Below are 115,343 nucleotides of genomic sequence, written 5' to 3'. Positions count from 1 at the left end.
AAGGTTACGGCCTCAACTGGTCATGGCCAGTACGGTGTATTTGGGATTACCCCAAGATACCTTTCGTGATGTGGCCCTAGCGGTTGAATATATTCATACCTATTCGTTAATTCATGACGATCTCCCGGCAATGGATAACGATGATTTGCGGCGTGGGCAGCCGACGGCCCACAAAATGTTTCCAGAAGCCATGGCTATCTTGTCGGGCGACGCACTGCTGACTGAGGCTTTTGTAAAAATGAGCCAAATGCAAAACGCTAAGGCGGAAGACGTATTAAACGCCATTACGTATTTGGCGGTAGCCGTGGGACGACAAGGTTTAATAAAAGGACAAGTGATGGATTTAGCGGCTGAGCATCATGATGTGGAATTGGCAGAATTGCAAACCATACACCGCAATAAAACGGGGGCATTATTTCAAGCCGCATTGGTCATTCCAGCTTTGCTTACGGGCAATCACGCACGGCAAAAGGCACTCAGCGTGTATGGGGAACATTTTGGCCTGGCCTTTCAGATTGTTGACGACATTTTGAATGTCGTTGGCAAGCGTGAGTTGCTCGGAAAGAATGTCGGCACGGACAGTGAGCGAGGCAAAGCCACCTATCCGCGACTGGTAGGCATCGAGCAAGCACGCAGGTTGGCTGATGACCACCGGATTCGGGCCAAGATTGCTATTGGTTCAGAACCCGGAGCCGAGATTTTGCGTAATTTGATCGATTTTGCTGTGGACCGTCAGTGGTAAGGAGGTAGGTTATGGAAACAAAGTTGCTGGCATCAATCCAATCCCCCAAAGACATGCGGAATTGGTCGGTATTGCAATTAGAGGAATTGGCAAAAGAAATCCGTCGCGTGATTATTGAAACGACAGCGCAAACTGGAGGCCATATCGGCGCGAGTTTAGGGGCTGTGGAACTCGCCATTGCCCTGCATTATGCCTACGATACGCCCCAAGATAAGCTCATTTGGGATATTGGTCATCAGGCCTATGCTCACAAATTGTTGACAGGGCGCTACCAGACATTTTCTACCCTGCGGCAATTAAACGGGTTGTCGGGCTTCCTCAAACGTCGCGAGAGCGAATTCGATGTGTGGGAGGCTGGGCATGCTTCCACTTCGTTATCGGCGGCAATGGGGATTGCCAGTGCCCGCGATTTGCGTCATCAAAAATACCGAATCGTCGCGGTGATTGGGGACGGGGCCTTGACGGCCGGAATGGCATGGGAAGCGCTTAATCAAATTGGCCAAACCAAAACGAATTTAGTGATTGTTGTCAATGATAACTCGATGTCTATCGCCCCCAATGTGGGAGCTTTTTCACGCTATTTGACGGAATTGCGGTCGGCTCCGGCGTATACACGTATGAAACAAGAAATTGAACAATTACTGGATTCGGTTCCGGTATTTGGCGGTCCTCTTCGCAAAACCATTGAACGGGTCAAGGACTTATTACACCATGCAGTGTTGCCGCGCAATGTTTTTGAAGAATTGGGATTTAAGTATTATGGACCTGTTGACGGTCACAATTTGTCGGAACTGATTCCTGTACTGCGTAATGCGCAATTGGTCGACGGGCCAGTTGTGGTGCATGTGATTACGCAAAAAGGCCGTGGCTACCGACCGGCGGAGGAACGTCCCGGAGAATTTCATGGGCCGGGTCCTTTTGAAATTCAGTCCGGGCAGTTTATCAAAAAGCCGCAACCGCCATCCTATAGTCAGGTTTTCAGCCAAACTTTGATCGAGTTAGCTAAGACGCACCCCGAAATCGTGGCGATTACGGCGGCTATGCCTGATGGGACAAAACTTGATCTTTTTCAAAAAGTCTTTCCGGACCGGTTTTTTGATGTCGGTATTGCTGAGCAACATGCGGCCACATTTGCCGCAGGTTTGGCGATAGGCGGAATGCGTCCGGTATTTGCAGTTTATAGCACGTTTTTGCAAAGAGCTTACGACCAAGTCATTCACGATATTTGCCATCAGGATTTACCGGTGATTTTGGGGGTAGACCGGGCTGGGATCGTGGGGGGAGATGGGGCGACCCATCAAGGTGTTTATGACATCAGTTTTCTACGCGCGGTCCCGAACATGGAAATTGCTATGGGGAAAGATGAAATAGAATTGCGCCAGTTATTGGTTAGTGCCTTAGACAGACCTCACCCGGTGGCATTGAGATATCCCCGGGGAGCTAGCCGTGGTTTAGACTTAACAGAACCGTTACAGGGATTGCCTTGGGGCCAAGGCGAATGGTTGGCCCATGGCTTGGACGCGACAATTATCGCCATAGGCCCCATGGTTTATCATGCCTTGAAGGCACGAGAAATTTTGGCTGAAGAAGGCTATGATATCGGTGTCGTGAATGCCCGCTTTATTAAGCCGCTTGATACGACTCTATTGCGTCAAGTGGCACAAGAAACCCGCGCCATTGTGACTCTGGAAGAACATGTCGTGGCTGGGGGATTCGGGTCAGCGATTAATGAATGGCTAAATGCCGAAGCTATCGAATTGCCGATTTTCAATGCGGGATTGCCCGATGAATTTATTGACCATGGTTCTGCCAGTTACTACTTGAATTTATACGAACTCAATGCCGAAGGTCTTGCGCGGAGGATCAGAACGTGGCTTCGTCAAACGGAAAGAGCCCAAAAATAGATCAGGGCCATCAGCGCTTAGATCGTGTGATGGTTGACCACGGACTGGCACCAACACGCTCTAAAGCCCAAGGACTGGTTATGGCGGGACAGGTTTTTGTGAACGGCGTCAAAGTGACCAAGGCGGGGACCCTAGTCAGTGGCGACGCGAAGATTGAAATTCAGGGGAATGCTCACCCGTATGTCAGTCGTGGCGGTTTAAAACTGGAAGCCGGATTAAAGCATTTTGGTTTAGATCCCCAAGGATGGAGAATAATCGATATCGGAGCATCCACTGGGGGATTTACTGATTGCTGGTTGCAACATGGGGCATCTCACGTATGGGCTGTTGACGTTGGCTATGGACAACTTGACTGGAAGCTTCGCAATGACGACCGCGTAACGGTTTTAGAGAAAACCAATGCCCGCTGGTTGTCGGCCGATATGTTGGGGACAAGAGAGTTAGCGGACGCGGCGTCTATTGATGCGTCCTTTATCAGTATGGAACTGTTGCTGTCTCCCCTGCGGGCCTTATTGAAGGAGGAAGGATGGGTCATTGGACTGGTCAAACCGCAATTTGAAGCCGGCCCGGAGCATGTAGGGAAACATGGGGTGGTTAGAGATCGGCAGGTCCATGTTGACGTGTTGCGTCACTTTACGGCTTATGCGCAAAAGTTGGGTTTTAGCGTCATGGGGTTAACTCCGTCACCTATCCGCGGGCCGGAGGGCAACATTGAGTTTTTGAGTCTTCTCAGTAATCGACAACCCGTGACGACGACGCACAGTATTGATATTATCCAAGTCGTGGATCAAGCATGGGACCGGGAGGAACCTCATTGAAACGGCTGTTAATTTGGCCCAATACCGATAAAGATCAAGTCAGGGGATTGACCGGGAGGATTTCGAAATGGGCCACCGATCACGGCATCGACACCATAATTCCCACGACTTTAGCCGAAAGGGTGGGATATCCTGATCTCGGACAGGATCTGGAACATGTGCCAGAAGGTAGTGTCGACGGCATTATTGTTTTAGGCGGCGACGGAACGCTTTTGCATGCAGCCAAAGCGTTGGCACATCTTAATTGTCCAATTTTGGGAGTGAATCTGGGACATTTAGGCTTTTTGACAGAAGTTGAAGTGCCTGACTTGTTGCCTGCTCTGACTGCTATGGTGAATAATCAATATGACATTGATCAGCGTCATTTATTAACCGCGCGGGTGATGCGTGGACACCGTGAATTGGCTCATTTTGAAGCCATGAACGACGTGGTCGTCACTAAGGGACCTTTTGCCCGGCTGATCAATCTCGAAACTTTTGTCGATGATGCGTATGTTACCACGTATCCTGCTGATGGATTGATTGTTGCGTCCCCAACAGGATCAACGGCATATTCATTATCGGCAGGTGGACCGATTCTAAGCCCGGCCTTGAGTGTCATGGTCGTTACACCAATCTGTCCACATTCGTTTTTTGACCGTTCTATAGTCATCAATGGGGATCAACAAGTGAAAATCCGTGTTCGGGCCATGCACCGAGACACCTTAGTGACGGTGGATGGCCAAGAAACTTATCCCCTCGTCGATGGCGATGAAGTTTTAGTGGAAACCAGTCCGACCACCATCCGGCTGTTTCGTAGGCCGGGTTGGAGTTTCTTCCAAGTTTTAAGGGGCTGGCGAAAGGGGCATTAGGACTATGCGTCATGATAAACGCACACGTCAATCATTAATTCAAGAAATCATTACGACACAACCCGTAGAGACGCAAGAAGAACTATCGGAAATTTTAGCAGCCAAAGGAATGCCGGCAACCCAGGCCACAATCTCCCGGGATATCAAAGATTTAGGGTTAATTAAGGTGCCATACCAAGATTCTCACCGCTATGCCTTGCCTGACGACCGGGCGCTAGGCGTCACTCGTGACCGCCTGCGCCGGTTATTGCGCGAAGTCTTAACCGGATATGTTGTCAGTGAGAATTTGGTTGTGGTGAAAACCTTGACAGCAGGGGCCGAAGTGGTGTCGGAAGCCATTGACAAAATGGATTGGCCTGAAGTGGCCGGTACGTTAGCGGGTGAAAACACCGTGTTAGTTGTAGCCCGGTCAAAAGAAGAGGCGCCAATATTGGCGAAACGGTTAGAAGAGTTACGTTGATTGGATGTGGGATATGCTAACCGCATTAAACGTGGAAAACTTCGGTTTGATTCACCATGCTGATGTGACATTTGATAAGGGTTTTACTGCTGTCACCGGGGAATCCGGAGCAGGAAAATCTTTGCTTCTGACGGCAATTCCCGCGGTCTTTGGACTGTCTGGAACGGCTGATCAGGTGGGCCCTTTTGGTAATAGCTTTCGCATTCGGGCAGCTTTTTCGGTATCCCCTGCGGATCTTTTGTGGAATGTGTTGCGTCAATGGGGAATTGAAGAAGATGATACCTTAATTATTCAGCGGGATATGACAGCTGAAGGGCGATCCACATACCGGATACAAGGGCAAATCGTTACCCGTCAAGTGCTGCGCGAGTTGGCTCCGGAACTTATCGACTTTAGCGGGCAACATCATGCTTTGCGTTTATTCGATTCGGCGCAGTTATTACTGTGGCTCGACCATTTTGCCAAACTAGAACCGTTACGCTCGCAAGTCGAAGCCGCTTATCATACGTGGCGGTCACAAAAAGCTGCCCACGCTGAGTTAACGGCAAATGTTCCTGATGCTCATATTATCGCGTCCAAACGTCAAGAGGTTGAGGAATTGCTGCAACTGCACTTAGATGTGGAAGAGGAAGAACGATTAAGTCGTGAGTTGACCCGGTTACACTCCCGCCAACGCCTCTTAGAAATTTTACAAACAATAGAACAGGATCTGGATAACGCGGAATCAGGTAATGTGGTCAGCTTATTAGGCCGAATTGCTCGGAATGTGGAGAATTTGATGCGACTTGATGCCGATGCCAGGTCACTGGGCAGTCTGGTTGACCAAACAATTAGTGTGGTAGACGAGTTGCGATTAGCTCTTAATGAGTGGGCTAGCCATCTCGATCAAGAACCGGGACAATTGGAGGCACTCGAGAGTCGCGCCAATGAATTGGCAAAAGTCAAACGGCGCTACAACATGGGAATTGGCGAATTAGTGCGGTATACTGAGACATTGCAGCAGGATCTTCAGAAATGGGAAAACTTTGAATGGGAACTTCATATCGCTGAGCGCAAACTTCGTGATGCGGAAAGCGAATATATGCATTGGGCGGAGGAACTATCGCAACAACGCCGGTTGGCAGCCGAGGATGTCAGCGGGAAGTTGTCGGACCTCGTTCATGAAATGGAAATGCCAGCTTCCCAAGTGCGCTTTGTTCTGGAAACCAATGAACCGTCGCAGTGGGGACTGGATCATGCGGCCATTTTCTACGCATCCTCTGCTCAGCACGAGATGAAACCAGCACCCAAAGTGGCTTCGGGCGGCGAATTAGCGCGCATGGCCTTGGCCATGGCCGTATTAGGGGGAAGTCATGGTGGGGCGACTTTGATATTTGATGAGCTTGATGCGGGGCTTGGTGGACAAAGTGCTGCCCGGGTGGGCCGTCTCTTGCGATCATTAGGCGAACACCGGCAAGTGATTGTCATCAGCCACCAGCCGTCTGTGGCCGCCAACGCGCATTCTCAATGGATGGTTGTCAAGACATCAGATGACAATGGGGTGCGGTCCATCGTGAAATGTGTCGAACATCACGACCGGGAACAAGAAATCGCGAGAATGCTGAGTGGACAATCTGATGCTGTGGCAACTTCGCACGCACGACATTTGCTGGAATGGGGAAAACGGGGGGATTAACTTGCAATGGCTCCTGGACAGCAACCGCGTGCTCATCAGCGCGGTCACTGCCGCAGTGACTGCACAATTGTTGAAATTTCTGATTTACGTGGTATCCCGTCATGAACCGCGCTATGATCGCCTGGTTGGTGCTGGGGGTATGCCCTCGTCCCATTCCGCCATGGTCGTTGCCTTAGTTTCATCTATTGGATACCAGTACGGCTGGCGTTCGGGAGAATTTGCGATCAGTGCCGTCTTTGGTCTCATTGTGCTTTATGATGCGATTCATGTGCGGCGTGTGGTAGGACTGCAATCTCGGTATCTTAATCTTGTTTCCCGCTCCGAATATGTCGCAGATATCGACCGGGATTTTCCAGAATTTGTGGGCCATACTCCCTGGGAAGTGGCCGCCGGCACGATTTGGGGTCTGATTATTAGCAAATTATTTTATTAAGATCCAAGTGATATCTCAAGGAGAACTGGATGCGGATATTAATCGCCAGCTTGCCCATAGGCACAGGCCATGATATTGCGGCTAAAGCGTTGGCAGAAGCTTGTTTAAAACTCGGAATGGACGTGGAGTTCTCTGAGCATTTAGTGGGGAAGGCACGCATTGAAACCGGATTATATTTTTGGGCTTTAAAATATATTCCGCGTCAATATGGCTATATTTTTCGCTGGGGCGATCATTCGCCATTGCAATGGGCTAAACATCGTCAACGTTGGATGCGTATTGGTCAAGATATCTTGAATCATGTTTATGATCTTTATGAACCCGACGTCATTCTGGCGACCCATCCTTTCGCCTTGAATGCGTGGGCTGGGGTGAAAGAGGTACATTCCCATTTGAAGCTTGTTGGAGTGTTGACCGATTTATCTGTACACCGCTTTTGGTATGAGCCTTTGGCCGATGCCTACACTGTGTGGCTGCCTGAACAAGTCGACGATTTGGCGCGCTTCGGAGTGAAAAAAGAACAGGTCTGGCAGACAGGCATTCCGATCCGGTCATCCTTTCATGAACCGGCGTGGGAATTACCGCTGTATGCGAAAGATCCCATTGTGCTCTTAGGCGGAGGATTGGGAATGGGACCATATTACCGTATTTTGCGTAAATTGGCGGAAGCCGATTATCCTGTTGTTGCGGTGTGCGGCCATAACGAACGTTTGCGTTGGCATCTTGATCAATATTCATGGCCCGATGTTGTCACGATTGTCGGATATGTGGAAAAAATGCCGTTATTGTTGCATCATTCTCGGCTTGTTGTCGGCAAACCTGGTGGTGTCACGGCAGCAGAAGTCGCCCAATCACATGTGCCTTTCATTTTGACCCATTGGATTCCAGGACAAGAAGAAGCCAACCGGGATCGTTTGTTGGTCCATGATATGGCCGTGCGTGGCGACAAAGACTTATTGAAATGGGTTCGGAACCTTCTTCCCGAAGAATCTCCTTTACGCCGCAAAATTATTCATCATCAAGAACTTTGGGCCCGTCCGCATGCCGCCTCCGATATTGCCAATCGCTTATTGAACCTTTAAGGGCTCTTATTCTTAAGACACGTGTGCTTTGCCTAAACATGGCGATTCCCGGAAAAGTTCGAGAACCTAGGGAAAAATGCCAATCGGCAAGAGGCCCTACCGAGGAAAACATTGCGTAATGATCCACCTGATTTGACAGCAATTTTTCCTAAATCCACCGCTTTTGCAGCAAGCATTTAAAAAAATTGGCTAAGATTTTGCCGGGGGTCTGGCTGAACAGTCAGACCTTGGTCCTAATTCCGGGCATGAATTCTCCTCGTTTCCGAGACCTTAAAAAGGGAAACACATAAGAGGAGGTGAGAACCATGAAACGGCGTGAACGTGTTGCGCGTATTATCGGTATGATCGGAGCGGCAACGGTCATTATCACCGGATTTCTTCCACCTGTGCGCCAAATGGTGGATATTCCCAAAATCATCATGGTTCCCTCGGGACAGCGCATTTCATTGCCTTGGAGCACATGGCTTTCGCTGGGGGCGCTAAAATCCTATCCTGTGTCCATTGAACCCGGGCGGGTCGATATTTGGGGAGCAAATCCCGGGCACTTTATATTACAGCCTAAACTGTTTGGATGGATTCCCTGGCGACCTGTTCCCGTCGACGTGACACGACCGCTTTATGAAGTGCCCGGTGGACAGTCCATTGGGGTGGTTGTGAATACCCGGGGACTGGTGGTGAGAGGTTATGCTCCGATTGTCGTCAACGGCCACTTGGTGGATCCGGCTGAAGAGGCGGGAATCGACAAGGGGGATGTGATTGTGGAAGCTAATCATCACCCGGTGACATCCAATCAGGCACTCGAACAGGCAGTTCAGAGGTCGGGCATACAACATCAGGCAGTGGCGCTTGGGGTGCAAGGGGCTCGTCACTTTCATTGGCGGTATGTGAGGCCTGTATGGTCTCAGACACAGCATGCATGGCATATTGGAGTGGTGGTACAAAATGGAGCAAGCGGAGTTGGCACCTTAACTTTTTACGATCCTCATACGTTAAAATATGCGGCGTTGGGACATAGTATAACCGATGGGCTAACACGCATACCGATTTCGGTCAGAAGCGGTCAATTAACGGGGGCTCGCATTGTCGGAATTATCGCTGGTTCTATTCATGGACCCGGTCAAAAAATTGGCGTGTTAGCGAATGGACAGAATGTGAAGGGCACTGTGGGGACCAATGGTGTTTTCGGGATTACTGGTCGTCTGAGCCATAAGCCCCTATGGGGTCCCAAAAAAGCACTGCCCGTGGCCTTGCCCGACCAAGTGCATCCCGGCCCCGCACAGATTATCACCGTGTTACATGGTCAGACCCCGCAATCATTTTCGATTCGGATTTTGAAAACGTATTTACAATGGCATGCGCATACAAAGGGTTTGTTGTTTGAAGTGGATGATCCAGCCTTGTTGCGTCAGACCGGTGGCATTATACAAGGGATGAGCGGCAGTCCCATTATACAAGATGGTCGTCTTGTGGGAGCGGTGACCCATGTCTTGATGAGTCGACCCTCCCTCGGTTATGGCTGTTATGCTTATTGGATGGTCAAACAAAAATCTTTTTCTTAGACCGATTTTTGCAGGAAATTCGACGGACGATCGCGAAATCGTTCGTCATATTTCCCTAATGTCATCGGGCGAGGGTGGTACGCGATATGGAAAAGAATCCACACGCCGCATTTGTGATGTGGGTCTTTTTGACCGTCACAACAGGCATTTTGTGGGTATTATTACAATATGGTCGTACATTATGGCTACACACGCGTACAGCATACATTCGCATTGCCTATTTACAACAAGCCGGCCTGCTGTCGAATGAAACCGAAAAATGCGTGAATTTGGAGGGAAAAGAGACTTCGCAAGAGGAAGGAGATGAGGCAAAATCGTAGAAGAAAGATCTGTGCCAATTTTTGAATGAGATGCAGGGGGCTGGGACATGGCAATAAAGGTATTAATCGCGGATGACAATCGCGAATTCTGTGAATTATTGCAAGAAGCGATACGCGGCGAAGAAGGACTGGAAGTGGCCGGTATTGCTAATCATGGTATGGAAGTATTAGAACTGCTTTCACAACAACCTGTTGACGTCATTGTTCTTGACATCATTATGCCTCATTTAGACGGCATTGGTGTTTTAGAAAGATTGGCTCAAATGGATTTACCCAATCCTCCACGGGTTATTATTTTAACGGCATTTGGACAAGAAACGATGACACAAAAGGCCCTAGAACTGGGGGCTGATTACTATATCCTTAAACCTTTTAATCTAAAAGTATTGGCGTCTCGTGTTAAACAATTGGCGGGTTCGCCAGCGCCGGCCAAAAAATCTAATGTACCCTCAGGAAAAATTACGGTCGTTCCGGTCAAGAACCTTGATGTCGAAGTGACCAATATTATTCATGAAATTGGAATACCTGCCCACATCAAAGGCTATTTATACCTGCGGGAAGCAATTGTGATGGTCATTAACCGTGTCGATTTATTAAGTGGTGTGACCAAAGAGTTGTATCCGGCCATTGCTTCAAAATACAAGACAACGCCCAGCCGAGTCGAACGAGCCATCCGCCATGCAATCGAAGTGGCTTGGTCACGAGGAAATGTCGATGTAATTAACGGCATTTTCGGACATACTGTCAATCGAGACCGGGGTAAACCAACGAATTCCGAGTTTATTGCCATGGTGGCGGATAAGCTACGAATGCAAATTAAGGCCAGTTAAGCCCCTTTCGGGGCTTTTTTTAGTCCTGTCGCCAAAATCTCGGCTATAACGGTTTACCATCTTACAGGTTTATGCCATCATGATGAGCGGAGTCGAGTGGCGGCTCCCAGCCATCCAACCGAAAAACAGAAAGGAAGTGACTCTCGCGCATCTTGCGCGAGTGAGCAATGAACATATTTGAAGCGATGGAACAGTATGGTCACGAAGAATTGGTCTTTTGGTATGACCATACCACAGGATTGAAAGCGATCGTGGCGATACATGATACAACGCTCGGACCGGCTCTCGGTGGTCTTAGGATGTGGCCCTATGAGTCTGAAGATGATGCCATTACCGATGTTCTTCGACTGTCCCGAGGGATGACATATAAAAATGCGGCCATGGGACTCGACTTAGGAGGCGGAAAGTCTGTGATTTGGGCGGACTCACGTCATGACAAGTCGGAGGCCATGTTGCGCTCTTTTGGCCGCCTCATTCAAAGTTTAGGAGGACGGTACATTACGGCGGAAGATGTGGGGGTTAATGCTGATGATATGGCTGTAATCGCCCGGGAAACCGAGTTTGTGGGCGGCCTGAAGGAAACCAGTGGTGACCCCTCGCCAGCGACGGCCGTTGGCGTTCTAGAAGGTATGAAGGCGGCCATGAAAATGGCATTTGGTTCCGATGATTTCCATGGTCGTACGGTAGCCATTCAAGGATTAGGACACGTGGGAAGTTTATTGGGCGAAATGCTCAAAGAAGCCGGAGCCCAATTAATTGTGACGGACATTCATCCTGAAGACGGTAAACAAGTGGCGGAGCGCTTAGGAGCCAAATGGGTGGAGCCTCAAGAGATTTATGGGGTAGAAGCAGACATTTTTGCCCCGTGTGCGCTAGGAGCCATCATTAACGATGACACCATTCCCCAGTTCAAGTGCAAAGTCATTGCGGGTTCGGCGAATAACCAATTAAAAGAACCTCGCCATGGTTTGGAGCTCATGCGGCGCGGGATTGTATATGTCCCTGATTACGTCATTAATGGTGGCGGCGTCGTCAATGTCGCCGATGAATTTCACCGCGACGGATACAATAAGGAACGGGCCTACGCTCGTGTCCGCGCGATTGGCAAACAGGTTGGGGAAATCCTGACGCGTTCTGAGAAGGAGAATATTCCGACCCAAGAAGCCGCTGACCAGGTGGCAGAACACCGCATTCGCGAATTGGGACAGATTAATTCGACCTATATTCCCGAATAAATGCCCAGAAAATAAAGGAATTTTCAAAGAGGATATCGAATTGTTGGGTATCCTCTTTGAGTGCATTGCACGCGGACTTGTGTTTTGAGGCGGTTCCCATCAAAGATTTGTGCCAGCATGGGATCCAAAGAGGTGGATCGGGTCAAAAGTCCTCAAGTGGGGTATCGCTGAAAGGGTCCATCACATGGGCATTCAAAACAAAAACCCGAATGACTGAGGATCTCAATAAATGAACAGGTGGCAAGGATCTATCGCATAGTCATTTCCAATCCTTGTACGCCCATTTCACAATGACAGTCTAATGAAGGAGTTTCCGTCCGGATGAGCGGAGAATTCGATCACGTTTCTGTTGATGAAATTGAAGCATTGATAAAGCGTTTGCCCACCGTATTGCGATGTCACGTGGCGGTGAATGAATGGGGCGCTGTTGAAGAAATTCACGTCTTGACCACGCTTGATCGCTCGCCCAAGCAGATTGTGCGTGATGTGGAAAGTGCGTTATTAGCCCAATGGAATTTGCGCGTGGATCACAAGAAAATATCAGTGGCTCAAATAATAGATGACAGTCATATGCAGCCTCTACCCCGGTTGACTGTTGCTGAGTTTCGTATGGACCTCGATACGATTCATCAAACTGGTCATAGCTTTGTGCGGTTGCAGCCGAGCAATGATGAGCTCACGAGTTATGAAGGGCACTGGCAAGGCCGGTATGTTCCGAGCCAGTATCATTACATGATGGCATGGGCCACTGTCGAAGCGTTAAACCAAATCCCGGAGTTGCCCGAACCCTTTGTTTTGTCCGAATTGAAGACTTTCACGTTAGCGGGACGTACGGTCGTGGCAGTGGCTCTCAGTTACGTGACATCAAAACGACGGGAAGAGATTTTGGTTGGGGCCGCGCCTGAACGTGGAGATGGTCAAGGGGCAGCCGTACGGGCGGTCTTAGATGCTATTAACCGGCGCTTGGCACAAATTCAGCGACCGAGGCCGGCTCATATGGTGAGCAAAGACATCTTGACTCCAGAAGAAAAATCCGGAGAGGAGAATTAAGGAGATTTCTCATGTTATCTGGGAAACCGGGGTGTAGAGGCTGGTTGTCATACTAACAACTCCGTCCCTAATGGCCTTTGGAGCGCAGCCAACGCGATGATGCGCAGTTAGCGATTTTCCTATTTTTATGACGTTCCCGGACATAAGGCCATGATCAAGAGCCTAATTCGGTTTTTACAATTCTAGCACTGGTTTTTGCCCCCTACCCTTGAGTTCGATGTGACACTGAAAGCTTATGAACACAATATGGCGAGAAAGAGGGATAAATATGTCTCGTGATAGATGGGTTGAAGTGCCCCAAACCAACCGCAGCGCTAAAGCCCGCATCCAAAAACCCCATTCAACTCAAAACGCGGCGCAGACGCATGTTTCGACAGGGCCGGCTGGCAATCGTACGAGTTATGTTCAGGATGCTTTTTATCAGCATTTGATGACCGAACGGTCTTTAGTTGAAGTCGTATTTTTGGATGGAATGTCCCTAATAGGGGTCATCGATGGATTTGATACCTATGCCATTTTATTGTTGAGCAATGGCGAGGAGATTTTGATTTTCAAATCGGCCATCCGGTATATTCATCTTTATTTGGGTGATGGCAATGAGGAGCAAAATGTGTAAGATATAAATTAAGCGAGATGGTTAAAGGCCATGTTTTTAACCACTGCTCCAATTCATGTACAGAACCTACGAATATTATTTTGTGGGGCTTAAGATTCATGAGTTACCACCTCTTTTAATTACATTTAATTACATTGAGTATGCGACATGAAAGGAATTTTATACCTATGGAGCATCGTTCGGGTCCCGGACAATGGGTATATCAAGGTCGAACGATATCTGTTCGTGTAGACCCGGTGAAGGTGAGAACCATTTTCACTTCGCGTGAAGTGGTTGTCCGCGTGCCGGCGGTGGCGGTTATTGCTGAAACGCGTGATGCCCAGATTGTCATGATCAAGCAATATCGATGGGCTGTAGGCCAGTGGTTATATGAATTGCCCGCGGGAAAAGTGGATGGAACCGAAAGCCCTTTGGTGGCGGCTAAGAGGGAACTGCAAGAAGAAACAGGATACATGGCGAATGAGTGGCGGCTGGTGAGGACGTTTTATCCTACGCCAGGCTATAGCGATGAGAAAATCTTTTTGTTCTATGCCCGGGATTTAACTTATGCTCAAACACATCTCGATGCAGATGAAGAAATTGACACAGAATTGTGGGACACCCATAAGATTCGCGCCTTTCTCGAATCTGCTGACGACATTAATGGGATCGCATTGACCGGGCTACAATGGTGGCTGTGTAAAGATATCGATTAAGATGCATTATACACACGCCCATGAGGAGGCGTTTGTCCATGGAATCGATACCGTTAATAGAGGATATCCATGCGGAGTTGCTCCAGGCCAAACATCATGGCCATGACCTTTTAAAACGCTTTGGCGTCTGGATGCGCCAACACCGGGAAAGGCGCGGGCTCACAGTGACTGAACTCGCGCACCGTATTGGTGTCTCGCAAGTTCTCATAACTCGAGTAGAGCGAGGCAATGCCGTCTTAAGCGAAAGCAAATTATCAAAAATTTTTGAAATCCTTGAAATACATCCGATGTTCTGGCGGCGTTTTCAAGATAGCCACGAGGATCCTAACATTCATGAACAAGCCCACATGCTTCATGCTCAATTGCAGACGGCGCGGATTTGTTGTCCCGCTTTGATGCTGGAATTCGGCTGGTATATTCGTCATTACCGTCATCAAAAACATTGGACGGAAACGGAACTGGCGGCAAAAGTGGGTGTGACGAAGCAGACAATCTGTGGGGTAGAACAGGGGAAGATGGTTCCGAGTGCGACCTTAATTACTCATTTGGCGGAGCAACTCAATATGTCTCTGCGCGATTGGCGTATCCCTTCAAACCATGAAGTTCTTGACGGGCCGCGGGATCTATTTTGGCATACGTTGACGCGATTATGGGGAGGATTAGCGGACGAGGACAAAATGGTCATCTTGCAATTAATTGGCCGCTTGAGTCGGGATGAATCGCGTTGGGATGATCAACAATCGTGGAATAGTCTTGGCGAAAAAGCGGAAGGTCAACTCCTAGGTCTAGATCCTTAAGGATAATCATAGGCTGTTGTAGGGGGGACAGCCATGGTTACAACATACCCTGCGACCATATGGGATGAATATCTCCGGCATTATTGGACGCCTGTCTATATTGCCACGGCAACGTTTGCAGTAGGACTCCTCTTTGGGGTGCTTGCGATTGGAACATTGACACCTGCGGATATTTTTTCCCTGGATACCTATTTACGCCATTTTGTTGATATGGAAACCACGTCGCCAACATATCATGGAGTATTTCAATCTGCCTTAACCAACAATTTGAAAATTTTAGGTCTACTCTATATTCTCGGGGTTTCGGTGGCGGGAATGCCACTGGTGCTTGTGGCCTTGTTTTTCCGGGGATTTGTTCTCGGTTTTACGGCAGCGTTCATGATTTCCTCGTTACATTGGCAAGGCATCATTCTGACTCTCATTACCATCGTCTTACAAAATGTGTTCATTGTCCCAGCCCTCATTATTGTGGGTGGGGTGGCATTAGGTTTTTCTTGGCAACTTATTGCAGCGAGAAGCCCCACCGCAAAAAGTTCATTAGCTCAACGATTTGGGGCATTTACAACATTGGTATTGGCTATGGGCCTGGTCATGGTAGTGGGAACCTTTTTAGAAGCCTATGGCGCCCCCTTTTTGATGCATTTATTGGGCCAATGGGGCATCTGAACCATCATCGCAAGGAGCTAGCGTTGGCTATGCACCCTTTTGAGCCCGTGATTACCCTGGATAAGCCGAATATGAGTATGTCGCATCAAGACAAATCTACCGTAGGCGAACGAAGAAGCTTTTCAGCTTTCACCCATCTTTTTTACATCAACCCATAGGCCGTTCCACGGGGGATGCGATTGGAAAGTGGCTGCGTTATGGGCCTGCCATAACCTGCTCGCGCCATGCCATCAGTCTTTGGTAAACGCTGCGACTAAGAGACTGGGCGGCTCTCAACGACATGGCTGCAAAGCTCAGCGGGGAAGCCATTGGCCACTGGGCAAGACGCCACAATTCCGGGCCGAGCAGGGTTGCGATAATGGGGTAGCCGCCAATGGTGCCGCGTTGATTCAATAACACAATCGGTTGACCATCTGGCGGGACTTGAATTGCGCCCGGAACTGTACCTTCAGACAGTCGGTTGGCGGCCTGGTTATGGGGGGGCACTGGAGTTCCCATAAGCCGGATCCCCATGATATTACTCAACTTATTAATGGTATACGATTCTTTGAAAAAGGTTTCTAGGGTATGGGACGAAAACTCATAGGCATGGGGTCCGAGTACGACCTTGAGTGGTTCTTCTGTGGAATAATAAGCCCAATGGGGAGCGGTATGTCCTGTCATACGCCGAGCAGTTTCTACCGGCTTAAAGGGAATACGGTCCCCGGACCGTAAGGAGCGACCATGCCATCCGCCAATACCTGCTGTAAAATCTGTGGAACGGCTTCCCAAAATAACCGGGGTATCTAGCCCTCCTTGAATAGCTAAATAGGCCCGGGATTGGGTTAGCCGTCCGATTTGCACTAGTTGTTGGGATTTCGCCATGAGCGCCACCGAACCGGAATAGACTTCGTTATCGATGCGCACATTTTCGGCTCCGACAACGGCGAAAATCAACGGATGATCACTGGTGAATTCCAATCCCTGGTAGCTCATTTCAATGGCGGCTTCGTGCAAATCATTATGAACCAAAGTCTGCGCAATCACGAAAGACTGGAAATCTAACGGGCCACAGCGGTTGAGACCCAAATATTCGAGTCCCGGGCGTCCCAGATCTTGAATGTGAGAAAAAGGTCCCGGTTTAAGAATGTGAATGGTTCTCATGTCATCCACTCCACGCTAATGGATTGTTCTGGATTTGCCGCAAATTGGTCATATTCGGCGCGACTAATGGGAACAAAGTGTAATAAATCTCCTGGGTGATAAACGATGGGCGGATCGTTGTGAGGGCGAAAAAGAATCAAGGGAGTGCGTCCAATAAGGTGCCATCCCCCTGGGGTACTGACCGGATAAATCCCTGTTTGACGTCCACCAATCGCCACAGAACCCGGGGGAACTTTGGCCCTTGGAGTGTGACGACGAGGCGTTATTAATTGCGGGGAAAGACCCGACAAATAGGGAAAACCCGGAGAAAATCCTACCGCTTCAATTCGGTAATCAGGATGAGCATGGAGTTCAATAACTTCGGCAATGGAAAGACGATGAAAGTTTGCGACATATGCTAAGTCCGGCCCAAATTCTTCGTCGTAACAGACTGGGATGTGATATCGTTTGACACCGTAGGAGTTCGATTCTGATATCTCAAGATATTGTTGAAGAATCTCCAGAACATCGCTAAGAGGTTGCTTCCATGGATAAGATATCGTTAAAGTGGTGTAACTGGGAATCATCTGCCAAGATTGTGTGCGACTATCACGTCGAACTTGGTCAAAGATTTTATAGATAACTTGGGGATTATCATATCCTGGCGCTTGAGAAAAATCTACCTGGATGTTAAAGTCTCCCATTTCATACCATCGAATGGCCAATTGTAATCCGATCCCTCACCTTATTCATCTCTATCACGGCATAATGTGCGGTATGTAGTCTCGTCGCAGAATTCATAACGGAAGATTTATTCTTTCCGCGGTCCTGTGCAAAGTGAAAGGTGTGTCCCCCTATGGAATTGCAATATGGAGGTTCGAGTCATACCTGAACGATGATCGTATAACGCTTCTTTCAAAAAGTGTTCCATGATTAAGGATTCGTTGCAACATACCGTGATGCCTATTCCCCAATTGAATTGAATTCCGCGGCGCCGTCAATGGATTTCTTTTCATGGTATCATAAATACTACGCTGTTCGGAAGAAGCGTGCCTTAACCAGGTCCGGTTTCTCCGTTACTGTTCATAACGAGACAGGGGAACAGTGACCAAACGTGCTAGGCATTACGAGTATGATGTTGTCATAAAGGCCGGCATGGGGTGATGTTCCTGTTTATGAGGGCTAGCAGATTTCTTCCGAGATGACAGTGTCGATCATAAATATCATAAGAGAACACAGAGAAGACGAAAGAGGGAATATGATGGCGTTATATGCAGCCTGGTTAACGATTGTGGATGCTGAATTGAATCAGAAAACACGTCCACAGCATTTGGCTTATTTAAAGCACCTTCATCAACATGGTAAAGTGGCCTGGGCAGGTCCTTTTTCGGATAAATCAGGCGGAATGGTGATTTACCAGACGGATAACGCAGAGGAGGCCATGGAGCTTGCCCACAATGATCCGGCTGTCACATCGGGTGCCCGCACGGTTGTGGTGAAGCCATGGGAATTATTGAATTTTGAATCATTATGAATTCTCTCCAGTTGCATTGATTACAGGGACCTCGAGCGGAATTGGCCGGGCTCTGGCGCAATATTTGATCGATAAACATTATATCGTGATCGCCACGGCCCGGGATGTGGACAGCATTTCCGATCTGCCGGCAGCAGCTCATCTCTCACTGGACGTGACTCAACAAGTTCAAATCGATGAGGCCGCACACTATGTCATGCGACAGTTTGGACGTCTTGATGTATTGGTGAATAATGCGGCTATGGCGCTGCGCGGGAGTATTGAGGATGTTCCGGAAACAATGTGGGAGACGATTTTTGATGTTAACCTCATGGGCCCTGTCCGGATGATTCAGGCCTTTACCCCTTATTTTCGCCAGCAACAACGTGGTCACATCATTAATATCACCACCGTCAGGTCGCTTTGGGGAATGCCTTTTCTGGGAACTTACACCGCTAGCAAACAGGCATTAGATGCGCTAACCATGGCTCTGAGTCATGAATTGGCGCCATGGGGAATTTTTGTGACATTGGTGCGGGTGGGATTAACAAAAACCCCGTTATTTCAACGTTCGCAGCAATATTCAGAGCCTTGGATTACCTCCCAATCACCCTATTGGGAGTCATATCAACACGGACAAAAAATATTTGAGCGCGTTGTGCGTTTTGCAGTGAATCCGTCAATCATTGCCCAGCATATCGAGAAGATAATGGCTTCGTCACGTCCGCCCCGGATACTGACCATACCTCCACAAGCCCGGATTTTTGACAATCTATTACCCCTATTTCGCTTGATAAGACGGTTGAGAAAGGCTTAGTCTTCTAAGATCCCGTCAGGTTGAATGAACCTGACGGGAAGGCATAACTTATTCTGATTTGGTTTGGGGATAGATTTGATGGGTCCGGTACCGACGTGCTGGATTTTCAATTAGCACTGGCATTACACTGCTAAAGGCAATTCCCCCTAATATCAAAAGAATCCCTAACCACCGGGAAAGATCTACAGACTCTTGTAACCACAGTGAGGATAAAATCACGGCGACGGGCAATTCCCAAGCTGCTAAAATTCCGGTTAACGCCGCTGGTAACCCTGGAGCGCTCACATAAATGGCAATGAGCGGAATGGTAAGACTAAATAGTCCGACCAGGGTTCCCCACGCCCAAATATTAAGAGAAAATAGGTCTTGGGGAGCATGCCACGGTTGTTCTGCGAGGAGCACGACCACAAAACTAACACTAGTTGAGATGCTCGCCCGTTGCCATGCTGACAACTGGCCAACAATGTGTCCGGATAATAAGAGACTTAGCGCATACAATGTAGCCGCCAAAAGTCCCAGTCCCACGGCCCATAGAGGGAAATGCCACTGAGCGGGTCCAGCAGCAAATACCGTGCCGACGACAATGATGGCAATCGCAATTTGTTCGTGTTTCTTCGGCCATTGCCGCCGGATTAGGCCGTTAATGACTGGAAGAATCCAGGCAAACTGAAAGAGCAAAACAATGCCGACGGCTCCAGGCACGAACGCTAAACTGTGATAATAGGATAATGATGCTGCCGCTCCAATAACTCCTAATAAAGCCATATAGGTGACTTCTTTTTTGCCAGCCTTGGCTAATGACACACGCTTTTTAGTGGCGAGTGCCCCGAGCCACAATAAGATGATACTTACGGGGTATTGGCTGACAGTGAGTTTGGATACAGGAATACCGTGGGCAATGGCCATTTTGATTAAAGGTGTGACGAGGCCATAAGATGTTCCGGCAAGAAGCATCAAGATAATGGATTTCCAACGAATCGACGTAAATTTTCGTTCCTCTCTGCGCTAAATTACGGCGTGATGATGACAGCGTTACCTATTATATAGAAATTTTGATCAAATGCATTGAGAAATTTGCTGTTAATCAATTCTGTTAGCGGGAGGGCACTTTTCTTTAGAAGGGCAATTGAAAAACATGCCGTGACTGTTCAGATTCCCAACCTTCAGTGTATTATCGTGAGGAGACAGGGGATCTTGAAAAAAGAACAAAGCCTAAGGGTTTTTTGCCGAATGGCTGTCCATTGATAGCAATTATGCATGGAAAATGACAATGCCTGATTTTTGCCGAAAACGAGATTGAGCATTAGGTAAAAATGTCGAGAACAACAAATCAAAATTTTTCTAATATGCAAATAACAACGAGTATTAGCTGAAACCAGCGCTACAGAGACTTCATGAGAGAGGAAGGATGTCATGATCATGGAAAGTCGGGGACGGGTTTTATGGGAACCGAGTCCGGAAATTCGCGAGACCGCGAATATTACGCAATATCAACGTTGGTTGCAACATCACTATGGAATCAATGCGAAAGATTACCAAGAGTTGTGGAATTGGTCGGTGAATCATATTGATGAGTTTTGGGCTTCGATTTGGCACTACTTTGATATAATCGCCGAGAGCGGGTACACTACGGTCCGAACGGGAGAAACGATGCCTGATGTGCATTGGTTTAATGGCGCCCAGTTGAATTACGCTCAGCATGCTTTACGCTACCCTAGTGAGGGTCCTGCTGTTATATTCCGCCGGGAAGACGGCTATCAAATGACTTGGTCCTGGCAAGATCTTGAAGAACATGTAAGAAGAGTACGGGGCGCCTTAATCCAACTAGGAGTCAAAGCTGGAGACCGGGTGGTCGGTTATTTACCTAACATTCCTCAAACCATTGCGGCATTTTTGGCGGCGGCAAGTCTCGGAGCGGTATGGTCGAGTTGTTCACCAGATTTCGGTTTTCAAGCGGTCATGGATCGTTTTCAACAAATTGAACCAACGATCTTATTCGCGGTAGACGGTTATTTTTATAATGGGAAAGCTCATAACCGGATTCCTGTCGTTGAGAAACTCCAAGAAAGTTTGCCCTCCCTGAGGGCGACTATTCTTGTGCCTTATCTCAATCCATTGGCCACGCATGAACAGATGCTGTCTTTTGATGACCTCGCTTCCTCTGAACCGTTGAAATTCCTCCCCGTGCCTTTTGAACATCCTTTATGGATTTTATATTCATCGGGAACAACCGGATTGCCCAAACCCATTGTTCAAGGACATGGGGGCATTCTTCTTTCGCATTTGATGGCCCTGACGTTTCATCTGGATTTACGGCGCAAGGACCGGTTTATGTGGTTTACAACCACCGGGTGGATGATGTGGAATATCGTGGTTTCAGGCCTCTTATTAGGCACAACAATCGTGCTATATGACGGGAGCCCGGTGTATCCTAATGCCGATGTGCTCTGGCAATTAGCTGAAGAGGTGCAATTAAGCTTTTTTGGAACAAGTGCCGCCTATGTGAGCATGTGTCAGAAGGCTGGGGTTATTCCCCGCCAGAGAAATTTGAAGACTTTACGAGCCATTGGCTCGACAGGTTCCCCTTTAACCCCTGAGAATTTTGAATGGATTTATACCGAGGTGTCCCCTTCGGTCTGGTTAACCTCTTTGAGCGGGGGCACCGACGTGTGTAGTGCTGTTGTGGGCGGTGTGCCAACGCTTCCAGTCCGTAGTGGAGAAATCCAATGCCGGTATCTCGGGTCCAAGGTTGAAGCTTTTGATCCGGCGGGTCATGCTATTTTTAATCAGGTGGGCGAATTGGTATTGACAGAACCGATTCCGTCTATGCCACTTTACTTCTATGGGGACGATGCCAAGGAACGTTATCGGGCCAGTTATTTTGATATGTATCCCGGCATTTGGCGACACGGTGATTGGATTTTGATTCATGACGACGGCAGCGTGATTATTTACGGACGGTCTGATGCCACGATTAACCGTGGGGGTGTCCGTATGGGCACCAGTGAATTCTATCGTGTGGTCGAAGACGATCCTCGAATTGTTGATAGTATCATTGTGGATCTTAGCACGCCGGAGCACCCAGGTGGATTGTTGTTACTCGTCGTTGTCGCGCCCTCCTATAGTTTGGATGAGAGCCTCGAAAAGGATTTGCGCGCGCGCCTTCGTGAGGCCTTATCACCCCGCCATGTGCCTGATAAGATCCTCGCAATTCCCGAGGTTCCCAAGACCTTAAATGGCAAGAAAATGGAGGTACCGCTAAAACGGCTTTTATGGGGTCTTCCCCAAGAAAAAGCCTTTAACCCAGGTACCATGCTGAATCCTGGGGCCATGGAGTTTATCATCCAACACGTTAAGCCGCTTGTGAGTGAGTAAACATGCACATACGATGTTACAGACTTTATTGGACCCGTGAAAGGCGAAGAATATGGTCAGTTCGCGATAAATTCCAGTTGATCGACTGTCGTAATCCGCGAGAAAAATGGCAATGAGTATTTTAACGAGGCTTCATGAGCTTCAGTACTAAGTGCTGCACAAGCATCTTGAGCGACGACAAAATTGTATCCGAGGTCGGCACCGACGCGAACGGTACTTTCCACTCCAATGTTGGTGGCAATGCCTCCAATGACGATCGTGTCGACCTCTAATGCTCGTAAGAGATGGTCGAGCTCAGTGCCTACGAAGGCGCTGCGAACATGTTTGGTGACAATATGATCTTCCGGTAATACCGGCAAGTCATCAATAATATGGTATTGTTTGGGATCTACGGGAACAGAACCGGGACGAGCTAAGAGCACCTCGGATTCGCCACGCATTGACCGTTTAACATGTTCATAGGGTCTGACGTGAACAAAAATGACCGGCACTTGATGCATGCGCGCTATATTTAAGAGGCGTTGACAAGCTTCAATGGTGCTTTGAAATTGATCATGGCGGGCAATGGAATTTTGCATATCAATAAACATCACGGCGGTGCGTTGGCGACTCAGTTGAAGAGCCATGACAGAATTCCCCCTTAGATTTCCCTTAATTGATTAGGTTGTAAACGGAGTATATTATATCGCAAGTTTGGAAAAGATAGCCTCTGTAACCAGTCAGCGGGTTGACAAAGCGCCTAGAGAGGAAAAATCGCCGGCTTTTTTGCGGAGAAATATTGAATGCTAACAGACTTCGGCACTAAGGCATTGTGTCACCTGTTGGGAACTTATTCGGAGTTTAGGAACAATAGACTGAAGACATGCAAACGGCCGATTTACCAGACACCCAGCAGAATTTTTGTGGTAGACTGACACAGAGAACGTCTTGCGTGCTGATCACGTTGGGACGGGGAGTAAGGGGCGATGAACACGAAAGATTATCAATTTATTCCGCCATCAAAGGCCATGAAATGGACAGGCATAATTGCCACGATTGGCATGTATATTATTAATCTCGTAGGGTTTCTCGATACCCAAACCGGTTCGGCTTTAGGATGCGGCCCAGATTGGCCATTGTGTAACGGGCAAGTTATTCCCAATCTTAATAATATTCACGTCGTAATTGAATTTACTCACCGCATGTTGGTAGGAGGATTTGCGCTTCTTGCCACAATCTACATGATTTGGGCCTTAATTCGCTATCGTTCTTTTGTAGAAGTGCGGATATTTTCCTTAGTGGGCATTGGATTTATTGTGGTGCAATCCGTTTTAGGGGCTTTGGCTGTCGTGTTTGTCAATCCGCCAACTGTATTAGCGTTGCACTTGGGATTTGGCTTGTTGGCGATGGTTGGCGTGGCCTTGTTAACGGTTTTTCTATTTCAACTGGATGCTGAATCGGGGCATCGTCGTTCCGGAATTTCTTTTCGACAAGATACACCCGTAAGTACTAAGCGCTGGGTATGGGGGACGTGGATCTACACCTATATCGCTATCTATTGGGGATCGTATGTAGCCTTTCGGGGAGCTGGGGAAGCCTGTCCGACCTGGCCACTATGTAATGGCAAAGTATTTCCTGGATTTTCTGGGGCTGTCGGATTAGATTTCATCCACCGGTTGGCGGCGGTGGGTTTAGCCATTCTCACCCTATTGTTGCTGGGCAATTTACGGCGTTATAAAGCAACCCGACCAGATTTGTATAAAGGAGCCTTTTGGCTATTGATTGCGGTCATTGCACAAATAATTACGGGAGCGAATCTTGCCTTGAGCCATGTCGCAACCGGACCTTATCTCCTGCACATTGCCACATTAATGTTGCTGTTTGCGGATATAAGCTATTTGGTTTTGCAGGTTATTCCCCTCAGTAAAGCAGAGCTGCCAAGTGTAGAAACCGAATCCGGGTGGTCATCGCGGCAAGTGCATAACCCGCAGGGCTAAAGGTCCTTGCGGGTTTTTTTTAGTTTTCGGCGGATACGCTGTAACGCATTATCAATAGTCTTGCGGGGACGTTTGACGGTGCGGCTAATCTCTTCATAGCTTTTGCCATGGCGCCTGGCTTCAAAAACTAGACGTTCTAATGGAGTCAATTCGCCTTGGAGGCGTTGAATTAACTGGGCAGAAGCTTCTTGGTCGATGATAAAAACTTCTGGAGACGGTTCATGGTGGCCCGCTATGGTATCGAGCCACGAGATATCACCGGTACCATCACGCCCGGGCTGATCCAGGGACCATGCCGAGTTTAATACCTGATGCTTGGCGCGTGTGGCACGAACCACTGCCGAAACAATTTGGCGGCTGACACACAGTTTGGCGAATCCGGAAAAATAACCATGGCGCCGATGGTCAAAATGTTGGATCGCACTCCAAAATCCGATCCATCCTTCCTGGATTACATCGTCATGCTCGGCTCCTGGTAGAAAATATCGACCGGCGGTCGCTTTAATAAGCGATGCATAACGGGTCATGAGTTGAATGACGGCCTCTTCTTGACCACTTTTTGCCCGCATGATCAGTGTGGATTCATCATGCATTTGATCGATTTGGGTCGAAATTGGAATCCTCCCCCTAACCATTCTCCGAAGACATACACGTTGCATTATACAGGGCAGGGGGCCTAGCTAAAACTGTGATAATTGACGATGAGGACAAGTTTCGATGCAAAATCAAGCCTATGGTTTAATTTTCGAGGAGCTTCTCGTTGGTCGAGATGCTGATAAATTGTGAGAAAATAGGGTGTTGTCATTCAGCAAACAAAATCCTACCGTATGATAAATATGATGAATAGGCTGAAGCAAGAATGGCGGAAAGGACGAAAACGTACGTGGTACAAAATGGTGTGCAGTATATTATCCGCTTGAATATGCAGCGGGATGGATTGCCTTTTCGGGACATTGTGCAATTAGTTGATGATCTCGGGGGTGACATTATTGCCTGGGACCTTGTGCGGGCAGAGGACCAGAAAACCATCCGCGATTTGACAGTATTGATGGGCACGGCGGAAAAACTGCAGACTCTCGTGGATCAACTGTCCTTGCTCGAAGGCGTAACCGTGGAAAATGTCTCAGACCGCACGTTTTTGATGCATTTAGGGGGAAAAATTGAAATACGGCCCCGGGTTCACATTAAGACCCGTGCAGATTTATCACATGTCTATACACCCGGGGTCGCGCGGGTTGTGGAGGCGATTGCCGAGGATCCAGCGAAGGCTTTTCAATTAACGATGAAACGCAATACGGTTGCTATTGTGACCGATGGATCCGCTATTTTAGGTTTGGGCAATCGCGGGCCGAAAGCAGCACTTCCCGTTATGGAGGGGAAGGCAGTTTTATTCAAGTGGTTGGCTGATGTTGATGCTATTCCCATTTGCTTGGACACCAACGATGTTGATGAAATTGTTGAAACCGTGGTGCGGATTGCTCCGGCTTTTGGCGGAATTAATCTCGAAGATATTGCGGCACCGCGGTGTTTTGAGATTGAACGCCGGTTGAGCGAACGTTTGGATATTCCCGTGTTTCACGATGATCAACATGGTACCGCGGTTGTCATTCTGGCTGGCCTCATTAATGCGGCCAAGGTGGTGGGAAAATCTCTGGAATCCTTACGTATTGTCATCGCCGGAATGGGAGCCGCCGGGACTGCGACCACGGAATTGTTGCTTCACATGGGCGTGCGGAACATTATAGGATATGACCGAGTTGGAGCCATTGTGGCTGACAAATCATATCCCGGCCATCCTGAATGGGAAGAGTTAGCCCAAAAAATCAATCCTGACCGGCGCCAGGGGAGTCTTAAAGATCTCTTGTCAGGAGCAGACGTTTTCATTGGCGTGTCGGCTGCGAATCTCTTAAGTCCTGAGGATATTCAAGGGATGGCTCCCAACGCTATTTTGTTCGTTATGGCGAATCCAACACCAGAAATTGAGCCAGAAATTGCCCAATTGTATGCCAAGGTGGTCGCCACCGGCCGATCGGACTATCCGAATCAAATTAATAACGTGTTGTGCTTTCCCGGATTTTTTCGAGGTGTTTTGGACGCGCGCGCTAAACGGATTACAGTGGGTATGAAAGTGGCGGCTGCTTACGCTTTGGCATCGGTTGTAAAAGATGAGGAGCTAGGTCCAGAATATATTATTCCCAGTGTATTTAACCGGGAAGTGTCGGAGCGCATTGCCAAAGCGGTGATTCAAGCCGCCGAAAAAGATAATGTGGCGCGACGGAGTCCCAAAATTTAGGAGTTAGCTAAGTTTGGTGTACGTTAAGATACATCATGGAGCAGAAGCTGGCGGTGAAAAGCAGTGTGAAAGCCTTGGGCCTTAATCTGGAGTAGATGGTCCCAAGGCTCTTTTTTGAGACCACTGACAAATAACTCTACAGTGGTAGCCGTAACTTCTATTTGTTTAATGTCGGCTTGTTGGTGATGGCAACGATCCATGCCATCAGCGATGCGCAAGATGGAGGTCATGGCAAACCATGCCGGGTCATGGCTCAGCTCGTGAAATTTTTGCAGGGTTAAGGCCTTGCGGTGAAAGTACGCTAAGGTGGCCACACAAGACCGGGTGGTATCCTCCCAACTCTGGGTTTCCATAGCGTGGCGGATAATATAGCGGCTATGGCGGTGATGTGCCCGTTTGTTGATGAAATATCCGGCATCATGAAGGAGTGCCGCGGTTTCCAAACATTCTCGCCATAGGCCGTTGGGTGGAACATCGAGAAGGCCCATGAGGGAGTCATAGAGTTTTAAGGATAACCGGGCAACATGCTTGGCATGCGGCCGTTCAATGAGGTACTTTTGCATCAGGATTTCTGTGTGGACTAAGATGACATCTCTCTCCCTTCCATTTTCGAAATGAGGAGTGGTAAAATGGCCTCAATGCTATGGGAGCCATCTGCAAGATCCAAGGTGTGCCAAGGCACCGTGGTTTTAAGGGGAGCGAGAACATCTCGCACTCGCTGCTGAAACGCTATAAACCCAGCCAAACTTTCCATGTCTGACACCGATTCCAACGGGTCGAGCGCGTCGGTAACCATAAGTTTGCGACGGGCTGCCGATAACGGGTCAGCCTGGGGTTCAAGAACGATGTCTGGAATTAATGCGAAGCCTAATGTGGTTCGCACCCACTGATCATTGAGACCTTGGGCGACGGCACGGGCATAAAGACTAATCCAGGAACGATCCGATAAAACCACATAGCCTGCGGTCAGATGGGGTAATATAATGTGCTCCGTGACAATGGCAAAGAGACTAGCATACAGAAGATGGCGACTTTTCATTTCAAGCCGGCGGTCATGCTTGACTTGTGCAATGAACTTCTGAGTTTTGAGATTAGGGAATGGTGTAACCACAACGACTGGATAGCCTTCAGACTGCAGGAGAGTCTGAAGCGATAACGCGAGCGTGCTGCGTCCTGATCCGTCTAATCCATCAATTCCGATATAGAGCCCATCGTAATAGGGCTGCAGATGTGGCCATGATGGCTCTAGTGTGTGGACCGGTGTTGACACGATTGGATACTCCCTCCATGATCACTTACGATAGCTTATTCTGTGTGCGAACACATCCGTAGATCCTTAGTGAGCTTCGCTGTTGTCTTCGCCCGGGCTAGAACCAAGAAATGGCCCGATTAAGGGCACACCTTCGAGAACGGGCTTGAGCCAGGATCGTAATATTTTTTGTTGTTCACTAATAGGCAGTGTGGCATCAAATGCTTGTAAGAAACCTTGTTCCGTTAAGGCTAAATACGATTGTCGCATTTGTTCTTGAAACCAGAGAAAACTACTCCACGGGTCGTGTAACCCGCTGATATCCTGACCGCTTTCATAATATTTTAGCTCGCGAGTGGCATGCTTTAAGCGGGCCACAGCGATATCGGGAGGGGTTGAAAAGTATATAGCGAGATCGGGTTTTGGAACGTCCTCGTATAAAGTCTTAACCCAGTCCAGATCAAGACCTCTTACATGATCTCTGACCCATGCCGTATAGACCCAGCGGTCGGCCAGCACGATAAAGCCGGCTTGTAGACGCGGTAAAATTAGACGGTTTAAACGGTCATGAAAGTCGCTGGCATGAAGCAGGCTGAAGGCCGCAGGACCTAACCACCTTTTCTTCTTGGCTTGGCGCATGAAGGGTTTGATTAATGGTGAACTGTTCCACGCCGTGCGGTAGACGGGATAACCTTGAGATGCTAACCACTTTCCCAATAACTCAATCGCGGTACTTTTGCCAGACCCATCAGTGCCTTCTACGACGATTAGTCGGCCTGATGGCTGATGATGGTGATCCTGCACAATGAACACTCCCTATTGTAATGAACTCTCTCTCCGTGTCGAGACAGGGGACGGGGCCCGCGTGTGAATGCTTGGTTTGTCGTCGGCCTCTGTGACATTTCTAGTCTCTACCCTTTATCCTGAACTGCCCAGTGTGACGTCAGATCGTTCTGTTCTAACACCCAATGATCCCCATCCGTTGGCGACGAGACCAAAGAATACGGTGGCTTGAGTTTCTCTTATCCACCATCTAAGTGGAGTGCTGGGGCATTGTGTGCAACAAGCCCGGCACAATGAGTTTGAGCTGCCAACTCTTTTTCATGTCTTTGGCTAAATCTTCAAGTTCTTTCGTCGGACTGGAAATGCCTGTACCCGAGACGGTAATAATCAGCTGCTTATTACTGTGTTGCAAATTTAGGCGTTCTACTCCATTCATTAAGGGCGGGGAAAAAATTTCCGCTAACCGCAATAATACGCCTAATTGACGGATGAGAGCCAACTCTTGACGACTGACAATACTCGAATAGGGACTCCAAAATTTTTGCAGTCGTTTGGCTGAGCGATAAGACGCTATTAAAGCCACTGCAACCCACTCATCATGGCTGAGTCCAGTTAATGGCGCCGCCAGAATTTGATAAAAGGTGTGTTGATCCCAGTGATACATATTGATATTACGGCCGCTATAACGTAAAAGCGCTGCGCATTGTACGAGTTCCAGTGAGCGATCAGACAAGCCCAAGATCCCTTTGAGTTCTTGCCCTAACCGGTTCACTTGTTGTTGGAGACCTCGGGCCAAAGCTGATGGCCATTCACTTCGCTGGGCAATATTCCATGCGCTATCCAAAGCCAAAGAGTTGAATGTCTTGGCTTGGGTGCCTAGATGCTGCAGCAACAAGCCGTTGCGCAATCCATAGCCGCTGATAGTCAGGCTATCGGCCTGGGTTGTTTTCAATAACGCTAAAATAATGGCGATTCCGGGAACAATTATATCGACCCGGTCTTTAGGAATATGCGCTAATTTTTTTCTTTGATCGGGTGTCATGACGGCGATTTTAGCCAACCATGCCTCAATCATCAAGGTGGGAATCCGAAAATAATGAATTTGTTGGAGCGGATAATCGAGTTCCGCTTGAATAGCGCGCGCCATGACCCGTGCACTACCACCTAAAGCGATGGCTTGAGGCGGCTTGGATGGTAGCCAGTTGCCATGGGTATATTGTTCTTGGAGCCACATCAGCAAATCTTTAAAAGGCATATTTAATGAGGATAAAGAGACAGCGCCAAAGGGGAATGAGTACTGATGGCGCATTTGACCATCCTCATAGGCTACGACTTCCGTGCTGCCTCCCCCGACATCAACCGTCCACCCCCGTGATAAGGCAATGGTTTCTTGAACTGCAAGAAATCCGATCCGGGCCTCCTCATCACCCGACAAGATTTCTACGGTTAACCCGGTTTGGCGAAGAATTTCTTGGAGCACTTGCTGTTGATTGGCCAAATTTCGTAATGACGCCGTGGCACGAACAATTACCGGGTTGGCCCCGTAGGCTTGTGCAACATCACGAAAATACCGCAAAGCCTGAACCAGACGGGAAAACCCATCCAATGTGAGAAAACCCTCAGAATCCTTTGCTAAGGCGAGTCGTGGAGTGGCTTTTTGTTCGTCAAGAATGACAGCTGCTCCATGAGCAAGGCGCCGCACGATCATTAGTCGTACGGAATTCGATCCGATATCGATTATAGCGAGTATCGAACTCGCGATCATGACCATCTCCCTCGTGTCTCTTGGTCTTATTATAAGCGAAAATCTGGTTAATCCTAGGCATGATAGGATTCTTGTTATAATGTCAGCGATTGACAATGATAGATTAAGGAATTGAGGGACAAGTCATGGACAAACCGCAACATCCATGGATCGATTTACTGAAGCAAGATGCGCCGTATTCAAAAAAGACTATCGGAAGATTTCGGTGGGCAGGGATTGTCACGGTGTTGGCATTAGGTATTGGCTATTGGGCCATTTTTCGAGCATTGTCGGGCAGGCTATCTTTGTTTATCGTCATGGGAATTGAACTATTGGGCCTGCTGGTGATGTTGGGCGCCGTGGGAATGGCCATTAAAAGTCGCCAGGACGACATACGACAACATCAAAGCCAACGCGACAAATTGGATAAATGAGAAGGCAAGTGATGCCACATCATTCCTGTGTGCACGATGAGAAATGCCAGCCCTGCAACGATGACGACCCAAAGAACCAGCCCAATAAATTCTCTAAGCCAGCTCGGATGGGGTAGGGGTTCTGAAACAAAGGGTTTAGGTTGGGGCGGTTCTGGGCGGTAAGCGCTGGTGAATTCTGCTGTCTCAAGGGGGGATGCTGGTCGGACTATGGGACGTGATAGCTTGATCCGCTGACGGTAAAACAGTACGGTCATCCCTATCCCCAAAATAAGACCGCTTAGGAGCCACAATCCTTGAGGCGCTAAAATGGCCCATGCTAAAGGCGAAGACCAGTGCCCAGTTTTTAGATTCTGAAGCACTCCTAATAATTGTGCTTCTTTGTTCAGATGGGCTTTTTCACTGGCGATAGCATTTAATTGTTGGTGGAGATTTGTTAATAAAGTGTGCGCTGACGATAAGGTCGCGATCATTCCCATGAAATACGATATGGCCATGAGGGTAGCCACAATCAAGGATAGGATTACCCACCAGGGCCAGTACCAATGAGGACGTTCGATATGCCACAGCTTCTTTTTACGTGGCGGCAAATCTTCAGGCAATTTTGCGGGGGTCATGTGAGAACCGAGTTCAGACACGGATTACCCTCCCTTTCATTGTTCTGTTAACATAATACATGGATCGTCAAGAGGTTGGTCTTCCTAATTATATCCATTAATGACGAAATTTAGCCGAGAGTGACGTAAAGCCCTAAGGGACCTGGGTATATTTTCACGGGAGGAAAAGCTATACTCAATGTGAATTCATGGCATAATGATGGCCACAAAAGAGGTGACATTCGATGGGGCTCATTGATAACCCCAATACCATTGCCGCTAGATACCGTGATGCGATTCTTACTAAAAGATTGCCTGCGGGTATGAGCATCGATATCATGCAAGAAGCACGAGACCTGGGTTTGAACCCATCTCTTCTTAGACAAGCCATGCAAATTCTTACGACAATGGGGCTTGTTGAATGGGAAGGGAAAAGTCAAGTCAAAATTAAGAGCCTAACCACCCAAGCCTTGCAAGATCTTGGTTACACGCTAACAAGACGGCGCCTATAATTCGGTAGCTATCATCATAAACCTTCAGCATAAATCTTCAGCGATAATTTAACCAGGCGGCGGGTGAGGATTGTAGGTTTTTCATCATCACTCGCCGTAAGATTTTTCTATGTCCTGTCTTCTTTGATGCCACTGGCCAGGTCGTCATGCTTGATAGCCTTGAAAGACTTTACTTGTCTCCCGGAAGATAGAACGCTCAGTTGGAAGATTCGTTAATAGTTACTACAACCGTCCCCACTCAGACAATGAGACTGTCCCGACACTTTCCTGTCCGGGAACGCGCGTGCGTTGTTGGAGAAGACGTTTGAGAGCTTTTCGCGCGCGATAAAGTCGCGATTTGACAGCTGTTTCAGGGATGCCCAAGATGCTTGCTATTTGTTTGAGTGGCAGGTGTTCTATATCTCGCATCATTATCAGCGAACGCTGCATAGCTGATAAACGGGTTAGGGCATACCGTACCCATTCTTGTTTAAAGGATTGTTCACAATGGCTGTCAGGATCTTCGCTATGAGCTGAGGCGAGATTCTCATGAGGATGGGGATAGGTCGTCGGCCGGCTTTTTGCTCGCTCCATGTCAATAATGGTGTTCATGGCAATGCGGTATAACCAAGTACTAAATTTGGCTTCGTGGCGAAAGGTCGAGAAATGCGTCAAAACGCGAATCCAAATTTCTGATACGGCATCTTCAGCTAACTCGGCATCATTTAACATATTCACCGCCATCCTGAGCAAACGAGGTTTGTAATATGCGAATAAATCGCCCATCAGAGCGTCCCAATTTTCCCCATGGACGTCATTGCGAAGACGATGAAGTACTTCGTGATCCCGCACACGATGTCCTCCTTTCGTTCGGAAGGTGTTATGGTGCTGCCTCACCCAAAAATTTTCTGACTGAAGCATATCCAAATTACCTGCAAAACGTCAAATAGTATAGAGACGTTTATGACGTCTTAAAAAAACACATGCTTTTAGCTGGATAAATGAGTTGGAAATACACCAGCCAGGACGAAGGGATGAGCTATGCGATGAAAATTAGCGTGATTTATTATTCGATGACTGGATCGGTCTTTCAGCTAGCCAAAGCGGTGGCTCAAGGCGCTGAGGAGGTTGGCGCAGAAGTCAGGATGCGCCGTGTTGCCGATCTCTTGCCATTAGAGGTTATTGAAAGCAACGAACATATTAAAAAGGGCTTGGAGATGCAACAGGACGTGCCCGTGGCCACGCTAGAAGATTTAACCTGGGCTGATGGTATTGCCTTTGGATCACCCACACGCTACGGCAATATGACAGCTCAGTTAAAGAACTTTTTAGACCAAACCGGTCCATTATGGGCTGAAGGCAAACTGGCCGGTAAAGCGGCGGGATTCTTTACGGGGGCAGCAACGATGCATGGGGGACACGAATCAACAATATTGACGATGTCTACATTTGCCTACCATCATGGCATGATAATTGTGCCCACTGGTTATTTAATTCCGGCCATTCACGGAACCACGACCGGTGGTAGCCCTTATGGACCGAGTGAAATGGGCAACAAGAGTGAACTGTCGGATGATGAACGGTCAATTGCATTATTTCTTGGGCGCCGCTTGGCCGAAGTCGCCGGTAAATTAGCCCAATAAATCTCTTGGAAACGCTTTGGCAACATTTTTATGACATAATCCTCCAGAATACTGAGCGTGTTCTGGAGGTGATTTGATGTCAACAATGCTCAAAACCTTAGGATATTCAGTGATGGGATTCGCATTAGGAGCTGGTGTTGCAGGAGGCAGTACCTTGGCTTTTGAACCCCATCATACGTCGCAAAACCCGGCTATTTACCAGAAAGTTACAACCCATACTTCCCCCACATTACCTATTGCCCCCGATACGATTGCCAACGTTGTAAAACGCGTAAGCCCGGCAATTGTCAAGATTGTTGCAACACATCCCAATGGGCAAGTCGATATTGGGACAGGTTTTTTCTTGACGTCATCAGGCGAATTGGTAACCAACGACCACGTCATCTATGGGGCCAATCATATTCAGGTTGAAGTACCAGGATATAAGACACCATTTACGGCGCGGGTTTTAGGCACCGATTATATTTCCGATTTGGCTGCTTTAAAAATTTCAGCACCAAAACCTTTGCCAACACTGCCTTTGGGCAGTTCATCCGCGACTCCCGTTGGATCGTGGGCGATAGCTATTGGCAATCCATATGATTTGAATCATACGGTTACGGTGGGCGTGATTAGTGCAAAAGGTCGCCCCCTGACCATCGGTCAACGACAATACCCCAACTTGCTTCAAACATCTGCGGCGATTAATCCGGGCAACAGTGGAGGACCTTTGTTAAATCTTAAAGGTCAGGTGATAGGCATTAATACGGCGGTGTCGACACAAGGTCAAGGCATAGGCTTTGCCATTCCGGTATCAACCGTGAAGAAACTTTGGCCCCAATTAATTAAGTATGGGCATGCTAAAGAGCCGTGGCTAGGTGTTGTGGTAACAACCGATACGCCGATTTTAGCCCGCCAATTTCAATTACCAGTGCAACATGGAGTGGCTATTGGATATGTTGTGCCGGACAGTAGTGCGGCGAAGGCGGGGTTGCAAGCAGGTGAAGTGATTACCCAAGTCAACAACCAAACGGTTAATTCGGCTACCCGTTTGGAGGATATTATTAATCAGCATAAAGTCGGGCAACAAATCACGCTGACATTACAAGGTCATCGTGGTGCGATTACGAAAACTTTGCGTTTGGGAGAAGCCCCAAATGGTCCGATTTCCATGCCTCAAGCTTTGTTTTAGCGAAGGAGAAGTGAAGGAAAGGCAAAAAGGATGGCGGGATTTTGGACCCGCCATCTGGTTTATGCGTTTCGAATTGCTCCTTTTAAAACGGAGGGATCATTGTATACTCGTTGCTCTTCGATAATCTCACGGGCCTTAGGGATTCCGTCCCATACATTCCAATTGAGAATGCCTACGACGCGTTGGTCGTGGAGATAATAGAGAACCCCTTCCTCTCCAAATTTCACCCAGTCTGCGAAAATCTCCAGGTTCCCGTCTAAACGGCCGATGGCCTCGTATCCCAAAGAAAACATATCCGAATAGAAAAACGGGAGATGGGTATAAGGTTTGTTGGCCCCGGCCATATTTTCTCCAGCAGCTCTGCCTTGGGTTAAAGCATTATCTTCGTGTTCAACCCGGGACTTTTGATCGGGATATGGATAGGGAAAAGAAGTCACGTCTCCTGCGGAATAAATGTCGGGATCAGATGTTTGTAGGTACTCATTGACAACAATTCCATCATTGACCGTAAGGCCCGCCATTTTTGCTAAATCCGTATTGGGGGTAATTCCAATGCCGGCCACCACTGCTTCAACTGAAAACGATATCCCATTTTTAGTGGTGACCATAATCTCACCGTTTTCTTCTGCCAAGTGCGTGACTCTATCGCCAGCAATTAATTTTACTCCGCGTTTTAAATATTCCTGGTCAATCACGTGTTTTAGGTCTTCTGGGAAAAAACGGTCAACCAGATGGGGTTCTGGAAAGACCATGGTCACTTCTTTTTCGTTGAGGTTTAAAGCAGCAGCTATTTCAGAGCCAATAAAGCCGCCACCAATCACCAAGAACCGGTTTTTTTCATCTGCTACCCTGCGAAGAGAAAAGTAATCATCCAAACTACGAAAATAAATAATCGGCACATCATGAGAAGGCAAATGAGCAGGAGTGCCTCCGGTAGCAAGCAACAATTTGCCATAGCCATATGAATTGCCAAATTCATCCATAACAATTTTGTTTTGCCGGTCGATGGCCGTAATCTTAGTGGTTAAATGTTCTTGAGCGTTTAATGTGAGAGGACTGGGACGCATCCAGATATCTTCAATTCGTTCACCCATCCAAAGTTTTTTCGACAACGGGGGACGATTGTATACGGGATATCGTTCCTCTGAAAAGAGACCAATACTACCCGATTTATCGCGGCGGCGGATCCCTGCGACGGCAGATGCGGCTGCAACTCCGCCACCCACAATGAGATAGTCATAACGTTTCATGTATGATCCTGCCTTTCTCGATATATTCTTGCCCTGTCGATAATTTAATAATCGACTTCCGACCTGTGTCCAAATTGTTCCTTACTTGCTAGAAAATTGCAAGCAGACCGAATACGAAATACTTACCCGTACATTTTTTTCGGATGGATTGTTTACTGAATATTACCGTATAATGTTGGAACAAAAGGAGGAACTGAATAGGAGGAATTGATGGATGGCGGCATCGGTGGCTTCACAGGTTCGCGTATCTGATGATGAATTATTGTTACGTGATCGGCAAGGTGATAGTGATGCCATGGAGGAATTATTACTCCGATATCAAGGTCTAGTTGCCGCTAAAGCCCGATCGTATTTTGTGGTAGGGTTGGATCATGATGATCTTCAACAAGAAGGAATGCTAGGATTGTTTTATGCCATCCGTCATTTTCGTTGGGAACAGGGTGTACCTTTTCAAGCTTTTGCGGATCTATGTGTTAGTCGACGCATTATCAGTGCCGTCATCCGGGCGACGCGTAAAAAACAGCAACCGTTGAATACGGCATTTTCATTGTATCAAACCGCATCGGAAGAGCCAGACGGACAACCCTTTATTGGGAAACTTGAGGATCACAAGGCCATGAACCCCGAACATTGGGTGATGGAACAAGAAAATCATGAACGCTGGACCATGTTATTACAACGTCGCTTGACAACATTGGAACAAGATGTCCTGCATCTGTATTTATCTGGATTTACTTATCAACAAATTGCCCGAAAACTTGGCCGAACGCCAAAATCGGTTGATAACGCACTTCAACGCATCCGGACCAAAGCCAGTTTTGCCTTTAAACGCTGGATATAAACTTGCGACAGCACTCTTTTACTCGAGGTGATTTATGAAAATTGCGCGCATTCATGCCGACCAACGCGATGAATTGGCGTTGGCCGTTGGCGAGCGTTTGTTACCTATCGCTCGTCTTAGAACCTTAACCGATTTTCCGTCTCAATTATTACCGACCTTCGTGACTATGGAGGATGTTTTACATTCCCCAAGCTTATTGACCCAATTACAGAATGTTGACCAGTGGATTCAAACACATACCAGTAGCATTCCCGACTCGTGGTGGCAATCCACGGAGACGACTCTGCCCGTTGTGGCCCAACCCGAAAAAATTTTATGTGTGGGATTAAATTATCGTCGCCATGTTGAAGAAACCCATTTAGAAATTCCTCCGTACCCCGTATTGTTCAGCAAATTTGCTAATAGTCTTGAGGGCAACGGTCAAGTTGTTTTTTTGGGGGATATGGCTTCGCAGTGGGATTATGAAGCCGAACTTGTCATTGTGATAGGACGGCCTTGCTTTAAGGTATCAGAAGAACAGGCCTTGGATTATGTTTTGGGATATTGCAACGGCAATGATCTTTCGGCCCGCGATCTGCAGTTTCGAACGGGACAATGGCTCCTTGGTAAAACATTAGCGGGAATGGCGCCCATAGGCCCCTACATCGTGACCCGGGATGAAATTCCCAATCCCAATCAGTTAACCGTACGATGTTGGGTAAACGGAGAATTGCGCCAAGAAGATGAGACCGGACAGATGATTTTTTCGCCACAATATTTGATTCATTACATTTCTCAATTTATGAAGCTCGTTCCGGGCGATCTGATATTTACCGGGACACCTTCTGGTGTTATTCTTGGGCAACCTCCAGAACAGCGGCAATGGTTAAAAGATGGTGACCGCGTTACGGTAGAAATCGATGGACTAGGTCGCCTGGAAACTACATTAAAAGCAGGGTATCCGGTTGAGTAAATACGATGTCTTTAGGCCATGATTGAGACAACGGTGGCCATTCATGGCCCCTCGCTGTATTTTCCCCTTGACGTTTTTGACGTCAAGGGGATTCAACGATTTGTCGTGTTTCCGCTATGCTTCCTGAATTGTGATCCGCTCTCGAGCCTGTTGGGCACGCTGGCGAGCTTCGTCAACCGTATCAGCCTGGGCCAAAACAACCCCAACTCGGCGACCTGGATAGGTTGTGGGTTTGGCAAATATACGCATCTGCGTAGAAGGGACCTGCAACGCATCCTCGACACCATTTATGCGGTAATTGGCATAGGCATGATCTGCTTTAATAGCATAGCTTGCAGAGGGTTTGAGCACATCTACGGGAGGAACGGGCAAGCCCATGATCGCGCGAACATGTAACGCGAATTCCGACAAACTCTGGCTGACCATTGTCACCATTCCGGTGTCATGGGGTCGGGGAGAGACTTCACTAAAATAGACGCGTTCAGGGGTTACAAATAGTTCCACACCAAATATACCTAAACCGCCCAAAGCGTCGGTAATAGCCCGGGCGATAAACTGGGCTTGGTCCCACTGTGACGGAGTCAAAAAATGAGGTTGCCAGGACTCAATATAATCTCCATGGACTTGGCGGTGTCCAATGGGTGGACAGAGAATGGTTCCCGTTTTACTGCGGACTGTTAAAACCGTAATTTCGGAATCAAAGGCGATAAATTCTTCGACAATAATGCGTTGGTTGTAAACCCGGCCAGCTTCCATTGCTGTATTCCAAGCGGTTTTGAGGTCGACAGGATCAAAACAGACGCTTTGGCCCTTGCCTGACGAACTCATAATAGGTTTTACAACGAGGGGAAACCCGAGATGGCGAGCAGCTTCTTCAAGTTCTTGCAGATTATCGGCGAATTCGTAGCGGGCAGTCGGCAAATTCAGGGTTTCTGCAGCCAATCGACGAATGCCTTCCCGGTCCATGGTTAATCGGGCCGCGCGGGCTGTAGGGATAACATGAAATCCCTCTCCTTCGAGAATTTCGAGCGTGGGAGTCGATAAGGCTTCAATTTCCGGCACAATATAATCAGGATGTTCGGTTTTGACTAATTGGTAGAGAGCATCCGCATCCGTCATATTAATCACATATGACTTGTGGGCAACAGCCATAGCGGGAGCGTCCGGATAGCGGTCTACTGCTACCGTGTAAAGACCTAAGCGTTGTGCCTCAATTAAGACTTCTTTACCCAGTTCTCCAGAACCTAACAATAGTAATTTTGCGCTGTGATATGCCATATTCCCATTGTCCTCTTTTCTTACAAATGTATGCGTTTCAATATCTAAATAAAAACGCCGCCTGGACTTATGCCCAGGCGGTCGGCTTCGACAACCGTTACGCTTCTTGTGGTTAATCCACTAATCCGCCAGTCACGTAACGTGTAAGATGGAAATTAAACTAGCAGATCAAGCAGGGAAATGCAAGAATTTTTGACCTCGTTCTTAAGTTCTCCCGACAGTATCTTTCAGCTTTTAGTCAGGTCCAATTCATACTTTTGCAATATTTGTCATAGAAAATGAAGTCGAGCCAGAAAGAGCACTGCCGGTAGAGATACCGGCCTGATACGAGGGGTGCATATGCTGAACATCGATTTTCATCTTCGCTTGGGTATTTGGCAAATTGTTAAGCATGATGGACAATATTTTCTAGAAAAGAGTCCCAAGAGATGGAGGCTCGACCCACTGACTGCCGTATATGTTGGATCACGGTTGATTGGACCGTTGGCACAGGTACCTTGCCCGTTAAACGTCAGAGTTCGCCATGGGCATCTGCGTCCGTTAACGCTCGAAGTCGTGCCAAGTCTTTATGGTCGGGTGGAAGTGATGACGTCCCGAGCAATTAGTGTGAAACGGCGAGATGGTCATGTCGAGACGTTTCCCCTTAACAGGGAGCAAGTGATGGGAATCGATCGGCCCCATCCTATTGCTGGCGAATATGTCGCGCTTTATTTGACTAATGGTCTAGAACGGGAAATCATTGGGATTCGGACAATGCGATCGTTGTCATCAACTCGGCATATAATTCTCAATCGATATTCATTTCGATATTCTCTTGATTCTTAATGCAAATAAGGGTATTATTTATGCTGTTCACGCCTCTATGGCAACATTTCACATCTATTATCAGATTATTCGACGAAAACATGTGATTCGCTTCACAAAAACCGCTACAATACTGATGACGATTCCGGGGGGAATTTCTGGTCGTTATTTTTTACATGCGATAAGATAGCAGAAAATTTGCAATAACTAAAAATCACTAGATCTTCGGAACGGGGATCATACCCCTTGAAGAAAAGTCGCCAAAACATTAACAAAGGAGTGTCATGCGTGGGATTTGGTTCTTTTAATTATTGGCTTCGAGATGGATTAAACAAGGGGTATGCGGTAGCTCAAATAAATATTAACAACTTGGAATTCGTTCAGGCAATTATTGAGGCCGCTGAAGAGGAACGGGCGCCCATCATTTTAGGTGCCAGTGAAGGTGCTTTAAAATATATGGGACTTGATTATGCTGTGGCTATCGCGAAAACGGCTGCAGAACGTGCTAGCGTTCCGGTTATGCTGCATCTCGATCACGGTCCGAATTTAGACTGGGTACTGAAGGCGATCCGCAATGGATTCTCGTCAGTTATGATTGATGCGTCCCGACTTCCCCTAGAGGAAAATATTGCTTTAACTAAACAAGTTGTAGATTTGTGTCATCCATTAGGTATTGAAGTGGAAGCGGAACTGGGCCGTATAACTGGTACCGATGATGACCTAACCGTTGATGAACGTCTAGCAACCTTATGCCGTCCAGAAGACGCGGAACGCTTTGTTGCTGAAACGCATGTTGATGCCTTAGCCGCCGCGATTGGCTCAGCTCATGGGCATTACAAAGGGAAACCCCAATTAGATTTTGAGCGATTGGCCGCAATTCGTGAAGTGACAGGCATTCCTTTAGTCTTACATGGTGGTTCAGGTATCCCTGATGAAGATGTGAAAAAAGCGATTAGCTTAGGAATCGCAAAAATGAATATTAATACCGACAATCAGGAAGTTTTCACAGCTAAGGTTCGCGAGGTATTAGCAGCGAATCCGAAGATGTATGATCCTCGGAAATATTTAGGACCAGGTCGTGACGAGATTAAGGCCATGGTCAAGAAAAAACTTGCCTTAACCGGTTCCGTAAACCGGGTTTAACCCATAAAACTGTTAGGGGTGCATTTTAGCTGGCTCGGGGCTTGATGGCCTGTGGAGAGATAGGAGGGATTTCGAATGGTATCAAGGCGTCATCGAATTACAATGATTGGAATAGCGGGGGACAGTGGTGCAGGTAAATCGACTTACGCGGCTGCATTACAGGAACTCCTAGGGGTTGACCGGGTCACGGTGTTGACGCTGGACGATTACCATTCGCTCGATCGTGACGAACGCAACGCTATTGGAGTTACCGCGTTAAATCCCTGGAAGGCTAACAATTTGGGCTTATTAATTGAACATGTTTGGGCATTACGACATGGTAAACCCATTGTCAAACCTACGTATGACCATGCGACCGGACGATTTGGACCAATGGAGGAGATTGTCCCTAAGGATATTGTTATCTTAGAGGGCTTGCACACACTCTATTTGGAAAAATTACGGGAAGCATTAGATTTGCGAATTTATTTTGATACCGACAATGAACTGCGTGTCCGGTGGAAAGTTCGTCGTGATTCAGGGGCTAGGGGATATACCCCGCAAGAAGTGTTGGAAGAAATTGAACGCAGGCGGCCCGATGTCATGCGCTATATTGAACCCCAAAAAGCTTTTGCAGATTTGGTTATTCACTATATGCCTGATAAAACCTTGCCCCCGACTCCAGAATATCCCGAACCTGTTCGGGTAGTATTTGCAGAACGGTTACGTCGCAACAAGCGGATTTTGGTGAAGTGGCTTGCTCTTGGAGCACGTTTGGGCCTAGTGCATGCGGAGCACGTGCACGATATCGTAGAAGGCGAAGAAATGGAAGTAGCCGCGTTGTGGGGAACGACCCAGCAGTCAGCTTTACAATCTTTAGTTGAGATGGTGTCTGATAGCCAGCTCTTCCATGAGCATATCACCCGGTTAGGGAAGACATTAGATTACGATCCTATTGGCGTGTCACGAATTTTGGTGGCCAGTATGATTTTGCTTCTCGACCGCAATTTCCGCCACGACGAACAAATTCTGCGGCAATTATAAATATGGTAAAAAAGCCCGCTCTAATGAGTGGGCTTTTTTGCGCTGATTTGAAACCATGGCGACGGTGCTTCAATTTGTTGGATTTCCTCAAAGTGATGGCGGTCTAATAGGCTCATTAATTCGGGCGGGGTAAATCGGATTTCAAGAGGAGGGCCGAATTCTGTGGGAATTTTGTCCCACTCTACCAAAAAATATATTCCTCCCGGCTTAAGGAGACGGTACACTTCCGATAAAATGCGTGCGTGGTCAGGCAGGTCGTGCAGGACATTGGCCATCAAGATCGCATCGAGCGATTCCGCCTCTAGAGGAATCTGGTCAGCCGATGCCTTTAAAAGCATAAGATTTGTCAGACCTGAATTTTGGGACCGTTTTTTAATCCAGTCCAGCATGTCTTGTTGCCGATCAATGGCATAAACTTGACCTTGAGGCAATCGTTGAGCAGCTTCAATAGCGTAATAACCGGGACCACAGCCAATATCAGCGATAACCATATCGGGACGAACCAGAAAGTGATCCAATGTCATGTGTGGAGGAAAAATATCCCGCCGGCTCGTTTCCATCTGAACTAACCGTGCGGGATCAAAGTCATGGCCATGATGGGGCACATCATTGCCTCCTTTTTCCAAGTAATGTCGCTTAACATCTTATCAACCATGGAAACTTTTGCAGGGAATTTCCACATTACCATTTTTGCCAGGTATGACGAGATTCTTTCAACCGCTCGACCATTCTGTCAAATTCCTCGTGGGTCATTTCACCCTTGGCATAACGTTCTTGGGCAATTTCTAGTGGTGTTTTCCCTGAAAAGTCACTGAGCATATTCGGACCATCTTGAAACCACTGATAAAGGCGCTGGCGTCCAAAGAACAGATCGTCATCACGTGAACGTGAGGAATGATGGTAAAATGCTGTACTGGCAGCTAGAACCATCATGGTCACCATGAATGGGAAAAAAACAATAAATGTCCAGCCCATAAGCCCATCCCTCTTCCTCTTAATACCCCTTTATTCACATATTTTATCAAACTTTACGGTCTTCGAGTTGACAAAATATTGTGCATGAGTTGCTGCCTGCCAATATCATAAGAACGCATAGAAAATGGACAAAATGGGGTATTGTGCGAAAAAAGGCGGCGAGAACAGTCATATAGAGCATTTACTGGATGCGAGTAGGACTTTGATCAATTTTCATTGTGGTGCTAGGTTCGTGATATTCAACGGTTAACCCATAAATAAACCCACCCAGCCATTGTTGCCAGCTGATGATTTGAAAATTGTAGGATGGCAAGAGGCGTGTTAACTGCTGAATGTCGATAGGATTATTTAAAAAGTTCCGGCTAGGTAGTCCAACAAAACGGTGATAAGACACAATCCAATGCCATAACCTCCGGGCTAAACGAGCTAAATGATTAGTTGGTGTTCCATAACATAAAAAGACAACACGTCCACGATCACAGATAAGGCGTTGAACTTCCTGGAGAATGTCATCGGCATAATAAGCATCCAAAATGAATTCGGTTAATATCCGATCAAAGCTGTTGTCGGGATAAAACACATGATGATGCGTCCCCATCATCCATTGGATGCGGCGCTCCATGTCGCTTTGGGAACGGTTTTCCGCTTCATGAAGCAGTTCAGGAGAGGGATCGACAGCAACAATTTCTCCATACGGTCCCATTTCTGATATTAAACTGCGAGCCATATGTCCTTTGCCACATCCCAAATCTAAAATCGAAGCGGCTTTGGCTGGTTCCATATGTTTTAATGCCCACTCATGCCATGGCCAGACGTGCGAAGAGCGCCGCGACGAATGGTGCCGAGTAGACGTATGAGTTTTTGCGACGCTTTGCATGACATGTCACCCAGTTTCTCCATAAGTTACTCTCATATTCATTAACGCGAAATTTTGGCGAAAAAACTATGACCAGATGGCGTACATCTGATGGGCCATCTGGTCAGAAATAGGACCATATCGATAGTCAAAAGAGACCGGGTTTAACTAGCGGCAGCAGAGGACGAAGAGGACTGGGACGTCGGTGGGGCCACCGTGACCAGAGTGCCGTAATGCAAATATGGCCAGACTTTAGCCGCTATAGGAATCGGAAGTTCGACACATCCCAAACTTTGAGGGAATCCATATTTTGCCCGAGGAAATCCATGGACGGCGTCACCACCTTTGAAATAATTGACATAGGGTACACCAGGATCGTAATAGGGCACCCCATTAGGATTGACACCTTGCATGGTTTGGGATAAATAACGCTGATAAACGGGATAGGTCCCAATATACGTGGGCGACTGAGGGATTCCCGTGTTGGCCAATGACTTAAGAACAATTTGACCGTTATGCCATAATGTCAAGGTTTCGGGAAGGTTTTCTGAGACATAGACATATGAATATCCATCGGGATTCATTTGATCGCCCAAATCGGCCTGAATAAGATCTTTCCACACTTGAGGTCCTGCGATTCCGTCGACTGGTAGATTATGAACCCGTTCAAAATTCATAACTGCTCCTTTGACCATCACCGTATATTGCCCTGGTACCCAAAATGATTGAAGTGTGGCTGGCGTATTCGAGTATTGCCATTGAAATTGGCCAGAGGGAGCATTCATCATGGCCGCTATTTGAGCCGGTAATGTATCAGGCACCGGGGTATTAGGAATCCATTTTAACGGAAGGTAGCCCAGCTTGGCTAATAATTCCTGAAGTCGCAAGGTTGAACCTGGAGCTGTTGACCATGAAATGGTTACGTTATTAGGAAAATAGGCTCCCTGGGCACTATGATAACCTTGTGGCCCGCCGGGGATGGTGACGTTCACGACTTGATCTGGTCCATACCCCCATGCTGATGCGGGAATAAATTGCTCAGTGGTGGGACTTTTCCAAATCCATTGGCCTGCAATTTGAGGACTAATTTTGGGACTCAGGTGACTTTGTTCGATAGCGTGTGAAAAGGTCAAGGTTAAAGGTTGCGTCAGGCCAATGGGAAGATTGACATTGGGAGAAGCGACGACCTTGAGCCAATTGGGTGTTCGCCAACTCAGTGTTTTGGGGGTTGAGACACTTTCCCACGCCCTTGCTTGCGTCTGAACAGTCAATGTGCCTTGTTCTCCTGGAGCAGTTCCGGGGCTATGGATCGAATAAATTGATTGAGGGACGGTTGAGCGAATAATGGCTCGTTGACGATCGTTCATAATGATATGCAAGATGGATGCAGGCGATGATAAGGATAGGGCAATAGGGTGGCCAGGAATTACCGTGAGCTCCTTAGCCGTAACAATAGGATCTTGCGGTGTGACCACAGTTTTTGAGATCGTTGTGGGACCGAAAGGCCACCAGGATGGTCCAGTAATCTGCAAACGAATCGTATAAGGAACTCCTGCTTCCATTGATGATAGAGGCCATAATTGACCATTTTTAGCTGTCAATTTGACTTTTTGGCCATGAGGGCCCATTGCAATGGCTGAAGCAAGGTTTCCATTTAACGATAAATTAGCCAGAGCATTGGCACTGGCCGTAACACTGGCTCTTGGCCAGAACCCATAGAGAATCACTCCCGCTGCGATTAAGGGAACAGTCCATAAATAATGCCATCCATGATGCGTCTTGTGTTTTGCTGTTCGACTTTCAAGCATTAACCAATCACCTGCCATATCAGCGATAACTTCATCCAAAATTTCCATCTTCTACATAGAGTAACGCAAGCATGATGGAAATGGTTACATAGCTTTTTGAACCGTTATGGGATTGTCATCGACAATATCGGTGCTTTGATGTCCAAATTCGACAGGTAATGGGTGAAGAGAGCTAGAAAATCGTAATCATTGCACGGTAAAGATGCTAGCCCATAGCAGAAAAGGACCTATTCATGGGAATTAGAAGAATGATTTGGTTTTATATTATCTCTCTTAATGGATCTTAATTTTTCCAGAACTGACTTGTAATTTCTATGAAGGATGCTTAAGAGATCGTGAATTTAAAAAATATAAAGATAGCGATGGCCTGGATTTTGAACGGTCATAAGCTTCTAAAAACCTGCTGGAGACTTTTGTAATCCTGACCTTAGCGAGTTCATACGATTTGTAGTTCCTTTGAGTGAGGTCACGGGACCATATGGCCCTATTACTTCATATCGACAGTTCCATCTAAGAAGGACCTTCTGCATCTGATAGTTGTTCTAAGCTTCTTCTACACTAAAACTGTCACCAAAAAGCAGCTGTGATAGCGAAGTTCTCCAGAATTGTGAATATCAAGAAGGATATCAGGACATGTTACAACAAGTCGGGATTAACGAGTTGACGAGTTAAAGGAGATGAGTCTGGTGACAACAGCAACGGGTAATTACATCGTCGAGATATTGTTCTTATTAACATTTGTAACGGCTCTATTGTGGCCGGGTAAACGGCATTAGGATGGAATCCGCGAAAGACGGAGGAGGAATCAAAAATGGCGAACTGGACAACCTTTGCTCGCAAAACAAGTGCAGCGGTATTATCTGTAGATACCTGGTTGCCGGAGACAATGCCTGAATATGCTCAAGGTTTTATGTACATGTTAGGGTCTTTAACAGCATCAAGTTTTGTTGTTTTAATTCTTTCCGGTGTGATTTTGGCCGCTAATGGCCCGGCCAGCTGGTCTTATAATGGACCAATGCGATTTGTGGCTGCAACCCATTTCTGGGCGGTTCAAGCGTTTTTCTTTTTCATGATGCTGCATTTATGGCGGGTGTTCTTTACCGGAGCATGGCGGGGCGGCCGGCATGAAACGTGGTTATTAGGCGCATTGGCTATGTTAATTGCTATCCCGACAGCTTTCACCGGATTTTTGATTAATGGAGATTTTTACTCGCAGTGGAATGCGGTGCAAGCGAAAGATGGTTTGAATGCTCTGGGACTTGGGTGGATTAACTTGCCCAATGCCGGGCAAATGGTTGGGATGCATTTAGTGGTTTTGCCCTTAACGCTTAGCGTCATCATTTTTGGTCATATTGTACGGGTTCGGATGAAAGGGGTCGTGCCACCATATCCGGAACACAGCGCGGCCCATGTAAAGGAGGGACAATAACATGGCTACGCGTATGGATGATGAGATGGTCCATGATTATCGTTACGTACCCGAAGATTTTATGAAACATTTGATGTCAACACTTGGAATTATCATTGTCTTGGTCTTAGTGTTGGCAGGGCTCTTTGGAGTTCCAGAAAAAACACCGTTAACCATTAAAAGCTATGCCACACAAAATCCGGTAGCCTTTGAGGCGATGGCAACCCGGGACCTTAATGGGCAAGGCCGTATCGCGAATTATGGTCCGCCATATAACAATGGCACTGGCAACGTTGAATCAGGATTACAGAAACTTTCTGGCATTTGGCATCCCATCAACGCGGAACAAGATTTTATTCTCCATCCCTTGACTATGGCAGCGACTATTAATCCGAAAATTACCCCGGCATTGCGTACCTTTGAAAGTGCCTCACGGGCCCAGCAAATTCTTTGGGCAAATAACTATGAAGCAGCGTTATTAGCCCATGGGCAATTTGTTAACGGTCAAGTCGTAGTCCCGCCTGGTAATTACGGGCCGGTTCCGGCATTAATGAATGCCACATTGCAGCTGGGTAAAAGTGGGTTGATGTCGGGAGCCTTAATTCGCAACCCGAATGTGGTGACGCGATTTAACAATCAAAATTACTTGCTCTTCCTTCAAGGTGACCCATTACACCAAGCGGCTGCACCCTTGCAACTGAAAGGAGAACAATGGGGCATTATCCATTCGGCTGTTCCCGGATATCCCGGAGCTTGGTGGATGACCATTCCAACATGGATTTATCAATGGCCTTGGGTCGCAAATTCGTCGGCTAATGATGCTTTAGCATTAAGTATTGGGTTTGTTGTCTGGTTGATTCTGGCTTTGACACCATGGATTCCCGGATGGAACCGGGTGCCTCGCTACTTAGGTGTTTACAAACTGATTTGGAAAGACTTTTATCACCGTCCGCCTACAGAGGCGCCAACCGGTAAAAGTGAAACGCAGACACGAGGAATATCGTAATCGTTTGAGGGAAGATATTAAGTCGGCATAAGGATCCACATCGTGGATCCTTATGCGTTATATGATTTTGATAGCAAGTCGCGGAACGTAGGGAAGTTATAAGGTGGTACTGCCAAATCCCCCTTGGCGTTCAGCATCAGAAGTGTCGTTGTCTGTTATCCCGAATCTGACAAAGATACCTTGTGCAATGCGTTCACCAGCTGTAATGCTCACTGGCTCATGTCCTTTATTTTCTACCGGTATGAAAATGTGGCCCTCATTATCGGGATTATCGACATAATCCCGGTCAATAACCCCTACTTGATTAGCGAGCACACAGCGTTTCTTAACTGCCCACGAACTACGAATGATCACGAGTAAAACCTCGCCGGGAGGCATGTATACTTTAAGACCCGTTGGGACCAGATGGATGTCACCGGGATTTATAGTAACCGTCTCGGCAGAAGCTAAATCGTAACCCGCGGAATCCTTGGTATGCCTCTTGGGAATTGAGATATTTTTGTTTTGATATTGGCTGATTACAGCAAATGCCCTCTTTGGCATGGATGGAGCTCCTATTCTGATGGCTTTTTAGATTCCTCGTAAAAATATACCCAATGTCCGTATGCCGTCAATTCGGGCTCTGTTTCAGTTCCTTTCACCTCGCTAACACGACTGTCGTCGCTATCTTTCTATTCAGTGCAATATCGGTTGGGCATTCCCTCTGGTTTTTGCCTACAGAGAATTTGGCTTTCATCCTATGATTTGATATGATGACTCCTAATGGCTTCAGGATCCTGATGTATTCTGCGAACGCGAGCATATAGCGAACAGTAGCAGCTTTGCTGATTAAGCTCTTTCTTTGTGCCAGGGAACACATTGATACACCAAAAAATTTTGGCTTTGAAATCACGGGACATCATTAGGACTATAAGTCACATGATACAATGCGAACCGCCATGCGATCCGAACACACGGCACAGGTCTCACAGTAGAGATTGGCAATGAGATATTTTCTTGTTCACTGAACACTAAGACCGTCGTTCGTTCCCAGGTTTCACCATTTCGGAGTCGTGTCTTGCTCTCACGGACGGTTGAATTCTGGTACCGCCAAGGGTTGATGCATGAACACGTTTCACATAATTTCCGTTTAGATGTTGGTGATAAGAGATAGACGGGAAACAATTTATTATCAATTGGTCTTAGCACCAAGCCATAAATTAGCGTATAATATCCCATTGGTAGTTAGTGAAGGGGCTCGTGCGTGAGATGAGACTCGCATGTTGAAGAGTAGTGCGAGTATTGCAAAAAATAGTACGATGATTCTCGCAGCATTCTAAAACGAGTATACTACACTTAGAAAGATGAATATTGGGAGAATTGTAAATCATTTAACAAGAGTACCGGATGAAGGGAGATTGACAAGGTATGGCGGATGAACAGACAGGCGTGTCTGAAACTGAAATCGCTGTGCACTGGCACGAAGAAGAATACTATTCTCCACCGGAAAGTTTTATTCAACAGGCAAACCTGAAGGATCCCGAGATTCGGGAAAAGTTTGGCATTGAAAATTTTCCCGATTATTTTGCCGAGTATGGGGAATTATTGCAATGGGATCGTAAATGGGATCAAGTGTTTGATGGCAGCAATCCACCTTTTTGGCGGTGGTTTGTGGGTGGACGGTTAAATGCTTCCGTCAACTGTATTGACCGGCATTTAGCGTCGAATCGGAACAAGGCCGCCTTCTATTTTGTTCCTGAAAATCCGGACGAAATGAGGCAAGTAATTACATATCAAGACCTCTATGTCCGGGTCAATGAATTTGCCGCTCTCCTCCGGGACTTTGCCGGGGTCAAAAAAGGCGACCGGGTCACGATTCATATGCCTATGGTCGCCGAATTGCCCATTGCGATGTTGGCATGCGCCAGGTTAGGAGCGATCCATTCGGTTGTTTTTGGAGGATTTAGTGGCCAAGCATGCGCAGACCGAATTGTCGATTCAGAGAGCCACATTCTTATCACGATGGATGGCTATTACCGAAGCGGAAAATGGCTAAATCATAAGGAAAAGGCCGATGTCGCTGTGGATCGTGCAGAACAAGCGGGTCAACATGTGGACAAAGTGCTGATTTTTGAACGTCATGCTGGTCGCTATTCAAGTGATACTCCCTTAAAAGAAGGCCGTGACTTTATTGTTAACGAACTTCTTTCGCAATTTCGAGGAGCACGTGTACAACCGGAATCAATGAAGGCTGAGGATCCCTTGTTCCTCATGTATACCAGCGGTTCAACAGGAAAACCCAAAGGGGTTCAACATAGTACAGGTGGCTACCTCTCCTATGTGACGGCGACCAGCAAAAATATTTTAGATATTCATCCTGAAGACGTGTATTGGTGTATGGCTGATATTGGGTGGATTACCGGACATTCCTACATTGTTTATGGGCCATTATCCCTTGGGGCATCATCGATCATTTATGAAGGTGTGCCGTCTTATCCCCACGCTAATCGACCTTTTGAAATTGCTGAAGAATTAGGCGTCAATATCTTCCATACATCACCCACCGCGATCCGCGGATTACGAATGGCAAAAGACATCAATCCCCAAAAGTACAATTACCATTTTAAATTGATGGTGACAGTCGGCGAGCCAATCGAGCCGGATGTCTGGCGGTGGTACTATCACGTCATTGGACGGGACGAAGCGGTCATTGTCGATACCTGGTGGCAGACCGAAACAGGAGGATTCTTATGTAGTACAGTGCCTGCCCTTGACAAAATGAAACCCGGGAGCGCTGGACCAGGAGTTCCTGGCATACATCCTGTAATCTTTGATGATGAGGGACATGAAATTCAAGCGGGATCGGGACGTGGGGGAAATATTTGTATTCGTAATCCTTGGCCTGGTACTTTACAAACTATCTGGAAAGATCCGGAACGTTTTGTGAAGACTTACTACGGAAAATACTGCAAGAACCCAGAGAGTAAGGATTGGCGTGATTGGCCGTATATGGCCGGAGATGGGGCAATGCTAGCGTCGGATGGATATTTCCGCATTTTGGGACGCATTGATGATGTCATTAATGTAGCAGGTCATCGCTTAGGAACTAAAGAGCTGGAGTCCGCAGTATTGAAGTTGGATGAGGTGGCGGAAGCAGCTGTTATTGCGGCTCAAGACGATCTAAAGGGCACAGTTCCTGAATTGTATGTGTCTTTGCAACCCAATGTGATCCCTTCTGACGAATTAAGCCAACGCATCGTCAACACGATCGTTAGTGAAATTGGGCCAATTGCCCGTCCGCGGAAGGTGTGGATTGTTCCTGACTTGCCAAAGACTCGTTCAGGAAAAATTATGCGGCGCATTTTGGCATCCATCTCGAACAATAAAGAGATTGGGGACGTGACCACTTTGGCGAATCCAGAAGTGGTGGATACGATTCACCAATTGGTGCGTTCTTAATTGACGGATCGATGAGATCCGAAAAAAACGCGAGAAGTCGCAAGACTTTTCGCATTTCACCTCGTCAGTAGGCAGGTCTATTTACGATGATTGGGGGCTAGAAAAAGATGACGGGAAAATTCGCCAATCCTGGACCATTGGGTCTTGCAGGTTTCGCCTTTACGACGTGGATGTTGAGTATGATTAATGCAGGATGGTTTGATGCACGTAGTTTAGGCATGGTTATTGCTCTGGCCATGGCTTATGGAGGCACTGCGCAGTTGGTTGCCGGGATTTTGGAATATCCACGCGGAAATACTTTTGGAACCGTGGCCTTCTTTTCATATGGAGCGTTTTGGTGGTCTTTTGCTCTATTTGCCCACTATTTTGGATCGGCAGTGCCTTCGGCATTTGTCGGATGGTACCTATTTATGTGGGGAATTTTTACTTTTTACATGTGGATCGCGACATTCCGGATCAACCGTGCTTTACAACTCGTCTTCTTGTTTTTGTGGCTGACCTTTGTCGTCTTGGCGGTCGGTACATGGACTCATTCTGCGTTAACTCAAGCTGGAGGATACCTTGGATTGATTACGGCACTTTTAGCCTTTTACGCGTCGGCAGCGGATGTTGTGAATCCCGCATTCGGACGGGATATTCTCCCGCTTCATCCCTATTCGCCGGAATCATCACAGAAAACGGCACGTCGTAGTGCTAGTTAAGCGGACTCGTCACCAAAAGAGCAGAAAGAAAACTTTCTGCTCTTTTTTATTCGTTCCGAAGTCGGTACACTGGGAAAGAGGTTCGAAGCTAATGATGGATACATCGAAAGGAGGGAATCCTGCCAAGATTCTCAGCAGGGATACTCGGTGAAACAAGCTCTTGTCGTCGGTGGCACAGGCATGTTGGCGTCTTTAACGCCATGGCTTGTAGAACATGAATATTGGGTCAGTGTGATAGGGCGTTCTTCCAACAAATTGTTTCGTGTGATGAACCAGGTCGCCCACCGGCCTCACTACGTGACGCCTTTAGTTCTCGATTATCATGACCATGCGAAAGTGCATAAATGGATCCAACATATCCAGTTAATGCAAGGTCCTATCGATTTGGTGGTGAGTTGGATTCATGAACCCAAAAATCCTGTGCTTTTGGCTATTGCAGAGGAAATTACGGCATATCGTCATGATTTTTGGAGACTCATTGATATTATTAGTAGTGCTAGGCAAGGGACAATGACTGATATACAACTTCCCCGAACCTGTCTGGTTCAGCGTGTGATTTTAGGTTACCTGAACACGTCACAAGGCCATCGTTGGTTAACCCATGAAGAAATTGTTGCAGGTGTTATCCAAGCTATTGAACAGTCCCAAGAGCCAGTTGTTGCAGTTGGGGATATTTCATTACCACGTCCCGACAATATCCGCTAATGAGACCCGTTGCGCACCAGATTAGGGAAATGGTTGAAGGGATGAAAATCGGATGCGCGACGGGTCAAGAGTTCCGACTTATTTTGCCAGTCGATTAACCTCATCTAAAATTCCGGGAGGTAGGGGACGGTTGATAGCCTGAACCGCTTCATCCAGGTGCTGCACATTTTTTGTTCCAACCAATATCGAACTAACTTCCGGACGTTGGGCAATGAATTGTAGCGCGAGAGGAATGAGTTGGTGAAAATCGTTGTCAAGTAGTGCTAAGTAGGGCTTTAGTTGATCGGCTTGTGGTGAAGAGGATGTGATAAGTGTCTGGGCGCGAGGTGTGAGCCAGCCCATAGCCAAGGGAAAACGAATCAGAACGCCGACAGCATGGTCAGCCGCTTTTTTTATGGCATCCAGAGCCCTACGATCTAGCAGGTTGTAGGTCAACTGCACAACATCGAAGTCTTGTAACGCAATGATATCATCGATTAGATCATATTCACACGATGCTCCCAAAAAGCGTACTTTTCCTGCGTTTTTGGCCTCCCGCATGGCTTTTACCGTTTCGCCCTGTTCGAGTACATTCCGGGGATTCGGTCCAAAATGAATTTGTAATAAATCGATTTGACTGGTGCGAAGCCGAGCTAAGGATTCCTCAATAGACATGGTAATAGCGTGGTAGCTAAAATCGTAATAGGTATTAGGTTCCTGGTTATGTTCTCCACATTTAGTGGCTAGAAAATATTGATGGCGCCTTTCCGAAAGGGCTTGTCCAATGCGAGCCTCGCTTTGATGATAGGCGGACGCGGTATCAATGATGTTGATACCCAAATCCAAGACGTGGTGTAAGACCGTTGCGGCTTGTTCAACTGAAGGACGCTTAATTTCTTCTCCATGTCCTATGCCCCAGTCCCGGCCAATTTCCAGTGCCCCAAATCCAATAATGCTAACTTGTTCCCCTGTACGTCCTAAAACTCGGTATTCCATATTTGTCGTCTCCTTGTGAAAAATGCGTTATGCTAAGATTAATTTACTAGCGGGAGTGAGAATGGTATCAATAAACGCCATTTACGCATTACCTTTTTGTTGCCCGGACCTCCTTCGGTTCCGGTGGGCGGTTACCGGGTTGTCTATACCTATGCGAATTATTTGGCAAAACGAGGACACAGGGTGGAAATTGTCCATGCCGGGAAATTAGGGCAATTTCCCGCTCCACAGCCCTCTTCGTGGCGAGCCTTACGCAATCTGTGGCGATATTGGTTGCGGATTAAGCCGGCCATTATCCCCCCTCATATATCATGGCATAATTTTCATCCCCAGGTAAAGCTATCCTTTTTGTCTGGAGAGCCCGTTAATCGTGTAATGCCGGCTTCGGATATCATTGTCGCCACAGCGTGGACGACTGCGGAATACGTCCAAGATTATGCAAAAGAGAAAGGGGAACCTTTCTATCTTATCCAACATCTGGAAACATGGCAGGGAAAGCGTGAGCGTGCGCTAGCTACATGGCATTTTCCGTTTCATAAAATTGTGGTGTCGCACTGGCTTCATACGGAAGGAACGAAACGAGGGATTGAGGACTTGGTTCATATACCTATTGCCGTGGATCATCAATTGTTTCATCCCGGTCAGTCGTTGACACGGCGACCACTGAGCATTTTGGGAATGTATCATCCTGCTCCATGGAAGGGTGGACAAGATATGTTGGCGGTGGTGACGCGTCTAAATGAGCAATATCCGTCCCTTCCTATTTCCCTGTTTGGGACGGGTGCTCGCCCAAAGGATCTTCCGCCATCGATACGATATGTGCAAAATCCTTCACAGCCAGAGTTGGCGATTTTATACCGGAATCATGCCATTTTCGTTCACACCAGTTATTTGGAAGGATGGGCATTACCGCCGGCCGAAGCAATGGCATCGGGGTGTGTTTTTGTGGGAACCGATAGTCGGGGAAACCGCGATTATGCTATTCCCAACGTCAATGCCTTGCTAGTTGAACCAGGTCATACCGAAGAGCTATTCCTGCAGATATCGCGGGTGATTGAACACGAAGATTTGCGCGATAGATTACAACAGGAAGGATTTAATACGCTGCAAAATTTTACCTGGGATGACTCAACGGACATGCTGGAACAGTATTTTTGGCGTTATCTGCCATGATGCTCCAGCAAAAGTTCTGGCAAATCATCTAAACAGTGAACAATGGAAGGAGGGATGGTCATGGCGAAGGAATTTCTTGATGTCTATGATGATCAGGGACGGTGGATTGGGGTCCGATCTCGTGATACGGTTCATCGCGAGGGATTATGGCACAAGACCTTTCATTGCTGGATTGGGGGCTATTGGCAGGATGAACCCGTGTTAATGTTGCAGCAACGTTCACCAAACAAGGATATGCACCCTAGACTCCTAGATATTTCATCAGCGGGTCATCTTCTTCACGGTGAGAGTCCCGAAGATGGTATCCGGGAGGTGCGTGAAGAACTCGGTTTGGCCTTAAATGCTTCTGATGTGATTTTTGTGGGGGTTTCGCGCCAATCTTTTGTGGGGCCGAACATAATTGACCGTGAATATTGTTATGAATATGCGTTTTTAATGGGGCAGCCGATCGTGCCTGATCTCTTTGTCTTAGACTCAAGCGAAGTCGCCGGGATCTTTCCTATCAGTTTGCACATTCTTTATGATGTGTTTAGCCACCATGGCGAGACCCTCCACAATGTCCAGGGATGGAAACAAACCCCGGAAGGATTGTCTGGCACAACCCTACCGGTGAATGTTCACAGCTTCGTCCCACGGGGTCCGGCGTATTATCTTGACTGGATTATGTGGTTTAAACAACACATGGCAGAGTCTTAATTGAGTTGTTCAGAAGGCCGAATAATAATCTCGCTCACCGATACAGACTCAGGCTGTTCAATCGCATACAAAATGGCCTCTGCGATAGTCTGGCTATTAAGAGGTTTCCCAGGAACACGGGCCTTTAGCGCATTGAGTGCCTCTTGATCTGTTGTTGTATGTAATAACTCGGTTTCGACCAAACCGGGCGAAATGAGGGTGGTACGTATGTGATGATGAGCGGAAACTAGCTCCATTCGTAATCCATCTGTGATAGCCCGGACTGCAAACTTCGTTCCGCTGTAAACGGCCCCCGCGAGTCCGACTTTGTGGCCAGCGACAGAAGCAATATTGATAATGTGGCCACTATCTTGAGCAATCATCACGGGGAGAACGGCGGCGATTCCATATAAAACGCCCTTGATATTCACATCGACCATTTGTTCCCATTCTTCCACATGGAGTTTTTCCATGTACGCCAGAGGCATGAGACCGGCATTATTGATCCACACATCAATGCGACCAAACTGATGCAACGCCAGGTCCTTAGCCTGTTCAACTTGATTGCGCTTGGTGACATCAACGGGAATGATGGCCACTTGCCCTCCGCCTGCCTGCAAATCTTGGGCAATACTCTCTAACCTTTCGCGGCGTCTAGCTGCGAGAACCAGTTTGGCGCCCCGGCTCGCCAAGAGTCGAGCTGCTGCTTCGCCAATACCACTACTCGCTCCCGTAATAACGACCACTTTATCGGCGATTGTGCTCACACTGAATCATCCTTTCCACGATCTCTTCTGTGTCATTGTAGAATGGGAATTAACTACGTAAGGATGTATCATCGCCTTTATCAAGGTTATACCGGAAAGAAAGAACGTGAAGCGATAATACAATCTTATGTTAACATAACCGCATTTAAGGAGTCGAACCGGGGCTATGGCTGATAATTGGCTGTTAGGTATTGATTTGGGAACAACCCACATAAAGGCGGTCGCGATAAATAGAACAGGAAAGGTCGTATTTAAGGCGAGTCAGCAACCTAAGCTTTACATGGCGTCCGAAGGGCACTTTGAACAAGATCCCGCCGAAATTCTTCAGATAGTGCGATTATTTATCACACATTGTCGAGAGCAAGCGCATTTGGAGTCTGTGGCGTTTAGTGCCGCCATGCACACTTTTATGGTGGTAGATAATCAAATGAATCCGGTGACAAAAGTCTGGACCTGGATGGATCGCCGCGCACGCCCTTTTGCAGATATGCTGCGTCAACAAGGGAGAGGAACGCTATGGTACCGTCTCACTGGATGTCCTGTGCATGCAATGTCCCCGGCTGTCAAGTGGCTAGCTTATTCACGCTTTGATTCCGGTTTTAGGCCGATCTCCCTAAGAGATTGGATTATTTATTCCTTGGGACACCAACTAGTAACAGACTATTCTATTGCTGCAGCTAGTGGTATGATGTCGCGTCAGGGAACGTGGGAACCAGAAATTTTGGCCACATTGCATCTTTCTGAGCAGATCCTTCCCTCTATTCACTCATGGGATTATGTTGTGAACGATAATATTTTGGTTGGCGGCAGTGATGGCGCCATGGCCCATTATGGGTTGAATGTGACACCGAATTCGCATCACGGTGTGCTTACTTGGGGAACTTCTGCGGCCATTCGGATTACGGCCGATAAAGCGGAACCGGAGAATTTTATGCCGGTGGGTAATTTTGCTTATTTTTTGGGACCTAAGCAGGGATATTTGGTGGGACAAGCCTTGTCCAATGCGGGAAATGTTTTGGTATGGGCGTCAAAAATGTTGGGGTTCTCCATTCCCGTGCTAATGACTCAAGGAATAGAGGCTATTAATTCGCAGGATTCTTTACCTGTCTTTATTCCCTATCTTTATGGGGAACGTTCACCGATATGGGATGAAAATGTAAACGCAGGTTTTGAGGGTGTGCTACCGCAACATCAAGGAATGCATTTTGCCGGGGCTATTCTGGTGTCCTTACTGGCGCTTCTGAAAGCGGCCTACCAACGCTTACAACAATCCACAGGGCCTCTCATTTCTCTTCACGTGGGACCAAATTTGTCCCACCAAAGTCTATGGGGACAATTGGTTTCTCAAATTGTCGATGTTCCTTTGATTGTATCTAGTCATGAAGACGCATCTGTCTGGGGGGCCGTAAAATTAGCTGCTCATACACAAGGCTGGCCTGTAGTGTCCCCCGAGAGTCAGGACATTGTAATTCACCCAGTAAAAAATCCTAGGCTGATAGAACGAATTGATGCCATAATGGATTATATCCGGTAAATTACAACAATTATAGTTCGATAATAATCGCATAGGTCCGAATGTGGACAGGGCAGGGAGGAGACCAATGCGTTGAAATCCTTGACGCTTCTTATTGTGACCAAACCTCATTGTTCGGGTTGTGAATTGATGAGGCGTACGACCTTAAACCATCCTGAAGTGCAAATGGCGCTGGAAGCCAAATGGGACGTTTACTCATATCGTGCTCACGAAGACGAAGCGGGCACTGACTTTATTTGGTATCCGACGATGGTGGCTTACGATACCATGTTTCAAGTTTTACGGCGGGAAGAGGGATTTATTCCGCCCTATGAATTTTTAGTCTTTTTGCATCTAGCCGAAGCCAAGCAATTGTTGAAGCAAAAAGATTACACCACATGTTTGCAGTTGCTTGAAACCACCTCCAAAACTTTTCCTCTTAGTGGATTTATACCCGAATGTTTATATTATTTGGGTGTGGCGAACCATTTAGCTCACAATCCGCGAGAAACAGCCCGGATTTGGCGGACGTTACGTGAAAACTATGCCCAAACACGATGGGCACACAAAGTTATGCTACAATGGCCTGAGCAGTGATTATCGGCGAATTTCAAATTGTGAAATCCCTTGCACCGGAATTTCTTCTTGATAAAGATGGTCAACCCGTGCTAATGTTGGACCTTGTTTTAGCCAATCAATAAACGAGGATAGCTGCTCTTGTTCCCCTTCAATTTCCAATTGCACACGGGTGCGTTCTGAACAATTTCGCACCCATCCAGCAATGTGATAGCGCTGCGCGACTTCCCACGCTGATTGCCGAAACCCGACACCTTGAACTCGGCCGACAACCTCGATGCGATAACGCTTTATGGTCATCCCCATTTCACCTCTCCTGTGTCCATGCCTATTTTCTGTCATGATTGTACCATGGCGAGAAATGGCTGCTTGAACACGTCAGCTTCTTTTGAAATTCTGCCGGGACCTTAAAATAAACCTCACATATTTTTTTATAAACCTATTGAAAGTTAACAAATAAGCGTGTAAACTGACACCATGAGCTACCGAGATCCTATTAAAAACCGCTAGGGGCTAACATTGAAACCCAAAAGGTAAGCTCTCTCGGGATTCATCTTAGGATACTCTGACACAACTTGCTGAAAACATGACAAGCGCGTTATCGAGCAAAGAGGATTTTGTCGAGACGATTTGATTTTATAAGGGGGTTCATAGCAATTGACACGCTTGTTTGATTCGATACCGGTATCTGTACGGTCAACCTTTGTTCAGGAAAAATTGGGAGCTTTGTTGGAGGATAGTACTTATAGTCGTGAGTTGCTGTGGACCTTGCAAGTTTACTTGGAAAGTAACGGTCAGGCACGGGAAGCTGCAAAACGTCTCTATGTGCATCGCAACACGCTAGCATATCGTTTAGAACGGCTGCAAGCACTACTGGGATGTGATCTCAAGGATTTGGATACAGTCATTGATTTGCGATTGGCCCTAGATTTTTATCATGATGGAATTCTAGAGAACGGAGGGAAAGATGATGCCAAAGTCGAGGAGATTACCCGTGTTCCCTAAGTCGCCGCAAGGGGAATGGAAAGAATGTGATCAGTGTTTTGGCTATGGTGAAGATATTTGCCAAGAGTGTGAAGGAGAAGGATGTCTACGTTGTGGGGAGAGGGGATATACCGTATGCCGCATTTGTCACGGCATAGGAGAGGTGCGTATCGATGAATTTACATGGATTGCGGTGCAGTCCTAGTTTCGGAGGTTTAAACAGGAGACCGATTTGTGGGTCATATCACAAATCGGTCTCTTTATATTTTGCCGACATTTTTCCGATGAGAATGTCTAAGATAATATAGAGATTATAGAGCAGTCCTTACGGACTAATAGCAATGAAAAAATTAAAATAAAATAATGCAAACTGACTAGGCAAACTAGTTCGCAAGAGCTATAATAAAACCAGTTCAAAAGTATCACATATGGGAGGCGTTTATCATGGCTCAATACGAACCCGGCATGGAAATGATCGCAGCGGAAAATCGATCGGGATGGCTTCAATCGGAACTGATAGATGTAGCGGTATTTGGGTTGTTTTTCGTATTGAGTGCTCTCTTTGTGATAATGGCCGGATATTTTGTTATGGCATGGTTATAGAATTGGGGCCGAATGAAGCACAAAAAAACTGGCGGTTGCCAGTTTTTTTATTGATTTGAAGGCGTCACGTTGAGATCTAAATACATTCCATAGCCGAGGTGGCCCGGTCGGAGACAAGCCAGCCGGTAATGGCGGGGCCGGTTTGGCGTCATAAAGGTAAAGACGGCGTAGCTATGTGGGCCAATAATGCCCTGAAGTGGAGCCGATATACTGGCACCGGCAAGGATGGGACGAGTGGCGCTCAGCCCATGGGGACCAATTAATGCTAAGGAATGGAATTGATGGGGCGCGTTGTTAATGAATGTTACTGTGACCCGGGTACTTTCTGGAATATTGATGGTCATATTGCCGTTATAACCGCCGTTGAGGTTATAGCCGTTGTTCATGTCATTAAAATGGGCGATCACCATCAATGTTGCAGTATGTCTTCGGGGATCAATTTGCAACCACTGTGCAGAAGATGAGCGAGAAGGATGGCTAGGAAAACCCAACACAAAAAAAAGGGACGAAAGTAATGTCAACAATCAAAGCCTCCCGCCATGCGCGAGGCTTTCATTTCGAACCCTATCGCCGGGGTTTTTTCCACGTGATTTCCGGCACTTCTTCTTGTTGACGAAGAAAATGATCGCCTTCGCGCGATATCATATAGTACGTATGATTGCGGTGTTTGACACTTTTCATACGTCGGTGATAATACTTGACAATCCGGCCTTCCACCCGTTCAATGAAGTTCAGCGATTCTAAATAATTGAGGCGTTCACGCATAGCCGCTACATCCATGTTAAAGCGTGCGGCTAATAATTTCGCATAATCTGGCCCTAGCGTTTTAAAATACTTCAGGAGCTTAATATCTGTCTCATCGAGTTTACGGTCCATAATCCACCCCGTCGTATGAGATATCTGTGTGTTGTTGAGCGCGTTCAGGTTTTTTGAGCCAAATAAGCCATTCGTGATCCACTATCGGGTCATGGCGGTTCCAGCTAAATTGATCATCGTCATCACAAGATAAGGTAAATGTCCTGACATCGCGATGCGTTATACGAATGACTTCGCAGCCTTGCATATGGGCAAAGGCTTTCGCTTCACGCACCAAGAAAGATTTGTCCGAGATTATTTGGAGGCATTCCCCGTGATTGACGGTTTCCATAGCACGCGCAATATCGAGAATCACGGGTCTAAGCGTTTTGGTCGGACAATAAATCGTTTTCATAATTTACCCTTTCGTAAACGAAAACCTGAACCATCATGCCGATAGCAGCATTTTTACCGTTACATGTTCACATTTTAACACAGCTCATGAATCCTTACCAAAAGGCAGGCGATCGTTGGCCTATAGCCACGATCGCCAAATAACAGACTATTGTATACTTTTTCAAGATTTGAGAAATCAAGTGGTGGACATACTCGGTGAGCCTGATGAGACAACTTTAACAATGTCCCATTGTCCGCTTGTAGGGGAATTATTGTTATTACCATTTAGAACATTTGCTAATTTATAGGTTCCGACTTGTGTCGCAGTAAAACTAAATGATTGCGACTGTCCCGGTAAGAGTCCTGCTGAAGGGTTAACCATGACTTGCTGATAGGGCATACCGGCATTAGGAAATGCTAAATGGTCATGCTTATAAATCCCTATGGCTTCGGGAATAGGACCATTGTTCACAAAATCCATGTTGACGTGATAACCGACCGGAATGGTCACGACCAATTGCCCGTTGGTATATCCGTCAAAAGTATTAACCTGTTGACTACTACTGTATTCCCCGACAATTTTCAAGTCCACAGTTTTTGAAGCGGGATGAACTTGCATAAATTGTGATGCATCGATTGGAGCTGTGCCACAACCGGCCAATCCGACGGTGGCTAATCCTATGGCGGCGATTGCCCCCCACTTTGTGACGTGTTTCATTGACGTTCCTCCTGCTACACTTGTCAAGTTATCAAAATTATCTATCTCATCCCAAGGAAGGGATGAACAAGGATTAGTACATAGAAACCATACCATAAAATTAAGCAAAACGACTAGATTTTCTTCACTTTGTTCCAAAAATATGGTGGAGATTCTTCCTATTAACGGGATTCTTTCAAGAATTTGTTGAAACTATTACTTGACAGTTACGTTGACGGGCGGGATGCGAGAGCACTCTGACCAACCCATAACACTAAATACGAGGGAGCGGTAGAACTCGTGTCCAAGTTTTCAATAATGCTGCTAGCGCTGTTGGCCAGTCGGTCCGCAGTCGTCGGCGGAATCTTTTGGATGAGAATGGTGTACGTTTTACGAGATAAGAGCATGTAATGATTGTGCATAATACGGAGTAATAGCGAGTCGATGCGACGATTTGTCACGGGTACAGCTGTATTGAGACTGGGATTATCGGTAATTCCCCGGTACATTCCGACATTAAATGTGGTGCGGCCATCGGTAATCCACATCGCTGGGACACTTAATCCGCGCCAATTACTAGGAACCCCCATACTGGCGTTATTGAGGCTGTTATTAATCAAATTTGCGTAAAGTGAGGTAGGCGAAGATGACAAGGGATTAATCATGACAGTCGAGGGCTTGACCATTTTTCCCGATAGCAAAGGCACGGGCCATCTGCGAACCATGTGGGCGATTTGTGTGCCGGTTATCGGAGCAACGGTTTCAGGGGCCGAGGAACCACAGCCCGTTAACAGGACAGGAAGAATAAAGACAAAGCTTGCTAAAAAAAATTTGCGATGCATGACTATACCCTCGATTCTCTATGAAATCAATAAAATCATTCCGAGTATAACGACCTAGAAATTTTCTGACAAGCCCATCGCTTTCGGATGAGAAAACCCTATATCTTTGTCAAACAGTGTATAGTAGTAATATTGCTAAAGGATAGCCATGGGCACCGTAGACAATGAACGATGTAGGAGGTAGATAAAGTGGTTTCCATGAAACGTTCGGATTTAACTAAAAAGACACGGCGAAAACGAGGACGATTTTGGGCGTGGCTTCTAGGCATAATCTTGATATTAGGCATGGCGGGATATGGCGTATATCAATATTATGCGAATCCGAAAAACTTGTTGTTGACACCCAAAGTAATCCACTATAACCAAGCCTCCGGCAATCCAGCATTCGATCATCGCATAACATTTTTACTTATGGGAAGTTCATTGGCGACGGTAAACAATCAGGTTATCAAAAATGGTAAAGTGCGTGACCGGGCCGATACCATCATTCTCGTGTCTTTCGACCCGCAGACAAAAAAAATTGGCGTGTTATCCATTCCCCGCGATACGAGGGTCTTTATTCCTGGCATTGGTAAAACGAAGATCGCAGAGGCTACGTATTTTGGCGGTGTCCCGGAAATGATCCGGGTGATTCAAAATACGTTTCATGTGCCCGTTGATTATTATGCTTATATGAGCATGTTCCAATTTGAAAAAGTCATTAACGATATGGGCGGACTGACAGTGAATGTGCCGCAAAATGAAGTCTATGAAGCCAATGGGGATCCTTTGGGCATTAATTTAAAGAAAGGGATTCATCATTTAAATGGTAAACAAGTTTTAGAATTTGCACGGTTTCGGGAAACGCAGATGGGTGATATTGGTCGAATTCAACAGCAGCAACAGCTATTACGAGATATAGCTCAACAGATGTTGAAACCTCAAAATATTATTCATTGGCCAAAAATCGCTCATGACGTTATTCAAGCCCTGAGTTATACGAATCTCTCTGTCAATCAATTAATTGCATTAGGGTTAGCTGCTCAACACGTACCACTTCATACCGTCCGTTTCGCAACAGTGCCGGGATATGGATCGACGTATATGGATCCGTATATGCATCAACAGCTTAGTTATTGGACGTATGACCCGCATTTAACCAATATCTTGATTCAAGATGTATTATTAGCTTCGCCATTAACGAAAGCGCAAAAGAAAAGCTTAAAAATATTTGTTGCGAGTGGAACCAGCACGCTTGCTCCCGCCGAAGAGTTAGCACACCTCTTAACAGCGCAAGGTTATAGTGTGGTGGGAATTGGATGGGCTAATCACCATAATCATCACCGCACCGTCATTCTAAACACCACGGGGGATAAGTGGTTGGGTTCGCGATTGGCATCGTTAACGGGTCCGTCAGTCAATTCTTTTACGGCGTATCATACAACACCGTGGGATGTCAAAATTACGGTTGGAAGTGATTTTTCTCCACCAAAATCGTAAGAAAAGACAATGAAAAACTCGCCCCATCAAGAGGCGAGTTTTTCATGAACACCGGATTATTTGAAATAAATGGTGACTTTCGCCTGTTTTTCAATTTTTCCTGCAAAAGTTTGATAGGCGTTTCCCTGGGCGGTTTGGAGCAAGTTACTTTTAATTTCGCTTTCAACCTGACTGAACGGACTTTCTTGAGCGGCTTTAGTCGCTTGTAACTCAATCACATCATATCCGTGGGATCCTTGAGTGACGCCGATCTGTCCGGGTTTGAGTGTGCTAATTTCTTTATAAACTGCTGGTGACAAAGATTGGAGGGAATCTGCGACCCACCCAATTTCTCCGCCCTTGCTTTTTAGTGCGCTATTGATAGTATCTTTTTGCGCTAATGCCGAAAAACTAGCTCCTGCCTTTAACTGCTTTTCAATAGCGCTAGCTTCAGCCTGTGTCTTGACTGTAATTTCGCGCAGTTCGACTTGAGGAGTGCCCGTAAAATATTGTGGATTGGCTTTGTAAAAAGCTTCGGCGGCGGCAGTGGAAATCGGTTTAACATTTTTCGTGGCCTGATTATAGGCTTGCTGCAATATCATTTGTTCGGTGAGATAATCCGTTAATTGCTGGTATGTCACGCCTTTACTTTTCAACATTTTCTCAAGGCCAGTTTTTCCGCCGACTTGAGGTTCAATGGACTTAGTAATAACGGATGTGGCAGACGCTTTGGCTTGGGCTTGAGTAATGAGATGGTGGGCGAGTGCCCAATCTTCTACACTTTTTTCTTGGACTAAATATTTAACCTCATTAACCTTTTCGGCATGTGTATTCGGCAAAGTGGAACCGTTGAAAAGCTCCGTCATGCGGACCATGGTATTCAACTGCGAATTGGTAATATCTGTACCGTTGACGACCGCTAGAGGTTTGGCCGCTGTAGTGGATGATTGTCCACAGCCAGCCAAAGCTGCAGTACCTAGGGATACGACTATAGTGGCACCAATAAATTTATATAACCGTTGTGGGTTTGCCATGCTGCACCTTCCTTTGTTTATCCTGCTACATTCTGCCCCACCAATGTTGCAAAAATGTTTCGGACCAATCATACTTTCCCAGTGTACTCGAGTTCTAAACCTGGTACAACCGCGCTTATGCTACCTAGGAAGACAAGGGCTCTCCCTTATTTGGTCAATGAGACTTTTGCTTAAACCGATATAGGCCTGTCCAAATAATTTCAGGTGAACCAAGGCATGATATAGTTGGTAAATGGGTTTTTTGCAGGGATAATGCGGATCCGAACCCATTGTGAGCCAGTAAGAGTGATAAAACGAACGGGGAAATCCTCCGAAAAGCTCTGAGAAAGCAATGTCCGATACGGGATCGCCATAATAACTAGCCGGATCGATGACATAAGGAGAACTGTCGGATTGCCAGAGGAAATTCCCGCTCCATAAGTCACCATGGACCAATGTGGGAAATGTCACGGTCTGATTCAAAAATTGTCGGATTGGGGTTTCATAGTCTTTTAATGAGCCAAGAAAGGGATATTGGCTGGATAATGATTTGACTAGGGGGGCGAGACGGATTTCCCAATAAAAATCGCCGGCCATGAAATAATTTGAAGACGGATGCTGAACAATACCAATGCCGTTTCCCCATGGCAAAGAGAAGGAACTTACAACGTGTTGATGGACTTTGGCAAGGCGTTCACCGAAAATGTGACCAGCTTTTTCTTTATAAGCGGTCGATCCGTGGTCTATCCATGACAAAACAAGAAAGGAATCATGGCTTAAGATCACGTCGGGAACTGGCCATGCTGCCTGTTTTAGAGCCTTTAACGCTGAAGCCTCACGCCGCGCTATATGGGTATCTTTTATCCAAGAAGGGTCGTAATATTTAACAAAATAGCGGGACGTACGGGTAGATAGCACATAGCTTTCGGCCAATGAACCGCCCGTTAGTGGCGTCAGGGTTGCCTTGCCAAAATACTGAATGATCAATTCTTGCCAAGAGGACATATTCCACCGTCCTTATTTGTTATTCTCAGTGGTGAATACCTTCCTCAAGGTTGCAACGAGCCACTGGATCTCGCTTATCCTGTTACTATGAATAGTAATAGATGAAACCCCTTCCAGGAAACGGCTTGTTCTCTTCGCCACTCTACAAATCTATCGACAGCTAAGAAAGGATAGGGGACACACTATCAACCCTGCTATTGTTTTCCAAGACATCTATATATGCGTCCACTGTATTTACGCAGAATCTGAATGGGAGAATGAGAAAAGTGTCACGGGACCCTTAGAAAGTGTTTTGATGATGAGCAGGATCGAGGCGAGCGCCGACCAAATTTATTGTTGTTTGTGAATACCCCCATAGGCCAGAGAAATGAGGTGCTTTAGCCTAAGCCGCCAAGAACAATGGGTTGTTCGTCCAGGCAAACAGACAAAGCTTTATTAGAGAACTTAAAAGCCTCTTTAGTCTTGACTCACACTGTTTCATGACAACTCTGTTTTATGCATCGCGAGCTTTATCCTCGGGGAGATCACGTCCGTAAACGCATGGGATTGTCTGTATATAGGGAAATAATAAGATTTAGCAATTGCCAGCCATATGGGCTTATGATATCGTCAATCATACCTGGTGGGGTAAATCATGACAGAGGATCACACCGTCGTATCCTTTCTCTCCGTGAATATTGACAGGAAGTTCGCAATCGGAGATAAATTGAATAATATTCGCAGTTTTGAATAAGTCGATGACTATTTTACCGCACGTGCGGTCTGGAGGTTATATGAAACATGATTATTGCCGTTCCTCGTGAGCGGGGCCCTCGAGAGCGCCGCGTTTCACTTGTACCAGAAACGGTTGCCCGTCTCACGAAGTTAAATCATCAAGTGCTTGTGGAAGAGGGGGCCGGAATTGAATCTGGATTTTCCGATCAGCACTACCGGGACGCAGGGGCAGAAATTGTGAAACCGGATGTCCAATGGATGAAACCCGCGAATATTGTGGTGACTGTTCAAAATTCTGATTTTGGGCCGTCATCACCGTATGCCTATTTAAAACCAGGAACCATCATTATCGGTATGCTTGGGCCCTTGTCATCCCCGCCTGAAACATTTGAATTAATGTTGCAGAATAAACTGACCGCATTTAGTATGGATGCGATTCCACGGATAAGCCGTGCTCAAAGTATGGACGTATTATCCTCCATGAGTACAGTAGCCGGATATCGTGCCGCCTTAATTGGCGCTGAACAACTTCCGCGCTTTTTTCCCTTGTTGATGACCGCAGCTGGTACCATTACCCCGGCTCATGTGTTGGTTTTAGGAGCGGGTGTTGCGGGTCTTCAAGCCATTGCGACGACCCACCGTCTTGGGGCGGTTGTCCAAGCGTTTGATACCCGTCCCGTGGTGCGAGAACAAGTCGAAAGTTTGGGTGCCTCTTTTTTGACCTTGGAAATTCAAACGCAGCAAACTCAGGACGGATATGCCCAAGCGTTGGCGGAAGACCTTCATCAACAAGAAATTAAACTGTTGTCTAAACCCGTGGCGGAAGCAGATGTGGTGATTACCACGGCCCTCATTCCGGGAAAACCTGCTCCTCTTTTGGTGACCAAAGAGATGGTGGCTAATATGCGGCCTGGTTCTGTGATTGTCGATTTAGCGGCCGAGACAGGAGGAAACTGCGAATTAAGTCGACCCGGAGAACGAACGGTAACCGACAATGGGGTGATTATTGAAGCGCCATTGAATATTACTTCCCAATTGGCTCCCCATGCCAGCCAACTGTATTCGCGCAATGTTTTCAACTTCCTGACGCATTTATTTTCCATGGGGTTGGGACAAGAAGGGAAAGAACTAGATTTCAGCGACGAAATTGTCGCACGTACCATGATTCTGCGCGATGGCCAAATTTTGCATGATGTATTGGCTAAACGCATGACACAGGTAAGGAGTTGATTGCTGAATGTCTAGTCATTTGCTCATTGAAGTCTATATTTTCGTGTTGGCTGTTTTTGTGGGCTTCCAGCTGATTTCTAAAGTGCCCTCTGTACTACACACCCCTTTGATGTCAGCCACCAATGCTATTCACGGAATTATCCTCGTTGGCGCTATTGCCTTAGCCGCGTCTGTCCATGGAGCATTGGATGTGGCCATTAGCGTGGCTGCCGTATTTTTGGCGACACTCAATGTTGTCGGGGGCTATGTGGTCACCGATAGAATCTTAGGCATGTTTAAGAAAAAATCTGCCGAACGGCCTACGGAGTGAACAGTAGATGAATATTCTTTTGCAAGTCGGCTATTTATTGACCGCTATTTTATTCATTCTCGGCGTCATGCGCTTACGTTCACCAGCGACAGCGCGTTCGGGAAACTTAATCGCGGCCAGTGGTATGGTAATTGCCTTTATCGTTACCGTGATTCGTTATCACTCATTTTCCTGGGGACTCATTGGTTTGACGCTCATTCTAGGTGCTATTGCGGGAACATACGCTGCCAAAAAGGTACGGATGACGGCTATGCCTCAGATGGTGGCATTATTCAATGGCATGGGCGGCGGTGCAGCCTCTTTGGTGTCTATTGGCGAACTTCATTCGAATTGGGTCCATGGGATTTCCTCACCAGGGGCCTCAATCAGTGCTTTGTTGACAGTATTGATTGGATCGCTAAGCTTTACAGGAAGTTTACTCGCCTTTGCCAAATTACAAGAATGGGTGAGTGGCCGGCCAATTACCTTTGGCGGACAAAAACTTTTTAACGGCATTTTGTTGTTAGTCGCTGTGGTCTTAGGTATTTATATGAGCGTATCCGGTGGCACGCAAGATTTCACATTATTAACCATTTACATTATTCTTGCGGCAGTGTTGGGATTTCTGGTCGTTCTTCCCATTGGTGGGGCGGACATGCCTGTGGTGATTTCCCTCCTCAATGCGTTTACAGGACTAGCCGCTGCCGCAACCGGATTTTTGCTGGCTAATAACGTGTTAATTATTGCCGGTGCTTTAGTCGGGGCTTCTGGAACCATTCTGACGCAACAAATGAGCCGGGCCATGAATCGGCCGATTCAAAACATTATTTTTGGTGCATTTGGGAAAGTGGCGAGCGGTGCGCCTGGTGCCGTTGGCGAGAGCGATGGCGTGGTTCAAACCGCTAATGTGGAAGATGTAGCCACCATTTTGGCATATGCCCGCAACGTAGTCATTGTTCCGGGATACGGATTGGCAGTCGCCCGGGCCCAGCAAGAGGTACGGCAATTGATGGAGAAATTGACTGAACGTGGCGTTAATGTGCGATTTGGTATTCACCCGGTCGCCGGACGGATGCCCGGTCATATGAATGTCTTGCTGGCGGAAGCTGACGTGCCTTATGACAGCCTATATGAAATGGATGCGATTAACCCACAATTCCCGCAGACCGATGTCGTTTTGGTCATAGGGGCTAACGATGTGACCAATCCTGCGGCGCGAAATCAACCCGGTAGTCCCTTATATGGTATGCCAATTTTAAATGTGGATCAGGCGCAGCGGGTCATCGTTCTCAAACGTGGTATGAATCCGGGTTTTGCGGGCATTGACAATCCGCTTTACACCAATCCCAAAACGTCGATGCTCTTCGGTGACGCCAAATCGTCCTTATCCCAAATCATTCGCGCCTTGGATGAGGTGTAACATCGAGCAAACTACTGAAGTTTAAAAAGGGTGACCCATATGGGTCACCCTTTGTTTTGCGTGTCAGGTAAGGTGGGTAAGATTGTTTGGGCAATATTCGCGTCGAGCGACTCGTAATCCCAATAGCGAATGAGGTCATAAAGTTCTTGACGGGTTTGCATATCCTCTAGGAGATTGATCTGGGTGCCGGTCGCTGCCAAGGTTTGATATAACCGTTCATAAGCTTTAGCCGCCACACGCAGCGATGATACGGGATAAATCACCATCCGGTAGCCCCAATCTTCAAATTCCTGTGCTGAATAGTAAGGAGTTCGGCCAAACTCCGTCATATTGGCCAATAATGGAGCGGGGATTGAACGTGCCATCTCCTGAAAACTGTCCGGAGAATCGAGAGACTCAGGAAAAATGGCATCGGCTCCTGCTTGAATATATTGCGTGGCGCGCTCAATGGCCGATGACAGGCCTTCAACGCTGTAGGCGTCTGTCCGGGCCACGATCACCATGTCAGGAACCACCTGTTTGATGGCTCGAATTTTGGCCACCATTTCGTCCGCGGTAATGAGGCTCTTGCCATTGAGATGACCACATTTTTTGGGTAAATCCTGATCTTCAATTTGAATCGCAGCGACACGAGATTCTGCCATTTCACGGGCGGTTCGGGCAGCGTTGAGAATTCCGCCAAATCCGGTATCAACATCAACAAGTAGGGGAAGATTGGTCGCTCGGATGATGTCTCGTGCTCTCTCCGCTACCTCTGACGCACTGATTAAACCAATGTCCGGTAGGCCACGGCTCGCCGTATAGGCTGCGCCCGATAGGTATAAAGCCTGAAACCCCACGGATTTCGCTACGAGGGCGGCCATTGCGTCGTGCGCGCCAGGAATTTTTAATATATGTTGACCTTGCATTAATCCACGAAATTGTTCGGCTAAATCCTTCTGCGATAAGGGTTCTTCAAAAAGCCAAGCCATCAGATACACCCCCTTGCTATAACTTCCATGGTTTAATAAACTCGAGCACACTCATATTGTCAAAGTCCGGATCGTGGAATAATTGCAACAAACGATCCACCTTATTAGGCACGTACCACGATAGTAAATTCGAATGAAGCTTGTGCATCAAGGGTTCTTCGGCTTCGTGGCGGCGGTTGCGGTGGCCAATAGGGTATTCGACTGTAATCTTTGGTGTCATGGATCCATCTTGAAAATAAATCTGAATGGCGTTAGCAATAGAGCGTTTGTCAGGATCCAGATAGTCCTGGGAAAATTGCGGGTTTTCTTTAACCGTCATTTTGGCGCGCAAACGATCAATCTCGGGATTCATGGCGGCTTCATCCAAATAATCTTCCGCGGTTAAGGAGCCTTTTAACAAACCTACGGCGGTCATATATTGCAAACAATGATCACGGTCGGCGGGATTCTGTAATGGTCCCGTTTTGTTGATAATGCGCATGGCGGATTCTTGGGTTTCAATAACGATTTCAGCAATTTCATCAAGACGTTGGGAAACCAGTGGATGAAGCCGAATAGCCGCTTCTACGGCCGTTTGTCCGTGAAATTCCGCCGGATACGAAATTTTAAACAAGACATGTTCGATGACATATGAACTCAACGGTTGAACCAAGCGAATAGGATTGTGATGCATGACAACATCGTTAAAACCCCATTCGGGGGCGGAAAGAGCTGTTGGATAACCCATTTCACCGGTTAAAGCCAAAAAACTGAGGCGCACAGCACGACTGGTTGCGTCCGCTGCGGCCCAGGATTTGCGTGATCCCGTATTAGGAAAATGGCGGTACGTCCTTAAACTCCCGTTATCAATCCATGCGTTGGACAAGGCATTAATGATTTGTTGACGGTTAGCTTCTAACAGGTAGGCGCTTAGAGCGGTGGAAGCAATTTTCACAAACAAAACATGATCTAGTCCGACACGGTTTAAACTGTTGCCCAAGGCAAGGACTCCTTGGATTTCATGCGCTTTAATAATTGCCGTGAGGACCTCATGCATGGATAAGGGAGGTCGAGAATCTTGCATATTCTGCTGGCTTTTCCAAATCGCCGTGGCCAAAATCGCACCAATGTTGTCAGAAGGGTGTCCCCATTCTTGCGCGAGCCAAGTATCGTTATAATCCAACCACCGGTTCATACAGCTAATGCTAAAAGCGGCTTGAATGGGATCGAGTTCAAGATATGTGCCGGGAATGGGGCAGCCTCCTAAAGATGTGGTCCCTGGGACCCATGGCCCAATTAATTTCCGGCATTCTGGATAATTGAGAGCCAATATTCCAGAACCCATCGCATCAAATAAGACCCATTTAGCCATATGATAGGCTTCTTGACTCGTGATGGGAGTTGTCAAAACATAATCGGCAATTTCGGTTAACACGCTATCAGGAACCATGGAGGCTTCACCTTTATGATGTGACAATCACAACAGTCCTTTCTCTTCAAAAATCCCGTGACAATCTTATCCGTAAAATCACTAGGATCGAACCCGATATTTGAACCCGGTCTTTAAGGATGTAAATTCCGTGGTCCTGTATAGAGAACTCGGGGACGGAATAACCGGTTATGCTCATATTGTTCACGAACATGCGCTACGAGACCCGCCGTACGAGCCGCAAAAAAGATCGGCGTGTACAGTTCAATGGGCACGTCGAGTAAATAATAGACCGGAGCTGCATAATAATCTAAATTGGGGAATAAACCTTTTTCTCGTTGCATCACTTCTTCGCCTTTGACACACATTTCGTAAAGATCGTGGTGCCCTTTGATGGCAACAAGCTCTTTTAGGGATTCCTTCATCAAAAGAGCGCGGGGATCAGGCTTTCGCATATAAACGCGGTGCCCAAATCCCATTATCCGTTCTTTTTTGGCTAATTTGGCCATGAGATACGGTTCGACTTGATCAGGGGTTTGCATTTCCAAAAGCATTTTCATCACGGCCTCATTAGCGCCACCATGCAATGTGCCTTTTAGAGAGGCAATCGCGCCCACTAAAGCGCCATACATATCAGATAATGTTGAAGCGATGACAATCGCCGTAAACGTGGAATTGGGCATCTCATGTTCACTATATACCGTCAGTAATTGATCAAACGCTCGAGTTTCGGTATCGTCGGGTATCCGGCCTGTAATCATCTTAAGGAAATTGCGAGAATAACTCAGGGTGGGATCCGGATAAATCACCGGCTCATGATTCTTGATATGGTAGCTGTTGGCGACGATGGTCGGCATGGTGGCCAACAAGATCAAGGCTTGCCGCCAGGTATTCTCCAGATCACGGTCGGTTAAGGCGGGATCAAATGTGGCTAACGCGGAAAGACCGGTGCGTAGCGAATCCATGAGGTGCGTGTGGGGACCGAGTGAGCCCATAATTTGGAATATTTCTTCAGGAACCTTTTGTCCAGCAGTCAATTGCTCAGTAAAGGCGTGATATTCTGTTTCTGTTGGAAGATGCCCTGCGACAAGTAAATAGGCGACACGTAAATAGTCCACTTTGGTTGCGAGTTCGATGAGATCATATCCGCGGATTACGATTTGTTCTTGTTCTACATCGAGATAAGATAAGGTCGTTTCGGTGGCAATGACCCCTTCTAATCCGGGACGATAATTTTGGTCTGACAATATTGTCACGTCCTTTCATATCATCAATCGTCGTATTGAATAAAATACCATAGCCGTTCTATTGGGATCGCTTGCGTGATAAATTCACACAATTCCGAGATTGCATGAAAATCCTAATGAGAAAAAATCACATCAACGTTCCCGTCAGATGTTAGCATGATGGGAATTGAGACGATCGCATTGCGAATTCGACTATTGGGAACTATGTTATGGTTTAAGAAAACCTGGTGAATTGTGCCATCGATTGGTCCGATGCGTAAAATTACTGGCTGATTCATGATATCATGGTGAAACTCGTGGCGAATCCACCGCCATGATACTGACAAGGAATCCGCAGTCGTATGCACGAAAAACTGAATTAAGGAAAAACTTCCGTTTTGGTAAGCCGTAGTCCGTCCATCATCGACGTATAGATCATATTGACCATGACCCGGAAGAACCCACAACGAAGCAGGCCAAGGACTGGTATCCCTCCAATATTGTGTCGAGAGGGTTCGTGGAGCCAAAGGAATTATGGAACCCTGTCGAATAAATAGGGGCAACTGCTCTAACGAGGCTTCAACCTCTATTTCTGTAGGCCCTTCAAGCCACTGACGGTTCCATATATCGTACCAGAGGCCAGGCGGAAGGACAACTTGGCGCCGAGTTGCCCCTTTATGGATAATCGGCGCAACCAAAAAATTCTCTCCGACGAAAAATTGATCATCAATATTCCGCGCCCTGTCCGAAGGATCATACCAACACAAGGGCCGCATCATGGGCGCGCCATCGATGTGGGCTTGATACATTAACGTATACCAATAAGGCAGTAAACGGTAACGATATTGGATATAACGACGTGCTATGCGAAGCACATCCTCTCCAAACGCCCACGGTTCGTGACGCATCGTATTAATGGCGGTATGGGCCCGTGCAAAAGGAAAAAAAACACCCATTTGAATCCACCGAGCAAACAGCTCGGGGGTGGCATTATCGAGAAACCCGCCAATATCCGGACCCACCATAGGGACGCCGGATAATGCCAAATTGAGGCACATGGGAATGGATAAAGCCAAATGCTCCCACGAACTAGTATTGTCCCCCGTCCACACGGCGGCGTAACGTTGGATACCGCTAAAACCGGAACGGCTCAGGATAAAAGGTCTGAAGGATGATACACGACCAATCCCCTCAAAGGTCGCCTGAGCTTCTAATAACGCATAAAGATTGTGTACAAGATAGTGCGGCAATTCCTTCCCCGTTGAGGTATGGTGAACAATACCCACTTCTTCATCCGGATGACATGCCCGTTCATTTTCCGTGTATCCCCACCATGCTGGCTCGTTCATGTCATTCCATATCCCTTTAATGCCCTGTGCTAACCACCTGGCGTTCCACTGACCCCACCATTGACGAGTTTCTGATTTAGCAAAATCGGGAAAGGCACATAAACCGGGCCACACCCGGCTTAGGAATTCTAGGCCGTTGAGATACGAAATAAAATGATGTTGATTATGCCCTTCTTGATAGACGGCATAGTCTTCGTCGTATTTTACGCCAGGGTCGACAATGGTTACCAGACTAATTCCGAGCTCATCCAGTGTGGAAATCATGTCTTGAGGATTGGAAAACCGGTCAGGATCAAAGGTAAAAATACGGTAACCATCCATATAGTCAATATCCAGATAAATGACGTCCAGTGGTAAATGCCAACGCCGAAACTGTTTGGCAATTTCCACGACTTCATTTTGCGTCATATAGCTGTACCGGCTTTGTTGGAAGCCTAAGGCAAAGGTCGGCATAAGGGGCATACGCCCGGTCAAAGCACTGTACCGTGCCACAACCTGAGAAATTTGGGGGCCGGGTATTAAATACAAACTTAAGGGACCGTCGTCGACGCCAAACCACAAATTTTCCATATCAGTGGCGTCAACGTAGCTTCTTGCACTATTGGCCAGAAATATTCCACGAAATCCTGAGGATTGTCCCAAAAGGGCAAAGGGGATCGCTTGATACAACGGATCGGTGTCATCTTCATGGGGCGCGACATCGGTCGTCCATTGTGTCCAAAAACGCCCCTTTTTGTTGAGCGGACCGACTTTCTCTCCCAAGCCGAATAAACTTTCTGAAGCAGGCGACGAGATTTGGCACCGCAGACTATGATGGTGTCGAAGAAATGAATTGAGTGCAAAGTTGCCAGACGGGGCATGAATCTGGAACGAACCCTGTTGATCCACGGTAATGCGGATCTCGTCGCAGGTGATTTCCCATCCATAGGCTGTCACGGATAAATGTAGTGGGACCCGGGAAGTACGTGGATATCCTGCCTCTTGTTGTAATATGGCATAGGCATCATCGCCATTGACCCAATACACGTGAACAATGCCAGAATCGGTAATAGCCACGTGAAATATTTCTTGGGAATTTTCCGATTCAAATATGGCACATAATGAATCCGTGCTGAGATATCCGGAAACAAAACCAACAAACGCTGCTTGTTCCTGGGTGGGATGCAAGGTTGTAAGGGCTTTCAAAAAGAGATCGCTCCTTTAACATTTCTGGGTTTTATTCGGTTACGCAGCCTATCTGAATTCCAAAGGCTTTCAGCTTCCGTAAGACAGCATACTATGACTCACTCAATTAGCCAAATGATCGCTTATCGCCAAAAGACACCCCTCAATAAATAAGGGATGAGACTCGGGTACGGCCAAAGATTGAAAGCTCTTTACGGACAACTTTCCGTCTTGAGGTCTTCCGGGTATGATGAAATGAGGACAGAAGCAGTGACACAATATCAGCGGCAATCAGACATCATAGCTAAGGGCAATCGGCTTACGATGATTAACGCGGAGCGTCAGAATGATGATTTCAGCTATGGTGCGAACATTGAGGATGGTGCATGATGACCGAATGGAAGCTATTGGCTCAGGGAGCGCTAGATGCGGTAAAGGCCGCGCGTGCGGAGATCCTGACGATTATGAAACGCGCTTATGAGGTTCAATATAAAACGGATCATTCGCCAGTGACAGAAGCTGATATAGCCTCTCAAGCGGTCTTGATTGAAAAATTGCACCAGGTTGATTCTACTATTCCTGTGGTTTCGGAGGAACTAAAGACCATAGATTATGAGACCCGCCTGAAGTGGCCGCGGTTGTGGATGGGATGGTCGATCCGCTCGATGGAACCAAAGAATTTGTCCGGGGAAATGGAGAATTTACGATTAATGTGGCACTAATTGAAAACCACCAGCCGGTGATCGGCGTCATTGACTGGCCGGTGGGTGATATAACGTACATGGCTATAAAAAATGAAGGGGCTTACCGACTAGAGAAAACGGACAGTATCCGGCTTCATAGTCATAGTTTTTCGAATCCCGCTAATGTTGTTATCAGTCGTTCCCACCGTCAATCGGAGATAGATTGGGTCCGCCGGAGCCAAATAGCCATTGGTTCGATTGATTATGTCGGGAGTGCTTTAAAATTTTGCCGGATTGCCGAAGGGCGTGATGACGTTTATCCGAGATTGACTCCCAATATGGAATGGGATAGTGCCGCTGGTCATGTTTTGGTAGCTGAAGCGGGAGGCCAGGTGGTCGATTTTCTCGGGCATCCTCTTCAATATAATAAACCCGATTTGCATAACGAAGGATTTGTGGCGGTGGGAGATTGGGCAGCATGGCAAGAGTATTTTACCCGTCAAGGAACATTTTCAGAATAAACCTATGGCATTTTCATAATATGGAGGATCTCTATGGAACCCGATAAATCGATCGAACGGTTGGAAACCGAGATGTGGGACCGGACGATGCCCTGGTTGGAGAACCTCAGTACAGTCGAGATGTTGAGAGCGATTAACCAGGCCGATCAAGCTGTCCCGATTTTGGTTGGGGAGCAGATTCCGGTAATTGGCGAGGCAGTTGACCTGATTGCTGAGGTCTTACAACGAGGAGGGCGTTTATTTTATGTTGGCGCAGGAACCAGTGGCCGCTTGGGAATTCTTGATGCGGCAGAATGTCCACCCACATTTAATACGGATCCCACAATGATTCAAGCAATTATGGCGGGCGGACAAGAGGCTATACGACATGCTGTTGAAGGAGCCGAAGATGATGTTGATGCGGGACGGCATGCCATGAAGGATTATGGTATCGATGAGGGTGATGTCGTCGTAGGGTTGTCGGCTTCAGGCCGTACCCCATTCGTTTTGGGAGCACTACGAGAAGCCCGGCAATTGGGAGCACGTACAATTTCGGTGAACTGTAATCGTGATCCCGAAACACAACAATATTCGGACATTACCATTGTCATTCCGACCGGGCCGGAAATGATTATGGGTTCAACCCGTTTGAAAGCCGGGACAGCAACAAAGTTAGTTCTGAATATGTTGTCGACGGGAGCAATGATTCGTCTTGGCAAAACTTATCATAATTTGATGGTGGACGTAAAAGCGACAAATTTTAAATTGCGGGAACGCGCTCGCCGAATTGTTATGTTAGCAGCCGATGTTGATTATCCGACCGCAGATGCTTTATTGACGCAATCAGAATATGAAGTGAAAACAGCCATTTTAATGCATCTATTGCATGTTGAAGCCAAGAAAGCCCGTCAACTTTTAAACGAGCATCGAGGCATGCTTGATGCGTTCTTATAGCTCTTGAGTGGACTGTATAGCAAAAGCCGTCCAGTATCACGGACGGCTTTTGCCAGTCATGGAATTCTATGAATAGAGTAAAGAGGCTTCGGTCGAGGGATCAAAAGCGTGCAACCGGGGAAGATTAATAGCCATCTTGACGGTATCACCGCTGCGGGCGAGCCACGAGTTATCAGTGCGCGCAATCAGTGGCTGACCTTCTAAATCGAGATAAACGATATTTTCGTGCCCCATGGGTTCGATTACTTGGACCGTTGCATTCAGGACCGCAGAGGTTTCTTGATGATTGTGTAAGAAAATGTCCTCGGGCCGTAAACCAATGGTGAGTTGGTTGTTGCCCAATTTACTTAAGGCATGCCGAATCCGCGCAGGTAACTCAATAAATTGTGATCCGACATGAAAGACACTCTGATCGCCCTGGACTTGTACCGTACCCTTAATGAGGTTCATCGCAGGTGTGCCTACAAACGTGGCGACAAATTGATTGGCGGGATTGTTGTAAATTCCGTCGGGAGTGTCAACCTGCTGGACGACGCCATCACGCATGACAACGATCCGTGTTCCCATCGTCATGGCTTCGGTTTGATCATGGGTCACATAAATTATTGTAGCGCCTAGACGCCGGTGTAAATTTTTAAGTTCTACGCGTGTTTGGGTGCGCAGTTTTGCATCCAGATTAGACAACGGCTCGTCCATTAAAAAGGCTTTCGGTTCTCGTACAATGGCGCGTCCGAGGGCTACTCGTTGGCGTTGTCCTCCGGAAAGTTCCTTGGGTTTACGCGTCAGCAGTTGCCCTAATCCCAAAATTTCCGCAGCTTCTTTGACTCGACGGTCAATCTCGCTCTTTGGTGTTTTGCGCAATTTCAGACCAAATGCCATATTTTCATAGACGGTCATATGAGGATAAAGCGCATAGTTTTGAAAGACCATCGCAATATCCCGATCTTTGGGAGGTTTTTGGCTCACATTTTCATCTCCAATGAAAATGTCTCCATCTGATAGTTCTTCTAAACCTGCCACCATGCGTAATGTGGTGGTTTTACCACAGCCGGATGGTCCTAGGAAGACTAAAAATTCTTGGTCTTGAATGTTTAAATTGACGTCATGCACGGCTTCGACAGAACCATAGCGTTTGGTTACATGTTGTAGAACGACACTAGCCATTGAAATGACTCCTTTGTTGATGATGTCTGAACTTGCCGAGCAATTCACTCTTATTATGAAACAGGGCCACACATCATTCCTAGTGGAAATATGTAGAGTGAATGACTTTTACCCATGGCCGTCCATGATCCCATTGTACTTCAATTGGCATCCCAAACGCATCTGACAAGGTTTGGTTGGTAATGACGTGGTCTAAGCGTCCTTGTTGCAGAATGCGGCCATGATCGAGGAGGAGACCATGACTAAAGGTATTACGGAGCTCTTCGACATGGTGTGTTACATATAACAGAGCAATTTCTCCTTCATGAGCTAATTGTTCAATACTGTCCAAGACCATTTCCCTTGAGGGAATGTCTAAGCCTGTACAGGGCTCATCAAGAATGAGCAAGCGAAAGGATGCCATATAAGCCCGTGCGAGTAATACGCGTTGTCGTTCACCTTGAGATAGGAGGCGGTACACTCGTTCGGCCTTGTCTGCCATGCGGACTGCTTCTAACGCTTTTGTAGCATGGGCCTTAGTATCATCCGAGATATTGCGGTAAGGGACTCCGATCGAAGAATCCCGACCACTCGCCACGACTTGTAAGACCGTATTGTCGCCATGATGAGAAAAGAACCAATCGCCTAATGACACACTGACCCATCCAATGGTCTTGCGAATTTCACGAAGATCAACATGACCATATTCATGTCCTAACACCCTGACGTGCCCCGAAGAAGGCCACAGATATCCGGTTATAATATTGAGCAATGTGGTCTTTCCCGAACCGTTGGCGCCGATTAATGCCCAATTTTGTCCCGGTTCGACTCGCCATGAAATATCTTGAAGGATATTTTGACCATTGCGCGAAAAATTGATGTGGTCTAATTCGATAAGTGGTGCCATGGTTATTGTCTCCTTCCTTTTGTTTTGCACGTTTTCGGATAGCCATGTCACCCGCGTTGTTTTTTGAATAACACCAGGGATCAAAGATTGTCCTTCATCAAATGCTTGTTTGCTCAGCGCCCGCAAACCAAATCAAGGGACACATTGTCACACCGCTGTTTGTAACGATGTGTCCCTTGATGACCTGCGCTATTTTGAAGGCCGGAGCTGGTGTTCATTAATTGCGGGAACTGCATGGGAAATCCACAAAACATAATTGACGGAATCGAGTAAGGCTAGCCATGAAGCTTCCAGAATGTTGCGGGATACCCCAACAGTTTGGACGGTTTCATCCCGAAATTCTGAGCGAATCCAGACTCTTACTAATGCTCTGGTGCCATCGCGTCCGTCGAGCACCCGCACTTTATAATCTTTTAAGCGCAATCCTTCAATAACGGGATAAATTCGTGTCAAGGCACGCCTTAAAGCGGCATCAAGAGCGTGAACAGGGCCATCGCCTTCACCAACTTCAACGAAGTGATCATCGCCCACAACGATGCGAACCGTTGCTTCGGCAATGGTTCGTTGATCGTGGGTGACAGACGCGTGGAAACGATCGACGTCAAAATATACTGGCACATGGCCTAAAGACCGTTCCACCAAGAGTTTCATGGAAGAGGGTGCATCTTCATATTGATATCCGCGCGCTTCCATACGTTTAACCGTCTGCACCAACTCTTTGACCGTTTCCGATGAGGCGTCAAGATTTTGAAAATGATAGAGTAAATTTGAGCGTCCCGCTAATTCGGACACCAAAATGCGGCGAGTCTGCCCCACCTGTTCCGGACGAATATGCTCATAAGCTTCAGGATATTTTCGCACGGCACCAACATGAACTCCTGCTTTATGAGTGAAGGCATTATCGCCGACAAAGGGGGCTGAATCGTCCGGAATTAAATTCGCAATTTCCGCCACTGTACGTGATAAGCGGGTCAGCTCCCTCAACATGGCTTCATTGCCCGCAGGTAATTTCATTTTGTACACTAAATTAGGCCAAATGGTGCAAAGATTCGCATTGCCACACCGTTCTCCATAGCCGTTGATTGTGCCTTGAACCATGCTCACTCCGGCTTGAACGGCGGCAAGCGAGTTGGCAACGGCTAAGCCGCCGTCATTGTGGGCATGAATGCCTAACGGCACTGTCACGACATTGCGCGCTTGTCCCACAAACTCTCGAACTTGATCAGGTAAACTCCCGCCATTTGTATCGCACAAAACGATCCAAGCGGCTCCACCATTCTCAGCGGCTTTAAGCACATCGAGCGCATAGGATAAATCTTCTTGGCACCCATCGAAGAAATGCTCGGCATCAAAAATCACTTCCAGACCATGATTGCGCAGGAATTGTATCGATTCTTCAACCATGGCAAGATTTTCTTCTAGGCTCAATCCTAGAATTTTCGTGGCTTGAAATACCGATGATTTTCCAAATAATGTGGCCGCGGGGCATTCAGCATCTAATATGGCACGCAAATTCACATCGGAATCCACGAACACGCCACGGCGACGGGTGCTTCCAAAAGCTGTAATTTTTGCATGTTTGACATAACGGCCCGCACTTTTAAAGAACGCGGTATCTTTGGGATTCGAAGCCGGCCATCCTCCCTCGATATAATCGAAGCCAAATTCATCTAAGAGTTTTGTAATTTGCAATTTATCTTCGACCGAGAGGGAGATTCCCCGTCTTTGCGTCCCATCACGCAATGTGGTGTCATACAGTTGGATTGGATTTGACATCAATGATCCCATCACTTCCTTAAGATGTATAAGAAGTCAATAGTTCCTCGGGTATGACCAGCCAAAATATTCGGAGAGCATGATAAATAGACTACGGTGTGAATTTTGCTGGTTCCGTAAAGTGTAAATCATTTCTGAATCCTGATCAAAACATTTCTGCATTTCTAGCAACACGTCCTGCCAATATATAGCGGTATAGTATACTAACGGTATTAACAAATTAGCACTCATTTCGACAATTCGATAAGACGATCATGATACGATCATAAGATGATGGCCAGAGGAAAGGTCGGTAAGATGGTTAATCTTTCGCAAAGACCCCGGTTCCAGCACTGGGTACTGTGGATAGTGACTGGGGTGAGTGTGCTGTTAGTTCCAGTGGCCTTTATCGCGGGATGGTTGGCGGATATGAGTCAAGTGCGGCCTGTATTGACTCAACTAAGCCAAGCGCAACAAGCTACGATGCGGCAAGCAAAGGCTATCCCGAAAGAACCTCCCAGTCAAGCTCCGGGCCACATTGTGGCATCGTGGGGCTTGTCTCAGGTTGTTCTTAAGTGGACACGGGTTCCCCACGCCAGTGCTTACGTGGTTTATCGGGTAGCGGGGAATCAAAGTGTTGCAGAGGCTCAAAAAATTGGCCAAGTTATCCAGAGCACCCATGAGGTGGAGTTTGTGGATTCGGGTGTTCTTCCTGGCACGCAGTATACCTATTGGATCGCTGCAATAAATGCTGCCGGGCAAGGTCCTATGACCCAAGCGCTCAGTGGGGAAACGTATTTGGCGCCTTCCACGATCGCCCAACGTGTGGAACAAAGCGCCGTGCCAGTCCAGGCGACGGCATGGACTCAAGGAGGATTGGGGATTTTTGCCCCGACCCAAAAGACCTATCATTCGCTCGCTTTCGCTATTGATGGCGTTCTCTATACGTCCTTATATATTCCGTCCAGTGATTCACACTCGACATGGCTGACGAAGCACTGGGTGAGTTGGACGCTTGCTGGTTTACCGGTGCATGTATTGAAGACGACTCACCAGTTAACAGTGTTGCCAATGCCACTTAAAGAGAAGACCCTCGTCTCTTTAGTACCGGGATCGGTCACCACCACCAACGTTTTAGTGTGGTATCACCAAGGCACATGGCACCATCAATTATTTACTGGGACTGTTGCCAACTTGCCTGCTAATGCTGTGGTGATGAATGGTTATGGCAAGGTCATTGCGCTGACCAACAATCTTGGTCAATGGATGGCGATACCTTCTTCCACGCTCCATTAATTGGTTCTGATAAGAGAAAATCACAACCTGACGCCAACGAGGTTGTGATTTTCTTTGTCACAATATTGTTTTGAGATTGAGATGTTAAATACGCGTAAGATGTTGTAGCCATTCCAACATGGTGGGACTCGCCGCCGCATTCTGGATTAAATTCGGCAATGGTACCTGAGCACTGACCATAGCCAAGAGGCTGACAACATCTGCGGCTTGAGTGCCTATGGCTTCAGCTCCCTCAATATGATCATGGTGAGTGTAAACTCGAAGAAGGCCCGGTTCACGGCCAACCAAAAACGGTTTGTACATCAAAGGATGGTCTATTTTGGCTTCCCAAATCTCCAAATGGTCTTCATCTACCGTTCCGAACCGTGCCAGTTCTGGTATGGTGTAAATGGCTTCCACGAATTGGGGAGGAGTGGTAACTGAGTGATCAAAGGCATGGCGCACAGCTTGGACTCCTTGCCACAATGCTTTGTTTGCTAAGAGAGGACGGCCTTGAGCGTCACCGACGGCATAAACATGCGGAATATTGGTTTGTCCTATCCCATCAGTGATAAAAAACCCTTGTGGATCGACATGAAACCCAAGATGAACCAACTCATCCGCTGTCCACATGCCTTCGCGTCCGGTGGCAAGAAATATCGTGGGATGAACATTCTGTCCTATTTCGCCGGTTTCGGGGTTATTCCATTGAATCATAATTCCCTCGTCATTTCGCGCGAGCAATGTGACCCGCCGGTTAAATTGCATCTGTATGCCCAAATCGTTCAAATGATTGGTGAAGATGTGGCGCAGGGTTGGGGAATATTGCGGCAATAATTCGGGAAGGGGAGTATAGAGCGTGATTTGACTGCCGAAGTGCGCAAATAGGGATGCCGCCTCAAGACCTGTGGCTCCTGCACCAATGATGGCTAAAGACCGGGGAATGCTCTTTAGGGTGTGGAATGCTCGAGGAATGAGCACGTTCTGGCCGTCCGGCTTAACGCCGGGAATGAGGCGTTGGCGGGATCCGTTAGCAATGATGACGGTGTCGCCGACAAAATGCTGTTGGGAATCGGTCACAACATGAATGACCCCGTCATGTTTTTCCAAATGCGCATTGGCGGATACGATTTGCACTGGATTTAATGCCTTTTGAGTCGTTTCTACAAGAGTTTTTATCTGTTCTTGTTGGAGATGCATTACCTGAGAAAGGGTCATGACATCGGGGTCAGCCCCCAAGCGGGTGAAATATTGTCGATGATGGGCTGCCTCGATTAACGCTTTGCTAGGAACTAAGCTGTGTAAAACGGCATTTCCTCCAACAGGTTCAGCCGATATCATGACGATATCATGGGTAAATTTTTTCGCTTCAAGAGCGGCTGCGATAGCGGAAGGTCCGCCTCCAATTATCACTACGCGATGGTTTAACACGTTCACATAATCACCTCAAAATCGGGGAAATATCAAATTTCTCGGATATGTGGGTGAGCGTAGCAGAATTAGCTCATAAGAACAAGCTTCCTTTGAACTAATGAACTAATGATTTGAACTCATAATCTCATGAAAGGAATTACTGAACGTACGCAACAGTTTTGTTTGTTCAAGCCATCTTTATATCCCTGAATATCCTCGCAAAGATATGACGAGCATTCAAACGGATTAATCGTCATTATGTGGTCTTCTTCGTACTTACCTTCTCTCCTAACATATTTTCTTTGGTCATAGACCCTCTTCCATACCGTAGGGGATTGTGAGCTTCTAAACCATAGTTTTTCTTGACTGGATCTATTTTTTACTCTTCCGGGTGAGTCTCGGGCCACTGTAATGCCTGGACTTGCCAAGGAGAATCCGGGCAATAAAAAACTAACAGGCCGCGTTCTTCATTATTGCGGGATTTTCCTTGTAAAAGGATATCGGGCAGATCATGGCAGTGCGTGATCCGTATTTGCCAATGGCCGACTGCCGGGGGACGGTTTTCGCCTTGCGGTGTTAATAGAGCTTCCATAAACCATTCAAATGATTCAATGGTTTTACTATAAGGTAAAAAATCCATTTTCCCACGGTTAATATTGCGCAACGATTGGTTGACTGCAATTAATATTTCGGAAAATCCAGGAACCCACTCATCTAGTCGAAAAAGGCTTACTGACAGCGTTTTCACAATGATTCCTCTCCTCGATTTTTGATAGGGCAATGTCCAACAACAGTTAAGATGTGAATGACACAGTTTAAATAAAACAAGTTAATGAATTCACAAAATCTATAATGAATTGTATTTTGTCTTTAAACACTATATCATTAGATCAGTCTAAAGAACTAGACAATAAGACATAGGCGATCAGAGTGATAAAGGAGGGAAATCTCGTGGAACAAGACCGTTTAGCCATTATTGTCTCAAAGGGCAGTTTGGATATGGCCTATCCCCCGTTCATATTGGCGACGGCTGCTGCCGCCATTGATATGGAATGTATGTTGTTTTTTACGTTTTGGGGCCTCGACGTCATCCATAAGGACAAAATTGATAATCTGTCCGTATCTATTGCCGGCAATCCAGGAATGCCAGCGTTAGCAAAAGTGGCAGGTGTTGTGCCATTTGGGACAAAAATGGTGTCCTCGATGATGAAAAATCAGTTTGCTAACTCTCATGTCATGTCAATTAGAGAATTTGTGTCGGAAGCCAAGGAACTGGGTGTACACATGGTGGCGTGTCAAATGTCTATGGATGTTCTCGGCGTAAAACGCGAGGATTTGGTTCCTGAGGTGGAGGATGTGGTAGGGGCCGCGACCTTTTTGGATTTTGCCCGCGATGCCAAGATTTCTCTATTTGTCTAAGGTATAGAGGCTAAGGAGGTAGAATAATGCCCTCTGATCGTTATGCTGAGGTCGCGTTAGAAGAAAAGCAACGGTTATTCGACGAGGTAAAAGCGGATCCCCGTTATAAAACGTATCTGTATGGCTGTTATGAATGTGGTATTTGTGTGGCAGCTTGCCCCTCGGCGCGCTTCTATGATTTTTCACCGCGTAAAATTGCACAAACTTTAGCCCGCGAAGATGTTGAACTTTTTTATGAGCAGTTAAATGACGATGTATGGAATTGTTCCCAATGTTTCTCCTGCAACCGGTGCCCGCGCCAAAATAGTCCTGGCGGTCTCATCACGATTATGCGTGAAGTGGCCGTCAAAAACGGTTTACGAACAACCAAAGAAGCGTTGGCCGGATATACTCGCATTATTTACAAGATCATGACTACTGGAACCCAAGTGTCACCTGATATGCTGCAAGAAGATGCTTTTCCCGACTGGGGTCCCCAGGTCAAAGCGGTTTCGCAGAATTTAGATGTGTGGCGCCGGGCTTTGCCTCCAGAAACATTACACACAACGGGTCTTTCATGGCAAGTCGAAGAACGTACGATGCATGAACTGTATGCGATTTGGAAAATGACGGGAACGCTTGACATGATTGGAGAGCTGGATGAGGGCCTTCATGACATCATGGAGGAAATTATGGACGATGCCTTAGAAGAGAGCGGATTACCGACTGAATAATTCCGAATGGTGTGACGATTAGATTGATGAGGGAGGAGAATGTGATGGAACCGATAGATATTCCTGTGGCCGGCACAAAAGTCCAGACATCGCGTGTTTTTGAACGGGATCCGGAGACGGTTCGCGATGAGGATTTGCGCGAAGCCATCTGGGAACTTGGACGGGAAGGCGAGTGGATCGTGCAACCCGTGCCAGAACCTTATTATCTTGCCCCGACAAAATTTGGCCGACAAAAGAAAATCCCTTTGGAACACACCTGGCATCATAAAAGTTGTGGGCAATGTGGGCACATTCCTGGATATTCCACGTCAATATTCTGGCTTAACCGCTTGTTAGGATTTGATTATTTCGATCCCCGCGATCAAACTTCGTGTACAGCATGGAATTATTACGCCTCCGCAACCTCCAATCAGGCTGCTCAGGCAGCCGTAGCCATGCGAAATTTCTCGGCAGCCTATGAAACGGGTTATTATCCTCTCATCCATTGCGGAACCAGTTTTGGCCATTACAAAGAGGTCCGTCATGAATTGGTGCATGATGCGAAGTTGCGCCGGCAAGTCCGGGCCATCATTGAAAAATTGGGCCGTCCTTTTGTGATGCCGGAAGAAATTGTTCATTACAGCGAGTGGATGTATGCAGTGCGCAAGCAATTATCAGAACGGGTGCAATTCGATCTGTCTAAGATTACTGCCACAGTTCACCCTGCCTGTCATTATTACAAATTGCAAAGCGGTGACGCTATTTACGATCCCGAGATTTATGGAGGCCAACGCACAGCGGCAGTAACGGCTGTTGTCCAAGAACTTGGCGCTCAGGTGGCTGATTATTCAACATGGTATGACTGTTGTGGATTTGGGTTTCGCCACATTTTGGTGCAACGGGACTTTACCCGTAGCTTTGCCACATTGAGAAAGATTGAAGTTATGAAGCAGGAAGCCAATCCCGACGTTGTCCTCACACATGACACAGGATGTGTTACTTCTCTCGACAAAAGTCAATTTGCGGCGCAAGCTCATGGGCGTAACGTAGGGGTTCCGGTGATGTCTGAGTCGCAATTTGCCGCGCTGGCGGTGGGGGCCCATCCTTTCCGGGTGTGTCAGCTCCATTGGCATGCGGTAGACTATCGGCCTTTATTGCACAAGATGGGGATTGACGTGGAAAGAGCTTGGGCTGAGTTTGAAGCAGATGTCGAAAAAATTAAGCATGGTGAGATGGAATACCTGACGTGGGAGCATGTCCTCTAAATTGAAACGTCGGTCGGAAAAGGAAAGGTAGGAGATAGAATCCATGGGAAAAGCGGATACGGTCATGATCGTGGGTGCTGGTCCGGCAGGACTTGAAGCGGCGCGTACCGTTGCGGAGCTAGGGAAACGTGCCATGTTAATTGAAACGAAGGATCAATTAGGGGGCACTCCGTATGCGTCCTATGCGAGCTTGACCCCGGATTTGCAAGAAACAGAACACGCGATGGAACACATGTTGGATGCTGTACGAAATAATCCTGCGGTCGATGTGCGATTGAATACCCGCGTCGTGAAAAGTGAAGGCAATCTCGGAGCCTTTCATGTCACATTAGAGAGCGCTGATGGGGCGCAATCGGTGGAAGAAGTGGGCGCCATCGTCGTGGCGACCGGCTTCCAACATTTCGATCCGGGTCGCGAAACTCAAATGTATGGGTATTACGAATATGACGATGTCATTACTTTGGTCGATGCAGAAAAAATGTTTAAGGAGGGAAAAATTGTTCGCCCATCGACCGGTTTGCCTCCTGAACGGGTGGCATTTATCCAGTGCGTAGGATCGAGGGACCGGCAGATCGGAAATAAATATTGCTCGAAGGTGTGTTGTGGAATTGCTTCCAAACAATCCATCGAAATTAAGCGGATGCTTCCCAATGCCAAGGTGTTCATTTTTTATATCGATATGAGAATGTATGGCTTTTGGGAAGATCAGATTTATTGGAAAGCGCAGGAGGAGTATAAAGTCAACTATATCCGCGGCATTGTTACCGAAATCATTCGTAAGGGCGATAAATTGTTGATTAAAGGCGAAGATACGACGATGGGACGTCCCATGGAAGTGTTGATGGACTTGGTTATTTTGTCCGTAGGAATGGAGCCTTCTAAAGGGACCGTAGAAATGTCCCGGATTTTTCAGATTCCTCGGGAGGACCACGGCTTTCTTCAAGTGGTTGGGGGACCGTTAGATACCGTTTCTACGCCTGTCCCGGGGATTTTTGTGGCTGGTGCTGCGGCAGGTCCTAAAGACATTGAGGATTCTGTGTCAATGGGTGCGGCAGCCGCCGCTAAGGCCGTCGGAATTCTGAACCGATTAACTCTCGAAGTCTAATGAACACCCTCGTCATTGATGCCGAAGCGATGGCGGAATTTTTGGATAAAGCAGAATCGTTTATCTCGGAAACTGACTTCCGGGGCTGGAACAATGTTTTAATCACTCGCTCCCAATCCGTCATGACAGCCCTATATGATGATGTCTACTGTTGGCGCGTAGTACCGGCTACTGCTCGCATCAAACCCGAGCAACACGGATTATGGATTGAGACAGAACAGCAAATTCGAAAAGCTGTTGAGCACCGTCCAAATCAGGTTGTCGATATCTTGGTCCAAAATCAGGCTCCCGCTTGGCTCTGGGAATGGGCAACATTTTGGCTCGCCAATTCCTATCCTGATGATTATGTGTGGTGGTCCCGGTGGATGTACCGGGCTGACAGTCAAACCGGTGCTGTGGCTTTGATTGTAAGCGATCCCAGTTGTCTAAAAACAGATCTTCGCAACCTTTATGGGGCTATGAATCAGGCAGGACAGTTTACGGAACAGATACTAGACGGCTGGCACCGGTTATCTTGGATCGACACTCCTTACCGACATCTCGTGGCATTGGCCATGGTTTACGCAGTTTATCTTTTTACCATGACATCATGGCGTTTAACCGATGAATTTACCCAGGTCTTGCCGCCTTTTCCTAAAGTGGTGGCTAGCCTTTTAGGGATTCCAAGATGGGAGGGTTATGTCGTTGCAAAAAGCAAAAGCCATTGAATTAGACGTTGCAATTGTCGACGGGGTCGAGTTGTCTGGTTCATGGAATCGGATGTTTGTCCCGCGTGCGATATCCGAATATGATTTGTCCGTGTTAGACGAAATCACCAGCATACCGGGCGCGGAGTCTCTCGGATATTGCTATCAATGCGGTAAATGTACTGCGGTTTGTCCGGTGGATACTGTAGGAGATTATTCACCCCGAAAAATATTTCGCCGTACCCAATTGGGAGCTTCCTTAATCGACTCGCCTGACTTGTGGTTATGTACGACGTGCCGTAACTGTTTACGGGTATGCCCCAAAGAAGTAAACATGATCAAGATTATGCCTGCAGTGAGAGAACAAGCCGTCTTACAAGGCAAAGCGCCAGAAGAGTTGTTAACGGCCTTCGAAAACACGGCACGCTATGGCAATCCCATCGGAGAATCTCCCCGTAAAAGAGCGGAGTGGACAAAATCGGCGGGTGTTCCCGTGCCCATTATGTCGCAGAAAAAAGCTCCGGTTGACGTGTTGTGGTTTGTCGAATGTTATCCCGCCTATCATCCCCGTGGCAAAGAAGCCTCGGTTGCACTCGCGAGAATTTTTAATGCTCTCCACGTCGATTTCGGCATTTTAGGGACCGAGGAGAAATGCGCGGGAGATTCCCAACGGATGGCGGGCGAACGGGGATTATTTGAGATGTTGGCGGAACACAACATTAAGACGTTATCGAAATATACGTTTCATCAGATTGTCGTCACAGATCCCCATGCCTATAACGCTTTTCTCCATGAATATCCCCAAATGGGTGGAGAATGGCCAGTACAGCATTATACCCAATACCTCTCAGAACGCCTGCCCGATCTGGCCTTTGTCCGGGACATTCCCAAACGAATCACGTTCCATGATCCATGCTACTTAGGACGCCACAATGGTGAATACGAGGCACCTAGGCGATTATTAAATGCCTTGCCTGGTGCTGAACTGGTTGAAATGGGTCACTGCCGCGAAACATCTTATTGCTGCGGCGGAGGTGGTGGCGGCATGTGGCTGGATAGTTTTACCCGCGACTACTCGAGTCAGCGGCTGTCAGAAAAACGCGTGCGTGAAGCCGTCGAATATGGTGCCGAAATTTTAGCTGTAACTTGTCCCTATGAAGTGCCTCGCTTTGAAGATGCGGTGAAGTCAACTGGTAATGCCGGAAAGCTTGCCGTTATGGATATCGCTGAACTTGTGGCTTACAGCATGGGCTTAATTGATGATCTTGTGATGACTCTTTAACCCGACAAGGAGGACGAACACGGATATGAAGATAGCGGTTTTGCTAAAAGCTGTACCAGATTTAGTGGAAGACATTGCGCTGGACGAGGAATCAGGGGAAATCCTCTATGACGATATGAGCTATGTGCCTAGTGAATGGGATGATCAAGCTTTAGAAGAGGCGCTTTTGATTAAAGAAGAATCGGGTGCAGAGGTGACTGCGGTCACTGTCGATACCGGCGATAGCGACAACATGCTCTATACAGCGTTGGCTAAAGGTGCTGATCATGCCGTCAAATTGGTCGGGGATTTTGATCCCTCTCTCTCTAACCGCAGTCGCGCTCAAATTTTGAGTGATTACATTCGCCAACAGGATTTTGATTTGGTCTTATCGGGTGTGCAAGCGATTGATGATATTGACGGTCAGATACCGGGACTCGTGGCAGGGATTCTAGGATGGCCTCACGCTTCCGTTGTCACCGAAGTGCATGTCACCGGGGACACCGTAATCTTGCGTCAGGAATATGCCGGGGGTGTCGTCGCCGAAATTCAAACACCGACACCGGCTGTCATTGGAATACAAGCCGCCCGAAAGCCTCCTCGCTATGCTTCAATTGCAAAGGTTCGTCAGGTGGCCAAATCGGCACAAATTGAAGAGGTTGAGATGGCTATGCCAGAAGTGCCTTCATTGGAAATTCGCCGGTTTTACAAACCCGTGGCAGCTGGCCATGCCGAAATGATCGATGGTGATGTGGAGGAAGTGGCAGATCGCATTATCGAGATTCTGCAAGAACGGAATTTAGTGAGGAGGTAAATGTTATGGGGCCGATATTGGTGATGATGGAAAATGGTGAAACAGGATTTACCGAATCTAGCAGGGAACTGGTCGGCAAGGCGCGCGAATTGGCCACTCAATTGGGTGTTGCTGCGGTGGCAGTGGGATTTGGACCCGACCAAGAGGACCACCTCCGACATCTCGCGGTGGACCGGGTTTTAGCGGTATCGGATCCCCTGTTGACCCAATACAATCCTTTGGCCTATGAAAAGGTTTTAAGCGGCATCATTGAGCAAGTCCACCCGTATATAACCTTGATGTCTAATACGACTTTAGGACTTGATTTGGGGGCAGGGGTGGCTGCCCGGGAAAACCTTCCTCTGATTGCTTATTGTAGTGATCTGGTCATAAATGGCGATGAACTCGTGGCCACTTGCCAGGTATTTGCTGGTAAGCTCATGGCAGAGATCCGTGTTCCGGATCAAGGGGCCGTGCTAACGGTTATGCCCGGCGCATGGGCTGCCTATAACGAACCAGGTGACCCAGAAGTGGAAGTCCTATCCTTTGACGTGCCCCAAACCATGAGTGTCTTGCAAACTATCGAACCCGAAAAAGGTGATGTGGATATCACCAAAGCAGACATTTTGGTTAGTGTGGGACGGGGTATTGAAAGTCCCGATAACTTGCCCCTGGTAGAAGAATTGGCTGAAGCTATAGGCGGCGTGGTCAGTTGTTCCCGTCCTGTGGTGGATGCCGGATGGCTTCCTAAAGCACGTCAAGTAGGCAAATCAGGACAAACTGTCAAGCCTAAATTGTATCTCGCGTTGGGTATTTCCGGTGCTCCCGAACATCTCCAAGGAATGCGCGATGCCGATTTGATTATTGCGGTTAACACCGATGAAAATGCATCTATTATGGATGTCGCGCATTACGGTACAACCGTGGATATGTTGGAATTAATGCCGGTCTTAGCGGAACGACTAAGGGGGGAGTAGCGTGAGTGGCCAAGACATCTTAATGGCCTTAACCATCTTGATGTTTGTCGCGGCAAGCGTTTATTTCGTTATTCGGATGCTCCCCATCTTTCGGGTAATGCAAAAAGCTCGCTCGACTAACCGTTTGGACAACTGGCCCAGCCGTCTCAGCTTTATGCTGGGCCAGGTCTTTGGCCATAAAAGATTATTGCGTCTTCGGTTATCTGGCGTTCTTCATTTCTTTATTTTCAGTGGATTCGTGGTGTTGTTTATTGATATCGTTGACGCCATTGGCCAAGTTTTTGTGCCTGGATTCCATTTGGATGCGCCGTTAGACTTTGCTGTTGACCTGTGGGTGGTCTTGGTTTTAGTGGGATTGGTGCTGGCCGTTTATCAAAGAGCTGTGATAAAACCGGAACGTTATCACGGGTCGGATGAGAAAGATGGTTACATTATCTTGGGGATGATTGGAATCATCATGATTGGCATTATTCTTCATGAATCCTTTTATCCCTTCGCAGCGCCGTATTTGTATCATGTGCATGCCCAGTTGGATCCCTGGGGCTTTTTGGGCTACGCGTTAGGCCATGTGTGGATGAGTACAGGTCTTGCTTATCATCCAAGCGTTGCGGAAACTGGTTACATTTTGGGCTATCTTTTGGATATTGGTATGGTGTTAGCATTTTTGGCATATTTACCGACCTCAAAACATCTCCATATCTTTTTGGCTGTTCCCAGTATCTTCTTGCATAAGACGCGGCCCCATGGGGAACTTGTGCCGCCCATGAAAGAGGACGAAGGGATGGCCATTCGGACATTCGAGGACATGAACTGGAAAGATGTATTAGACCTTTTTACATGCACGGAGTGTGGACGATGCCAAGCCGTCTGTCCGGCCCATGCTGCTGGGCAACCACTATCGCCAAAAATGGTCATTTTGGAACTGCGAGATGCCTTACGCCGGGAATTATCGGGTGCAGAGCCCGAGCCATTGGCGGGAGGCGTCGTTAGTGCTGAAGAATTATGGTCATGCACAACCTGTGGAGCTTGTCAGGAAGCTTGCCCCGTATTTATTGAACACGTTCCCAAGATTGCCGGTTTGCGTGCGGCTCTACTTGAAGATGGCGATGTGGATAAGAACAGTCAAAAGGTGCTTGTGGGTTGGGATCGTCAGGGAAACTCTTTTGGCCAGCCGCAGCGTAAACGACCGGCGTGGACGAAAGGGCTCGACGTAGCTATCAAAGATGCACGCAAGGAACCAGTGGATTGGCTATGGTTTGTTGGCGATTTTGCGTCTTATGATCCCCGGCTTCAAGAGCTCTCGCGGTTGGTGGCGCAACTGTTGCAACGCGCGGGAATCGATTTCGGGATTCTCTATGAAGGGGAGTCTAATGCGGGCAATGAGGCTTTGCGTATGGGCGAATACGGATTATTTGAGACCTTGGCACATAAAAATCTGAAATGGTTGGAAGAGGCCCAATACAACCAGATTTTCACCACGGATCCGCATTCATTTAACGCGCTGCGAAACGAATATCGCAAATTTGGATTTGAGAAACCCATAAAACATTATACCCAAGCGTTCTTAGATTTGATCGAACAAGGACGGTTGTCCCCAGCCCCTTTGGATATTCGTGTCACCTATCATGACCCGTGCTATTTAGGCCGTTGGAACCGGGTTTTTGACGCTCCCAGGCAATTGTTGGAAAAAATGGGCGTGGAATTGGTGGAGATGCCGAGGCATGGTCCTAACAGTTTTTGCTGTGGCGCTGGCGGTGGCAGGATTTGGATGGAAGAGGTGGGAGTGAAAGAGCGTCCAGCCGACAACCGCATTCGCGAAGCCGTCGCTTTACCCAATGTGAACTACTTTGTGGTGGCGTGTCCTAAAGACATGTCGATGTTTTCGGCGGCCGTGCAAAGTACGGGAAATGAAGACCGCATCAAGGTGGTCGATGTCGCAGAATTGTTGGCTCAGGCCGTGGGACTGCTTGTTCCTGAAACAGCCGTCGCTATGAAATGAAATCAAGGAGGAGAACGTCATGGCTGAGGTACAGGGGTGTAACATACCTGAAGATCGTTATTACTGGATCGAAAAACATGTATGGGCTAAACCGGAGGGGGATGTCGTCCTTGTCGGATTGACCGATGTGGCCCAAAGTTTGGCTGGCAAGATTATCGTCGTTAACCTAAAATCCGCGGGTAAAACATTGGCCCGTGGCAAGAGTGGCGGAACACTAGAGAGTGGAAAATGGGTGGGATCTATTCCGACCCCAGTGGCAGGGGAGGTGATAGAGGTCAATGGAGCCGTTAAAGCTAATCCCGGATTAGTCAATGAAGATCCTTACGGAGAAGGCTGGCTACTAAAAGTCAAGCCTACCAACTGGGATGAGGACGCTAAAGCCTTAGCAACGGGAGAAACGGGCGTGGCTTCATACCGTGAAAAATTAGAACAAGACGGGATTCATTGTCAAAAATAGGGGGGAGAGACGTGTCACAAGTATTTGCATGTGAATTCCCCGATCATTTATGGTTTGACGTGGAACGTGATGTGTGGATTGAGAGCTTGCCTTCAGGCATATTGCGTATTGGAATGACCGATCCTGCTCAAACGCGCGCAGGAAAAATTCTTCATGTGAGAGGACGGCCTGGAAAAGCCGTCAAAGCTGGAAAAAATGTGGCGACTATCGAATCAGCGAAGTGGGTAGGTCCATTTCCTGCGCCGGTCGATGGTACGGTTGTGCGTGTGAATGAGATCGTTTTGAGCGATCCCAACATGATTAATCGCGATCCCTATGGAGAAGGATGGGTAGCCGAACTGCAACCAGGGAGTGAGTGGCTGAGTCCACATCTGATAAAAGGTTCAGATGTCGCGGCCATTTACCGGGAAAAGCTTCAAGAAGAAGGGATTACCTGTATGCGTTGCGCCCCGATTGAAGAGACCACAACGAGCGACTCTGATGATGATTTATGAAATGGGGGAAACACGGTGCGGTATCTCGATTTAGGAACAGTCAAGCGGGAAATGTCTCAAGCCGTCTATCATGCATTAGCCCAGCGTTTGAAACCCCACGACGAAATAACACTGGTGACTGTTAGTCCTGACCGTCCCTATGTTTGTGTTGGTTATCATCAACTGGCCAGTCGAGAAATCGACCGCGAATTTTGTGAGACCCATCAAATATTAGTGGGTCGGAGATTTGTAGGAGGTGGTGCCGTTTATCTCGATCACGGTCAAGTTTTTTGGCATTTGTTATTGCCGAAGCCACGGGGACCCGTCGAGGATATGTACCGAGAAATTCTCAAGGCTCCGATTGAAACGTACCAGCAAATGGGAATTAATGCGCAGTTTCGCCCAGTCAATGACATTGTGGTAGGGCCACGAAAGATTGGGGGAACTGGCGCATCGACAATGGGAACGACTACCGTCATAGTGGGGAGCTTGTTATTTGACTTTAATGTGGCATTAATGGCTCGGGTCTTAAAGGTCCCGTCCGAAAAATTTCGCGATAAAATGATTTCGAGTCTCAGCGAGTATATGACCACAATTAATCAGGAACTTGGCGAACCGCCTGAACGCCAGATGGTTGTCGCCAAACTCGTAGACAACTTCTCCCGATTACTAAACGAGCCCGTGCATGCTGATCAGTTATCATCTGAAGAAGAGGCGGATATAGAGAAATACGCGTTGAAATTATTTGATCCCGAGTTTGTCTACCGGGGTGAAAGAGGATTATTTCAATCCGGAATTAAGATTCGCTCGGGCGTATATCTGCACGAAGGCGTCTTTAAAGCACCCGGTGGACTACTTCGGTTAATATATCGTGTGAACGACGGGGTTTTTGACGATGTCAACTTTAGTGGGGATTTCTTCATGGATCCATGGGATAGTTCAGCGGTGGAAGATTTTCAACGGTATCTTTGTGGACGGCTAGTGAACGAACACAATGTGGAGGAAGCATCTCGCCAGTTATTCGAAAAGGTGTCGATACCCGGGGTTGTCGCCTCGGATATCGTGGAATGTTTTCGGCGTGCTGAAAGCACCCAACAATCTCCTGTACTGTAAAGATTTTGATAATCCATGAAAGGATGTGGAACGCATGAGTACTCCTGTTGAAGCCGATTTAAAAGTTGATGCATCGGGGCTCAAGTGCCCGATGCCTGTTATTCGAGCGAAAAAAGGTATCACTAGCGTCGAAGTGGGACAGGTAGTGGAAATTCTGAGTACAGATCCCGGATCGATGGCTGATTTCAAAGCTTGGGCACGGTCCACGGGTCATGAACTGCTCCTGGCAGAACAACAAGGCGAAGTCTTTCGGTTTTTAATCCGCCGTATGAAATAGTCAAGGAAACGAAGAAAGGAGTCCATTATGTCATCAGACGTGAAGAAATATCTTTACATCCTAACTACGGGACCCGAAGTCGCTTACCGTGCCGCTTCCCCGTTCTTTTTAGCAACAACTGCCGCTTTGATGGATCATGATGTGTCGATGGTCTTTACCATTCGAGCGACGGCTCTTTTAAAGCGCGGAGTCGCCGAAGAGTTAACGGTCAAAGAAGGTGGTGATGGGGCGCGGCTACAGTTTTTCATTGATCAAGCTCGCGATGCTGGGGTGAAATTTTATGTGTGTGCTCCCAGTTTGGACTTAAATGATTGTACCTTGGAGGATTTGATTGAAACAGAAGGTGTGGTTGGCGGCAGTGCTGTAAATGAAATGGCGCTGGAATCTGATGTGGTGATTACCTTTTAGCGGAGTTCAATAATCGTCGGCCTAATTAAAGATGTGAGACGAATGAGGATGAGTCGATGGCTGAACTTGCTGATTACCAAAAGGCAATTGACCGGATTACCCAGTGGAAGAATCAGGGACCTGATGATGTTGCCGTAATGGCGAATGTTGTAGCCCAAATACGTCAATTGTGGCCTGCTTGGTGTTGGATCGGATTTTACCGTGTCTTTCATTTAGGACATGACTTAATCCTGGGGCCATTTTATGGGGACCCAGCGCCATCTCTTATTTTGTGGGGCCAAGGGGTTGTGGGATCCTGCGCGGCTGAACGTGCGGTGCAAATAGTCGGGTCCATTAAGAAATTTCCCGGTTACATTGCCGCGATTGCGGAAACTAAGTGCGAAGTTGGACTTCCTCTCATCCGTGATAACCATCTCTATGCGGTGTTGGACTGTCAATCACCTGAGGTGGACGGAATCGATTTAGTGGCAGTAGAATGGCTAGGTCAAATGGCCTCGCTATTAAGTTAATCGCCCTGGAACTCCGAGCCGAATGATCGTTGTTATCATTCGGCTCGTTTTAATCTGGCTGCAAAACATTACCTTACGCCACTTACTCGTCTATCTTGGAAACGCGAACAGGAAAGGGAAGGAGTATTAATATGGATGAAGCTTCTTTACGTCTCGATTATTGGGTCGACACCCGCTCGGATCCGAAATTTCCGTTATGGGTTATTTTTAAAGAAATCGGGCATAGCCAAACTAAGTGTGATCACTTGCCCTATGCCAGACGGTCTTTAAGGTCTATACCAGAGTTGCTAAAACAACTGGAACATCTGGCACCCTTAAAGGCTATTGCAAAGGACCTCAATGTTCCAGAACAAGAAGTTCGGGCCGCCTTGTGGTATGCGGCATGGATTCTTGAACATGTACCACCTGAAAAATCATGGCAAGAATGGAACAATCGAGTAGATCAGGCTTGGCAGGATGGCATATTACATGATTAGTCACAAAGACAGATGTTGTGTATGATGTCTTTATAATCATGATGTCTTTTGAGGGATAGAAATTTTACGGCTTTATAACCAACTGCTAACCGTGTTTGGCGAAATGGCCATTCCGATTAAAGAACGAAGGAACGAAGACCAAGATGGTTGCTGTTACTAATCATGAAAGGCGGATTTTGGGATGAACCTCCCTCCACATCGCCATCAATGTGAAAATTGCGGTGCGCCAATTGATGAATTGTTGTGTGATGCGTGCCGAAATCGTCAGGCCGGATTGTTTGCTGTTGCATATCGTCCGTTGCCCAACAACCTTCTTTTATATGTTTTCACGATTCTCAAATCCCGGTTGTTTTTAGGGTTATTTGTATTTGCTACAGCGCCAATTCTTCTAGGAGATTTACATCTCAATATTGTTGACGGAATGATGGTCTATTTTTCTTTATTCTGGTTTTTCATTTTTCAACCATTAATGGCTGCACAATTGCGTATTCGGTCCTTGCTGTTAGACATTACAGCTTATGTATTCACGGGCACGATTGGGGTATTGGTTGCCCTGACCGTGGAGTCGTTTTGGATAAATCATGGGGCTAATTTACTGTTGAATTCGCATGTATTGTTTATATCGGCTCCCGCTTACGTGTTATTCATTGGCTTGACCGAAGAGTTTGCCAAACAAATGATTGTACTGTTAATCTTCTTTTTTAATCGGACTAAAAAGAAGGCTTGGAGTCCGCTAGCCTATATGATGGTGGGAATCAGTTCGGGTTTGGGCTTTTCTGCTGTCGAAAATATTTCCTATGTGCAACATGGTATTTTATTCGACGTTCTTCATCATAGTGTGGGTCTTGGTACTATTACAGCATTAACGCGCGCATTATATACGCCCTTTTTGCATGCCATTTGGGCAGGCATTGTCGCTTATGCTTTAGGAATTGTGGCACAAAGGGGATACCGCGATTGGCATCTTGCGGTTGGGGCTTATCTGATTGCCGCAATTTTTCACGGATTCTACGATGCATCATTAGGATATGGCGATTTATCGATTTTGGACGTCGCTCTTTCGTACCTGCTCTTTTTGAGCTTGTTGCTCAATAATCGACGACGTCAATATTTAAGTGTTTCGAAAGGATAAGAGGAGAATTGCAACGCAACTGATATTTTTTTTATTTTAATTTTTCCCTATTAAGGTGGAAAAGGATGAAGGAGGGTTCTGTTTACGGTACCAGCAGCTTTATTTCGTCTTACGCGCCATATTACCTATTGGTTGCGGTGGTTTATTGAAGTCGTTATTTTAGTGACGTTGGCGGTGGGCATTGTGGCCTTTTTTGCCCATTGGGGAGGACTTATCTATCATCCGGAGCAAATTCTGATGAATTTGCGGGGAATATTGGATGACATTTTTACCTTGGCGTTGCTTGTAGAAATGCGGGATTTATTTCGTCACTTATCACCAACAAGGCTTTTAGACATTGTTGCTACCGTTTTAGCCAGACAGTTGGCTTTAGCGCACAGTGTGGAAGGTGTTTTGCCAGTGGCTATTGCGATATCATTAATTGTTTTGGTCAGGGGCATTTGGACCCGCTTCTTTGAAAAAGCTGAAATTGAAGAAGGTTAGCGTCCATCAATGGATCAGCAGTACGATCTTGTGAGTGGTTAGGGTACTAAGAAAGGCAGGAATGATCGGTGTTATCGTGGTCGGCAGTGACCATGGGATTTGATCAGGATAATCCTATTTTTAATCAATTAAATCTCACGATTTATCCGAGCATGTCGGTGATTGGACCGTCGGGATCAGGTAAATCGACATTGTTAAGCTCTTTGCTGGGTTACGTATCAGTTTATGCAGGGGAAATTTTGATTGACGGGGTGCCAGCCGATCGTACTGTCGTGGGACAATTGATTAGTTATATGCCCCAAGAAAACATTTTGCCTTGGGATTTGACACTGCGAGAATACCTGAGCGAATTAGCCGAATTAGACGGACAAGCCAGTATTCAGGTAAATAAAACGGTTTACGACATGGCGTCCCTTGTGCATTTAGAGTCAGTGTTAGACCGTCGGCTTGGACACATGTCTGGCGGAATGAAACGCCGCGCGCTCTTAGCTGCTGTCCTTCTCTATCCTGCGCCCTGGGTAATTATCGATGAACCGACGTCAGGTCTCGATCCTGAAGAGCAATTGACGGTACTGGGCTTATTATCAGAGCTTTCTCAGAAACGGCACGTCGTGATTGCGACCTCGCGCCTGGAAGAGGTGGCGGCTTTGCAAGGGGATATTGTCTTGGTGTTACCGCAAGGTCAAGTCGAGATCATGAGCCGGCAACAACTTCGAGAAGTAGCCCTGGGGCATGTATTTTTGTTGTCTGAACACGATGTTGATTGGGGACGATCGCGATTGTGGCAACCGATGCCTGATGGCCGGGTAAAAATTTTTAGTGATAAACCTCTTCCCAATGCGGTGAGTGTCGAACCGACCTTAGAAGATGGATATTATTGGTATTTATCACAACGCGAGTTGATGGTGTCATGATCACTTCTTCATCCTGTTTGCTTGCGGCCGATCACATAGGCCTATCTATCCGTAATGAATGGCTTTTAAAAAATGTTTCATTCCGTTTACATCGTGGGATAACCGCGCTCATCGGACCCAATGGTGCTGGGAAAACCACGCTCTTTCGTATTTTGGCCGGTATCTATGAACCTTCTGAGGGACATTTGATAGTGAATTTGCCGGGTCTTCCTTCGCGTTCCCGAGCCGCATATGTTCCCCAGTTTCCAGGAGCTTATCCGAACCTTACGCCCTTTGACTATCTGGTATGGATTGGTGGATTTCATGGGTTGAGGTATGATCAGGCCAGAGACCGTGCGCGGGAGATTTTGTTGAGGATGGACCTGTCTGCTGTGGCTTTTTTTTCCGGTAAACAACTTGATGGGGGTCAGAAGAGGAGATTAGCCTTGGCCGCCGCATGGATGCAAAGGCAGCCTATTGTTTTATTGGATGAACCGACCGCAGGACTTGACCCGGCTGGACGATTGGCCTTCTGGCGGGATTTGACGTTATGGAACCGCGAATTCCAGATCGATGGCGGTTATCTGATTACAACCCATTTATTAACCGAAGTTGAACAATATTGCCAGTATGTCATTATTTTAGATAAAGGGACGACACGATTTGCGGGTTCAACGGATGACTTGCGTCAAAGAGCCCAACCTTACAGTTTCTGGGCCAAAGACCCTGTTGTATCTCACGATCACACGATTGTGGCGGGGCTGAAATCTCCCCATGGAATTCCCGTATTAAGCACGAAACCTGAAACGCTGTGGGCCTACCGTGAGCCCACGGTGTTGGACGGGTATTTGTCAGTTATTCAACATATGGGAAAGGAGGAGTAACCCGATTACACGAAAGGTCATGCAATCAGCAGTGATGACATCATTAAATTCCATGGGTATTCCACGGCCATTTAGAACCATTATCGCCGTGGTCATTAAAGATACCGTCCGTTTAAGTTGGCGTGATCCGTTAACCCGATTAGAAATCGTGTTATTGGCGATCTTAACCTTTTTATCCGCGATTGCCACCATTGGGTCACCCAACGCAGGTGATGGCGCGATTCAAATGCTGGCAATCTCCTATCAAGTGACGCCTTTTAGTTTAGTCCTGATCATTGGTCAATTGGGGCGTAATCGGCCTCATGAGCTTTTGTGGCATACCCGGCGTTTACCGCGCTTTGCCTATTTAAGTGGCCGGTTTTTGGGACTACTTATTGTGGGACTCATTATTTTAGGCCTCATAGGTATTGAAGGCTCCTTGCTTATGGCGATTATCGGGGCGTTTCCCATTATGCCAAGCATTGCCGACAACTTTTTCTTTTTGTTGACGATTGCCGCCCCGAGTCTTGTTGTTGTAACAGGCATGTTTCTCTGGCTTAGTGAGTGGCGGGGGGATGGGAGTCATTATTTTGTTCCCGCTATTGTCCTTTCCTTAATCATTGCCTTTAGCGAGTACAAAATTCCGGCACTAGAGGCGTGGGATCCCCACCTGTTGTTCTACAATCCCTTTCCTGGATTTTTGATGTTGGGGTTGGCATTACCGCCCGCTTTATATGGTCCCATTGGGATCCCTTCGTGGCTGGTTATCAACCGTTTAGTCTGGATGGCCGTGGGTTTGGGGTTTTTTCTTTTAGCGTTGATGAGTTCACGAACTGTTACGCGTTTTTATCCGTTAACAAGTGGCGGAAAAGTTCGCCTGGGATATTTCGTTCTCCTAGCCGGATTTTTTCTGGGGTTAGCCATGCTGCATCATTTGGCCACCGAACTTTCGCCATATCCCTTAGCTATGACCATAGACGAACAGGTGCAGACCCGCAATGAAACGGTGACATTGCATGTTAATCCATCTACCGGCTTTGTTTCGGGTCAGGCCATTATGTCTTTTTCGCAGCCCCAAGTGGGAAAACTGAGCGTGGCACTGAACCGCGGATTGATTTTGAAGGGGAATTTTCCCCTATTGCGTCTCAATCACGGAGATGTATTTGCCATGTCGGCTGCTGCCCAATGGAATGTGCGCTTAACCCATCCCGTAAAGACGTTAACTCTATCATTTTATGGCCATCTATTACCACAACCGACCCCATTAGTGTATCCGCCATTTTTTCCGGGCAATATTTATGAACATTTATATGTAGGACGGTCGCGTGTATTCCTACAAAGCGGAGGATTTTGGTATCCGCGTCTTTTACAAATTCATCAACAACAAGCTGTAATTGTCTCCGGACTGTCAAAGTTGATTTTATCAGAGCCTGCCAGTGAGCGTTTACCAGTGCCGGTAACCGATATGGATATTGAAGGTTCTAAGACTTGGATCTATGAGCCCAATCAAGGTCCGTTATTTTTCTTTCAAGCACCATACCGCATTGTCCGCCATCGAGGCTTTGATGTGCTTGGACCGCAACCATTGTCCAAATCAGCCACTCGCTCGTTTCAAAGCTTTAGGCAGGCGTGGAATCGTCTTGGGCCATGGCTAATCGGCACACAGAAACCCTTTATCGTAGTTTATAGTCCTATTACCATTCATCCCCTTTTGTGGCAGCGGGTATTGATTGTTTCGGCAGTCCATCCTTATACGTTACCTGGAGATCCGGTAACAGGCTCCTCTCAGGTTCCTTCGCCATTTGAAGCCGCGGTGACATTGGACCAGTTATGGTGGGAGCCATATCCTCATTCGACTGTTTTACAGTACGAAACTTTGCTGGAAGCGTACCGAGAAAGTTCCAGAATTCACTCATTATTGGCGGAGGTTCAACGGGGACAAATCCCGGGGTTACCGAAACTCACGTCCCAAGAGGCGGCAACCATATTGAATGAATGGCCTCATCTCTCCACGCTTTCGGCCCGACAATGGCTTAGCTACGCCGGATTATCGCCAGATGGAGGACTATAATCATGCGATCATTGTGGCACATTATCCAGGTAAATGTGGAGATTATCGGATGGATGCCGGTTATCCTCGCTGGAATTTCCGTGACCTTATTGGCATTGACCCATGGTCCCCTTGAATTGGCGCGGTTATGGCAACATCATTTCATTGAAAACTGTGAAGCTTTTTTTCCCCTGACCTATGCTTTTATTACTGCTCCCTTGATGGTCATCGACCATGAATTTGGGATGATTGAATTGACATCATCATTGCCCCGACAGCAAATTTTGCTTGTGCGGTGGGCTATTAGTTGGGGTATGGCAACAGTGGTGAATACCGTTTTTGTGGCGGTTATGATCGACCTATGGGGACCAGTCAAACTGGGAGCTGGAATCTTAGCGGCTCTAGGGCCTTTGTTTTTGGAATCCAGTTTGGCGCTATGGGCTAGCGCTCTCACCAAACGTGTAGCGGTGGGCTATTTAGTGGCGATAGCCCTGCCTGTGTCCGATTTAATTGTTCGGATTCTTGGAGGATTTCAGGCATTGCCATTCCTGCAATTGGCAAATTTATTTGCATATCGCTGGCCCGTTACTCGCTTGAATTGGCAAATCGTATCGATCACGCAATTTGTGATAGGCTTCTTGTTAATGAGCATGGCAATTATTTTGGCGCGGCGATTATACCAACGGATGCTATCTTAAAAAAGAATGTAGTTGTTCCTCAAAGACCTTAATCGTAATAGCCGTCAGTGATTGTTCTATTGCGTGCGGTTCCTGCTGCGGTGACTTGACATTATCTCTATTGGCTAGAGAGTTTTATTTGTGAGTTATAAGCGGTGGCAAAAATAAGACAACGGAACATTGTATGCGTTGGTGTCAATTTTTTAGGAAGTCTGCGGCTTATTCTAAAGGAACGGACTTACAGACTATGAATATTCAGGCAATGGTTGTAAAAATCGCCACCACTGCGGAAATGATGTTAAGTGACAACTCCATCGTGGTTTGGGCAAGCTCTCGATAATGCGCTTTGTGATTGACAAAGATGTAATCGTGTTATTAATATTAGTTTCAATAAATGAGTGGTTTGGTGTAATCTTGTTTTCTTATGATTGAAGATTACAGATGGGAATCAAGTGAATTATGTTTTTGAGTGCAATGAAGAAGCCATAGATTGTCTCTTCATGACAGAGAGCCAGAGTCTGTGAAAACTGGTATGAAAGAGAAATCTTACCCACTTCGGAGCATTCTTGTGATGAACAAGACGGTGCCGCCGTTATCCGGTGTCGAGGGGCCTTTTAGGCAATCGAGGTGGTACCGCGGAGCTAATCCGTCCTCATGGAGGACGGATTTTTGTTGTTGAATGGGGGATATGACGGTTGCGGATTGTGGTGAAGATTGGGACATCAAGTTTATGTGGGGATGATGGGCGGCTAATGGACGAACGGGTCGAGAATTTGGCCCGTCAAATTGCATGGACCCGCAGACAACATCATGAACTCATTGTCGTCTCGTCAGGAGCAGTCGGAGCAGGAATTGGACATACGGGCAAACGTCCCACCAATGTTATCGAAAAGCAAGCTCTAGCTGCCATTGGGCAGACCTATTTGATGCAGGCCTATCAGCGACACTTGCCAGACATTTCTCTGGCCCAAATTCTTTTGACGCGACAAGATCTTGAGCATCCCGCACGACGTGCTAATTCTGCTAACACTATTCAACGCTTACTGGAATGGGGAGCACTTCCCATTGTGAATGAAAATGACACAGTAGCGCATGAAGAAATTCGTATTGGAGACAACGATACGCTTGCCGCGCGCGTGGCTGGCTTGATTGAGGCTGATCTTCTCATTTTATTATCGGATGTCGACGGATTATATACAGAAGATCCCCGACAAGATCCTGATGCCCAGCACATTGCAACGGTTCCGTGGGTTTCAGCAGAACTCCTCAACCGACATATGGCGTCAAAAGGTCCATGGGGAACAGGGGGGATGCACACAAAGTTATTAGCCGCCCGCATTGCTCAGGAACATGGCATTCCCACCATCCTTGCGGACAGTTCCACTTATGGAATTTTGCAACATTTGATTCAGGGAGATCCTATGCGCGCTACTTATTTCTTGTCGCAGCCCGAAAATTCATAGAACAACGCTATTCTGGCAAATTCTTGGACTTTAAGAAAAGGAGCAGTGGATATGCTGCAACAGATGTTAGAAGCAAGCCGTCGGGCGCAAAAAACCTTGGCCCTGAGTCCTGGGGAAAAGCGAAATCAGATTTTAGAGACCATGGCATCGTTATTAGCGGAGCGACGCGAGATGATTTTAGCAGCGAATCAAAATGACATCGAACGTGCCATCGATTTATCTCCGGCATTGATGAAGCGCCTCGAACTGACAGAGGCACAATTGATGCGCCTCATCGATGGGATTCATGTGGTAATACGGCAACCCGATCCCCTAGGCCAAGGCGAGGGACAACGGCGTTTACCTAATGGATTGACCATTGAAGCAGTCCATGTGCCTTTAGGGGTCATTGGTTTAGTATTTGAAAGTCGACCCGGTGTGGCCATTGAAGCTACTGCCCTCATTATCAAATCAGGAAATGCTGCCATATTGCGAGGAGGTCATGAGGCAATGGAATCCATTAGGGTTATCACCGATTGTTGGCAAGATGCGATAACCGCAAATGGATTCGATAAGGAGCTGGTGCAAGCTATATTGGACCCGGATCGTCAATATGTGACCGACTTGATGCATTTACATGGTCTTGATTTACTCATTCCTCGAGGAGGTCCGGGTCTTATTCAAAAAGTGGTCAATGAAGCGACCGTACCGGTTATCGAAACAGGCGTCGGAAATTGCCATGTGTATGTGGACGATGGGGCAGACATTGGTATGGCCGTGGACATAGTGACCAACGCTAAAGTCTCAAATCCCGGAGTCTGCAATGCTGCCGAAACCGTACTGGTGCACCGCGATATGGCTGCCAAGTTTCTTCCTGCGCTAGAACAGCATCTAAATTCCTATGGAGTGACATTGCATGCAGATTCCTCGTCTAGACCTTATTTATCGTTTGCTGTTCCGGCGACGGAAGAAGATTTCGCCACAGAATATTTAAGTCTCGACTTGGCGGTCAAAATTGTGGAGAGTATCGATGAGGCCATTGACCATATCGCCCGATATGGGACGAAACATTCTGAAGCCATCGTCACCAACGATTATTCGCGTGGAGAATATTTCTTAAACGCGGTGGATGCCGCGGTGGTCTATTGGAATGCATCCACACGTTTTACCGATGGGTATGAATTTGGAATGGGCGGTGAAGTAGGAATTTCCACCCAGAAACTTCATGCCAGGGGACCCATGGGACTCTTAGCGTTAACGACATGGAAATGGATCGCCAAGGGACATGGGCAAACTCGTTAGTGCCCTATCAAGATTTTCCAACACTTCGGGGGAAGGATTAGGTTTCAAGGAAAGCGCCGCATATTTCCTGCCAACGGTAAAAAGAAACCTGTAGCCTGAGTAGGACTGTGGGAATGCCACGACATTCGACTCACCCGGTTACTCCGGTTTGAAAGGAACGAGATAATCTGTTGATGGACCTAAAAGAGGATTATCCTAAGGAACTGTGCACGCTTCTGAGTTAGGTCAACACGACAACCCAATGACTGCCAATACAAATATAGCTTAGCATTCGTTTAAAAACCTAAATTCAGAAGAAGTGTCAGGCAATAGGTGGCACATGATTCCCAAATTTCGATATTCTTATTGGAAAATAACACACTGAGATGTTTAATATAACAAGTGGTGAATAGGAGAACTCGGTGCAATCACTTATTGTCTTAGGAATTTTTCTCTTGGCTATGGCGTTACTCGCGTCCAATCGTGTGCGCATTGATTTGATTGGACTGATCGTGTTATTAAGCCTTGGGCTCACTCGCAGTTTACCGCTTTCCATCCTATTTTCCGGGTTTTCATCGGAGGCGGTGATTTTGATTGCAGGGATGTTGGCACTTGGCGAAGGCCTTGTGGCATCGGGCGTTACAGATTGGCTCGCGCGATTTTTGCAGCGCATAGGCGGGTCAGGAGAAAAACGACTTTCCACGGTATTAATGATTACCGCAGCATTCCCCTCGGCTTTTATCAGCGATGTAGGGCTCGTGGGTATGTTCATACCGGTTGTTAAAACATTACATCAGCGGATTCAGGTTCCTGTACAAAAGCTGTTAATGCCGCTGGCGGTGGCGGCCACATTGGGCGGGCTGCTGACAATGGTCGGCAGTGCGGGCAATATTGTTGGCAATCAAGCATTAAAGACCGCGGGTTATGCGCCTATTAGTATATTTGGGATTACCCCATTAGGTTTGGCTTTATTGCTGGTTGGTATTGGCTTTATGGTGACTCTCGGCCGCTTTTTGATTCCTCAACGATCCGAGACTCCTTTAATTGATAATGCAGATTCTCTGCGCGAATACATGTCAGAAGTTAAGGTGTTAGCGGATTCGCCTCTTATTGGCAAAACTTTGGATACGATTAAAGTATTTACCGAAAAAGGGCTAACTGTGACGCGGATTGTTAGAAATGGCCGGGTTATGCCGGCGCACAGTCAAAGCCGTTTGCAAGCCGACGATATTTTATTGGTTTTGGGAGATGTTGATCGCTTATTAAATTCTGACGACCAAAAATGGGGTATGGTTCTAGCCGCGGATCCTCCCGCCGACTCCCAGGAGCCCAGTGAGGTAGTTGTGGCGGAATTGCTCTTGGGTCATCGCGCTCCTTGGGTCGGACGCACTGTCATCCAGTTGCATTTGCGACACCGGTATGGCATTACAGTATTGGGGCTTTATCGCGATGGAGAGTTAGTGTATCAACGCCTCACCGATATCCGTTTACGGGTGGGTGACATTTTGCTTGTCCAAGGAAGTCCAGAAAATCTCGCAGCCTTACAAAATCTTCATGGCATTATTTCGCTAAACGAGCCGATTCAACGGGTGCCTACCAGGCGTTACGGGTTGTGGTTAGCACCCACGATTTTATTGGGCTCTTTATTACTTGCAGCCTTAAACATTATCGATATTAAGTTGGCTATCGTTTTAGGAATTGTGTTGATGGCCATCACGGGAATTTTGCAAATTTCAGACGCTTACCGAGCGATTGAATGGCGTATTGTGGTTTTTGTGGCGGGAATGATTCCGCTAGGAACCGCATTGATTCGAACAGGTATCACACAAAAGATGGTATCTGCTTTAATCATGGTGAATCACATGTTAGGTAATCATCCTACCTGGATGATCGCGATGTTGTTTATGATTGCCGCCATTTTGACGCAAGTCTTATCGAACATTGCCACCGTCTTGGTTTTGGCGCCTGTCGCTGCCCAATTGGCTCGACCCTTACATGTGCTTCCAGATCCCTTCGTGATGGCGGTGATGGTGGCGGTTTCAGCCTCTCCGTTAACGCCATTGGCCAACAAGGTGGACCTTTTAATCATGGGACCGGGAGGATTTAAATACGGTGATTTTCTCCGCTTGGGTATTCCCTTAACCGTGCTGTTTGCAGCTGTCGCCACCTGGCTAATTCCAATATTCTTTCCGTTTTAAATACGATACCCAGATTTAACGGATGAGAAGAGCTGAAAGCCGGTGTTATTTGGGGAATCGGGTAGGACTTGATGAGTCAAATTTATCGTAAGGATAATCCTGAAACCACTGGTGAAAGCGCCGTCGCGGTCGAATGATTTTCCAGCCTTTTGGCGTTTTGGGCTCTTTATCGATCAGAAGCATTTGGCGGAGCCACCATCCAGCAAAAATTCCTACCCACACCAATAGACTGACAATTATGGCAATTTCTACGGTCATCACATACTCCTTTCCTTTGTGCATGAAGGATGGGAACTTGACGTTGATGAGAGCATATCAAAATTGGGCGATGGCGTCTAGGGATGACAGAAACAGCAAAGCATGATTGAATAAATTTATGCAACGAAATAAGATTACAGTGCTTTTATGGTTAGCAGTCTTTATGGTGTCCATGCTCCTTGCTCCGACTTACGTGGTGCATCTCTTTAATGAGATGGTGAGTCATGATTTGGAATTTTGGGGACATCGTTATCCGGTTTTACAATTGATTTGGGTGGTGGGAGGTCTGCCGATAACCACGTTGCTGGTAATCTACCGAGCAAGTGGATATTTTGGGCGTGAACCCGCTAAGTGGCGTGTTTTGGGGATTTTTATTTTAGGCAGTGTCACAGAACTCCTGGTCAAACATTTTGTGGCGACACCATTTCCCCCGAATGTGCCTCCGCCAGCAGGATATCGTCAACTCATTGTTTGGACCAATGTCGAACCGTCGACGGTATTCGCATGGTTACGTCAGTTAAATCCTTCGGCAGGGGTGGGTCACCATCTTGCTTCACACCTTTTGCGTGGGTCGTTTCCGAGTGGCCATGTATTTCGCATCACATATGCCTATGGTCTTTTTTTGTCATCCAAATGGCGGGTGGTGATAGCAGGTGTTGCGGCATTCTGTGTGGTAGCGACGGGAGGTCATTGGATCTGGGATGCCGTTGGAGGTTATGTGTTAGCGTCATTGGGGCTGGAATGGACAAGTACAGAATCTAAAGGCAGGGTCATAGTGAATGGCTGATGACTGGGCAGAGGATGAAGAATTTCGTCGGCTACGTGAAAAAATTTTACAATGCCACCGATGCGATCTGCGAACAGCGGCTCATGGCGTCGTGTTTGGTGAGGGCGACAGCCATCATCCCCCTTTGGTTTTCATTGGCGAAGGACCGGGAGCCGAAGAAGATCGCTTACTCCGCCCTTTTGTTGGTCCAGCGGGACAATTGCTGGATAAAATGTTACAGGCTGGCGGTTTTGATCGGTTTCATGGAGTCTATATCCTTAATGTGGTCAAATGTCGGCCTCCCCACAACCGAACGCCAACCCGCGAGGAACGTCTAGCGTGCTGGCCTAATTTATCAGCCCAATTACGTTATTTGTCTCCACGTATAGTGGTATTACTAGGGTCTACGGCTGTGCAAACATTGCTGGGTATTGCCTCCTTGCGTGCGGCACGGGGCCGGTGGTTTGAGCGTGGTGGAGTCTTTTTCCGGGCCACATTTCATCCTGCGGCCTTACTGCGAAACCCCGAGTGGAAAATTTTGGCTTGGGACGATATGAAAGTCATTATTGATAAGTACCGCGAATGCATTAATCCCGCGCACTATTCCCCATTTTACCCGGTTCCTGGAGACTAAATGAACATATCCCGGTGTGAGAGTGGTTTGTAACTGACAGGACATCCCGCCACTAAAAGCCCGAACCCGTTAAGAGATAGCCTGCAATCGATAGGATCATAAGGCCGGCCCACAATGCGGTATAGACAACCTTGTGCCAAAAGGGAATGGCATTATAATCGCGACCCGGATTATGCTTAATGCGACCGATAAAATTCCAAATGATAAAACCGAGAATGATCACTGTCAACGGATCCACATGAATCTGCCCGGTAAAGGGACTATAAAAAAGAACCACAACCAAACCTAATAAACCTATAATCCAGGCTTTCCATCCCAAAAAGGATACGGTGCGTCCTCCGTCCAGCGGTACGATGGGAATTAAATTGAAAATATGCATGAAAAAACCAAATAATGCGAGCCAACGCAAGGCTGGGATATGGATGATCTCGTAAACTCCCAAGGTTAAAAGGGTGGCGAAAAGTCCAAAGATGGGACCGGCAATCCCAATAAACGCTTCGTCATCTGCATTGCGGGGCATTTGTCGCAAATTAATCATCGCGCCGAGAAATGGTATAAAGGTGGGCCAGGATGCGTCTAAATGTTTTAGACGATTTGCTAACACATGACCAGTTTCGTGAATAGCAATAATGATGGCAAGTCCGATACCAAACACCCATCCGAAAGCTAATCCATACAACAGCATGGATATCACGAGACTGCCAAAAGCCAGAAAGACTTTCGCCTTATAAAGCAGGGCAAAAAATGACAGAATGGAATTTGTCCATGACTGCCTGGGTCTAGACGGTGCGGGGTTTAGTGGTTCTTGTTCGTGATCTAGAGAAAAGTTCCAATCCATATGAGGTTCTTTGTCATGGGGTTCCATGTGGCTGATCTCCTTGCTCAATAGGGGAATCGGGATAGGTAATCCAGTCACTAAAACTACCGGCATATAAGAGTGCAGGGATCCCTAACAGGGATAAAGCAAAGATATTGGAGCATGCCGAGACTCCTGATCCACAATAGACAATCGGTGGCGTATTTATAGCCAGCACCGGAGCAAAATGCTGTTGCAAATTTTCTAGTGTCCGGTATTCTGCCGGTGAAGCATAGACCGCCTTATAATCAAAGTGTTGGGCGCCTGGTATTCGCCCTGCAACGGGATCAATCGGTTCATAATATCCCATGTACCGTTCATAAGAGCGTGAATCGATTAAGGGATAACGGCCCAGGTGTTCTAACACAAAATCGCGGTTTACCACCCATTGAGATTGCGGAGTCAAGGTGGGCCTCTCGGATAGGTGGGGACGGGGAATATCGGCACTCACCGGTAATCCAGCATTGAGCCAGCCTTGAAATCCACCTTGGAGAATAATAACCTCCTTATCTAGGCCAAAGTAACGGGCCAACCACCAAAAGTGTGCAGCCCCAGACCCATCACTGTCATATGCGACAAGTGTTTTGTCGGGTGTCCAGCCTATATGTGACAATACAGATCCGAACTGATCAGCACAGGGGAGGGGATGCCTTCCTCCATGTTGTCCCTTTGGTGCACACAAATCGGATTCCAGATCGAGAAAATAGGCTCCAGGAATGTGTGCCTGGGCATAGTCTTGAGCTGCCTGAGTAGGCTGGGTTAAATTATACCGGCAATCGACAATGATGATCTCATCAGGGTTTTGAGTTGCTAACCATTTTGGCGATTTTAATGGCATGATCTACTGACCCTTTCTGATGGTGTTCCTGATTTTTTAGACGGTCCATAGGTGGGCAATGGACAATGTGTTTGAGCCGGCCAGATTTTTCGGTGTAATATACGGGCCAAAAGACTCGCAACTAAGGGATAAAACGCAATGATGATGAACCAAGGGTTCACGAAACTCGCCATCACACCAAGCATTAATAACGTTTTAGACCAGGGCGTACACATTCCGAAATCCCTCCTCTTTATCTACAAATTATGCGCTGTCTTAAGAGGATTGTCTAACGGGTAAAAAATCTCCAATCAATATAAAGGAAATAAAGGTAAGGCAAGAGAATATACGGATTCAAGGATCAGAAATATCTCACATATTAAGCAATTGAAATTTACGATGAGGAGTTGAGGTATCATGCGTCCCAAGTCTTGGGCGATGAGTATATTGACCCTGTCTTTTGCTGTGATTTCCCCGTCATTATCGTGGACTTCAGCAACCCAGGCCCTTGTCCATGCTCCACGGTTAAAGTTGGCTCCTCCTTCCCACCGTACCAGTAATTACGGGTGGGCATCCAGTAACTGGTCAGGTTATGCGATTACTAATGGACCCTACTCGTCGATTACCGGCCAATGGATTGTTCCCACCGTGTCCCCCAGTCATGGATCCACCTATTCATCGGCTTGGATTGGGATCGATGGCTTTAATAACAGTGATTTAATTCAAACCGGCACGGAGCAGGACTATGCCCAAGGGAAAGCACAGTATTCTGCATGGTGGGAAATTTTACCAGCTGCCGAGACCGTGATCAATGAGCCCGTCTCTCCTGGAGACGATATGTCGGCATCGATTGTTAATGATGGTGGGGGCGTTTGGACGATTACCTTAAAAGATTTGACGAAAGGTTGGACTTTTTCCACGAACCAAGCCTACTCGGGCCCGGGTTCCTCTGCAGAATGGATTTTAGAAGCGCCCACTATTGGTGGACATATCGCTACGTTAGCCAACTATGGGCAAACCACGTTTAATCCGGGTACAGCCAATGGGCAAAATCCCGGATTGGTTAGCCAAGATGGTGGGGTCATGATCCAAAAAAATAAGCAGGTTTCGACTCCGTCGCTGCCAGACAGTGATACCGACGGATTTAACGTCGCGTATGGTTCAGTGGCCCCATCTCCACCCAATTCATAAAGAAAGGCTCGCCCTTAGGGGGAACATGCTTGATAGAGACCATGGAACTTGATACAGTCCTTGGTATACAATGCGAAGCATTAAGATTCCAGGGAGGTTACCATGGTCTCAATATTTTTGGTTCTTGGCTCCGTTATGGCCCTTTTATCTGTGGCACTCGGGGCTTTTGGTGCACATGCTCTCAAAAATCGATTGGATAGTACGCGCTTGGCCAATTACCAAACGGGTGTACAGTATCAAATGTATCACGCGGGAGGATTAATCGTTACGGGGCTTCTCAGTCATATCATCGCCCAAAGTACTTTGCTCACATGGGCCGGATGGCTTTTTCTCGCGGGGATTGTCTTATTTTCCGGGAGTTTATATATCTTATCCATTTCCGGTCAGAAACGGTGGGGCATGGTAACCCCTTTTGGTGGACTGGCGTTTATTATAGCGTGGGCCTTTTTAGCAGTCGTGGCCAGCCACGTGGTGTAAGTAAAATTTGGCGAATCGGCAGAGAATGACCCGTATAAAGACATCATGCGCTGCGAATACTGTAGTGATTGAACAGAAGTGGGAGGTGCGAAGATGAACCTTGTGGAAAAGGTGATGCTCGCAGGCCAGCCCTTAAATGCCGATCAATTACGTGTGCTGTTGGCAGGATGTGATGTCTTTGTGACGCAGTCAGAAGCCCAATGGCTTTATTCTCGCTATGCTCATCTGAAAGTTCAGCACAAGATCGATCGTGCTCTATCCCGATCGTAAATCTTATGAGTGAGGATGAATCGATAATGGCTTTGCGGTGGGTTGGACGACTCATTGTGGGACTGATTGGACTTGCCCTCTTATTTGTTCTAATACTTAAAATCATACTGGGACCACAATTTCAAAAACCGATTGTTCAACTTGCAC

121 protein-coding genes and 1 riboswitch (2 of these 122 only partly in view) are annotated in these 115,343 nt (G+C 47.2%); of the genes, 81 read left to right on the top strand and 40 right to left on the bottom strand.

Annotation, left to right across the window (positions count from 1 at the left end; translation table 11 throughout):
• From AOA63_RS08070 to spoIIM, 17 genes are all read left to right on the top strand, one after another.
• Positions 1–742 carry the 3' portion of a polyprenyl synthetase family protein gene (locus AOA63_RS08070; RefSeq protein WP_053959216.1) on the top strand. Its footprint begins 134 nt before the window's first position, so only the last 742 of its 876 coding nucleotides appear in the window; its start codon lies off the left edge, out of view; its stop codon occupies positions 740–742.
• A gap of 11 nt (positions 743–753) precedes the next feature.
• Positions 754–2,646, top strand: a complete 1,893-nt coding sequence (gene dxs, locus AOA63_RS08065) for a 1-deoxy-D-xylulose-5-phosphate synthase (protein ID WP_053959215.1) — start codon at positions 754–756, stop codon at positions 2,644–2,646.
• On the top strand, positions 2,613–3,464 hold the full coding sequence (locus AOA63_RS08060; protein ID WP_082343838.1) for a TlyA family RNA methyltransferase: 852 nt from the start codon (positions 2,613–2,615) through the stop codon (positions 3,462–3,464). The genes dxs and AOA63_RS08060 overlap by 34 nt, the downstream gene beginning before the upstream one ends.
• Positions 3,461–4,315: an NAD(+)/NADH kinase gene (locus AOA63_RS08055; RefSeq protein WP_053959214.1), complete on the top strand. Its 855-nt coding sequence runs from the start codon at positions 3,461–3,463 to the stop codon at positions 4,313–4,315. The genes AOA63_RS08060 and AOA63_RS08055 overlap by 4 nt, the downstream gene beginning before the upstream one ends.
• 4 nt (positions 4,316–4,319) lie before the next feature.
• On the top strand, positions 4,320–4,775 hold the full coding sequence (gene argR / locus AOA63_RS08050; protein ID WP_020373284.1) for an arginine repressor: 456 nt from the start codon (positions 4,320–4,322) through the stop codon (positions 4,773–4,775).
• 13 nt (positions 4,776–4,788) lie between these two features.
• A complete protein-coding gene (locus tag AOA63_RS08045) occupies positions 4,789–6,450 on the top strand; it encodes a DNA repair protein RecN (protein ID WP_053959213.1) in 1,662 nt (553 codons plus the stop codon).
• Between the two features lies 1 nt (position 6,451).
• A complete protein-coding gene (locus tag AOA63_RS08040) occupies positions 6,452–6,883 on the top strand; it encodes a divergent PAP2 family protein (RefSeq protein WP_053959212.1) in 432 nt (143 codons plus the stop codon).
• Between the two features lie 29 nt (positions 6,884–6,912).
• On the top strand, positions 6,913–7,965 hold the full coding sequence (locus AOA63_RS08035) for an MGDG synthase family glycosyltransferase (protein ID WP_053959211.1): 1,053 nt from the start codon (positions 6,913–6,915) through the stop codon (positions 7,963–7,965).
• A gap of 305 nt (positions 7,966–8,270) precedes the next feature.
• On the top strand, positions 8,271–9,524 hold the full coding sequence (gene spoIVB / locus AOA63_RS08030; protein WP_053959210.1) for a SpoIVB peptidase: 1,254 nt from the start codon (positions 8,271–8,273) through the stop codon (positions 9,522–9,524).
• Positions 9,525–9,610: 86 nt separating this feature from the next.
• The gene (locus AOA63_RS08025) at positions 9,611–9,844 is read left to right on the top strand and encodes a hypothetical protein (RefSeq protein ID WP_053959209.1); all 234 of its coding nucleotides are present in this window, start codon (positions 9,611–9,613) and stop codon (positions 9,842–9,844) included.
• A gap of 47 nt (positions 9,845–9,891) precedes the next feature.
• A complete protein-coding gene (gene spo0A, locus AOA63_RS08020) occupies positions 9,892–10,674 on the top strand; it encodes a sporulation transcription factor Spo0A (protein ID WP_020373278.1) in 783 nt (260 codons plus the stop codon).
• Between the two features lie 167 nt (positions 10,675–10,841).
• Positions 10,842–11,909 carry a Glu/Leu/Phe/Val dehydrogenase dimerization domain-containing protein gene (locus tag AOA63_RS08015; RefSeq protein WP_053959208.1) on the top strand — a complete coding sequence of 356 codons (1,068 nt, stop codon included), beginning with the start codon at positions 10,842–10,844 and terminating at the stop codon, positions 11,907–11,909.
• A 321-nt stretch (positions 11,910–12,230) separates the two neighbouring features.
• Positions 12,231–12,959: a hypothetical protein gene (locus tag AOA63_RS08010; protein ID WP_053959207.1), complete on the top strand. Its 729-nt coding sequence runs from the start codon at positions 12,231–12,233 to the stop codon at positions 12,957–12,959.
• Between the two features lie 268 nt (positions 12,960–13,227).
• The gene (locus AOA63_RS08005; protein WP_053959206.1) at positions 13,228–13,575 is read left to right on the top strand and encodes an RNA chaperone Hfq; all 348 of its coding nucleotides are present in this window, start codon (positions 13,228–13,230) and stop codon (positions 13,573–13,575) included.
• 167 nt (positions 13,576–13,742) lie between these two features.
• Positions 13,743–14,270 carry an NUDIX hydrolase gene (locus AOA63_RS08000; protein WP_053959205.1) on the top strand — a complete coding sequence of 176 codons (528 nt, stop codon included), beginning with the start codon at positions 13,743–13,745 and terminating at the stop codon, positions 14,268–14,270.
• 38 nt (positions 14,271–14,308) lie between these two features.
• Positions 14,309–15,067, top strand: coding sequence for a helix-turn-helix domain-containing protein (locus tag AOA63_RS07995; RefSeq protein ID WP_053959204.1), 759 nt, complete (start codon positions 14,309–14,311; stop codon positions 15,065–15,067).
• Positions 15,068–15,100: 33 nt separating this feature from the next.
• Positions 15,101–15,733 (top strand): stage II sporulation protein M, encoded by a 633-nt coding sequence (gene spoIIM, locus AOA63_RS07990; protein ID WP_053959203.1) that lies wholly within the window; start codon positions 15,101–15,103, stop codon positions 15,731–15,733.
• A 195-nt stretch (positions 15,734–15,928) separates the two neighbouring features.
• Here spoIIM and AOA63_RS07985 read toward each other — a convergent pair whose 3' ends face one another.
• Complete coding sequence (locus tag AOA63_RS07985; RefSeq protein WP_053959202.1) at positions 15,929–16,876, bottom strand: biotin-dependent carboxyltransferase family protein; 948 nt, start codon at positions 16,874–16,876, stop codon at positions 15,929–15,931.
• Positions 16,873–17,580 (bottom strand): 5-oxoprolinase subunit PxpB, encoded by a 708-nt coding sequence (pxpB, locus tag AOA63_RS07980; protein WP_053959201.1) that lies wholly within the window; start codon positions 17,578–17,580, stop codon positions 16,873–16,875. Before pxpB ends, AOA63_RS07985 begins: the two co-directional genes overlap by 4 nt.
• 533 nt (positions 17,581–18,113) lie before the next feature.
• Between pxpB and AOA63_RS07975 the strand changes: the two genes are divergently transcribed.
• Together AOA63_RS07975 and AOA63_RS07970 are read left to right on the top strand one after the other, a co-directional pair.
• Positions 18,114–18,389 (top strand): YciI family protein, encoded by a 276-nt coding sequence (locus AOA63_RS07975; RefSeq protein ID WP_242848298.1) that lies wholly within the window; start codon positions 18,114–18,116, stop codon positions 18,387–18,389.
• On the top strand, positions 18,376–19,185 hold the full coding sequence (locus AOA63_RS07970; RefSeq protein ID WP_053959199.1) for an SDR family NAD(P)-dependent oxidoreductase: 810 nt from the start codon (positions 18,376–18,378) through the stop codon (positions 19,183–19,185). Before AOA63_RS07975 ends, AOA63_RS07970 begins: the two co-directional genes overlap by 14 nt.
• 48 nt (positions 19,186–19,233) lie before the next feature.
• Here AOA63_RS07970 and AOA63_RS07965 read toward each other — a convergent pair whose 3' ends face one another.
• Positions 19,234–20,139 carry an EamA family transporter gene (locus AOA63_RS07965; protein ID WP_053959198.1) on the bottom strand — a complete coding sequence of 302 codons (906 nt, stop codon included), beginning with the start codon at positions 20,137–20,139 and terminating at the stop codon, positions 19,234–19,236.
• 465 nt (positions 20,140–20,604) lie between these two features.
• On the opposite strand from AOA63_RS07965, the gene AOA63_RS07960 reads away from it, so the two are divergent.
• Positions 20,605–22,560 carry an acetoacetate--CoA ligase gene (locus AOA63_RS07960; RefSeq protein ID WP_242848297.1) on the top strand — a complete coding sequence of 652 codons (1,956 nt, stop codon included), beginning with the start codon at positions 20,605–20,607 and terminating at the stop codon, positions 22,558–22,560.
• A 56-nt stretch (positions 22,561–22,616) separates the two neighbouring features.
• On the opposite strand, the gene AOA63_RS07955 is transcribed toward AOA63_RS07960, so the two are convergent.
• Positions 22,617–23,186 carry an isochorismatase family cysteine hydrolase gene (locus AOA63_RS07955; RefSeq protein ID WP_053959196.1) on the bottom strand — a complete coding sequence of 190 codons (570 nt, stop codon included), beginning with the start codon at positions 23,184–23,186 and terminating at the stop codon, positions 22,617–22,619.
• Between the two features lie 339 nt (positions 23,187–23,525).
• Between AOA63_RS07955 and AOA63_RS07950 the strand changes: the two genes are divergently transcribed.
• Positions 23,526–24,536, top strand: a complete 1,011-nt coding sequence (locus tag AOA63_RS07950; protein WP_139061524.1) for a COX15/CtaA family protein — start codon at positions 23,526–23,528, stop codon at positions 24,534–24,536.
• Here AOA63_RS07950 and AOA63_RS07945 read toward each other — a convergent pair.
• Positions 24,533–25,129 carry a sigma-70 family RNA polymerase sigma factor gene (locus AOA63_RS07945; protein WP_053959195.1) on the bottom strand — a complete coding sequence of 199 codons (597 nt, stop codon included), beginning with the start codon at positions 25,127–25,129 and terminating at the stop codon, positions 24,533–24,535. The genes AOA63_RS07950 and AOA63_RS07945 overlap by 4 nt on opposite strands.
• Positions 25,130–25,395: 266 nt before the next feature.
• Between AOA63_RS07945 and AOA63_RS07940 the strand changes: the two genes are divergently transcribed.
• Positions 25,396–26,829, top strand: coding sequence for an NAD-dependent malic enzyme (locus tag AOA63_RS07940; RefSeq protein WP_053959194.1), 1,434 nt, complete (start codon positions 25,396–25,398; stop codon positions 26,827–26,829).
• A gap of 23 nt (positions 26,830–26,852) precedes the next feature.
• Here the strand turns inward: AOA63_RS07940 and AOA63_RS07935 are convergent, their stop codons facing one another.
• From AOA63_RS07935 to AOA63_RS07920, 4 genes are all read right to left on the bottom strand, one after another.
• Positions 26,853–27,392 carry an HD domain-containing protein gene (locus tag AOA63_RS07935; RefSeq protein ID WP_053959193.1) on the bottom strand — a complete coding sequence of 180 codons (540 nt, stop codon included), beginning with the start codon at positions 27,390–27,392 and terminating at the stop codon, positions 26,853–26,855.
• A gap of 17 nt (positions 27,393–27,409) precedes the next feature.
• Complete coding sequence (locus AOA63_RS07930) at positions 27,410–28,099, bottom strand: dTMP kinase (protein WP_053959192.1); 690 nt, start codon at positions 28,097–28,099, stop codon at positions 27,410–27,412.
• 66 nt (positions 28,100–28,165) lie between these two features.
• The gene (gene tmk, locus AOA63_RS07925; RefSeq protein WP_171822656.1) at positions 28,166–28,882 is read right to left on the bottom strand and encodes a dTMP kinase; all 717 of its coding nucleotides are present in this window, start codon (positions 28,880–28,882) and stop codon (positions 28,166–28,168) included.
• Positions 28,883–29,111: 229 nt separating this feature from the next.
• Positions 29,112–30,626, bottom strand: coding sequence for a Ppx/GppA phosphatase family protein (locus AOA63_RS07920; protein ID WP_206742819.1), 1,515 nt, complete (start codon positions 30,624–30,626; stop codon positions 29,112–29,114).
• Positions 30,627–30,751: 125 nt separating this feature from the next.
• On the opposite strand from AOA63_RS07920, the gene AOA63_RS07915 reads away from it, so the two are divergent.
• Positions 30,752–31,039: a hypothetical protein gene (locus AOA63_RS07915; protein ID WP_053959190.1), complete on the top strand. Its 288-nt coding sequence runs from the start codon at positions 30,752–30,754 to the stop codon at positions 31,037–31,039.
• On the opposite strand, the gene AOA63_RS07910 is transcribed toward AOA63_RS07915, so the two are convergent.
• Complete coding sequence (locus AOA63_RS07910) at positions 31,009–31,674, bottom strand: hypothetical protein (protein ID WP_053959189.1); 666 nt, start codon at positions 31,672–31,674, stop codon at positions 31,009–31,011. The genes AOA63_RS07915 and AOA63_RS07910 overlap by 31 nt on opposite strands.
• 203 nt (positions 31,675–31,877) lie before the next feature.
• Between AOA63_RS07910 and AOA63_RS07905 the strand changes: the two genes are divergently transcribed.
• Positions 31,878–32,144 (top strand): GntR family transcriptional regulator, encoded by a 267-nt coding sequence (locus AOA63_RS07905; RefSeq protein ID WP_053959188.1) that lies wholly within the window; start codon positions 31,878–31,880, stop codon positions 32,142–32,144.
• 222 nt (positions 32,145–32,366) lie between these two features.
• On the opposite strand, the gene AOA63_RS07900 is transcribed toward AOA63_RS07905, so the two are convergent.
• Positions 32,367–32,975, bottom strand: coding sequence for an RNA polymerase sigma factor (locus tag AOA63_RS07900; protein ID WP_053959187.1), 609 nt, complete (start codon positions 32,973–32,975; stop codon positions 32,367–32,369).
• Between the two features lie 149 nt (positions 32,976–33,124).
• On the opposite strand from AOA63_RS07900, the gene wrbA reads away from it, so the two are divergent.
• On the top strand, positions 33,125–33,766 hold the full coding sequence (wrbA, locus tag AOA63_RS07895; RefSeq protein ID WP_242848296.1) for an NAD(P)H:quinone oxidoreductase: 642 nt from the start codon (positions 33,125–33,127) through the stop codon (positions 33,764–33,766).
• A 76-nt stretch (positions 33,767–33,842) separates the two neighbouring features.
• A complete protein-coding gene (locus tag AOA63_RS07890; protein ID WP_053959186.1) occupies positions 33,843–34,937 on the top strand; it encodes a S1C family serine protease in 1,095 nt (364 codons plus the stop codon).
• A gap of 59 nt (positions 34,938–34,996) precedes the next feature.
• Here AOA63_RS07890 and AOA63_RS07885 read toward each other — a convergent pair whose 3' ends face one another.
• A complete protein-coding gene (locus AOA63_RS07885) occupies positions 34,997–36,187 on the bottom strand; it encodes an NAD(P)/FAD-dependent oxidoreductase (protein WP_053959185.1) in 1,191 nt (396 codons plus the stop codon).
• A gap of 214 nt (positions 36,188–36,401) precedes the next feature.
• Here AOA63_RS07885 and AOA63_RS07880 point away from each other — a divergent pair, with 214 nt between their 5' ends.
• Together AOA63_RS07880 and AOA63_RS07875 are read left to right on the top strand one after the other, a co-directional pair.
• A complete protein-coding gene (locus AOA63_RS07880; RefSeq protein WP_053959184.1) occupies positions 36,402–37,028 on the top strand; it encodes a sigma-70 family RNA polymerase sigma factor in 627 nt (208 codons plus the stop codon).
• A 34-nt stretch (positions 37,029–37,062) separates the two neighbouring features.
• Entirely contained in the window at positions 37,063–37,980 is a 918-nt protein-coding gene (locus tag AOA63_RS07875; protein WP_053959183.1) for a fumarylacetoacetate hydrolase family protein, read from the top strand.
• 114 nt (positions 37,981–38,094) lie between these two features.
• Here AOA63_RS07875 and purT read toward each other — a convergent pair whose 3' ends face one another.
• Positions 38,095–39,258 carry a formate-dependent phosphoribosylglycinamide formyltransferase gene (purT, locus tag AOA63_RS07870; protein ID WP_053959182.1) on the bottom strand — a complete coding sequence of 388 codons (1,164 nt, stop codon included), beginning with the start codon at positions 39,256–39,258 and terminating at the stop codon, positions 38,095–38,097.
• Positions 39,259–39,322: 64 nt separating this feature from the next.
• A riboswitch (ZMP/ZTP riboswitch) is annotated at positions 39,323–39,404 on the bottom strand.
• Positions 39,405–39,597: 193 nt separating this feature from the next.
• Between purT and AOA63_RS07865 the strand changes: the two genes are divergently transcribed.
• The 3 genes from AOA63_RS07865 (at position 39,598) to AOA63_RS07855 (ending at position 42,228) form a co-directional block, all read left to right on the top strand.
• Positions 39,598–40,083: a hypothetical protein gene (locus AOA63_RS07865; protein ID WP_053959181.1), complete on the top strand. Its 486-nt coding sequence runs from the start codon at positions 39,598–39,600 to the stop codon at positions 40,081–40,083.
• A gap of 267 nt (positions 40,084–40,350) precedes the next feature.
• On the top strand, positions 40,351–41,205 hold the full coding sequence (fba, locus tag AOA63_RS07860; RefSeq protein WP_053959180.1) for a class II fructose-1,6-bisphosphate aldolase: 855 nt from the start codon (positions 40,351–40,353) through the stop codon (positions 41,203–41,205).
• A gap of 75 nt (positions 41,206–41,280) precedes the next feature.
• The gene (locus AOA63_RS07855) at positions 41,281–42,228 is read left to right on the top strand and encodes a phosphoribulokinase (RefSeq protein ID WP_020373245.1); all 948 of its coding nucleotides are present in this window, start codon (positions 41,281–41,283) and stop codon (positions 42,226–42,228) included.
• A 20-nt stretch (positions 42,229–42,248) separates the two neighbouring features.
• Here AOA63_RS07855 and AOA63_RS07850 read toward each other — a convergent pair whose 3' ends face one another.
• The 4 genes from AOA63_RS07850 to AOA63_RS07835 all read right to left on the bottom strand — a co-directional run bounded on the left by AOA63_RS07850 (position 42,249) and on the right by AOA63_RS07835 (position 45,867).
• Positions 42,249–42,833, bottom strand: coding sequence for a class I SAM-dependent methyltransferase (locus AOA63_RS07850; RefSeq protein WP_053959179.1), 585 nt, complete (start codon positions 42,831–42,833; stop codon positions 42,249–42,251).
• 76 nt (positions 42,834–42,909) lie between these two features.
• Positions 42,910–43,203 (bottom strand): SHOCT domain-containing protein, encoded by a 294-nt coding sequence (locus AOA63_RS07845; protein WP_053959178.1) that lies wholly within the window; start codon positions 43,201–43,203, stop codon positions 42,910–42,912.
• Positions 43,204–43,384: 181 nt separating this feature from the next.
• Entirely contained in the window at positions 43,385–44,080 is a 696-nt protein-coding gene (locus tag AOA63_RS07840; RefSeq protein WP_053959177.1) for a class I SAM-dependent methyltransferase, read from the bottom strand.
• 143 nt (positions 44,081–44,223) lie between these two features.
• On the bottom strand, positions 44,224–45,867 hold the full coding sequence (locus AOA63_RS07835) for a L,D-transpeptidase family protein (protein ID WP_206742818.1): 1,644 nt from the start codon (positions 45,865–45,867) through the stop codon (positions 44,224–44,226).
• A gap of 811 nt (positions 45,868–46,678) precedes the next feature.
• Here AOA63_RS07835 and AOA63_RS07830 point away from each other — a divergent pair.
• Together AOA63_RS07830 and AOA63_RS07825 are read left to right on the top strand one after the other, a co-directional pair.
• The gene (locus AOA63_RS07830) at positions 46,679–47,296 is read left to right on the top strand and encodes a cytochrome b N-terminal domain-containing protein (RefSeq protein WP_053959175.1); all 618 of its coding nucleotides are present in this window, start codon (positions 46,679–46,681) and stop codon (positions 47,294–47,296) included.
• Position 47,297: 1 nt separating this feature from the next.
• A complete protein-coding gene (locus tag AOA63_RS07825; protein WP_053959174.1) occupies positions 47,298–48,281 on the top strand; it encodes a hypothetical protein in 984 nt (327 codons plus the stop codon).
• A 96-nt stretch (positions 48,282–48,377) separates the two neighbouring features.
• Here the strand turns inward: AOA63_RS07825 and dut are convergent, their stop codons facing one another.
• A complete protein-coding gene (dut, locus tag AOA63_RS07820; RefSeq protein ID WP_053959173.1) occupies positions 48,378–48,824 on the bottom strand; it encodes a dUTP diphosphatase in 447 nt (148 codons plus the stop codon).
• An 864-nt stretch (positions 48,825–49,688) separates the two neighbouring features.
• Between dut and acs the strand changes: the two genes are divergently transcribed.
• The 3 genes from acs to AOA63_RS07805 all read left to right on the top strand — a co-directional run bounded on the left by acs (position 49,689) and on the right by AOA63_RS07805 (position 53,125).
• Positions 49,689–51,719, top strand: coding sequence for an acetate--CoA ligase (acs, locus tag AOA63_RS07815; protein ID WP_053959172.1), 2,031 nt, complete (start codon positions 49,689–49,691; stop codon positions 51,717–51,719).
• Positions 51,720–51,826: 107 nt separating this feature from the next.
• Complete coding sequence (locus AOA63_RS07810; protein WP_053959171.1) at positions 51,827–52,420, top strand: acetate uptake transporter; 594 nt, start codon at positions 51,827–51,829, stop codon at positions 52,418–52,420.
• 147 nt (positions 52,421–52,567) lie between these two features.
• Entirely contained in the window at positions 52,568–53,125 is a 558-nt protein-coding gene (locus AOA63_RS07805; RefSeq protein WP_053959170.1) for a hypothetical protein, read from the top strand.
• Between the two features lie 78 nt (positions 53,126–53,203).
• Here AOA63_RS07805 and AOA63_RS07800 read toward each other — a convergent pair whose 3' ends face one another.
• Complete coding sequence (locus AOA63_RS07800; protein WP_053959169.1) at positions 53,204–54,100, bottom strand: aldo/keto reductase; 897 nt, start codon at positions 54,098–54,100, stop codon at positions 53,204–53,206.
• 96 nt (positions 54,101–54,196) lie between these two features.
• Here AOA63_RS07800 and AOA63_RS07795 point away from each other — a divergent pair, with 96 nt between their 5' ends.
• Together AOA63_RS07795 and AOA63_RS07790 are read left to right on the top strand one after the other, a co-directional pair.
• Entirely contained in the window at positions 54,197–55,273 is a 1,077-nt protein-coding gene (locus AOA63_RS07795) for a glycosyltransferase family 4 protein (RefSeq protein ID WP_139061523.1), read from the top strand.
• A gap of 60 nt (positions 55,274–55,333) precedes the next feature.
• Entirely contained in the window at positions 55,334–55,969 is a 636-nt protein-coding gene (locus tag AOA63_RS07790) for an NUDIX hydrolase (RefSeq protein WP_053959167.1), read from the top strand.
• Here the strand turns inward: AOA63_RS07790 and AOA63_RS07785 are convergent.
• Positions 55,966–56,715 (bottom strand): SDR family oxidoreductase, encoded by a 750-nt coding sequence (locus tag AOA63_RS07785; protein WP_053959166.1) that lies wholly within the window; start codon positions 56,713–56,715, stop codon positions 55,966–55,968. The two genes, AOA63_RS07790 and AOA63_RS07785, sit on opposite strands and share 4 nt — an antisense overlap.
• 166 nt (positions 56,716–56,881) lie before the next feature.
• Between AOA63_RS07785 and AOA63_RS07780 the strand changes: the two genes are divergently transcribed.
• Together AOA63_RS07780 and AOA63_RS07775 are read left to right on the top strand one after the other, a co-directional pair.
• Positions 56,882–58,249, top strand: a complete 1,368-nt coding sequence (locus AOA63_RS07780) for an FGGY family carbohydrate kinase (protein WP_053959165.1) — start codon at positions 56,882–56,884, stop codon at positions 58,247–58,249.
• Positions 58,250–58,321: 72 nt separating this feature from the next.
• Positions 58,322–58,825 carry a hypothetical protein gene (locus AOA63_RS07775; protein WP_053959164.1) on the top strand — a complete coding sequence of 168 codons (504 nt, stop codon included), beginning with the start codon at positions 58,322–58,324 and terminating at the stop codon, positions 58,823–58,825.
• Here AOA63_RS07775 and AOA63_RS07770 read toward each other — a convergent pair whose 3' ends face one another.
• Positions 58,826–59,104 (bottom strand): acylphosphatase, encoded by a 279-nt coding sequence (locus AOA63_RS07770; protein WP_053960652.1) that lies wholly within the window; start codon positions 59,102–59,104, stop codon positions 58,826–58,828.
• Positions 59,105–59,461: 357 nt separating this feature from the next.
• Here AOA63_RS07770 and AOA63_RS07765 point away from each other — a divergent pair, with 357 nt between their 5' ends.
• The gene (locus tag AOA63_RS07765; RefSeq protein ID WP_053959163.1) at positions 59,462–59,809 is read left to right on the top strand and encodes a PucR family transcriptional regulator; all 348 of its coding nucleotides are present in this window, start codon (positions 59,462–59,464) and stop codon (positions 59,807–59,809) included.
• A 423-nt stretch (positions 59,810–60,232) separates the two neighbouring features.
• Positions 60,233–60,391, top strand: coding sequence for a hypothetical protein (locus tag AOA63_RS19745; RefSeq protein WP_171822653.1), 159 nt, complete (start codon positions 60,233–60,235; stop codon positions 60,389–60,391).
• Between the two features lie 47 nt (positions 60,392–60,438).
• Here the strand turns inward: AOA63_RS19745 and AOA63_RS07760 are convergent, their stop codons facing one another.
• The 5 genes from AOA63_RS07760 to AOA63_RS07740 form a co-directional block, all read right to left on the bottom strand.
• Positions 60,439–60,915 carry a sulfocyanin-like copper-binding protein gene (locus AOA63_RS07760; RefSeq protein WP_053959162.1) on the bottom strand — a complete coding sequence of 159 codons (477 nt, stop codon included), beginning with the start codon at positions 60,913–60,915 and terminating at the stop codon, positions 60,439–60,441.
• A 40-nt stretch (positions 60,916–60,955) separates the two neighbouring features.
• Positions 60,956–61,267 (bottom strand): DUF2250 domain-containing protein, encoded by a 312-nt coding sequence (locus tag AOA63_RS07755; RefSeq protein ID WP_028963040.1) that lies wholly within the window; start codon positions 61,265–61,267, stop codon positions 60,956–60,958.
• Positions 61,257–61,601, bottom strand: a complete 345-nt coding sequence (locus AOA63_RS07750) for a hypothetical protein (protein WP_053959161.1) — start codon at positions 61,599–61,601, stop codon at positions 61,257–61,259. The genes AOA63_RS07755 and AOA63_RS07750 overlap by 11 nt, the downstream gene beginning before the upstream one ends.
• 177 nt (positions 61,602–61,778) lie before the next feature.
• Positions 61,779–62,300, bottom strand: coding sequence for a sulfocyanin-like copper-binding protein (locus tag AOA63_RS07745; protein ID WP_053959160.1), 522 nt, complete (start codon positions 62,298–62,300; stop codon positions 61,779–61,781).
• 206 nt (positions 62,301–62,506) lie between these two features.
• Entirely contained in the window at positions 62,507–63,121 is a 615-nt protein-coding gene (locus AOA63_RS07740) for a hypothetical protein (RefSeq protein WP_053959159.1), read from the bottom strand.
• Between the two features lie 198 nt (positions 63,122–63,319).
• Here AOA63_RS07740 and AOA63_RS07735 point away from each other — a divergent pair, with 198 nt between their 5' ends.
• Positions 63,320–64,600 carry an LCP family protein gene (locus AOA63_RS07735; RefSeq protein ID WP_242848373.1) on the top strand — a complete coding sequence of 427 codons (1,281 nt, stop codon included), beginning with the start codon at positions 63,320–63,322 and terminating at the stop codon, positions 64,598–64,600.
• A gap of 56 nt (positions 64,601–64,656) precedes the next feature.
• Here the strand turns inward: AOA63_RS07735 and AOA63_RS07730 are convergent, their stop codons facing one another.
• A complete protein-coding gene (locus AOA63_RS07730) occupies positions 64,657–65,613 on the bottom strand; it encodes a peptidyl-prolyl cis-trans isomerase (RefSeq protein WP_053959157.1) in 957 nt (318 codons plus the stop codon).
• Positions 65,614–65,733: 120 nt separating this feature from the next.
• Positions 65,734–66,597, bottom strand: coding sequence for a fructosamine kinase family protein (locus tag AOA63_RS07725; protein WP_053959156.1), 864 nt, complete (start codon positions 66,595–66,597; stop codon positions 65,734–65,736).
• A 780-nt stretch (positions 66,598–67,377) separates the two neighbouring features.
• On the opposite strand from AOA63_RS07725, the gene AOA63_RS07720 reads away from it, so the two are divergent.
• Genes AOA63_RS07720 through AOA63_RS07710 form a run of 3 tightly spaced genes read left to right on the top strand, consistent with a single transcriptional unit; the run spans position 67,378 to position 70,250 of the window.
• A complete protein-coding gene (locus AOA63_RS07720) occupies positions 67,378–68,541 on the top strand; it encodes a Re/Si-specific NAD(P)(+) transhydrogenase subunit alpha (RefSeq protein ID WP_053959155.1) in 1,164 nt (387 codons plus the stop codon).
• Between the two features lie 7 nt (positions 68,542–68,548).
• Positions 68,549–68,851 (top strand): NAD(P) transhydrogenase subunit alpha, encoded by a 303-nt coding sequence (locus tag AOA63_RS07715; protein WP_020373213.1) that lies wholly within the window; start codon positions 68,549–68,551, stop codon positions 68,849–68,851.
• Positions 68,852–68,858: 7 nt separating this feature from the next.
• A complete protein-coding gene (locus AOA63_RS07710; protein WP_053959154.1) occupies positions 68,859–70,250 on the top strand; it encodes an NAD(P)(+) transhydrogenase (Re/Si-specific) subunit beta in 1,392 nt (463 codons plus the stop codon).
• Between the two features lie 44 nt (positions 70,251–70,294).
• On the opposite strand, the gene prpB is transcribed toward AOA63_RS07710, so the two are convergent.
• From prpB to AOA63_RS07690, 4 genes are all read right to left on the bottom strand, one after another.
• Positions 70,295–71,221: a methylisocitrate lyase gene (gene prpB / locus AOA63_RS07705; protein WP_053959153.1), complete on the bottom strand. Its 927-nt coding sequence runs from the start codon at positions 71,219–71,221 to the stop codon at positions 70,295–70,297.
• Between the two features lie 16 nt (positions 71,222–71,237).
• A complete protein-coding gene (locus AOA63_RS07700; protein WP_053959152.1) occupies positions 71,238–72,650 on the bottom strand; it encodes a bifunctional 2-methylcitrate dehydratase/aconitate hydratase in 1,413 nt (470 codons plus the stop codon).
• A 113-nt stretch (positions 72,651–72,763) separates the two neighbouring features.
• The gene (gene mmgD / locus AOA63_RS07695) at positions 72,764–73,885 is read right to left on the bottom strand and encodes a citrate synthase (RefSeq protein ID WP_242848294.1); all 1,122 of its coding nucleotides are present in this window, start codon (positions 73,883–73,885) and stop codon (positions 72,764–72,766) included.
• 104 nt (positions 73,886–73,989) lie between these two features.
• On the bottom strand, positions 73,990–76,389 hold the full coding sequence (locus tag AOA63_RS07690; protein ID WP_053959150.1) for a TIM-barrel domain-containing protein: 2,400 nt from the start codon (positions 76,387–76,389) through the stop codon (positions 73,990–73,992).
• A 365-nt stretch (positions 76,390–76,754) separates the two neighbouring features.
• Between AOA63_RS07690 and AOA63_RS19740 the strand changes: the two genes are divergently transcribed.
• Genes AOA63_RS19740 through murQ form a run of 3 tightly spaced genes read left to right on the top strand, consistent with a single transcriptional unit; the run spans position 76,755 to position 78,505 of the window.
• Positions 76,755–77,090 (top strand): hypothetical protein, encoded by a 336-nt coding sequence (locus AOA63_RS19740; RefSeq protein ID WP_171822652.1) that lies wholly within the window; start codon positions 76,755–76,757, stop codon positions 77,088–77,090.
• Positions 77,018–77,572 carry a 3'(2'),5'-bisphosphate nucleotidase CysQ family protein gene (locus tag AOA63_RS07680; protein WP_242848372.1) on the top strand — a complete coding sequence of 185 codons (555 nt, stop codon included), beginning with the start codon at positions 77,018–77,020 and terminating at the stop codon, positions 77,570–77,572. Before AOA63_RS19740 ends, AOA63_RS07680 begins: the two co-directional genes overlap by 73 nt.
• A gap of 33 nt (positions 77,573–77,605) precedes the next feature.
• Positions 77,606–78,505: an N-acetylmuramic acid 6-phosphate etherase gene (murQ, locus tag AOA63_RS07675; RefSeq protein WP_053959147.1), complete on the top strand. Its 900-nt coding sequence runs from the start codon at positions 77,606–77,608 to the stop codon at positions 78,503–78,505.
• Between the two features lie 66 nt (positions 78,506–78,571).
• Here the strand turns inward: murQ and AOA63_RS07670 are convergent, their stop codons facing one another.
• From AOA63_RS07670 to cimA, 3 genes are all read right to left on the bottom strand, one after another.
• Complete coding sequence (locus AOA63_RS07670; protein ID WP_053959146.1) at positions 78,572–79,669, bottom strand: ABC transporter ATP-binding protein; 1,098 nt, start codon at positions 79,667–79,669, stop codon at positions 78,572–78,574.
• A gap of 79 nt (positions 79,670–79,748) precedes the next feature.
• A complete protein-coding gene (locus tag AOA63_RS07665; RefSeq protein ID WP_053959145.1) occupies positions 79,749–80,555 on the bottom strand; it encodes an ABC transporter ATP-binding protein in 807 nt (268 codons plus the stop codon).
• Between the two features lie 189 nt (positions 80,556–80,744).
• Complete coding sequence (gene cimA / locus AOA63_RS07660; protein ID WP_053960651.1) at positions 80,745–82,331, bottom strand: citramalate synthase; 1,587 nt, start codon at positions 82,329–82,331, stop codon at positions 80,745–80,747.
• A 270-nt stretch (positions 82,332–82,601) separates the two neighbouring features.
• On the opposite strand from cimA, the gene AOA63_RS07655 reads away from it, so the two are divergent.
• Complete coding sequence (locus AOA63_RS07655) at positions 82,602–83,606, top strand: fibronectin type III domain-containing protein (RefSeq protein WP_139061522.1); 1,005 nt, start codon at positions 82,602–82,604, stop codon at positions 83,604–83,606.
• An 84-nt stretch (positions 83,607–83,690) separates the two neighbouring features.
• Here the strand turns inward: AOA63_RS07655 and AOA63_RS07650 are convergent, their stop codons facing one another.
• Together AOA63_RS07650 and AOA63_RS07645 are read right to left on the bottom strand one after the other, a co-directional pair.
• Complete coding sequence (locus AOA63_RS07650; protein ID WP_053959143.1) at positions 83,691–85,022, bottom strand: FAD-dependent oxidoreductase; 1,332 nt, start codon at positions 85,020–85,022, stop codon at positions 83,691–83,693.
• A gap of 355 nt (positions 85,023–85,377) precedes the next feature.
• Complete coding sequence (locus tag AOA63_RS07645) at positions 85,378–85,746, bottom strand: hypothetical protein (RefSeq protein ID WP_197648381.1); 369 nt, start codon at positions 85,744–85,746, stop codon at positions 85,378–85,380.
• A 203-nt stretch (positions 85,747–85,949) separates the two neighbouring features.
• Between AOA63_RS07645 and AOA63_RS07640 the strand changes: the two genes are divergently transcribed.
• The 25 genes from AOA63_RS07640 (at position 85,950) to AOA63_RS07520 (ending at position 109,927) form a co-directional block, all read left to right on the top strand.
• Positions 85,950–86,417 carry a DsrE/DsrF/DrsH-like family protein gene (locus tag AOA63_RS07640; protein WP_082343824.1) on the top strand — a complete coding sequence of 156 codons (468 nt, stop codon included), beginning with the start codon at positions 85,950–85,952 and terminating at the stop codon, positions 86,415–86,417.
• Positions 86,418–86,443: 26 nt separating this feature from the next.
• Positions 86,444–87,130, top strand: a complete 687-nt coding sequence (locus tag AOA63_RS07635) for a 4Fe-4S dicluster domain-containing protein (protein ID WP_053959142.1) — start codon at positions 86,444–86,446, stop codon at positions 87,128–87,130.
• A gap of 44 nt (positions 87,131–87,174) precedes the next feature.
• A complete protein-coding gene (locus AOA63_RS07630) occupies positions 87,175–88,374 on the top strand; it encodes a heterodisulfide reductase-related iron-sulfur binding cluster (RefSeq protein WP_053959141.1) in 1,200 nt (399 codons plus the stop codon).
• Positions 88,375–88,417: 43 nt separating this feature from the next.
• A complete protein-coding gene (locus tag AOA63_RS07625) occupies positions 88,418–89,479 on the top strand; it encodes a CoB--CoM heterodisulfide reductase iron-sulfur subunit A family protein (protein WP_053959140.1) in 1,062 nt (353 codons plus the stop codon).
• The gene (locus tag AOA63_RS07620) at positions 89,479–90,186 is read left to right on the top strand and encodes a hypothetical protein (RefSeq protein ID WP_053959139.1); all 708 of its coding nucleotides are present in this window, start codon (positions 89,479–89,481) and stop codon (positions 90,184–90,186) included. The genes AOA63_RS07625 and AOA63_RS07620 overlap by 1 nt, the downstream gene beginning before the upstream one ends.
• Entirely contained in the window at positions 90,164–91,447 is a 1,284-nt protein-coding gene (locus AOA63_RS07615) for a (Fe-S)-binding protein (RefSeq protein WP_242848293.1), read from the top strand. Before AOA63_RS07620 ends, AOA63_RS07615 begins: the two co-directional genes overlap by 23 nt.
• Positions 91,448–91,472: 25 nt before the next feature.
• A complete protein-coding gene (locus AOA63_RS07610) occupies positions 91,473–92,240 on the top strand; it encodes an electron transfer flavoprotein subunit beta/FixA family protein (RefSeq protein WP_053959137.1) in 768 nt (255 codons plus the stop codon).
• Between the two features lie 5 nt (positions 92,241–92,245).
• Positions 92,246–93,196, top strand: coding sequence for an electron transfer flavoprotein subunit alpha/FixB family protein (locus AOA63_RS07605; protein ID WP_053959136.1), 951 nt, complete (start codon positions 92,246–92,248; stop codon positions 93,194–93,196).
• A gap of 1 nt (position 93,197) precedes the next feature.
• The gene (locus AOA63_RS07600) at positions 93,198–95,195 is read left to right on the top strand and encodes a (Fe-S)-binding protein (protein ID WP_139061521.1); all 1,998 of its coding nucleotides are present in this window, start codon (positions 93,198–93,200) and stop codon (positions 95,193–95,195) included.
• A gap of 19 nt (positions 95,196–95,214) precedes the next feature.
• Complete coding sequence (gcvH, locus tag AOA63_RS07595; protein WP_053959135.1) at positions 95,215–95,652, top strand: glycine cleavage system protein GcvH; 438 nt, start codon at positions 95,215–95,217, stop codon at positions 95,650–95,652.
• 11 nt (positions 95,653–95,663) lie between these two features.
• On the top strand, positions 95,664–96,146 hold the full coding sequence (locus AOA63_RS07590; RefSeq protein WP_053959134.1) for a biotin/lipoyl-containing protein: 483 nt from the start codon (positions 95,664–95,666) through the stop codon (positions 96,144–96,146).
• A gap of 15 nt (positions 96,147–96,161) precedes the next feature.
• Positions 96,162–97,238: a lipoyl protein ligase domain-containing protein gene (locus AOA63_RS07585; protein ID WP_053959133.1), complete on the top strand. Its 1,077-nt coding sequence runs from the start codon at positions 96,162–96,164 to the stop codon at positions 97,236–97,238.
• A 34-nt stretch (positions 97,239–97,272) separates the two neighbouring features.
• Positions 97,273–97,515, top strand: a complete 243-nt coding sequence (locus AOA63_RS07580; protein ID WP_053959132.1) for a sulfurtransferase TusA family protein — start codon at positions 97,273–97,275, stop codon at positions 97,513–97,515.
• A 27-nt stretch (positions 97,516–97,542) separates the two neighbouring features.
• A complete protein-coding gene (locus tag AOA63_RS07575) occupies positions 97,543–97,923 on the top strand; it encodes a DsrE family protein (protein WP_028963013.1) in 381 nt (126 codons plus the stop codon).
• 56 nt (positions 97,924–97,979) lie between these two features.
• Entirely contained in the window at positions 97,980–98,432 is a 453-nt protein-coding gene (locus AOA63_RS07570) for a GAF domain-containing protein (RefSeq protein WP_053959131.1), read from the top strand.
• A 131-nt stretch (positions 98,433–98,563) separates the two neighbouring features.
• On the top strand, positions 98,564–98,908 hold the full coding sequence (locus AOA63_RS07565; protein WP_053959130.1) for a hypothetical protein: 345 nt from the start codon (positions 98,564–98,566) through the stop codon (positions 98,906–98,908).
• Between the two features lie 181 nt (positions 98,909–99,089).
• Entirely contained in the window at positions 99,090–100,040 is a 951-nt protein-coding gene (locus AOA63_RS07560; protein ID WP_053959129.1) for a PrsW family intramembrane metalloprotease, read from the top strand.
• 132 nt (positions 100,041–100,172) lie between these two features.
• The gene (locus AOA63_RS07555) at positions 100,173–100,523 is read left to right on the top strand and encodes a hypothetical protein (protein WP_171822651.1); all 351 of its coding nucleotides are present in this window, start codon (positions 100,173–100,175) and stop codon (positions 100,521–100,523) included.
• 68 nt (positions 100,524–100,591) lie between these two features.
• Positions 100,592–101,437 (top strand): ATP-binding cassette domain-containing protein, encoded by an 846-nt coding sequence (locus AOA63_RS07550; protein WP_053959128.1) that lies wholly within the window; start codon positions 100,592–100,594, stop codon positions 101,435–101,437.
• Complete coding sequence (locus AOA63_RS07545) at positions 101,434–102,300, top strand: ABC transporter ATP-binding protein (RefSeq protein WP_053959127.1); 867 nt, start codon at positions 101,434–101,436, stop codon at positions 102,298–102,300. The genes AOA63_RS07550 and AOA63_RS07545 overlap by 4 nt, the downstream gene beginning before the upstream one ends.
• 19 nt (positions 102,301–102,319) lie before the next feature.
• Entirely contained in the window at positions 102,320–104,350 is a 2,031-nt protein-coding gene (locus AOA63_RS07540; RefSeq protein WP_053959126.1) for a hypothetical protein, read from the top strand.
• A 2-nt stretch (positions 104,351–104,352) separates the two neighbouring features.
• Positions 104,353–105,027 carry a hypothetical protein gene (locus AOA63_RS07535; RefSeq protein ID WP_053959125.1) on the top strand — a complete coding sequence of 225 codons (675 nt, stop codon included), beginning with the start codon at positions 104,353–104,355 and terminating at the stop codon, positions 105,025–105,027.
• Between the two features lie 683 nt (positions 105,028–105,710).
• On the top strand, positions 105,711–106,469 hold the full coding sequence (gene proB / locus AOA63_RS07530; protein ID WP_171822649.1) for a glutamate 5-kinase: 759 nt from the start codon (positions 105,711–105,713) through the stop codon (positions 106,467–106,469).
• A 45-nt stretch (positions 106,470–106,514) separates the two neighbouring features.
• Positions 106,515–107,750, top strand: coding sequence for a glutamate-5-semialdehyde dehydrogenase (locus tag AOA63_RS07525; protein WP_278276960.1), 1,236 nt, complete (start codon positions 106,515–106,517; stop codon positions 107,748–107,750).
• Between the two features lie 401 nt (positions 107,751–108,151).
• Entirely contained in the window at positions 108,152–109,927 is a 1,776-nt protein-coding gene (locus AOA63_RS07520; RefSeq protein ID WP_171822648.1) for an SLC13 family permease, read from the top strand.
• Positions 109,928–109,972: 45 nt separating this feature from the next.
• On the opposite strand, the gene AOA63_RS07515 is transcribed toward AOA63_RS07520, so the two are convergent.
• Complete coding sequence (locus AOA63_RS07515) at positions 109,973–110,185, bottom strand: hypothetical protein (RefSeq protein ID WP_053959122.1); 213 nt, start codon at positions 110,183–110,185, stop codon at positions 109,973–109,975.
• A 118-nt stretch (positions 110,186–110,303) separates the two neighbouring features.
• Between AOA63_RS07515 and AOA63_RS07510 the strand changes: the two genes are divergently transcribed.
• Both AOA63_RS07510 and AOA63_RS07505 read left to right on the top strand, forming a co-directional pair.
• Positions 110,304–110,972, top strand: coding sequence for a phosphatase PAP2 family protein (locus tag AOA63_RS07510; protein WP_053959121.1), 669 nt, complete (start codon positions 110,304–110,306; stop codon positions 110,970–110,972).
• The gene (locus AOA63_RS07505) at positions 110,965–111,585 is read left to right on the top strand and encodes a uracil-DNA glycosylase (RefSeq protein WP_053959120.1); all 621 of its coding nucleotides are present in this window, start codon (positions 110,965–110,967) and stop codon (positions 111,583–111,585) included. Before AOA63_RS07510 ends, AOA63_RS07505 begins: the two co-directional genes overlap by 8 nt.
• A gap of 52 nt (positions 111,586–111,637) precedes the next feature.
• On the opposite strand, the gene AOA63_RS07500 is transcribed toward AOA63_RS07505, so the two are convergent.
• Positions 111,638–112,450 (bottom strand): site-2 protease family protein, encoded by an 813-nt coding sequence (locus AOA63_RS07500; RefSeq protein ID WP_053959119.1) that lies wholly within the window; start codon positions 112,448–112,450, stop codon positions 111,638–111,640.
• Positions 112,437–113,279 (bottom strand): sulfurtransferase, encoded by an 843-nt coding sequence (locus AOA63_RS07495; RefSeq protein ID WP_053959118.1) that lies wholly within the window; start codon positions 113,277–113,279, stop codon positions 112,437–112,439. The genes AOA63_RS07500 and AOA63_RS07495 overlap by 14 nt, the downstream gene beginning before the upstream one ends.
• 396 nt (positions 113,280–113,675) lie before the next feature.
• Here AOA63_RS07495 and AOA63_RS07485 point away from each other — a divergent pair, with 396 nt between their 5' ends.
• The 4 genes from AOA63_RS07485 to AOA63_RS07475 form a co-directional block, all read left to right on the top strand.
• A complete protein-coding gene (locus AOA63_RS07485) occupies positions 113,676–114,449 on the top strand; it encodes a G1 family glutamic endopeptidase (RefSeq protein WP_082343823.1) in 774 nt (257 codons plus the stop codon).
• Positions 114,450–114,551: 102 nt separating this feature from the next.
• Positions 114,552–114,926 (top strand): DUF423 domain-containing protein, encoded by a 375-nt coding sequence (locus AOA63_RS07480; RefSeq protein WP_053959116.1) that lies wholly within the window; start codon positions 114,552–114,554, stop codon positions 114,924–114,926.
• A gap of 93 nt (positions 114,927–115,019) precedes the next feature.
• On the top strand, positions 115,020–115,196 hold the full coding sequence (locus AOA63_RS19735; RefSeq protein WP_171822647.1) for a hypothetical protein: 177 nt from the start codon (positions 115,020–115,022) through the stop codon (positions 115,194–115,196).
• A gap of 26 nt (positions 115,197–115,222) precedes the next feature.
• Positions 115,223–115,343, top strand: partial view of an alkaline phosphatase family protein gene (locus AOA63_RS07475; protein ID WP_053959115.1) — the 5' portion only. 989 nt of this gene lie beyond the right edge of the window; 121 of the gene's 1,110 nt are visible here — the first part of the coding sequence; its start codon is at positions 115,223–115,225; its stop codon lies off the right edge, out of view.

The organism is Sulfobacillus thermosulfidooxidans (genome assembly GCF_001280565.1).
Lineage (GTDB): Bacteria > Bacillota > Sulfobacillia > Sulfobacillales > Sulfobacillaceae > Sulfobacillus > Sulfobacillus thermosulfidooxidans_A.
Note: the sequence above shows the minus strand (reverse complement) of the source record. Positions and strands in the feature narration are given on the sequence as shown.

Coding starts and splice junctions, on each gene's coding strand:
- AOA63_RS07830 (WP_053959175.1), top strand. CDS start 46,679: ATGGCGAACTGGACAACCTTTGCTCGCAAAACAAGTGCAGCGGTATTA.
- AOA63_RS07740 (WP_053959159.1), bottom strand. CDS start 63,121: ATGCATCGCAAATTTTTTTTAGCAAGCTTTGTCTTTATTCTTCCTGTC.
- AOA63_RS08010 (WP_053959207.1), top strand. CDS start 12,231: ATGAGCGGAGAATTCGATCACGTTTCTGTTGATGAAATTGAAGCATTG.
- AOA63_RS07810 (WP_053959171.1), top strand. CDS start 51,827: ATGACGGGAAAATTCGCCAATCCTGGACCATTGGGTCTTGCAGGTTTC.
- AOA63_RS07985 (WP_053959202.1), bottom strand. CDS start 16,876: ATGAGAACCATTCACATTCTTAAACCGGGACCTTTTTCTCACATTCAA.
- AOA63_RS07655 (WP_139061522.1), top strand. CDS start 82,602: ATGATGGCCAGAGGAAAGGTCGGTAAGATGGTTAATCTTTCGCAAAGA.
- cimA (WP_053960651.1), bottom strand. CDS start 82,331: ATGTCAAATCCAATCCAACTGTATGACACCACATTGCGTGATGGGACG.
- acs (WP_053959172.1), top strand. CDS start 49,689: ATGGCGGATGAACAGACAGGCGTGTCTGAAACTGAAATCGCTGTGCAC.
- AOA63_RS07625 (WP_053959140.1), top strand. CDS start 88,418: ATGGGAAAAGCGGATACGGTCATGATCGTGGGTGCTGGTCCGGCAGGA.
- AOA63_RS07575 (WP_028963013.1), top strand. CDS start 97,543: ATGTCATCAGACGTGAAGAAATATCTTTACATCCTAACTACGGGACCC.
- AOA63_RS07865 (WP_053959181.1), top strand. CDS start 39,598: ATGCTGAACATCGATTTTCATCTTCGCTTGGGTATTTGGCAAATTGTT.
- spo0A (WP_020373278.1), top strand. CDS start 9,892: ATGGCAATAAAGGTATTAATCGCGGATGACAATCGCGAATTCTGTGAA.
- AOA63_RS07780 (WP_053959165.1), top strand. CDS start 56,882: ATGGCTGATAATTGGCTGTTAGGTATTGATTTGGGAACAACCCACATA.
- AOA63_RS19735 (WP_171822647.1), top strand. CDS start 115,020: ATGAACCTTGTGGAAAAGGTGATGCTCGCAGGCCAGCCCTTAAATGCC.
- AOA63_RS07960 (WP_242848297.1), top strand. CDS start 20,605: ATGGAAAGTCGGGGACGGGTTTTATGGGAACCGAGTCCGGAAATTCGC.
- AOA63_RS07950 (WP_139061524.1), top strand. CDS start 23,526: ATGAACACGAAAGATTATCAATTTATTCCGCCATCAAAGGCCATGAAA.
- AOA63_RS07800 (WP_053959169.1), bottom strand. CDS start 54,100: ATGGAATACCGAGTTTTAGGACGTACAGGGGAACAAGTTAGCATTATT.
- AOA63_RS07715 (WP_020373213.1), top strand. CDS start 68,549: ATGTCTAGTCATTTGCTCATTGAAGTCTATATTTTCGTGTTGGCTGTT.
- AOA63_RS07935 (WP_053959193.1), bottom strand. CDS start 27,392: ATGCAAAAGTACCTCATTGAACGGCCGCATGCCAAGCATGTTGCCCGG.
- AOA63_RS07535 (WP_053959125.1), top strand. CDS start 104,353: ATGCGATCATTGTGGCACATTATCCAGGTAAATGTGGAGATTATCGGA.
- AOA63_RS07725 (WP_053959156.1), bottom strand. CDS start 66,597: ATGTCCTCTTGGCAAGAATTGATCATTCAGTATTTTGGCAAGGCAACC.
- AOA63_RS07710 (WP_053959154.1), top strand. CDS start 68,859: ATGAATATTCTTTTGCAAGTCGGCTATTTATTGACCGCTATTTTATTC.
- AOA63_RS07680 (WP_242848372.1), top strand. CDS start 77,018: ATGGTCGATCCGCTCGATGGAACCAAAGAATTTGTCCGGGGAAATGGA.
- AOA63_RS07495 (WP_053959118.1), bottom strand. CDS start 113,279: ATGCCATTAAAATCGCCAAAATGGTTAGCAACTCAAAACCCTGATGAG.
- AOA63_RS07735 (WP_242848373.1), top strand. CDS start 63,320: ATGAAACGTTCGGATTTAACTAAAAAGACACGGCGAAAACGAGGACGA.
- wrbA (WP_242848296.1), top strand. CDS start 33,125: ATGAGTTGGAAATACACCAGCCAGGACGAAGGGATGAGCTATGCGATG.
- AOA63_RS08025 (WP_053959209.1), top strand. CDS start 9,611: ATGGAAAAGAATCCACACGCCGCATTTGTGATGTGGGTCTTTTTGACC.
- spoIIM (WP_053959203.1), top strand. CDS start 15,101: ATGGTTACAACATACCCTGCGACCATATGGGATGAATATCTCCGGCAT.
- AOA63_RS07745 (WP_053959160.1), bottom strand. CDS start 62,300: ATGAAACACGTCACAAAGTGGGGGGCAATCGCCGCCATAGGATTAGCC.
- AOA63_RS07580 (WP_053959132.1), top strand. CDS start 97,273: ATGAGTACTCCTGTTGAAGCCGATTTAAAAGTTGATGCATCGGGGCTC.
- murQ (WP_053959147.1), top strand. CDS start 77,606: ATGGAACCCGATAAATCGATCGAACGGTTGGAAACCGAGATGTGGGAC.
- AOA63_RS07940 (WP_053959194.1), top strand. CDS start 25,396: ATGGCGGAAAGGACGAAAACGTACGTGGTACAAAATGGTGTGCAGTAT.
- AOA63_RS07975 (WP_242848298.1), top strand. CDS start 18,114: ATGATGGCGTTATATGCAGCCTGGTTAACGATTGTGGATGCTGAATTG.
- AOA63_RS07995 (WP_053959204.1), top strand. CDS start 14,309: ATGGAATCGATACCGTTAATAGAGGATATCCATGCGGAGTTGCTCCAG.
- AOA63_RS07720 (WP_053959155.1), top strand. CDS start 67,378: ATGATTATTGCCGTTCCTCGTGAGCGGGGCCCTCGAGAGCGCCGCGTT.
- AOA63_RS07840 (WP_053959177.1), bottom strand. CDS start 44,080: ATGCAAAGCGTCGCAAAAACTCATACGTCTACTCGGCACCATTCGTCG.
- AOA63_RS07635 (WP_053959142.1), top strand. CDS start 86,444: ATGCCCTCTGATCGTTATGCTGAGGTCGCGTTAGAAGAAAAGCAACGG.
- AOA63_RS07500 (WP_053959119.1), bottom strand. CDS start 112,450: ATGGAACCCCATGACAAAGAACCTCATATGGATTGGAACTTTTCTCTA.
- AOA63_RS08005 (WP_053959206.1), top strand. CDS start 13,228: ATGTCTCGTGATAGATGGGTTGAAGTGCCCCAAACCAACCGCAGCGCT.
- AOA63_RS07770 (WP_053960652.1), bottom strand. CDS start 59,104: ATGACCATAAAGCGTTATCGCATCGAGGTTGTCGGCCGAGTTCAAGGT.
- AOA63_RS07825 (WP_053959174.1), top strand. CDS start 47,298: ATGGCTACGCGTATGGATGATGAGATGGTCCATGATTATCGTTACGTA.
- AOA63_RS07610 (WP_053959137.1), top strand. CDS start 91,473: ATGAAGATAGCGGTTTTGCTAAAAGCTGTACCAGATTTAGTGGAAGAC.
- AOA63_RS19740 (WP_171822652.1), top strand. CDS start 76,755: ATGATGACCGAATGGAAGCTATTGGCTCAGGGAGCGCTAGATGCGGTA.
- AOA63_RS07875 (WP_053959183.1), top strand. CDS start 37,063: ATGAAAATTGCGCGCATTCATGCCGACCAACGCGATGAATTGGCGTTG.
- AOA63_RS07620 (WP_053959139.1), top strand. CDS start 89,479: ATGAACACCCTCGTCATTGATGCCGAAGCGATGGCGGAATTTTTGGAT.
- AOA63_RS07510 (WP_053959121.1), top strand. CDS start 110,304: ATGCAACGAAATAAGATTACAGTGCTTTTATGGTTAGCAGTCTTTATG.
- AOA63_RS07920 (WP_206742819.1), bottom strand. CDS start 30,626: ATGATCGCGAGTTCGATACTCGCTATAATCGATATCGGATCGAATTCC.
- AOA63_RS07515 (WP_053959122.1), bottom strand. CDS start 110,185: ATGACCGTAGAAATTGCCATAATTGTCAGTCTATTGGTGTGGGTAGGA.
- dxs (WP_053959215.1), top strand. CDS start 754: ATGGAAACAAAGTTGCTGGCATCAATCCAATCCCCCAAAGACATGCGG.
- AOA63_RS07670 (WP_053959146.1), bottom strand. CDS start 79,669: ATGGCTAGTGTCGTTCTACAACATGTAACCAAACGCTATGGTTCTGTC.
- argR (WP_020373284.1), top strand. CDS start 4,320: ATGCGTCATGATAAACGCACACGTCAATCATTAATTCAAGAAATCATT.
- AOA63_RS07945 (WP_053959195.1), bottom strand. CDS start 25,129: ATGCATGATGAATCCACACTGATCATGCGGGCAAAAAGTGGTCAAGAA.
- purT (WP_053959182.1), bottom strand. CDS start 39,258: ATGGCATATCACAGCGCAAAATTACTATTGTTAGGTTCTGGAGAACTG.
- AOA63_RS07855 (WP_020373245.1), top strand. CDS start 41,281: ATGGTATCAAGGCGTCATCGAATTACAATGATTGGAATAGCGGGGGAC.
- AOA63_RS07890 (WP_053959186.1), top strand. CDS start 33,843: ATGTCAACAATGCTCAAAACCTTAGGATATTCAGTGATGGGATTCGCA.
- AOA63_RS07485 (WP_082343823.1), top strand. CDS start 113,676: ATGCGTCCCAAGTCTTGGGCGATGAGTATATTGACCCTGTCTTTTGCT.
- AOA63_RS07480 (WP_053959116.1), top strand. CDS start 114,552: ATGGTCTCAATATTTTTGGTTCTTGGCTCCGTTATGGCCCTTTTATCT.
- prpB (WP_053959153.1), bottom strand. CDS start 71,221: ATGGCTTGGCTTTTTGAAGAACCCTTATCGCAGAAGGATTTAGCCGAA.
- AOA63_RS07915 (WP_053959190.1), top strand. CDS start 30,752: ATGGACAAACCGCAACATCCATGGATCGATTTACTGAAGCAAGATGCG.
- AOA63_RS07750 (WP_053959161.1), bottom strand. CDS start 61,601: ATGAAAACGATTTATTGTCCGACCAAAACGCTTAGACCCGTGATTCTC.
- AOA63_RS19745 (WP_171822653.1), top strand. CDS start 60,233: ATGGCTCAATACGAACCCGGCATGGAAATGATCGCAGCGGAAAATCGA.
- AOA63_RS07755 (WP_028963040.1), bottom strand. CDS start 61,267: ATGGACCGTAAACTCGATGAGACAGATATTAAGCTCCTGAAGTATTTT.
- AOA63_RS07790 (WP_053959167.1), top strand. CDS start 55,334: ATGGCGAAGGAATTTCTTGATGTCTATGATGATCAGGGACGGTGGATT.
- AOA63_RS07545 (WP_053959127.1), top strand. CDS start 101,434: ATGATCACTTCTTCATCCTGTTTGCTTGCGGCCGATCACATAGGCCTA.
- AOA63_RS07730 (WP_053959157.1), bottom strand. CDS start 65,613: ATGGCAAACCCACAACGGTTATATAAATTTATTGGTGCCACTATAGTC.
- AOA63_RS07965 (WP_053959198.1), bottom strand. CDS start 20,139: ATGCTTCTTGCCGGAACATCTTATGGCCTCGTCACACCTTTAATCAAA.
- AOA63_RS07565 (WP_053959130.1), top strand. CDS start 98,564: ATGGATGAAGCTTCTTTACGTCTCGATTATTGGGTCGACACCCGCTCG.
- AOA63_RS08045 (WP_053959213.1), top strand. CDS start 4,789: ATGCTAACCGCATTAAACGTGGAAAACTTCGGTTTGATTCACCATGCT.
- AOA63_RS07560 (WP_053959129.1), top strand. CDS start 99,090: ATGAACCTCCCTCCACATCGCCATCAATGTGAAAATTGCGGTGCGCCA.
- AOA63_RS07605 (WP_053959136.1), top strand. CDS start 92,246: ATGGGGCCGATATTGGTGATGATGGAAAATGGTGAAACAGGATTTACC.
- spoIVB (WP_053959210.1), top strand. CDS start 8,271: ATGAAACGGCGTGAACGTGTTGCGCGTATTATCGGTATGATCGGAGCG.
- AOA63_RS07570 (WP_053959131.1), top strand. CDS start 97,980: ATGGCTGAACTTGCTGATTACCAAAAGGCAATTGACCGGATTACCCAG.
- AOA63_RS07845 (WP_053959178.1), bottom strand. CDS start 43,203: ATGGGCTGGACATTTATTGTTTTTTTCCCATTCATGGTGACCATGATG.
- AOA63_RS07700 (WP_053959152.1), bottom strand. CDS start 72,650: ATGGTTCCTGATAGCGTGTTAACCGAAATTGCCGATTATGTTTTGACA.
- AOA63_RS08000 (WP_053959205.1), top strand. CDS start 13,743: ATGGAGCATCGTTCGGGTCCCGGACAATGGGTATATCAAGGTCGAACG.
- AOA63_RS07505 (WP_053959120.1), top strand. CDS start 110,965: ATGGCTGATGACTGGGCAGAGGATGAAGAATTTCGTCGGCTACGTGAA.
- gcvH (WP_053959135.1), top strand. CDS start 95,215: ATGGCTGAGGTACAGGGGTGTAACATACCTGAAGATCGTTATTACTGG.
- AOA63_RS07955 (WP_053959196.1), bottom strand. CDS start 23,186: ATGGCTCTTCAACTGAGTCGCCAACGCACCGCCGTGATGTTTATTGAT.
- AOA63_RS07880 (WP_053959184.1), top strand. CDS start 36,402: ATGGCGGCATCGGTGGCTTCACAGGTTCGCGTATCTGATGATGAATTA.
- AOA63_RS08015 (WP_053959208.1), top strand. CDS start 10,842: ATGAACATATTTGAAGCGATGGAACAGTATGGTCACGAAGAATTGGTC.
- AOA63_RS07885 (WP_053959185.1), bottom strand. CDS start 36,187: ATGAAACGTTATGACTATCTCATTGTGGGTGGCGGAGTTGCAGCCGCA.
- AOA63_RS07540 (WP_053959126.1), top strand. CDS start 102,320: ATGCAATCAGCAGTGATGACATCATTAAATTCCATGGGTATTCCACGG.
- AOA63_RS07905 (WP_053959188.1), top strand. CDS start 31,878: ATGGGGCTCATTGATAACCCCAATACCATTGCCGCTAGATACCGTGAT.
- AOA63_RS08035 (WP_053959211.1), top strand. CDS start 6,913: ATGCGGATATTAATCGCCAGCTTGCCCATAGGCACAGGCCATGATATT.
- AOA63_RS07835 (WP_206742818.1), bottom strand. CDS start 45,867: ATGCTTGAAAGTCGAACAGCAAAACACAAGACGCATCATGGATGGCAT.
- dut (WP_053959173.1), bottom strand. CDS start 48,824: ATGCCAAAGAGGGCATTTGCTGTAATCAGCCAATATCAAAACAAAAAT.
- AOA63_RS07665 (WP_053959145.1), bottom strand. CDS start 80,555: ATGGCACCACTTATCGAATTAGACCACATCAATTTTTCGCGCAATGGT.
- AOA63_RS07630 (WP_053959141.1), top strand. CDS start 87,175: ATGGAACCGATAGATATTCCTGTGGCCGGCACAAAAGTCCAGACATCG.